At 54.1% G+C, this 110925-nt stretch carries 126 protein-coding genes, 1 tRNA gene and 1 pseudogene (1 of these 128 only partly in view); 81 read left to right on the top strand and 47 right to left on the bottom strand.

Translation table 11 applies throughout. The features are described 5' to 3' along the window. Positions 1-210: 210 nt before the first annotated feature. The gene (ggt, locus tag NDQ72_01750; protein WKD28697.1) at positions 211-1950 is read right to left on the bottom strand and encodes a gamma-glutamyltransferase; all 1740 of its coding nucleotides are present in this window, start codon (positions 1948-1950) and stop codon (positions 211-213) included. Positions 1951-2230: 280 nt separating this feature from the next. Between ggt and NDQ72_01745 the strand changes: the two genes are divergently transcribed. The 3 genes from NDQ72_01745 to NDQ72_01735 all read left to right on the top strand — a co-directional run bounded on the left by NDQ72_01745 (position 2231) and on the right by NDQ72_01735 (position 4839). Then, entirely contained in the window at positions 2231-3199 is a 969-nt protein-coding gene (locus NDQ72_01745) for a LysR family transcriptional regulator (protein ID WKD28696.1), read from the top strand. 100 nt (positions 3200-3299) lie between these two features. Next, on the top strand, positions 3300-4256 hold the full coding sequence (locus tag NDQ72_01740; GenBank protein WKD28695.1) for a calcium/sodium antiporter: 957 nt from the start codon (positions 3300-3302) through the stop codon (positions 4254-4256). Positions 4257-4266: 10 nt separating this feature from the next. After that, positions 4267-4839 (top strand): hypothetical protein, encoded by a 573-nt coding sequence (locus NDQ72_01735; GenBank protein ID WKD28694.1) that lies wholly within the window; start codon positions 4267-4269, stop codon positions 4837-4839. Here NDQ72_01735 and NDQ72_01730 read toward each other — a convergent pair. Next, the gene (locus tag NDQ72_01730) at positions 4823-6625 is read right to left on the bottom strand and encodes a TRAP transporter fused permease subunit (protein WKD28693.1); all 1803 of its coding nucleotides are present in this window, start codon (positions 6623-6625) and stop codon (positions 4823-4825) included. The genes NDQ72_01735 and NDQ72_01730 overlap by 17 nt on opposite strands. A gap of 88 nt (positions 6626-6713) precedes the next feature. Further along, positions 6714-7691 (bottom strand): TAXI family TRAP transporter solute-binding subunit, encoded by a 978-nt coding sequence (locus NDQ72_01725; GenBank protein ID WKD28692.1) that lies wholly within the window; start codon positions 7689-7691, stop codon positions 6714-6716. A gap of 441 nt (positions 7692-8132) precedes the next feature. On the opposite strand from NDQ72_01725, the gene nhaD reads away from it, so the two are divergent. Continuing rightward, positions 8133-9611, top strand: a complete 1479-nt coding sequence (gene nhaD, locus NDQ72_01720; GenBank protein ID WKD28691.1) for a sodium:proton antiporter NhaD — start codon at positions 8133-8135, stop codon at positions 9609-9611. A gap of 58 nt (positions 9612-9669) precedes the next feature. On the opposite strand, the gene NDQ72_01715 is transcribed toward nhaD, so the two are convergent. The 5 genes from NDQ72_01715 to NDQ72_01695 all read right to left on the bottom strand — a co-directional run bounded on the left by NDQ72_01715 (position 9670) and on the right by NDQ72_01695 (position 14524). Further along, complete coding sequence (locus NDQ72_01715; protein WKD28690.1) at positions 9670-12195, bottom strand: EAL domain-containing protein; 2526 nt, start codon at positions 12193-12195, stop codon at positions 9670-9672. An 86-nt stretch (positions 12196-12281) separates the two neighbouring features. After that, entirely contained in the window at positions 12282-12953 is a 672-nt protein-coding gene (locus NDQ72_01710) for a glutathione S-transferase (protein ID WKD28689.1), read from the bottom strand. A gap of 230 nt (positions 12954-13183) precedes the next feature. Continuing rightward, entirely contained in the window at positions 13184-13762 is a 579-nt protein-coding gene (locus tag NDQ72_01705) for an antibiotic biosynthesis monooxygenase (protein WKD28688.1), read from the bottom strand. Positions 13763-13904: 142 nt separating this feature from the next. Beyond that, positions 13905-14288, bottom strand: a complete 384-nt coding sequence (locus NDQ72_01700; protein WKD28687.1) for a hypothetical protein — start codon at positions 14286-14288, stop codon at positions 13905-13907. Between the two features lie 8 nt (positions 14289-14296). Continuing rightward, the gene (locus tag NDQ72_01695) at positions 14297-14524 is read right to left on the bottom strand and encodes a DUF2835 domain-containing protein (GenBank protein WKD28686.1); all 228 of its coding nucleotides are present in this window, start codon (positions 14522-14524) and stop codon (positions 14297-14299) included. A 198-nt stretch (positions 14525-14722) separates the two neighbouring features. On the opposite strand from NDQ72_01695, the gene NDQ72_01690 reads away from it, so the two are divergent. Then, entirely contained in the window at positions 14723-15262 is a 540-nt protein-coding gene (locus NDQ72_01690) for a hypothetical protein (protein WKD28685.1), read from the top strand. A gap of 51 nt (positions 15263-15313) precedes the next feature. Here NDQ72_01690 and NDQ72_01685 read toward each other — a convergent pair whose 3' ends face one another. The 11 genes from NDQ72_01685 to NDQ72_01635 all read right to left on the bottom strand — a co-directional run bounded on the left by NDQ72_01685 (position 15314) and on the right by NDQ72_01635 (position 26506). Next, positions 15314-15793, bottom strand: coding sequence for a C40 family peptidase (locus tag NDQ72_01685; GenBank protein WKD28684.1), 480 nt, complete (start codon positions 15791-15793; stop codon positions 15314-15316). A 99-nt stretch (positions 15794-15892) separates the two neighbouring features. Further along, a complete protein-coding gene (locus NDQ72_01680; GenBank protein ID WKD28683.1) occupies positions 15893-16522 on the bottom strand; it encodes a histidine phosphatase family protein in 630 nt (209 codons plus the stop codon). 24 nt (positions 16523-16546) lie between these two features. Further along, the gene (phnE, locus tag NDQ72_01675) at positions 16547-17362 is read right to left on the bottom strand and encodes a phosphonate ABC transporter, permease protein PhnE (protein ID WKD28682.1); all 816 of its coding nucleotides are present in this window, start codon (positions 17360-17362) and stop codon (positions 16547-16549) included. Positions 17363-17393: 31 nt separating this feature from the next. Beyond that, on the bottom strand, positions 17394-18221 hold the full coding sequence (gene phnE, locus NDQ72_01670; GenBank protein ID WKD28681.1) for a phosphonate ABC transporter, permease protein PhnE: 828 nt from the start codon (positions 18219-18221) through the stop codon (positions 17394-17396). Then, positions 18218-19084, bottom strand: coding sequence for a phosphonate ABC transporter ATP-binding protein (gene phnC / locus NDQ72_01665; protein ID WKD28680.1), 867 nt, complete (start codon positions 19082-19084; stop codon positions 18218-18220). The genes phnE (NDQ72_01670) and phnC overlap by 4 nt, the downstream gene beginning before the upstream one ends. Before the next feature lie 91 nt (positions 19085-19175). Continuing rightward, positions 19176-20153, bottom strand: a complete 978-nt coding sequence (phnD, locus tag NDQ72_01660) for a phosphate/phosphite/phosphonate ABC transporter substrate-binding protein (protein WKD28679.1) — start codon at positions 20151-20153, stop codon at positions 19176-19178. Between the two features lie 122 nt (positions 20154-20275). Beyond that, complete coding sequence (locus NDQ72_01655; GenBank protein WKD28678.1) at positions 20276-22036, bottom strand: EAL and GGDEF domain-containing protein; 1761 nt, start codon at positions 22034-22036, stop codon at positions 20276-20278. A gap of 134 nt (positions 22037-22170) precedes the next feature. After that, on the bottom strand, positions 22171-24090 hold the full coding sequence (locus NDQ72_01650) for an alkaline phosphatase D family protein (protein ID WKD28677.1): 1920 nt from the start codon (positions 24088-24090) through the stop codon (positions 22171-22173). Positions 24091-24123: 33 nt separating this feature from the next. Further along, complete coding sequence (locus NDQ72_01645) at positions 24124-25488, bottom strand: HAMP domain-containing histidine kinase (protein WKD28676.1); 1365 nt, start codon at positions 25486-25488, stop codon at positions 24124-24126. Beyond that, complete coding sequence (locus NDQ72_01640) at positions 25485-26159, bottom strand: response regulator transcription factor (protein WKD28675.1); 675 nt, start codon at positions 26157-26159, stop codon at positions 25485-25487. Before NDQ72_01640 ends, NDQ72_01645 begins: the two co-directional genes overlap by 4 nt. Positions 26160-26170: 11 nt before the next feature. Further along, positions 26171-26506: a hypothetical protein gene (locus tag NDQ72_01635; protein ID WKD30328.1), complete on the bottom strand. Its 336-nt coding sequence runs from the start codon at positions 26504-26506 to the stop codon at positions 26171-26173. 208 nt (positions 26507-26714) lie between these two features. Here NDQ72_01635 and NDQ72_01630 point away from each other — a divergent pair, with 208 nt between their 5' ends. Next, positions 26715-27191 (top strand): PepSY domain-containing protein, encoded by a 477-nt coding sequence (locus tag NDQ72_01630; protein ID WKD28674.1) that lies wholly within the window; start codon positions 26715-26717, stop codon positions 27189-27191. A gap of 206 nt (positions 27192-27397) precedes the next feature. Then, a complete protein-coding gene (locus NDQ72_01625; protein ID WKD28673.1) occupies positions 27398-28399 on the top strand; it encodes a DUF1853 family protein in 1002 nt (333 codons plus the stop codon). A 12-nt stretch (positions 28400-28411) separates the two neighbouring features. Here NDQ72_01625 and proB read toward each other — a convergent pair whose 3' ends face one another. The 4 genes from proB to rplU form a co-directional block, all read right to left on the bottom strand. Then, positions 28412-29572, bottom strand: coding sequence for a glutamate 5-kinase (gene proB / locus NDQ72_01620; protein WKD30327.1), 1161 nt, complete (start codon positions 29570-29572; stop codon positions 28412-28414). A 61-nt stretch (positions 29573-29633) separates the two neighbouring features. After that, complete coding sequence (gene obgE, locus NDQ72_01615) at positions 29634-30827, bottom strand: GTPase ObgE (protein ID WKD28672.1); 1194 nt, start codon at positions 30825-30827, stop codon at positions 29634-29636. A 141-nt stretch (positions 30828-30968) separates the two neighbouring features. Continuing rightward, on the bottom strand, positions 30969-31226 hold the full coding sequence (rpmA, locus tag NDQ72_01610) for a 50S ribosomal protein L27 (GenBank protein ID WKD28671.1): 258 nt from the start codon (positions 31224-31226) through the stop codon (positions 30969-30971). A 30-nt stretch (positions 31227-31256) separates the two neighbouring features. Further along, positions 31257-31568: a 50S ribosomal protein L21 gene (gene rplU / locus NDQ72_01605; protein WKD28670.1), complete on the bottom strand. Its 312-nt coding sequence runs from the start codon at positions 31566-31568 to the stop codon at positions 31257-31259. 285 nt (positions 31569-31853) lie between these two features. On the opposite strand from rplU, the gene ispB reads away from it, so the two are divergent. The 6 genes from ispB to NDQ72_01575 all read left to right on the top strand — a co-directional run bounded on the left by ispB (position 31854) and on the right by NDQ72_01575 (position 34505). Next, positions 31854-32858 carry an octaprenyl diphosphate synthase gene (gene ispB / locus NDQ72_01600; protein ID WKD28669.1) on the top strand — a complete coding sequence of 335 codons (1005 nt, stop codon included), beginning with the start codon at positions 31854-31856 and terminating at the stop codon, positions 32856-32858. 102 nt (positions 32859-32960) lie between these two features. Then, positions 32961-33037 (top strand) — tRNA-Pro (locus NDQ72_01595). A gap of 305 nt (positions 33038-33342) precedes the next feature. Further along, a complete protein-coding gene (locus tag NDQ72_01590) occupies positions 33343-33654 on the top strand; it encodes a hypothetical protein (GenBank protein ID WKD28668.1) in 312 nt (103 codons plus the stop codon). After that, a complete protein-coding gene (locus NDQ72_01585) occupies positions 33654-33887 on the top strand; it encodes a hypothetical protein (GenBank protein WKD28667.1) in 234 nt (77 codons plus the stop codon). Before NDQ72_01590 ends, NDQ72_01585 begins: the two co-directional genes overlap by 1 nt. Then, positions 33884-34069 carry a hypothetical protein gene (locus NDQ72_01580; protein WKD28666.1) on the top strand — a complete coding sequence of 62 codons (186 nt, stop codon included), beginning with the start codon at positions 33884-33886 and terminating at the stop codon, positions 34067-34069. Before NDQ72_01585 ends, NDQ72_01580 begins: the two co-directional genes overlap by 4 nt. Before the next feature lie 4 nt (positions 34070-34073). Beyond that, positions 34074-34505, top strand: coding sequence for a hypothetical protein (locus tag NDQ72_01575; protein WKD28665.1), 432 nt, complete (start codon positions 34074-34076; stop codon positions 34503-34505). A 333-nt stretch (positions 34506-34838) separates the two neighbouring features. Here the strand turns inward: NDQ72_01575 and NDQ72_01570 are convergent, their stop codons facing one another. Both NDQ72_01570 and NDQ72_01565 read right to left on the bottom strand, forming a co-directional pair. Continuing rightward, entirely contained in the window at positions 34839-35900 is a 1062-nt protein-coding gene (locus tag NDQ72_01570; GenBank protein ID WKD28664.1) for a phage portal protein, read from the bottom strand. After that, entirely contained in the window at positions 35897-37675 is a 1779-nt protein-coding gene (locus tag NDQ72_01565; protein WKD28663.1) for a terminase family protein, read from the bottom strand. Before NDQ72_01565 ends, NDQ72_01570 begins: the two co-directional genes overlap by 4 nt. Before the next feature lie 145 nt (positions 37676-37820). Here NDQ72_01565 and NDQ72_01560 point away from each other — a divergent pair, with 145 nt between their 5' ends. The 27 genes from NDQ72_01560 (at position 37821) to NDQ72_01430 (ending at position 57025) form a co-directional block, all read left to right on the top strand. After that, on the top strand, positions 37821-38642 hold the full coding sequence (locus NDQ72_01560) for a GPO family capsid scaffolding protein (GenBank protein WKD28662.1): 822 nt from the start codon (positions 37821-37823) through the stop codon (positions 38640-38642). A 49-nt stretch (positions 38643-38691) separates the two neighbouring features. Continuing rightward, on the top strand, positions 38692-39702 hold the full coding sequence (locus NDQ72_01555) for a phage major capsid protein, P2 family (GenBank protein ID WKD28661.1): 1011 nt from the start codon (positions 38692-38694) through the stop codon (positions 39700-39702). A 37-nt stretch (positions 39703-39739) separates the two neighbouring features. Further along, positions 39740-40420 (top strand): phage terminase small subunit, encoded by a 681-nt coding sequence (gene gpM, locus NDQ72_01550; protein ID WKD28660.1) that lies wholly within the window; start codon positions 39740-39742, stop codon positions 40418-40420. A 105-nt stretch (positions 40421-40525) separates the two neighbouring features. Next, the gene (locus tag NDQ72_01545; GenBank protein WKD28659.1) at positions 40526-40987 is read left to right on the top strand and encodes a head completion/stabilization protein; all 462 of its coding nucleotides are present in this window, start codon (positions 40526-40528) and stop codon (positions 40985-40987) included. Further along, positions 40984-41199 (top strand): tail protein X, encoded by a 216-nt coding sequence (locus NDQ72_01540; protein WKD28658.1) that lies wholly within the window; start codon positions 40984-40986, stop codon positions 41197-41199. The genes NDQ72_01545 and NDQ72_01540 overlap by 4 nt, the downstream gene beginning before the upstream one ends. A gap of 22 nt (positions 41200-41221) precedes the next feature. Then, positions 41222-41563, top strand: coding sequence for a phage holin family protein (locus NDQ72_01535; protein ID WKD28657.1), 342 nt, complete (start codon positions 41222-41224; stop codon positions 41561-41563). Next, positions 41563-41829: a phage holin family protein gene (locus NDQ72_01530; protein ID WKD28656.1), complete on the top strand. Its 267-nt coding sequence runs from the start codon at positions 41563-41565 to the stop codon at positions 41827-41829. The genes NDQ72_01535 and NDQ72_01530 overlap by 1 nt, the downstream gene beginning before the upstream one ends. Before the next feature lies 1 nt (position 41830). Then, positions 41831-42397: an N-acetylmuramoyl-L-alanine amidase gene (locus NDQ72_01525; GenBank protein ID WKD28655.1), complete on the top strand. Its 567-nt coding sequence runs from the start codon at positions 41831-41833 to the stop codon at positions 42395-42397. Continuing rightward, positions 42394-42744, top strand: coding sequence for a hypothetical protein (locus NDQ72_01520; GenBank protein ID WKD28654.1), 351 nt, complete (start codon positions 42394-42396; stop codon positions 42742-42744). Before NDQ72_01525 ends, NDQ72_01520 begins: the two co-directional genes overlap by 4 nt. Then, entirely contained in the window at positions 42728-42865 is a 138-nt protein-coding gene (locus NDQ72_01515; protein WKD28653.1) for a hypothetical protein, read from the top strand. The genes NDQ72_01520 and NDQ72_01515 overlap by 17 nt, the downstream gene beginning before the upstream one ends. Then, positions 42862-43344, top strand: a complete 483-nt coding sequence (locus tag NDQ72_01510; protein ID WKD28652.1) for a phage tail protein — start codon at positions 42862-42864, stop codon at positions 43342-43344. Before NDQ72_01515 ends, NDQ72_01510 begins: the two co-directional genes overlap by 4 nt. After that, positions 43341-43796 carry a phage virion morphogenesis protein gene (locus NDQ72_01505; GenBank protein ID WKD28651.1) on the top strand — a complete coding sequence of 152 codons (456 nt, stop codon included), beginning with the start codon at positions 43341-43343 and terminating at the stop codon, positions 43794-43796. Before NDQ72_01510 ends, NDQ72_01505 begins: the two co-directional genes overlap by 4 nt. Before the next feature lie 75 nt (positions 43797-43871). Next, positions 43872-44462: a phage baseplate assembly protein V gene (locus NDQ72_01500; GenBank protein WKD28650.1), complete on the top strand. Its 591-nt coding sequence runs from the start codon at positions 43872-43874 to the stop codon at positions 44460-44462. 3 nt (positions 44463-44465) lie between these two features. After that, positions 44466-44663: a hypothetical protein gene (locus NDQ72_01495; protein WKD28649.1), complete on the top strand. Its 198-nt coding sequence runs from the start codon at positions 44466-44468 to the stop codon at positions 44661-44663. A gap of 7 nt (positions 44664-44670) precedes the next feature. Continuing rightward, the gene (locus tag NDQ72_01490) at positions 44671-45000 is read left to right on the top strand and encodes a GPW/gp25 family protein (GenBank protein ID WKD28648.1); all 330 of its coding nucleotides are present in this window, start codon (positions 44671-44673) and stop codon (positions 44998-45000) included. Next, on the top strand, positions 44997-45839 hold the full coding sequence (locus NDQ72_01485) for a baseplate J/gp47 family protein (protein ID WKD28647.1): 843 nt from the start codon (positions 44997-44999) through the stop codon (positions 45837-45839). Before NDQ72_01490 ends, NDQ72_01485 begins: the two co-directional genes overlap by 4 nt. Then, positions 45832-46527: a phage tail protein I gene (locus NDQ72_01480; GenBank protein WKD28646.1), complete on the top strand. Its 696-nt coding sequence runs from the start codon at positions 45832-45834 to the stop codon at positions 46525-46527. Before NDQ72_01485 ends, NDQ72_01480 begins: the two co-directional genes overlap by 8 nt. Before the next feature lie 8 nt (positions 46528-46535). After that, positions 46536-48683 carry a DUF2817 domain-containing protein gene (locus tag NDQ72_01475; protein ID WKD28645.1) on the top strand — a complete coding sequence of 716 codons (2148 nt, stop codon included), beginning with the start codon at positions 46536-46538 and terminating at the stop codon, positions 48681-48683. Beyond that, positions 48680-49453: a hypothetical protein gene (locus NDQ72_01470; GenBank protein WKD28644.1), complete on the top strand. Its 774-nt coding sequence runs from the start codon at positions 48680-48682 to the stop codon at positions 49451-49453. Before NDQ72_01475 ends, NDQ72_01470 begins: the two co-directional genes overlap by 4 nt. A gap of 166 nt (positions 49454-49619) precedes the next feature. Continuing rightward, positions 49620-50792, top strand: coding sequence for a phage tail sheath protein (locus tag NDQ72_01465; protein ID WKD28643.1), 1173 nt, complete (start codon positions 49620-49622; stop codon positions 50790-50792). Positions 50793-50837: 45 nt separating this feature from the next. Continuing rightward, positions 50838-51344, top strand: a complete 507-nt coding sequence (locus tag NDQ72_01460; protein ID WKD28642.1) for a phage major tail tube protein — start codon at positions 50838-50840, stop codon at positions 51342-51344. A gap of 72 nt (positions 51345-51416) precedes the next feature. Continuing rightward, a complete protein-coding gene (locus tag NDQ72_01455; GenBank protein WKD28641.1) occupies positions 51417-51776 on the top strand; it encodes a phage tail assembly protein in 360 nt (119 codons plus the stop codon). Positions 51777-51802: 26 nt separating this feature from the next. Further along, positions 51803-51946 carry a GpE family phage tail protein gene (locus NDQ72_01450; GenBank protein WKD28640.1) on the top strand — a complete coding sequence of 48 codons (144 nt, stop codon included), beginning with the start codon at positions 51803-51805 and terminating at the stop codon, positions 51944-51946. A 9-nt stretch (positions 51947-51955) separates the two neighbouring features. Then, entirely contained in the window at positions 51956-55048 is a 3093-nt protein-coding gene (locus NDQ72_01445; protein ID WKD28639.1) for a phage tail tape measure protein, read from the top strand. Positions 55049-55058: 10 nt separating this feature from the next. Beyond that, complete coding sequence (locus NDQ72_01440) at positions 55059-55502, top strand: phage tail protein (protein ID WKD28638.1); 444 nt, start codon at positions 55059-55061, stop codon at positions 55500-55502. Further along, a complete protein-coding gene (locus tag NDQ72_01435) occupies positions 55499-56500 on the top strand; it encodes a contractile injection system protein, VgrG/Pvc8 family (GenBank protein ID WKD28637.1) in 1002 nt (333 codons plus the stop codon). Before NDQ72_01440 ends, NDQ72_01435 begins: the two co-directional genes overlap by 4 nt. A gap of 204 nt (positions 56501-56704) precedes the next feature. Continuing rightward, positions 56705-57025, top strand: coding sequence for a hypothetical protein (locus NDQ72_01430; GenBank protein ID WKD28636.1), 321 nt, complete (start codon positions 56705-56707; stop codon positions 57023-57025). A 310-nt stretch (positions 57026-57335) separates the two neighbouring features. Here the strand turns inward: NDQ72_01430 and NDQ72_01425 are convergent, their stop codons facing one another. Genes NDQ72_01425 through NDQ72_01410 form a run of 4 tightly spaced genes read right to left on the bottom strand, consistent with a single transcriptional unit; the run spans position 57336 to position 59901 of the window. After that, entirely contained in the window at positions 57336-57695 is a 360-nt protein-coding gene (locus tag NDQ72_01425; protein WKD28635.1) for a S24 family peptidase, read from the bottom strand. A 5-nt stretch (positions 57696-57700) separates the two neighbouring features. Next, positions 57701-58030: a hypothetical protein gene (locus NDQ72_01420; protein ID WKD28634.1), complete on the bottom strand. Its 330-nt coding sequence runs from the start codon at positions 58028-58030 to the stop codon at positions 57701-57703. Positions 58031-58057: 27 nt separating this feature from the next. Next, positions 58058-59170 (bottom strand): hypothetical protein, encoded by a 1113-nt coding sequence (locus tag NDQ72_01415; GenBank protein ID WKD28633.1) that lies wholly within the window; start codon positions 59168-59170, stop codon positions 58058-58060. 32 nt (positions 59171-59202) lie between these two features. After that, on the bottom strand, positions 59203-59901 hold the full coding sequence (locus tag NDQ72_01410) for a helix-turn-helix domain-containing protein (protein ID WKD28632.1): 699 nt from the start codon (positions 59899-59901) through the stop codon (positions 59203-59205). A 98-nt stretch (positions 59902-59999) separates the two neighbouring features. Between NDQ72_01410 and NDQ72_01405 the strand changes: the two genes are divergently transcribed. The 15 genes from NDQ72_01405 (at position 60000) to NDQ72_01335 (ending at position 67043) form a co-directional block, all read left to right on the top strand. Continuing rightward, on the top strand, positions 60000-60212 hold the full coding sequence (locus NDQ72_01405) for a hypothetical protein (protein WKD28631.1): 213 nt from the start codon (positions 60000-60002) through the stop codon (positions 60210-60212). Positions 60213-60246: 34 nt separating this feature from the next. Next, entirely contained in the window at positions 60247-60441 is a 195-nt protein-coding gene (locus NDQ72_01400; protein ID WKD28630.1) for a hypothetical protein, read from the top strand. Between the two features lie 46 nt (positions 60442-60487). After that, on the top strand, positions 60488-60691 hold the full coding sequence (locus NDQ72_01395) for a hypothetical protein (GenBank protein ID WKD28629.1): 204 nt from the start codon (positions 60488-60490) through the stop codon (positions 60689-60691). Then, entirely contained in the window at positions 60684-61004 is a 321-nt protein-coding gene (locus NDQ72_01390; GenBank protein ID WKD28628.1) for an ogr/Delta-like zinc finger family protein, read from the top strand. The genes NDQ72_01395 and NDQ72_01390 overlap by 8 nt, the downstream gene beginning before the upstream one ends. Next, positions 61001-61378 carry a hypothetical protein gene (locus tag NDQ72_01385; protein WKD28627.1) on the top strand — a complete coding sequence of 126 codons (378 nt, stop codon included), beginning with the start codon at positions 61001-61003 and terminating at the stop codon, positions 61376-61378. Before NDQ72_01390 ends, NDQ72_01385 begins: the two co-directional genes overlap by 4 nt. Before the next feature lie 10 nt (positions 61379-61388). Next, positions 61389-61799, top strand: coding sequence for a hypothetical protein (locus NDQ72_01380; GenBank protein WKD28626.1), 411 nt, complete (start codon positions 61389-61391; stop codon positions 61797-61799). Then, on the top strand, positions 61796-62050 hold the full coding sequence (locus NDQ72_01375) for a hypothetical protein (protein ID WKD28625.1): 255 nt from the start codon (positions 61796-61798) through the stop codon (positions 62048-62050). The genes NDQ72_01380 and NDQ72_01375 overlap by 4 nt, the downstream gene beginning before the upstream one ends. Beyond that, positions 62050-62325, top strand: a complete 276-nt coding sequence (locus NDQ72_01370; protein ID WKD28624.1) for a hypothetical protein — start codon at positions 62050-62052, stop codon at positions 62323-62325. The genes NDQ72_01375 and NDQ72_01370 overlap by 1 nt, the downstream gene beginning before the upstream one ends. Continuing rightward, a complete protein-coding gene (locus NDQ72_01365; protein ID WKD28623.1) occupies positions 62322-64637 on the top strand; it encodes a replication endonuclease in 2316 nt (771 codons plus the stop codon). Before NDQ72_01370 ends, NDQ72_01365 begins: the two co-directional genes overlap by 4 nt. A gap of 14 nt (positions 64638-64651) precedes the next feature. Then, on the top strand, positions 64652-64972 hold the full coding sequence (locus NDQ72_01360) for a hypothetical protein (protein WKD28622.1): 321 nt from the start codon (positions 64652-64654) through the stop codon (positions 64970-64972). Continuing rightward, on the top strand, positions 64972-65232 hold the full coding sequence (locus NDQ72_01355; GenBank protein WKD28621.1) for a hypothetical protein: 261 nt from the start codon (positions 64972-64974) through the stop codon (positions 65230-65232). Before NDQ72_01360 ends, NDQ72_01355 begins: the two co-directional genes overlap by 1 nt. Next, positions 65225-65545 carry a hypothetical protein gene (locus NDQ72_01350; GenBank protein WKD28620.1) on the top strand — a complete coding sequence of 107 codons (321 nt, stop codon included), beginning with the start codon at positions 65225-65227 and terminating at the stop codon, positions 65543-65545. Before NDQ72_01355 ends, NDQ72_01350 begins: the two co-directional genes overlap by 8 nt. Before the next feature lie 85 nt (positions 65546-65630). Beyond that, positions 65631-66227: a hypothetical protein gene (locus NDQ72_01345; GenBank protein WKD28619.1), complete on the top strand. Its 597-nt coding sequence runs from the start codon at positions 65631-65633 to the stop codon at positions 66225-66227. A gap of 211 nt (positions 66228-66438) precedes the next feature. Continuing rightward, positions 66439-66747 (top strand): hypothetical protein, encoded by a 309-nt coding sequence (locus tag NDQ72_01340; GenBank protein ID WKD28618.1) that lies wholly within the window; start codon positions 66439-66441, stop codon positions 66745-66747. Further along, a complete protein-coding gene (locus NDQ72_01335; protein WKD28617.1) occupies positions 66744-67043 on the top strand; it encodes a hypothetical protein in 300 nt (99 codons plus the stop codon). Before NDQ72_01340 ends, NDQ72_01335 begins: the two co-directional genes overlap by 4 nt. On the opposite strand, the gene NDQ72_01330 is transcribed toward NDQ72_01335, so the two are convergent. From NDQ72_01330 to NDQ72_01300, 7 genes are all read right to left on the bottom strand, one after another. Further along, positions 67038-68387: a site-specific integrase gene (locus NDQ72_01330; protein WKD28616.1), complete on the bottom strand. Its 1350-nt coding sequence runs from the start codon at positions 68385-68387 to the stop codon at positions 67038-67040. The genes NDQ72_01335 and NDQ72_01330 overlap by 6 nt on opposite strands. A 366-nt stretch (positions 68388-68753) precedes the next feature. Beyond that, positions 68754-70214: a DUF4214 domain-containing protein gene (locus NDQ72_01325; protein ID WKD28615.1), complete on the bottom strand. Its 1461-nt coding sequence runs from the start codon at positions 70212-70214 to the stop codon at positions 68754-68756. Between the two features lie 516 nt (positions 70215-70730). Beyond that, complete coding sequence (locus NDQ72_01320) at positions 70731-71513, bottom strand: sulfite exporter TauE/SafE family protein (GenBank protein ID WKD28614.1); 783 nt, start codon at positions 71511-71513, stop codon at positions 70731-70733. A gap of 16 nt (positions 71514-71529) precedes the next feature. Beyond that, positions 71530-73863 (bottom strand): ATP-dependent DNA helicase, encoded by a 2334-nt coding sequence (locus NDQ72_01315; GenBank protein WKD28613.1) that lies wholly within the window; start codon positions 73861-73863, stop codon positions 71530-71532. Beyond that, positions 73860-75602 carry a VRR-NUC domain-containing protein gene (locus NDQ72_01310; protein WKD28612.1) on the bottom strand — a complete coding sequence of 581 codons (1743 nt, stop codon included), beginning with the start codon at positions 75600-75602 and terminating at the stop codon, positions 73860-73862. The genes NDQ72_01315 and NDQ72_01310 overlap by 4 nt, the downstream gene beginning before the upstream one ends. A 32-nt stretch (positions 75603-75634) precedes the next feature. Then, positions 75635-75982 carry a hypothetical protein gene (locus tag NDQ72_01305; protein ID WKD28611.1) on the bottom strand — a complete coding sequence of 116 codons (348 nt, stop codon included), beginning with the start codon at positions 75980-75982 and terminating at the stop codon, positions 75635-75637. 202 nt (positions 75983-76184) lie between these two features. Then, positions 76185-77090, bottom strand: a complete 906-nt coding sequence (locus tag NDQ72_01300; protein ID WKD28610.1) for a LysR family transcriptional regulator — start codon at positions 77088-77090, stop codon at positions 76185-76187. A 110-nt stretch (positions 77091-77200) separates the two neighbouring features. On the opposite strand from NDQ72_01300, the gene NDQ72_01295 reads away from it, so the two are divergent. From NDQ72_01295 to NDQ72_01265, 7 genes are all read left to right on the top strand, one after another. Then, on the top strand, positions 77201-78559 hold the full coding sequence (locus NDQ72_01295; protein WKD28609.1) for an aspartate aminotransferase family protein: 1359 nt from the start codon (positions 77201-77203) through the stop codon (positions 78557-78559). A 5-nt stretch (positions 78560-78564) separates the two neighbouring features. Then, a complete protein-coding gene (locus NDQ72_01290) occupies positions 78565-79266 on the top strand; it encodes a CoA transferase subunit A (protein WKD28608.1) in 702 nt (233 codons plus the stop codon). Then, complete coding sequence (locus NDQ72_01285) at positions 79226-79909, top strand: 3-oxoacid CoA-transferase subunit B (GenBank protein ID WKD30326.1); 684 nt, start codon at positions 79226-79228, stop codon at positions 79907-79909. Before NDQ72_01290 ends, NDQ72_01285 begins: the two co-directional genes overlap by 41 nt. Further along, a complete protein-coding gene (locus tag NDQ72_01280) occupies positions 79909-81192 on the top strand; it encodes an ArgE/DapE family deacylase (protein ID WKD28607.1) in 1284 nt (427 codons plus the stop codon). The genes NDQ72_01285 and NDQ72_01280 overlap by 1 nt, the downstream gene beginning before the upstream one ends. Next, positions 81189-82376 carry an acetyl-CoA C-acyltransferase gene (locus NDQ72_01275; GenBank protein ID WKD28606.1) on the top strand — a complete coding sequence of 396 codons (1188 nt, stop codon included), beginning with the start codon at positions 81189-81191 and terminating at the stop codon, positions 82374-82376. The genes NDQ72_01280 and NDQ72_01275 overlap by 4 nt, the downstream gene beginning before the upstream one ends. Before the next feature lie 62 nt (positions 82377-82438). Then, the gene (nhaC, locus tag NDQ72_01270) at positions 82439-83917 is read left to right on the top strand and encodes a Na+/H+ antiporter NhaC (protein WKD28605.1); all 1479 of its coding nucleotides are present in this window, start codon (positions 82439-82441) and stop codon (positions 83915-83917) included. Positions 83918-84002: 85 nt separating this feature from the next. Next, positions 84003-84407, top strand: a complete 405-nt coding sequence (locus NDQ72_01265; protein WKD28604.1) for a universal stress protein — start codon at positions 84003-84005, stop codon at positions 84405-84407. A gap of 26 nt (positions 84408-84433) precedes the next feature. On the opposite strand, the gene NDQ72_01260 is transcribed toward NDQ72_01265, so the two are convergent. Beyond that, positions 84434-84733 (bottom strand): GIY-YIG nuclease family protein, encoded by a 300-nt coding sequence (locus tag NDQ72_01260; GenBank protein ID WKD28603.1) that lies wholly within the window; start codon positions 84731-84733, stop codon positions 84434-84436. Continuing rightward, positions 84726-85199 carry a YchJ family metal-binding protein gene (locus NDQ72_01255; protein ID WKD28602.1) on the bottom strand — a complete coding sequence of 158 codons (474 nt, stop codon included), beginning with the start codon at positions 85197-85199 and terminating at the stop codon, positions 84726-84728. Before NDQ72_01255 ends, NDQ72_01260 begins: the two co-directional genes overlap by 8 nt. A 154-nt stretch (positions 85200-85353) precedes the next feature. On the opposite strand from NDQ72_01255, the pseudogene NDQ72_01250 reads away from it, so the two are divergent. Then, a pseudogene (locus NDQ72_01250) lies at positions 85354-85655 on the top strand (hypothetical protein). Positions 85656-85733: 78 nt separating this feature from the next. On the opposite strand, the gene NDQ72_01245 reads toward NDQ72_01250, so the two are convergent. Further along, on the bottom strand, positions 85734-86906 hold the full coding sequence (locus NDQ72_01245; protein WKD28601.1) for a multidrug effflux MFS transporter: 1173 nt from the start codon (positions 86904-86906) through the stop codon (positions 85734-85736). 158 nt (positions 86907-87064) lie between these two features. Between NDQ72_01245 and NDQ72_01240 the strand changes: the two genes are divergently transcribed. After that, the gene (locus NDQ72_01240; protein WKD28600.1) at positions 87065-87934 is read left to right on the top strand and encodes a LysR family transcriptional regulator; all 870 of its coding nucleotides are present in this window, start codon (positions 87065-87067) and stop codon (positions 87932-87934) included. Positions 87935-87978: 44 nt separating this feature from the next. Here NDQ72_01240 and argE read toward each other — a convergent pair whose 3' ends face one another. Beyond that, positions 87979-89148: an acetylornithine deacetylase gene (gene argE / locus NDQ72_01235; protein WKD28599.1), complete on the bottom strand. Its 1170-nt coding sequence runs from the start codon at positions 89146-89148 to the stop codon at positions 87979-87981. Between the two features lie 201 nt (positions 89149-89349). On the opposite strand from argE, the gene ugpB reads away from it, so the two are divergent. From ugpB to NDQ72_01190, 9 genes are all read left to right on the top strand, one after another. Then, positions 89350-90675, top strand: coding sequence for a sn-glycerol-3-phosphate ABC transporter substrate-binding protein UgpB (gene ugpB / locus NDQ72_01230; GenBank protein ID WKD28598.1), 1326 nt, complete (start codon positions 89350-89352; stop codon positions 90673-90675). 90 nt (positions 90676-90765) lie between these two features. Then, positions 90766-91650 (top strand): sn-glycerol-3-phosphate ABC transporter permease UgpA, encoded by an 885-nt coding sequence (gene ugpA / locus NDQ72_01225; protein WKD28597.1) that lies wholly within the window; start codon positions 90766-90768, stop codon positions 91648-91650. 31 nt (positions 91651-91681) lie between these two features. After that, the gene (gene ugpE, locus NDQ72_01220) at positions 91682-92524 is read left to right on the top strand and encodes a sn-glycerol-3-phosphate ABC transporter permease UgpE (GenBank protein ID WKD28596.1); all 843 of its coding nucleotides are present in this window, start codon (positions 91682-91684) and stop codon (positions 92522-92524) included. A gap of 1 nt (position 92525) precedes the next feature. After that, positions 92526-93575 (top strand): sn-glycerol-3-phosphate import ATP-binding protein UgpC, encoded by a 1050-nt coding sequence (locus tag NDQ72_01215; protein ID WKD28595.1) that lies wholly within the window; start codon positions 92526-92528, stop codon positions 93573-93575. A 141-nt stretch (positions 93576-93716) separates the two neighbouring features. After that, entirely contained in the window at positions 93717-94943 is a 1227-nt protein-coding gene (locus NDQ72_01210; protein ID WKD28594.1) for an RNA polymerase sigma factor, read from the top strand. Between the two features lie 97 nt (positions 94944-95040). Continuing rightward, positions 95041-95886 carry a YciI family protein gene (locus NDQ72_01205; protein WKD28593.1) on the top strand — a complete coding sequence of 282 codons (846 nt, stop codon included), beginning with the start codon at positions 95041-95043 and terminating at the stop codon, positions 95884-95886. Beyond that, positions 95883-96260, top strand: coding sequence for a YciI family protein (locus NDQ72_01200; GenBank protein WKD28592.1), 378 nt, complete (start codon positions 95883-95885; stop codon positions 96258-96260). Before NDQ72_01205 ends, NDQ72_01200 begins: the two co-directional genes overlap by 4 nt. Beyond that, positions 96257-96625, top strand: a complete 369-nt coding sequence (locus NDQ72_01195) for a DUF1428 domain-containing protein (GenBank protein ID WKD28591.1) — start codon at positions 96257-96259, stop codon at positions 96623-96625. The genes NDQ72_01200 and NDQ72_01195 overlap by 4 nt, the downstream gene beginning before the upstream one ends. A 173-nt stretch (positions 96626-96798) precedes the next feature. Beyond that, positions 96799-96939 (top strand): hypothetical protein, encoded by a 141-nt coding sequence (locus tag NDQ72_01190; GenBank protein WKD28590.1) that lies wholly within the window; start codon positions 96799-96801, stop codon positions 96937-96939. A 150-nt stretch (positions 96940-97089) separates the two neighbouring features. Here the strand turns inward: NDQ72_01190 and NDQ72_01185 are convergent, their stop codons facing one another. Beyond that, complete coding sequence (locus NDQ72_01185) at positions 97090-98091, bottom strand: porin (protein ID WKD28589.1); 1002 nt, start codon at positions 98089-98091, stop codon at positions 97090-97092. Positions 98092-98563: 472 nt separating this feature from the next. Between NDQ72_01185 and NDQ72_01180 the strand changes: the two genes are divergently transcribed. The 6 genes from NDQ72_01180 to NDQ72_01155 all read left to right on the top strand — a co-directional run bounded on the left by NDQ72_01180 (position 98564) and on the right by NDQ72_01155 (position 103129). Continuing rightward, the gene (locus tag NDQ72_01180; GenBank protein ID WKD28588.1) at positions 98564-99799 is read left to right on the top strand and encodes a glycosyltransferase family 1 protein; all 1236 of its coding nucleotides are present in this window, start codon (positions 98564-98566) and stop codon (positions 99797-99799) included. Continuing rightward, positions 99762-100301 (top strand): phosphatase PAP2 family protein, encoded by a 540-nt coding sequence (locus NDQ72_01175; GenBank protein ID WKD28587.1) that lies wholly within the window; start codon positions 99762-99764, stop codon positions 100299-100301. Before NDQ72_01180 ends, NDQ72_01175 begins: the two co-directional genes overlap by 38 nt. Positions 100302-101242: 941 nt before the next feature. Beyond that, positions 101243-101377, top strand: a complete 135-nt coding sequence (locus NDQ72_01170; protein WKD28586.1) for an entericidin A/B family lipoprotein — start codon at positions 101243-101245, stop codon at positions 101375-101377. A 5-nt stretch (positions 101378-101382) separates the two neighbouring features. After that, complete coding sequence (locus tag NDQ72_01165) at positions 101383-101895, top strand: alpha/beta hydrolase (protein WKD28585.1); 513 nt, start codon at positions 101383-101385, stop codon at positions 101893-101895. A 196-nt stretch (positions 101896-102091) separates the two neighbouring features. Beyond that, positions 102092-102268: a DUF6435 family protein gene (locus NDQ72_01160; protein ID WKD28584.1), complete on the top strand. Its 177-nt coding sequence runs from the start codon at positions 102092-102094 to the stop codon at positions 102266-102268. A gap of 12 nt (positions 102269-102280) precedes the next feature. Further along, positions 102281-103129 carry a ChaN family lipoprotein gene (locus NDQ72_01155; protein ID WKD28583.1) on the top strand — a complete coding sequence of 283 codons (849 nt, stop codon included), beginning with the start codon at positions 102281-102283 and terminating at the stop codon, positions 103127-103129. 79 nt (positions 103130-103208) lie between these two features. Here NDQ72_01155 and glnG read toward each other — a convergent pair whose 3' ends face one another. From glnG to glnA, 3 genes are all read right to left on the bottom strand, one after another. Next, positions 103209-104639, bottom strand: a complete 1431-nt coding sequence (gene glnG, locus NDQ72_01150) for a nitrogen regulation protein NR(I) (GenBank protein WKD28582.1) — start codon at positions 104637-104639, stop codon at positions 103209-103211. Next, positions 104636-105694, bottom strand: coding sequence for a nitrogen regulation protein NR(II) (gene glnL / locus NDQ72_01145; GenBank protein ID WKD28581.1), 1059 nt, complete (start codon positions 105692-105694; stop codon positions 104636-104638). Before glnL ends, glnG begins: the two co-directional genes overlap by 4 nt. 359 nt (positions 105695-106053) lie before the next feature. After that, the gene (gene glnA / locus NDQ72_01140; protein ID WKD28580.1) at positions 106054-107460 is read right to left on the bottom strand and encodes a glutamate--ammonia ligase; all 1407 of its coding nucleotides are present in this window, start codon (positions 107458-107460) and stop codon (positions 106054-106056) included. Between the two features lie 471 nt (positions 107461-107931). On the opposite strand from glnA, the gene NDQ72_01135 reads away from it, so the two are divergent. After that, on the top strand, positions 107932-108555 hold the full coding sequence (locus NDQ72_01135; protein WKD28579.1) for a hypothetical protein: 624 nt from the start codon (positions 107932-107934) through the stop codon (positions 108553-108555). A gap of 335 nt (positions 108556-108890) precedes the next feature. Next, positions 108891-109193, top strand: coding sequence for a hypothetical protein (locus tag NDQ72_01130; protein WKD28578.1), 303 nt, complete (start codon positions 108891-108893; stop codon positions 109191-109193). A gap of 77 nt (positions 109194-109270) precedes the next feature. Here the strand turns inward: NDQ72_01130 and NDQ72_01125 are convergent, their stop codons facing one another. From NDQ72_01125 to NDQ72_01115, 3 genes are all read right to left on the bottom strand, one after another. After that, positions 109271-110077, bottom strand: a complete 807-nt coding sequence (locus NDQ72_01125; protein WKD28577.1) for a mechanosensitive ion channel — start codon at positions 110075-110077, stop codon at positions 109271-109273. A 479-nt stretch (positions 110078-110556) separates the two neighbouring features. Next, a complete protein-coding gene (locus NDQ72_01120; protein WKD28576.1) occupies positions 110557-110724 on the bottom strand; it encodes a hypothetical protein in 168 nt (55 codons plus the stop codon). 166 nt (positions 110725-110890) lie between these two features. Continuing rightward, a protein-coding gene (locus tag NDQ72_01115) for a type I restriction enzyme HsdR N-terminal domain-containing protein (GenBank protein ID WKD28575.1) crosses the window boundary here: on the bottom strand, positions 110891-110925 show its final stretch. It continues 1048 nt past the right edge of the window; 35 of the gene's 1083 nt are visible here — the last part of the coding sequence; the start codon falls outside the window, past its right edge — the gene reads right to left on this strand; the stop codon is at positions 110891-110893.

Genomic DNA, 110925 nt, shown 5'->3' with positions numbered 1-110925 from the left:
AGATAACTAATAATATATTGAAAGAAAATCATAGATAATTATCTATGCCGTTATCATCACCCTATCGCTACTCATTGATAAGCAGTGGTGATAGTTAATAGGCAGTGGTGATGATGGTTAAACTAAGGATATGAAAGGGTCACTAGGCGCGATGCCTGAACGACCCCGCCCTGAGCAATCAGGGCGGGGTGGTAAGAGCCTAACGTAACGTTACAGGCCAATAGCAGATGAGGTGGAGCGGCGAGGATCGGCGCCACCAAAGAACATCCCGTCTTTGATCATGATTGACTGAGCGGCGCCCATGGCTGACTGCTGACTGACCGTGTGGCCACGCTCTTCCAGCAAGTTAAGTGTATCTGGACTAAAGCCTGCCTCAACGCGAATCTCATCAGGCACCCACTGGTGGTGCATGCGCGGTGCGCTAACCGCTGATTGTATATTCATATCATGATCAATAACGTTCATTAACACCTGTAGCGTTGTGGTGATAATACGTGAACCGCCGGGACTGCCAGTAACCAGGAAGTTTTTGCCGTCTTGCTTGACGATAGTGGGCGTCATAGACGAAAGCATTCGTTTGCCTGGCTCAACCTTATTGGCTTCGCCGCCAATCAATCCATAGGCGTTGGGCACGCCGGGCTTGGCTGAGAAATCATCCATTTCGTTGTTGAGCAAGAAGCCCGCGCCATCCACCACGATTCCAGAGCCATAACTGAAGTTGATGGTGTACGTGTTTGAAACTGCCAGACCACCGTCATCTACAATGGAAAAGTGAGTGGTTTCATTGGATTCGTAGTCGTTCGGATTGCCAGGCGCAATGTCTGCACTAGGGGTAGCTTGGTCGCCAATCTGGCTACGCAGTTCGGCTGCATACTCCTTTGAGGTGATGCCGGCCAAAGGCACATCGACAAAGTCAGTATCGCCCAAGAACTCCGAGCGGTCAGCGTAAGCACGCTTCATGGCTTCGGCCATTAGGTGCATGCTTTCAGCAGAGCCAAAGCCGAGTTCACCGATGGGATATTCTTCGAGAATATTCAGCATCTGCACAATATGAGCACCACCGGAAGAAGGAGGGCTCATGGCGTAAATATCGTAGCCGCGATAAGTACCGTGGCTGGGTTCACGGATGATGGGGGCGTAACTAGCCATGTCTTCCATGGTAATCAGTCCATCGTGACGCTCCATCTCGGCAACAATCAGCTCTGCCGTTTCTCCTTCATAAAACTCGCGAGCCCCTTGTTCAGCAATGCGCCTGAGTGTCGCGGCTAGATCAGGTTGCTTGAAAATATCGCCAACTTCGTAGGCGCTACCGTCCTCCTTGAAGAACTTGGCCATGCTCGCATCCCAGGGTTCAAAGCGTTCTCTGGTCTCTTGTAGCCCTTGAACAAAGCGTGGAGGCACCGCGAAGCCATCTTCAGCAAGACGAATGGCGGGTTCCAGCGCTTCAGCAAGACTTAACGTACCATACTCTTCTAGAGCCAGAGCCAGCCCCGCAACGGTACCGGGAACACCTGCGGCCAAGTGAGTAAAGCGGGAACGCTCGGTCACTGCATCGCCATTTTCATCTTGGAACATAGCTTCAAAGGCAGCGGAAGGGGCCATCTCGCGGTAGTCGATGGCAATGACTTCGTCGCTTGTTTCATCCGAGATCAGCATAAAACCGCCACCACCGATATTACCGGAACGGGGCTGGGTCACCGCTAGCGCAAAGCCTGCCACTACGGCAGCATCAACGGCGTTGCCTCCTTCAGCAAGCACATCACGGGCAACCTCTGAGGCGAGAAAGTGGCTGGTAGCGACCATGCCATGGCTACTCTCTTGGGGATGAAAGCGCTCACCTTCCAAGATCGCTTGCTGAGAGAATGCCTGTGGAGAGACTAACAACCCGCCGATACATAAACTGGCGGTCAGCGTTTTAAGCGGACGCGAAGTTAAAAAGGGGATCATCATAGGTGGAATTCCTTATAGTTATTAGCTTAAAAACATTTCAAATATAACAGCATGCTTTTCTTCAAAGCTATTCAAAGCCATGTTCTTGGCCTTGAGAGCAACCCAACGTGCGCCACCTTAGTGTAATGTGGTTTAAACTCTTTTGTCTTCACCTGTCCATTAACGGCAAGGAATAGCCTAGCTTTTCCATGATGGCTTGCCAGGTATTCGTTGATAAAGCTGATCGACACCACGACCCAATAATGATGCATTAAGAGACGCCCCAGGAGTTTCGGTTGCTATGAATATTCGCCATCTGACCTTTAGGTTGCTTCAGGTATACGTAACCGTCGTTAGATGTGGCTCCATCAGCGAAGCCGCAAGACAGCTTCACCTTACCCAGCCAACCGTCTCACAGCAGTTGAAACGCCTCCGAGAAGCGGTAGGCAGCCCGTTGTTAGAACAGCATGCCCAACAACTGACGATGACCGCCACAGGGCAAGCGCTTTATCAGGCAAGTCGGGATGTGTTGGGGCGCTTTGACGACTTTGCAGATCAGCTCAGTGATTTACAGTATGGCAGTAAGGGGCGATTTAGCATTGCCCTAGTGAACACTGCTCAGTACGTCTTACCACGCCTCTTAGGACCTTTTAGTCAGGCATTCCCTGACGTCGATGTCACCGTTCATATCGGCAATCGTCGACAGGTATTGGCGCGCTTTGAGCGCCAGGAAGACGATCTTTACGTCTTTAGCCATCCGCCCGCGCTTGCTCACGCGGTCGCGTCACGCTTTATGCGTAACCCCTTAGTTGCCATTGCCGCCGCCGACCACTCGCTGGCTCAACAGAAAGCCGTGACGATGGAGCAGCTACTAAGTGAGCGCTTACTGCTACGCGAGCCAGGCTCTGCCACACGCATGTTATTAGACAGCTGGCTGCAAGAGCACGGACTGACCATGCAAAAAACATTACAGATGGCCAGTAACGAGGCCATACGAGTAAGCGTGGCAGCCAATATGGGCGTTGCAGTGTTATCTGAACACGTTTTGCCTAATGAGCATCCTGACCTAGTGGTATTACCCGTTCAGGGGCTACCTATTGAGAGCCACTGGCAATTTATCGTGCGTAATGATCAGCGCCTTCCACAGTCAGCACAACGCTTTCTTCACTACGTTCACGAACACCTGACACAGTGGATTGAACCGCGCTTTGTATGCAATGAACTAGACACCCTACTGAACGCCTACCCGACGTTTCCCTTGCGTGGATAGAGCTTCGATTAATTGACTTGCAGACGCAGCGATTCCCGCTAATGTGTGAAGCCTACGCTTGGAATAACGCCTAAGTGAGCACACTAAGAGATTAAATAGCATGCTGTATGGGATAAGTTTAGCCGTCGGTATCGTACTATTAACGCTGGGAGGCGAAGCTCTCATCCGTGGCGCTGTCGCCGGGGCTAAACGAATGGGAGTCTCGCCACTGTTAACAGGCCTCGTCGTCGTTGGTTTTGGCACATCTTCCCCCGAACTGGTCGTTTCCATTGATGCCGCCATTCGCCAACAACCAGATATTGCTGTCGGCAATATCGTGGGTAGCAACATAGGCAATATACTGCTGATTCTTGGTCTTTGCGCAGTCATTTGCCCCATGTCAGTACAGCCGCTGGCGCTAAGACGAGATGGTGTGGTGGTGGTCGGCGCTAGCCTGCTATTTATCGCTCTGGCCTGGAGTGGCGCCCTCGGCCGTTGGGATGCGGTAATATTATTAGCCGCGTTGACGGCTTATCTCATTTGGGCATATCGCACTGAACGCGCTCAACCACTTCCCGCAGCTGAAATGCATAGCGCAGAAGCAGACGAACTCACTGCAATTCCAAGTTCAACAACCATGATAGTTATGGCGCTTATTGTGGGGCTTGCGATGTTGATAGGTGGCTCGCAGCTGTTACTTTATGGTGCCATTGGCTTAGCCCAAGCCATGGGTATTTCCGAAGCAGTTATTGGCTTAACGATTGTTGCGGTGGGTACCTCGTTACCCGAAATGGCGGTATCGGTGATTGCGGCTCTTCGCCGCCACGCCGATGTGGCTGTCGGAAATATTTTGGGCAGCAACATTTTCAACCTTCTAGGCATCTTAGGTATATCAGCTTTCCTACAGCCCCTGCCTATTGCTGAGCGAGTAAGTCAGTTTGACCAATGGGTGATGCTCGGAGCAGCAGGCGTATTGCTACTGTTTCTCTACACAAATATGCGGTTATCTCGCTGGGAAGGAGCCGCTCTACTAGGCGGCTATGTAGCCTACCTTACGCTAAGTTTTACAATCGTCTGAGGAATTAGCTGTGCAAATTGCCACCCTCGGCCCTAGCGGCAACAATCATGAATTAATTGCTCTGCGCTATTTAGCGAAGCATGGTCAGCCATCCACGAACCTGCATCTTTTCGAACAGTTTGAAGAGGCGTTTGAAGCGCTGATTGAGGGGCGAGTAAGCCACCTGCTCCAGTGCACCGCTCACTTTGCCCACAGCGATTGCGTGGGCCGCTATATGCACCGCGCCTATCCGGTCGATGTCTTTATTGCAGGCAGCAAGCCTTTAGCGTTAGTTGCTCAGCGCGGTATTGCCACCCCTCGTCATGTGGCGATTCAGCCAGCTACCCGCCATTACACAGATTTAAGCAGCTTTGGCGATATTATCGAAGCACCCACGACGGTTGCCGTGGCTGAAGGCTTGCTAGCGGGTGCTTTTGAGGCCGGGATTTGCGCTGAAGAGGTCATGAATCAAGCGCCTGAGCAACTTAAGCTGGTGCAGTCGCTGGGGCCTGCACTAGATACCTGGGTGGTGTATGCCACCACCCAATTACCGGCCACATCGCCGTTGTTTTTAAACCCATGTGCCATTAAACGAGAAAGATAACAGCCGCGCCCGCCACCACGAGTATTACGCGAAGCCAAATGGCTTTACGAGCGATGACACCAAACGAAATAGCCGTTAAACCAGCGGCTATTTTTAAACCGTCGAGCAAAGCGCCCGCTGGATTAAAAGCAAGCTGAATAACGTCAGGGTTCGCGACCATCGCCAAGGGAATGATGTACAACCCTATCCCCAGTGCCATGGCCTTAAGCGCTACTTTGAGCCAGTTTTCACCGACCATTCCAGCCGCGATAAATACTCCCCCACAGACAGGCGGCGTAATCGTCGAAAGCAGCGCGTACCAAAACACAAACAGGTGCGCCAACAACGGCTCTAATCCGAGCGATATAAGCGCTGGTCCTGCCACCGACACACAAATCACATAGGCTGCTGTTGTTGGCACCTCCATCCCCAAGATCAGGCAGGCCAGTGCGGTTAACAATAGCGCAGGCCATAGCAGGTCATTTGAGAGCGATAAGATACCCGACGTAATCTTTACGCCAAGACCTGTTAACGAGAGCACACCAATCACCAGAGAGGCACACAAAATAATCGCGCCAATGGTGGCAATTTGCCGCCCTGCGGTCACCACCGCATCCGCTAAGCGATTTGCAAACCCAGCAATTGAGAAGCGCAGCGTAACATCAACCAGCAGCAGCGCTGCACCGGCAAATATCGCAATACTGGCGGCATATTGAGGTGTGTACCCGCCGTTAAAAATACGCTCTAACAACAGTACAAACGGCACCGCAAAAAAGAGTGATGTGATGAGCACTTCTTTGGCGGCTGGCTGCTCGCTGGCATCAATCGGCTGCAAGTCATGACGCGTTGCGTAGGCATTAATGCCCATCCATACCGTCAGAAAATAGAGCACAGCGGGTAGCGTTGCTGCGGCCATGATTTGCGTATAGGGCGTGCCGGTTAGCTCTACCATGACGAATGCTCCCGCCCCCATCAGCGGTGGCATTATTTGCCCGCCTGAAGACGCCACCGCTTCTACCGCGCCCGCAAACGAACGCGGGTAGCGCAAACGTACCATTGAGGGAATCGTAATCGCCCCAGTAGAGGCAACGTTCGCTGAGGCTGAGCCTGAAATGGACCCCATCAACGCCGACGAAATCACCGACACTTTAGCCGCACCGCCGGTTAAACGCCCAGCAACGGCACTCGCTAAATTCATGAAACCTTGGCCAGCTTCGCCAGCATTCAGCACCGCACCAAAAATCACGAAGATAGCCACGACACCCACGCTAACCCCCGTCAGCGAGCCCCATAGTCCCCCTTCCGCAATCGTCAGTGAACCCACCATGCTTTGCAGCGGCAACCCCGGGTGGCCAAATGCCCCCGGCACGAACTGGCCGAAAGCGCCGTAAAGCAGTGCCAGTAGCGCAACCAACGGCAGCGGCCAACCGATCGCACGCCTTGCCGCCTCCAGTGCCAGCATAATTAAGAAAAGACCAATCGCCATCTGCAGATGGGTATCAATAAAGCCATACTGATTCGCAAGCGTGGCTTCGTTAAGCGCGATGTAGGCGCAAGCTGCTATCCCCAATAGCGTCAGCCCCCAGCCACTAATGCGCTGAAAAGGGGTTTTAGCCATATAAATCAACACCCAAGGCAGCAGTAGCGCCATATGTAATGGTCTGCTCACCAGGGCGGGCGTTAAACCGTAAAAAATAAGTCCCAAATGAAACCCAACGCTAATGACACCTAACGCAATCCAACCAGGGGACGCCACCGCATTAGGTGTGGCGTTATCAGCCGTCTGAGACGAAAAAAGAGCATGCATGCCGAGTTGCCTATCCCTATAAAACAACGCAACGGCTTACAGACCGTTGCGTATTATCAGTGCCAAAAAAACGCTGCTAAGGCAGCCTCTATCGAAGAGCGTCAGGCACATCGACTCCTGCTTCTTCATAATAACGCAGTGCACCGGGGTGCAGCGTACCGGTCATATTACTCAGCATATCGGGCGAGATACTGCTCCACCAAGCCGTTTCTTCAGCCATGGCATCGCGACGCTCCCAGAAGGTTTTTGTCAGAGCATACGCGGTCTCGTCATCCATTTGTGAAGTTGTATAAGCGATGACCGGCAGCGACGTGGTTTGCACATCCTCATCCACGCCTGGGTACGTGCCACCAGGAATCGTCTGGCGAGCAGCGCCTGTTTGCGCTATCTGCTCATCGCTAAAGCTAACCAGGGTGATTGGCATGCTGGCAGCCGTTTCAATAACATTCGGGGTTGGGAAGGAGCTGGCCGTCACAAAGGCATCAATCTGACCATTTTTTAACGCATCTGGCCCACTTCCAATAGAAGCGTCAGCAACACGCACTTTCTCTTCCAGCCCAAACAGCTCTAGATACCGAGTAGCTTCCCGAGCGCCAAAAGTACCTCGGCCGATTAAGATGTGCTTATCTTCAAGCGCAGCCATATCGGTCACACCGCCATCGCCTGCGATCACAAAATGCATGGTGATAGAGGGAATAGGAAATAGGCCGCGAATTTCTTGGAAGCGAGGATGCTGACGCTCGGCAAAAGCTCCTTCCCCAGCCATAGCCTGTTCAACTAAGGCTGGCGGCGTAGTGAATACATAGTTACCTTGCCGAGCCATCACCTCCATCACGTTCTGCACTGAGCCCTGGCTTTCTTCTAATGTCAGGATAATGGCATCGTCAGTGCCTTGGCGCACTGCCTCAGAGAGTTCAACACCCATCTGGTAATAGGCGGTTCCCGCCGATGCTGATTTATAGGTAACCCGTGTTTCTGCTTGTGCTGTCATTGCAGCAGCGGCAAGGGCAAGCGTGGCAGCCGAGACGCCTAACGTGCGATAAAGGGAGCGAATGGAGTGGTGCATATGAGTTCCTTAACGTGTCCAACGGCCAGCTGTGTGGCCTCGTTTTTATTGACTGAAAGCGATGACAAAGGCTAAATTCCAAGCCTTTAGACGCGACATAATGATCAACCATACCAACGCAGCCATCAATATGGTCGCGCATGTTGCTCAATTTTATTATCGCCTGAAGATCGACCCACAAGCAGCAAATATACCTACAAAGCGACGGAGACCAACAAATATCGTAAATCTATTATGTTTATCTGATTTATGATTAAACTCTTTACATTTATTTGGCCATATTACTATTAGCTAAACGGATAATTTCCAAAAAAAAGACGTAATAACTTGCTTATCAAAGCATTTCATTCGGTTTAATTCCGTATTGCAATGCAATATAACTTGTTAAACTAACGCCGCTTATTCCCCCTACCTTTTAACCAATATAAGGATAAATACGCCATGCCGACGTTACATAATGACCCTGGCCAGCTCCGAGTTTCTCGTTGCTGGCCTTTTTTGTTAGCAGCCTTATTATTATGCATGAGTCCTTCCGCTTTTGCAGTGACTGGAGATATCGACTTAACCTCCTCAACCGTCGGATTTTTTGCCGTAGCGATCTTCGTGCTTGCCTATGCCTTAGTAATGGCAGAAGAGAAGATCCACATGCGTAAGTCTAAACCGGTGCTGGTTGCTGCCGGTATCATTTGGGGACTCATTGGCTGGGTGTACGTCCAAAATGGCATGTCCGATACGTCAGAGCATGCGTTTCGTGTGACACTTTTGGAGTTCACCGAGCTAATGCTGTTCCTGTTGGTTGCCATGACGTATATCAACGCCATGGAGGAGCGCCGTGTATTTGACGCCCTTCGCTCGTGGATGCTGCGCAAAGGCTTTAGCTACCGCCAGCTATTCTGGTTAACGGGCGGCCTTGCCTTTGTGCTCTCTCCCATTGCCGATAACTTAACCACAGCGCTACTAATGTGTGCCGTTATCACCAAGGTTGCTGAAGGAGATAAACGCTTCATCAATCTCGCCTGTATCAACGTTGTGGTAGCCGCCAATGCCGGTGGTGCCTTTAGCCCCTTCGGCGATATCACCACGCTAATGGTCTGGCAAGCAGGTATTATCCAGTTCCAGGAGTTTTTCATCCTCTTCCTACCTTCCTTGGTAAACTTCCTGATTCCTGCAGTCATCATGAGTATATTTATTAAGGATCAGAAGCCCAGCAGCGTTTATGAAGATGTATGGCTCAAACGCGGTGCACGGCGAATCATTGCGCTGTTTTTGATCACTATTGCCACCGCTGTACTGTGCCATACGCTGCTGCACTTGCCGCCTGTACTCGGCATGATGACGGGTCTTGGCTACCTACAGTTTTTCGGCTATTACCTACGTCGCAGCCTGCCTCGCTCGCTGGAACGCAAGCGTGAACGCTATAGCCGCCAAGGCGATAATAAAAAGCTCGAGCAGTTAGGTGGCGTGGTGCCGTTTGATGTTTTCAATCGTGTCGCCCGCGCCGAGTGGGACACGCTGCTGTTCTTCTACGGGGTGGTTATGTGCGTAGGCGGCCTTGGCTTTATGGGCTACCTTGGACTGCTTTCCGAAGCGCTTTACACCGGTTGGAACGCCACCTGGGCCAATATTGTCTTGGGGGTTGTGTCAGCGGTAGTCGATAACATTCCGGTAATGTTCGCAGTCCTGACGATGGAGCCAGAAATGTCCCACGGGCATTGGCTACTGATTACGTTGACGGCCGGTGTAGGGGGCAGCTTGCTCTCAATTGGCTCCGCAGCAGGGGTTGCCGTGATGGGGCAAGCGCGTGGCGCTTATACCTTTATGGGCCACCTACGCTGGGCACCGGCTATTTTTCTAGGCTACGTCGCCAGTATCATTGTGCATATGTGGCTTAACGCCAGTAGCTTCGCCGTCTTTGGTTAACAAACGTTGACATCAGTTCAAGCCCGCGTCACGCGCTAACAAGTGCTGCGCGGGCTTTTTAGTACGCCTCGAATAAATACTCAATTGGCGTCGGGCGGCCAAATAAATAGCCCTGATAGCGGTAACATCCATGTCCTTTAAGCCAATCAAACTGCTCTTTTTTCTCGACGCCTTCAGCCACTACGGTTAAACCGAGACTGACCGCTAAAAGAATCGTGGTATCCACAATCGCCGCATCGGTTTTGTCCGTTAATAATTCGCGAATAAACGACTGATCGATCTTTAGCTCGTCCAACGGTAAGCGTTTCAGGTAGCTCAGCGACGAGTAACCCGTGCCAAAGTCATCCAGCGCGAAGCGAATACCTTGGGAACGAAGCTTTAACATGGTGCTACGTACTCGCGTGGGTTCGCTCATTAATAGACTTTCTGTCACTTCCAACACCAAGCGACTCGGCGGTGCCTGGGTTAGTGCTAACAAGCTTTCTACATCGCGTACGAACCCGGGTTGCTGGAACTGCACCGAACTCACGTTAACGGAGATAGTGAGTGCTGCATATGCAGGTTGCTGCGCCCATTTTGCTAATTGTTCACAGGCTAATTTCAACACCCAGTGCCCAATAGGTAGAATCAACCCGGTTTCTTCCGCAAGGGGAATAAAGGTGGCTGGCGATACCCAGCCACGCTGAGGGTGGTACCAGCGTAATAAGGCCTCAACGCCAGTAGTGACGCCTTGATGGTTGACCTGCACTTGGTAATGTAGCGAAAGCTCGTTGCGCTCTAAGGCTTGATGCAGATCCCCCTCAAGTCTAGCCCTCTCCAGCACACTGGTTTGCATCTCCATATTAAAAAAGCGCAACGAATTACCGCCAGCCGCTTTGGCTTGTTGTAGCGCCATGTCTGCTTGTTGTAAAACACTGTTCACACTCAACCCCAAACACTTAAACAGTGAAATGCCAATGCTGGCGGTAATCGGCAGAGCCCGGTCGTTACGCAGCTTAGCAACCGCTTCTAAGAGCTGCCTTGCAAGGCGCTCAGCCTTGTGCGTTGCTTTACCTTGCTGTTCACCTAATGTATTTAACAGTACGACAAACTCATCGCTACTAAAGCGGGCAACGGTTGCCTCCTGAGGCAAGTGTAGTTGCAAACTTTCGGCGACATTAATCAGTAATTGATCGCCACTCTCGTGGCCCTGAATGTCATTCACCAGTCTAAAATTATCTAAATCAACAATAAAAATTGCGCTGAAGTTTGTTGTGCAATTATTCTGATCCGTGACATCGGCTAATAACTCCATGAGGCGCCGACGATTCGGAAGGCCAGTCAATGCATCATAAAACGCCAGACGATGGGTTTTAGATTGCATTTCCAGATACTCAGTTAACTCCGTAGAAATACCACATAAGCAAGGCGCTTCACCTGGCGCCGTAGTTAATGGCATCTTAATTGATAGAAAAGTGCGTACATGCTCCTCACCCTGCAGCATATTATGCTCTTCAATCGTGACCTTCTTCCCTGAATCTAAAATATTTTGATCTACTTTTTTTATTGCTTTGGCACTTTCGGAATTAAAAAAATCATCATCATACTTTCCAACAATAGCCTCTATTGGCCGATTAAAAAGCTCACTCATTCGACGATTAACGTAACGGTACTTCAGCGAGGAGGACTTAATATAGATATATGCATCTACACTATCTAAAATAGTCGCTAATAGCACTTCATGGGTATTTAACTGTTCTCGACTAAGTTTCATACGGCGTTTAAGTAGCACATTGCCTAAGAGCGCTGTAATAAGCAGTAAAATAAGCAAGCTAATCCCCCACCATACCCACGTGGGAATCAATTGGGATGGTCCTGTCATAGCTCGCCATGCACCTAACGTTTCATAATAAGCAGAGCCTTTATCCTGCTTCCATCGACGTAGAACATCATCAATACGACTAAGTATCTCATCAGGAAGTTGTGGGGATGCGGCATAGAACAGCCTCGCTGGCTGAAAAATAACAGGCGTATCACTCAATCCATAATCGTGAGCCCGCCAGTCGCCAAATAGATGATTGGCAGCCACAAGATCTGCCTCATCATCCGCAACTGCCTGAAACCCTCTAGCGAAACTACTCACGGGCAGCCAAGTGACGTTGATATCAAAACGCTCGGTTACCGCCGCCAAATAACTTTGCTGAACGGACCCTGATACCACGGCCACACGCTGCTGCTCAAGATCAAAAATAGCGCTGACCTTAGCCCCTTCACGCTGGTAAAGCTGTGACCAACTATGCATCACCGGCTCTTCATGAAACGCGATACGCTGAGCACGCTCTTCACTCCAGGCAACATCAGGTAGTAAGTCAATGTCCCCTTGCTCTAACAGGGTAAGACAGTGTTGAAAGTCACATTGAAGACTTTCAAGCTGCCACTGCTCTTCTTTGGCAATCGCTTGCAAAAGGTCGCCTAGCACGCCTCGAGGGCGACCTTCATCGTCAGCGAAGAGTTTTGGCGGATTGTGGTACACACCAACGGTCAGTGTCTCAGCCGATACGGGAGTTGTTGCTAAACATCCAGCTAGCAGTAATGTTCCTGACATAACGTGGGCTAGAACGCACAACGCCCCCTTTTGAGTAGAAGATGAGCGAGGTCCGCAACAGCTCAACGTCTGGAACATAGATAAACCTACCCACCGGGCATGGTAAGGGGGCCAGCGCGCTCAACAACCCGTTGCCAGGCAGGATCACTTTCAATACGCGCCACAAATGCTGCGATAGCCGGATACGCTGACAACGATTGTGTCGCGGCAACGGCCTGTAGCGGAAAACTCATTTGTATATCGGCCCCACTCGGCCAGTCACCCGCAAAATTACTTCGTTTGTGTAGGTGCGATTCAATAATGGTTAGATGTTGTTTAAGTTGGGGCTGGATAAATCGCTGCTGCACCGTTGAGCTAATTCCTTTTGCTAACGGCTTAATCAGCCACGGAGACTGCTTAGGCAGTTGGCTAAAGACCAGCCCCATCACTAACAGCGGCATTAACGAACCTTCTGCATAGTGGAGCCAGTAGCGATAATTTACCCACTCATTACGGTTTTCCTCAAGGAGCTGATCTTTGGTATTACCATAGCAGTTGACGAGATAATCAATAATTGCCCCTGACTCTGCTACGGTCAGCTCACCGTCGGTAATCACTGGCGACTTACCCAGCGGGTGGATTTTTTTAAGTGATTCCGGGGCTAGCTGAGTATTAGGATCACGCTGATAAACCTCAATATCATAATCAAGGCCAAGCGTTTCCAGAAGCCATAAAATACGGTGGGAACGGGATTTTTCGAGATGGTGAACGCGGATCATAACGACTCCATGGGGCGACTTGGTACGCTAGCATTGCACCAATGTCAGTTATCCTTTTGCTGCAAGCGTATTTAGCTTAGCACTATTGCAGCGTTTAACCCCATGAAGTTTAGCAATTATTCACGTTGTTAAAGAAACCCAAAGAGCATGGCTTAAGATGTTATTAGATAAAATTAAGCCCATGTTTTAACTCATTTTAATAATATAGATATGCTCCCATCCATTCTGTACTACGTTCTATGCTCATGACGCCAACGTGACAATATATCTAATGGCGACCATTTCCCTTCCAACCAAGGGGCAAGTAGGCGTGTTGAAAGTGGAATAAATAAAAACACCATGACAGGCGTCAACATCATCGTACTGACCAGAACACGGGGCACCATGGGCCAGTCCGCTAAGGCACTGCCAAATAGCCAGTTAAACAGCAGTGAAATGGGGAAAAAAGCCAACCATACGGCGATGGCTTGTTTCCAACGCGGAGGCGTCGTGCCCGAGCTAGACTGAAACCAAGCATCTAGACCGGTGGCACGGTGCTCATGCGGTGCGTCATACAGCCCCTTACCTCGCTGTAGCCATGCATTCCGTGAAGCCGAGTGCTCCCAGGCTGTTAACGTATCACTGCTACTAAAGCGGAAAATGATTTGATATTCGTCATCGCTATTGGGTGGTGCCAAGACACCGGACCCCAGATAACCGGGAAAGTCAGCCGCCAAGTCGCGGCCTTCGTTCAACCAACGGTTAAAATCGTGGTAACGGCCGCTCGCCACTCGACGGGCTACCATTAACGTGACAGGTGAGGCAGACATGATATATCTCCTAATGTGGTCACAGCGAATTGCCGGGTAGGCAAGCTGTCGGCCTTCAGGTGGGTAACCCCAAAAGCAGTACTCGCATTATACAGGCAATGATGATGCCATGTGATGACAAGGAGTGGCGATAAGGTGATAACTAGTGGCCTGGTAGTGGCTGACGACGTTCACCACGCTGAAAAGACCTAACGTGTAAGTAAATATCAATGGCGCTGCGAATTGCATCGGCCTCTAGGGCATCAGGTACCACGACAGGCCCTTTCACTTCCCCTCCGGAGCGCAAAACCCTATCCACATCAGAACGATAGCGTTCCAAAAGGTGTTCTATATTGATACGCACACGATGCACTTCTAGCGAGAAAGCATGTCTTTGTTCGTTACGCTTAACGACATCCAATGGGTTTTCTGCCACTTCGATTAGGCTCTCCAGCGTATTGAGCACTAATTTTTCGGCTCTATTTAGATTGGGTATAACGGCATAAATGAGTTCATGGAGCGTTAGATTTGCATCGCTATAGTGCATATGCCAAGTCAACTCGTTGAGAGAGGCTGAATGTTGATAAAACGACTCTGGTCAGAAAATTCCAATCGATAAACGCCATGAACGCCCTCTTGTCCTACTACGCGGCGCAGCGCTTCAGCAGGAAAAATGACCCAGCGGCCATCAACGCTGCGCGCTCGCACGTTCGAGTAACGTTCTTCGTAATGCGCAAGACACTCACTTTTTGACAGATGAATAACAACATCGATGATGGGCATGCGAATGATTAACCAAACAATAGCTAAGCGGTCGTTTTAGGCACGACAATGACGTGCTGCGATTTCTACATAGATGCTCTATGCTAACGCAAACAGCTTATCCTTCGGTAATTGCTTATGGATCTTTCTACCCTACCCCCCTTTGTTTCTTCATATGCGTTACCGCAGCCTAAGGTAAGCAGTACACAGGCTAATCGGATGGCGTCGGAAGAACAGAAGGCTCACGCCTCAGAGACTGCACAAGCCAGTGAAGAGGCGGACTCATCCGCCAGTCGCGAAACGACCGGCCCTACGCGCCCCGACGGTACGCCGCTAGCACCGGAGGAGATCCAGCTTTTAGAACAGCTTAAGCAAACTGACCGGGAAGTTCGCCAGCATGAAATGGCCCACCAGACGGTAGGCGGCCCCTACACCGGCGGTGCCAGCTATGAGTACGAAGTTGGGCCAGACGGCAAACGCTATGCTGTTGCGGGCGAAGTTCCCATTGACTACGGCCCCGTACCAGGCAACCCCACGGCGACTATTGAAAAGATGCAAACGGTCATCGCGGCAGCGTTGGCGCCGGCAGAGCCTTCTTCTAAAGATATACAGGTGGCCGCTCAGGCAAGACAGTATTTATTGGAAGCCAAACTGGAAGCCGCTCGCGAGCAGAGCGAAATGAATGCTGCACGAAGCGCAGGGGGAGCTACTACAGACACAGAAGAAGTGACCACAACACCTGATGAGCAGGCAGCCTGATCCGTTGGCTTTCCTACATTGAATTGCAATTACTCACCCTATTAATGTCGCTTAGGGTGCTGGCGAAGCAGCCCCTAAAAAGCGCTGATTCCAGTAATCGACATCCAGTGGCACGCTGACCACGGCTCGACCGCTGCCAGGTGCGTGGATCATTTGCCGGTTCCCGCCATAAATGCCTACGTGTGTGGCTTTGGCACCATCTCCAAAGAACAGTAAATCACCTGGACGTGGCGTATCTACCTGCGGCAGCGCGCGGAACTGATCGTTAGCAGTGCGGGGCACGCGTATGCCCGCAGCGCGATAAGTCATTTCCACAAGCCCCGAACAATCCAGCCCCTCCGGCGTATTGCCGCCAAAGCGATAGGGTGTGCCAATCGCTTGCTGGGCATGAGAGAGAATCAGCGCGCGCTCCATCGAAATACCCGCTTGATCATTTGAGGCGGGAGCAGTCGTGATCTCTTTGCTGGCACACCCTGCTAATAGCAGCAGCGCGAATAGCGTTAACAGTGGGGACAGACGGATAAATGGCATACATCGCTCCGGCTCAGCACGTTAGCAATGCTTATATCATGGCCTATGCGCAGCTTACCCGCTACTGATTCGTAAGCTGTTATTACTAACGCACGGTGACTAACGCCCTATCCACTCAACAAAGGTGGTTTCGCCCAGCGCATGGTGCTCGTGGCGCAGGCGGCTCATCGCAGCATAGGGCAAGTCCATCACTAAGCCGTTACCAAGCGGCTGCCCCAGCACTTGGCGCAGCAGCGCATTGCAGACAAACAGATGTGCCACCACCAACACGTGCTTACCGGGCGGATTAGCCAACAGCCGCTGCCAGGATTCACTAACCCGAGCATCCAGCGCTGCCAATGTTTCCCCTTCTGGGGGCGCGACTTGGCAGGGGTTAAACCAAAACGCGCTCATTGGCTCACTGCCCTCATCGGCAAATACCTGGGCATGCGTTTTGCCTTCCCAGCGCCCCAAGTGAAGTTCAGCCAAGTCATCATCAACTTGTACAGGTACATCAAACTCCTCGCCTAGCCACAGCGCAAATTCGCGGCAACGCAGTAGTGGCGAACTAACAATCGCATCGTAAGGTGGCTTGCCGTCCACCGTGTGGCGCATGACGGCATCACTCACTTGCTTCCAGCCCGTTTCACTCAGTGGGTGGTCGGTGCTGCCACGTAACATGCGCCCGCCGACTGGCTCTCCATGGCGCATAATATCGATGGTGGTGATGTCTGCATTTGGAAAGCGCATGGTTTCTGTTCCTCGACAGGCTGACTAGATGATTGCGTGACGCACACGGGCAGAGACCCACTCGGACACCAGCACCGTGGCAAAAATCATCACAAAGATGACGCTAACTTGGTTCCAGGCAAGGCTGTTAATTGAGGCATTGAGCTGCAAACCAATACCACCAGCCCCCACCAGACCCAGCACGGTAGACTCACGAATATTAATGTCCCAGCGATACACGCTAATACCCGCAAAGGCAGGCATTACCTGAGGCAACACAGCGTAGTTCATCACCTGTAGGCGGCTGGCACCGGTGGCACTAATCGCTTCAACGGGGGTTGGATGAATTTCTTCAATGGCTTCATAAAGCAGCTTGCCTACAAAGCCAATGGAGCGCAGCGCAATGGCGATAATACCCGCCAAGACGCCAGGGCCAAGAATTGTGACCAACAGCATGGCCCAAATCAGCGAGTTGATAGAGCGAGACGAAACAATAACAGTGAGCGCCAAGCTGCGTATCAGTGGGTGTGGCGTGGTGTTGCGTGCCGCTAAAAACGCCACGGGAAAGGCCATGACAATACCTAGCGCCGTCCCTAACGTGGCAATGTTCAAGGTATCCCACATGGGCTTCCACAGCACATTGGCATACTCCCAACGCGGCGGCATCATACGGCTGATTAAGTCGCTGCCCTGGCGGCCAGCATCTTCAACGAACACCCACATCGTGTTATCAGAAATCACTTTCCAACATAGTAGAAACAGGCTGATGCCTAGAAGCCAGGCAGCGAATTGCAGCCACTGGGCACGGGTAGTGCGCCGCTGCCAAAGCGGTGCCCCTTGGGGGGATGTTGAAACAGGCATATCGTTTCCTCTTATGGCAAGTGGCGCGTCGTTACTGTGTCCAGCGGCGAACATAGCTGGAGGCATACTCACTCATCAGTACAATAGCGATGATAATCAGCAGGATGGCAGCAGATGTGCCGTACTCGTAGCGGCTCAACGAGGTATTCAGAGTGGCACCGATACCGCCAGCGCCGACAATGCCAATCACTGACGACTCACGGAAGTTGATATCCAGTCGATACATCGAGAGGCCAATTAAGCGCGGCATCACCTGAGGTTGAATGGCATGATTCATGGTTTGCCACCAGCTCGCCCCGGTGGCGCGTACGGCCTCTACCTGCCGCCAGTCGAGATCTTCAATGTCCTCTGCCAGCAGCTTGGCCATAAAACCAATCGTGGCAAACGCCAGGGTCAACATGCCCGCAAACGGCCCGAAGCCGAACATCACCACAAACAGAATGGCGATGATAATTTCTTGGAAGGTGCGCGACACGGCAATAATCGCGCGGCACACGGCATAAATAGGTAATGGCGAGATATTACGCGCCGCCCCCAGCCCCACAGGAATGGCCAATAACACGCCAATCACCGTAGAGGTTAACGTCATGGTCAGACTTTCTAGCAGGCCCGCGATAATGTCACTCTGGCGGCTAACGAAGTCCGGCTGCAGAAACGCACCAAGAAAATTGAGTGCGCGTCCGGCTCCTTCCGCCACGCGTGCCCAATTAACGTCCACAGAGGCAAGCGCCAGTACCAAATATGCAATCGCGCCTAGCACCAGTCCCCAACGCACACGCGGGTTATCAATCAGTGGTAAGCGCCGCCAGTGCCCTTCACGCGCAGCCTGTTGGCGCGCCAGTGCATTGGTGCTGCTCATCGCGCGACCCCACTCGCCAGGCTTTCTAAGCGGGACAGCTCACAGCTAGCATAAGGGCGATGCTCTTCGCTCTCTTTCACATTCTGTTCAGTTTCATCATCAGCAGGTTCTGGAGTGGTATCCCAATCCTCTTCACCATAGATAGTCGTCAGAATTTCGCTGGTAAGCTCGCCAGGCTGCCCGTCAAAGACGATTTCCCCAGCCCGCAATCCCACAATACGGTCAGCAAACTGCTGAGCCAGTGCGACATCGTGGATGTTGATAATCGCGGCCAACTCTCGCTCGGCGCATAGTTCACGAATCAGACGCATGATCTGACGTGATGTTTTCGGGTCGAGACTGGCGGTGGGTTCATCAACCAACAGTAGCTTTGGGCTTTGTAACAGCGCACGGGCAATACCAACCCGCTGGCGCTGGCCACCGGAGAGCGCATCGGCACGCTTATCAATGGCGTGTGGCAAACCAACTCGTTCCAGCAAGCGAAAGGCTTCGGCCACGGCTTCTTGTGGGTAACGACGCAAGAAACTACGCCAAAACCCCACATAACCTAGCTGACCAGACAGTACGTTCTCCATCACGGTTAAACGGTCAACCAGTGCATACTCCTGAAAAATCATTCCCATGGAGCGGCGCGCGTGGCGCAGACGATTGCCCGAAAGTTTGGTCAGCTCTACATCTTCCAGGCGAATACTGCCTTGGGTGGGTTCTACCAAGCGGTTCACGCAACGAATCAGCGTACTTTTCCCTGCACCGGATGGCCCAATCAGCGCCATCACTTGGCCCTTAGGTAGCGTCAGTTGTATATCGGTTAACGCACGATCCCCAGTAGGGTAACGTTTGCCAACGCCGGTAAGAGTCAACATGAGAGTGCCTCATTTACGAGTAGTCAGGTACATAGCAATTCGGCCAGAAAGTTGCCTTCCTGGCCGATAGGGTTCCAGAACGACTAACGTGTTAATCGCAGTCGTAGGTCACGCCATTGGCATCGGCGATGGTGCGAATGACCGACCAGTTTTCCTGGTAGGTAATCGGGATAAACTGCGCTTCGCCGGAGTTGGCAAACTCGGTCTCAAGGGCAGTGCCTTCCCAGTCGTAGCTGAAGAAAGCATCTTGAATTTTCTCGGCCAGCTCAGGGCTCAAGTTATTGGCCAGCCCATAGGCGGTGGTGGGGAACGTTTCGGAGGTGTAGATAATCTCGTAATCACCTTCGTTGACAACGCCACGAGAGATCATCCGCGCGCCAACAGAGTTAGCAATGGCAGCAGCTTCGTAGTCTTTATTCACCACTCCTAAAATGGAGTTGTCGTGGGAACCGGAGAACGCAGTTTCGAAATCCTCACCAGCCTCTAAACCGTACTCGGAACGCAGTAGCGCAGAAGGCGCGCGGAAACCAGAGTTAGACGTTTCAGAGGTAAATGCCAGTTGGCTGCCTGCCAAATCTTCAACCGACTCAATGCCGCTACCGGGATAAGTGATGATCTCCATCTCATAGCCAAAGCTGCCGTCTGCAGCAGCCATCATGGCAAAGGGGCGGAAACCACCACAGTTAACGGCAACCGGTACGCCACCCGTATTAAAACCAGCCACATGAAGGCGGCCTGCGCGCAGTGCCTCCTGCTGAGCAGCGTTGGACTGAACCGGGAAGAACTGTACCCGCTTGCCGGTGGCATCGCTTAAGTGTTCGAGAAAATCCGCCCAAACATCGGCGTACACAGCGGGGTCTTCGACCGGCGTATAGGCAAAGACTAAGGTATCCGGATCAACCCACTGAGACTCATCGCTGGGTACGTCAGCAACCATGTCACCATCATTATCAACATAACGCGAAGAGAGGTCAGCGGAGGCGTTAACGGCTGCCAGCGCAAACGCACTAACCACAGCAGCGCTAATCAACGTACGAGAAAACGATTGAGACAGACAGAGAGGTTGCATACATCACCTGAGCGGGTTATTTAACAATGCCGCTATGGTGGTGCCCAATCATGACAGCGAAGGGACACTAAAATGACAAGGTCATGACCGCTCAGCGACAGTTCAGTGGGTAAAACTCACTGTTACCTACTCCACGTTGGCACCACACAGCACCCTCGACGCTCTACGAATAAACTGTTACCCACTATTTTTTTTGCTTGGTGCTTTAACTCGGAAAGTTGGGCGGCAATGTCTAGCGCCTTGCAGCGAGTGGTATCAGTGACCGGCTTAACAGCAATAGAAACACTGACAAAAGGAATAAACGTCACCGCACCCTGGCGGTTTTCTATATGGACTCCCCCTTGCTGACGGTCTACATCTTCATAAAACCCTGGGGCCATCACTTCAAAAGAGTGCAATATTTGCTGGCAAACGCCCTCCCACTGCTCTAGGGGAAGCAACATCATAAAATCATCACCACCAATATGACCGATAAACCCGCCGGCGCTCTCTACCTGCGCCTGAAGCAAACGTGATAAGGAAATAATCACGTGATCGCCACGGGCATAGCCATAAGCATCGTTAAAGGCTTTAAAATTATCTAAATCAACATAGGCGGCCGCAAACCCTTCGTGCTGGTCGAGATAAGTAACCAGCGTTTCGTTTATCAGGATATTACCCGGCAACCCGGTAAGCGGGTTGGCATGGCGAGCCTGACGCACCTGAATGGCGGTAATTTCGCGCAATAGGTCCACTATCGTCCCCATTCCCAGATAGCAACCGCGACTATCCACAATCACGAAATCTTCCTGCTCGATATCGCGGCTATCGGTTAGCTGCTGGCTAAGCGCCTCAAGAGACAAATCTGCGTCGGCCACTAGCATTTTAGGATCCGCAATCTCTAACACCCGACGCTTTGCGTACAACGCGTGGCTATAGGGGTTGGTAAATAGCGTTAAAAACGCATTGCGGCGCACCACGGCTATCGGCACGCCATCTTCTACCACCGCCACGCAGCGTAGGCTTGTCACATCACGAAAGCGCTCAGCAAGCTCTGGCACGGAGCACGCTGGCGACACAGCGCTTATCGAACGTAAAATAGAGTGGGCGGTGCGCCCCGCTGGACCTGTTAGCTGTGTCGTGGCCGGTAGCAGTATGTGTAGCTGCAAGGGCGGATGAAGGCTTGGTCGTGCAAAGTAAAACCCTTGAAGCAGCGTCAACCCTCGGTCTAACTCCCACAGACAGAGGTGCTCGGCGGCAGTCTCAATCCCCTCAGCAATTAGTTGGCAGTCTAAGCTGCGTGCTACATCGAGAATCGAGCGTAAGAACTCACGCTTGGCAGGCTCTTGATCAATGCCAGAAATAAAGTGGCGGTCTAGTTTGACGAAATCAGGACGTAGTTCAGACCAATGGCGCAAACTGGAATGGCCAGCGCCTAAGTCATCTAACGCCACTTGAAAGCCCATGTCGCGATAGTGGGCCACTGCTTGACGCATCAGCTCGTAATCATGAATAGGCACATGTTCAGTCAGCTCGATGACCACCCGCTCTGGAGGCAGGCCACTCTCTTGGATGAAACTCAGCGTTAAGCCTTCACGGAAGTCACGCTCAACAATCGTCAGCGGCATCACGTTCAGAAACAGTAATCCGGGCAGTTCAAGTTCTGCAAAACGGTAAATCGCTAACCGTCGACACAGTAAATCCAGCTCGACTAACAAGCCTGCTTGAGTCGCCACCTCAAACAGGCGTAATGGCAAGTGTAGCGGCGATGTTTTCGGGCCACGAATAAGCGCTTCATAGCCATAAATAGCCTGCTGATTGGCATTCACAATGGGCTGAAACAACACCTGCAGCTCTTCTGTAGCAATAATCTGGTTCAACCACTGTGCTTCTTGTGCGGTCATATACCTGCGGCCCTATCAAACGTCGCCTGTTCCTTTGAGTGTTATAGCTCCAGCTGATTTTAAAGCGCCATCAGGAAAGCATTCGGATAGCAATCGTGCGACATTTCCATGTCGTTTGTATGACAGGCCGCGGACTAAGAACGCGGGAGCTCAGACGGTGGAAACACCACATCACCGCCATCGACGTCTAACTGGCGAATATCCGTTGGGTGGCCCTGTTCATCCAGGCTTACCAGCCCAATCCCACTGGCATTCCATAGCCGCTCTCCAGCGCTGGCCCGGTCCGGATCGCGGGGGTGAATACTCAGCTTGCGGCGCTTAGTGAACCAGTTGAGCGGTGAAAACGGCGCATAGAGCCAACGGTTCAAGCGGTCAAACGTGTTCAACAGCTGTTGGGGAAACGTATTTTTGATCCCACTGGAGGTAATTTGCCAAAGATGCGGTGCCTGATTTTGCCGACGTACAACAATATCGTAGGCAAATGAGTAGTGGACGTCGCCAGATAAAATCACGTAGTTACCCGGCGTTTTTGAGTGCCGCCAAATATGCAGTAGCACATTGGCCGCCCCGCGATGCGCCATCCAGTTTTCAGCGTCCACCACTAACGGCTTGCCCACCAAGGTAAACAGCTTTTGAATGATCTCGATGAGCTTGACCCCGAACATCGGAGCTGGCGAGACGATAACAGCGCTTTTAGTGCCCAGTAACGCCTGCTGCATTTCCATCAGCGCCTCCCAGTCCATTAAACCCGAGGGACGGTTGGGATTTCTTTCGCTGCGCCAGCGGCGAGTACGCGTATCCAGCACGATAAGAGCAGGCGTGTCAGGCACCTGGTACTCCCAACCCTGAAAGCGCAGTAATCGCTCGATGAATTTGTCCTGGGAGCTCGCGTTAAGCGAGCCACCTTCTTCAAATAACGTTGAGGCTTGAAGCAACAGCGGATTAAGCTTATCCGGTGCATTGCCCCATCCCTGGCACACTAAATAAGCCACTAACGCATTGCCGATAATACGCTTGGAAAATGGATGGCCGTAGGCACAACGCTCCCAGTCAGCCGTCAGGTTCCAGTCATCGGTGACATCGTGATCATCAAAGATCATCAGGCTGGGAACGTGGGCCATTAGCCGCGCGCACCGGGGCAGCCCAGCCACAAAGTCGTCAATCACCGCCTGCTCTTGCTGGTAAGCGTCAGTTTCTTTATCGCCCAACTCTGGCGGTTTAACGGCAATGAGCTGCCAGGGTGTTGGGGACCATACCAGGCAGTACATGGCAAGCATTTCTGCCAGTGTCACTAAGTGGTTTTGCGCATTTGCGGAGGTAAACACGGGCTTTTTAACGCCGCCAAAGAAACGCTCACGCAGCGCAGCGTTACTGGTCACATCCGGCAACAACGCTTCACGGTGATAATAGCTTTCGGGGGCGGCGTATAACGCTTGGCTGTCACCTACCGTGGCTCCTTCCAACTGCTCATCTACCAATCCTAAACGCTCAATCAGTGCGTGTACGGCACGCAGCATCGGGCCAGCAACATCATCAACATAGACCTGGTCACCGGTCATCAGCAGCCAGGCTGGCCACTCTTCAGGGGTTGATTGGCGTTCGGCTAACCAGGTATCTGCCCGTACTAAGCCATCGGCGCTGTTGTGATGGGGTTTACGGCACGAACCGTGCATCAACCGGTGATGCCGAGAGGCCAGCACAAAGCCTGGATACGCTTCGTCCTCATGACATAACCAGGGCGCCCAATCCGGCAGGCGTTGCCATTCGCCTTGGTTACCTTGTACCTGCAGATCGTAGTCAATTCGCTCATCGGTGGGCAGTGCGGTCGGCAAGCTCAGGTCAATAAAATGAATATAGGCGTGCTGGCCAACCGCCACGCATTGATGCGACTTATCCAATGGGTGCGTCTGGGCACCCACTTGTTCAGGGTAAAGCACCAACTGCATGGTTAGTGGACGCGAAGCGACTAGCCACAGCACTAGCCGCGAAGGCGAAAGGCGACGCAGCAGCGGCCCCACCAGTACGTCCGGCAATGTCTTGGCGATTTGCGTCATGTCATTGTCTCTTGGTTAAGTCATGCATAGTAACTACCGAGCAACCACAGGTAACTCAATAACCACCTCTAATCCACCCGCCGGGGCACGTTGCAGGTGCATTTGCCCTTGATACAGCGCGACAAGATCCGTCACGATGGCCAGCCCAAGCCCACTACCAGAACGTTGTTCATCGAGACGCTTCCCGCGCTGCACGGCGGCCTGGCACTCCTGTGCGGACATACCTGGGCCATCATCGCTCACTCGCAGCAACAGCCACTGGCCATCGGTTTGCAAACGAATGCTCACCTCACTTGCCGCCCAGCGAAGTGCGTTGTCCAACAGGTTACCGACGATTTCCTGAAGATCCTGCCCATCCATATGGACGCGCGCGCTGCTGTCTATGTGTTGCTGCAGGCGAATATGACGGCGCTGCGCCAGACGTGTAAGCCCAGTAATCAGCGCCGCCAACGTATCCTGTACGGCAATTGGGGCGAAACGCGCCCCCTCGCCAGCAGCCGATGCCCGCGCTAAGTGGTGACGCACCGCATTGTCGATGCGCGAAAGCTCAACCTCCCAATGAGCGCGGCTTTCGCTGGGCAATTGCTTAACCAGTAATCGCATAACGCTTAGCGGGGTTTTTAACGCATGGGCAAGGTTGCCCGCGGTATGGCGGCTTCGTTCAATCAAACGCTGGTCACGAATAAGTACGGCATTCATTGACTCCGCTAGCATCGCCAGCTCATCCGGTAAGTGGGTGTCGAGCTGCTCAGCTCGCCCTTGCTCGACGTCCCGGAGATTGGCATTCATGCGTCGCAGGGGTGCCAATCCCCAGCGCACCTGCAGCGCCAGTACACCTAACAGCAGCGCACCCAGACCCACCAGCCCCAGCCATAAAGCTTGTTGAAACTGTCGAATATCTTCTCGCAACGCGTCATCACGGGCGGCAATGCTAACATGCAGCGGGGTTTCCAACGGGGCAAGGTAAATATCTCGCTCGACAATTCGCAATTGCTGGCCTCGCGGGCCGCTCCACGTGCGAGCCGATAGGTTTGTATTATCGACAACCGGTAGGCGCTGATCCCACAGCGAGCGCGACGTTGCCGAAAGGTGGTCATGATCGGTAATTTGCCAATACCAGCCGGAATAAACCTGTTCAAAACGCGGATCACCCAGTGATCGATCGTAACTTATCTGCTGGGTAATCGGGTCAAAGGTAACCCCCGCAATGATCACGTTCAGCGTTGTCTCCAGGCGTTCATCAAAGGCATTAATTGCTGACGTACGATAGTGATGAGTGAGCAGCCAACCCGCCATTGGCAACGCTAGCAACACCATTAGCAGTGCTGCCAGTAGAAGACGCAACGTAATCGAACGGGTCGACCAACGCTGAGCCCAACGGGTAATAGCTGGCCTCATGCGCCGGAAGGCTCTTCAGCGAGTAAGCGATACCCCTGGCCACGCAGCGTGGCAATCCGCCATGCGCCTAATTTACGCCGCAACCGGCTCACTTGAACATCAATCACGTTGGAATCGGGCTCATGATCACGGTCATAAACATGCTCTGAGAGCTCGCTGCGGCTAACCACGCGCGGGGCAGCATGCATTAAGTAACTGAGTAGGCGCGTTTCCTGGGCGGTTATGCTAACCGGCCTGCCCGCCAGCGTGACATGCTGGGTATGGGTATCCAGGCGTAGCTCACCCACTTTTAGAACGGGATGGGCATGGCCATGACTACGACGCACCAGGGCGCGCAGCCGAAACATGACCTCGGCAGGTTCAAAGGGTTTTGTTACATAGTCATCGGCCCCTGCGGTAAAGCCCGCCGCTTTATCAGCCCAGCGCTCGCGAGCCGTTAAAATCAGCACTGGCAGATCAATACCGTCTTCACGCCACGCAGAAAGCCAGCGCGTGCCTTCACCATCGGGTAGCCCCACATCAAGGATGACCGTGTCATAGGCTTCCGTGCGCACTAGAAAATCTGCTTCCTGGCCATTTTCCGCATGCTCTACCAGCCAATCACCCTCCCGTAGCGCTTGAATAAGCTCACGGGCGAGCGCCTGGTCGTCCTCTACCAGTAAACACTTCATGAATAGCTACCTTATTGGCGGCGCATCTCGTTAATACGCACACCTTCTATTTTCATTAACTGTCCACTATGGCCATCAAACTCAAACTCAACCACTTGATTCTGAGCGCCCAGCAGTTTGATCTCATACTCTACATGACCATCCTCACGCTCGATCTCTACTTCTATTACCTCGCCGATATAATTAGCCTCAAGCCAGTCCAAAATAGACTCTAAGGGCACGACATCGCCTCGCTGCACTTCACTGTGCAACGCTTCCCAGTGTTGATCACCAATGGCACTACCGGCCAGTGCAATGGCAAACACCGCGACAACGACGTTCACAGGCAGCGCTTTGCGCAAGCGCATGCGTGTCAGGCGCTGCCAATAGCGTGAAAGGATTAGCGTGAGGGGCATCTTGTTCATCGTACTAGCATGCCAAAAGCAACATGAACGTTAGATGAATGGCTTTGTCAGCTTACGGAAAGAACCGCGGTGTTATAACTGTTTTGCCTTATGACGAATGCTGTCTCATTCAACAGATGACGTCATTTAACAAACCAAGAAGGAATTTGATATGAACGCTATGAAAAAAATGTTGCTGATCCCGACCTCTGCACTGCTGTTAACTGCGGCTGCAGGTAGCGTGCAAGCTGATACATTGCCGGTTGATCAGATTGACAGTGTGCTAACCCATGCCACTGACTATGGGTTCACCCATTATGAAGAGATCAGTATTAAGAGCCGTGGCCGTGCCGAGGTTGAAGGCTGGCTTGATGACGAATGGTACGCCGACATTGAATTTTCCATCGATAGTGGCGAAACATTGCAAGAAGAGCGAGAGCGTCTAATTACCAGTGCCTGGGGCATGAGTGAAGATGATATTCGCCAAGCACTCGAGGTAGCAAGCCAAGAGGGCATGAGCGAATTTGAAGATATCGACATTGATAAAAGCGGCATGATTGATGTGGAAGGCCGCGATGAAAATGGTCGTGAAATAGAAGTCAGTCTACGCCAAGACTCCTTCCAAGTGAGTAACGTTGACCGCGACTAACTGGATAGCACAATCCAGCATTAACGAACGCAAACTATTATGCGGGCCACTTAGGCCCGCTTTTGTTGGTAGTTCATAATGTTTGATACGCCAAATAAGTGCCGTCAGTTACTTTTTTAATTAGCCAGTGGGACATTGCTAGCCACGCGTTGTAATGTGGTACGCAGCACCAATAGTCATTGACTGTGCACTTCTAGGAGATGCCTTTGACGCTACCCGCCACCGCAGAAGGCGTAAGCGACCGTCTAGCGCATTCGGTATTGCGTGATCTTGCCTGGTTGCTCGCCACGCCTGATTTAATTGAGCTAGCGGGGCCGACTGCCTATCCAGGCAGGCCAACACGCCAGGAGCTTGGCTTAGTAGATTCAATTGATGACTGGTTGGCGAACCTTTCGTCACTAGTGAGTGCGCTAGATGGCCAACTGGCGACGCGCATGGGGCACTACCATGAGCGGCTGTGGCACCTGATGTTAGATAACGCGCCCAACACGCGACTGCTCGCCAAGAACCTGCGTATTACCCAGCGGCGCAATACCCTGGGCGAACTGGATATGCTATATCGAACACGGGACAACCCCAACCCCATCCATTTGGAAGTGGCGATAAAGTTCTATCTTGGCCTACCCGAAGGGCCTGGCGATGCCACCTGCCAAAGCCGCTGGATTGGCCCAGGCGGGCTGGATAGCCTAGCGCTGAAATGTAGCCATCTTCGCCATCATCAGTTGCCAATTTCGCGCACTGCCACCGCGCAAGCGATCATCGCCCACTGGCTAGCGCCCAGAGATATAGGCCCCGCTCCACCACTCCATCATCCACTGACGCAGCGCCTTGCGATGCCCGGCGTACTGTTTTATCCCTGGCACGCAACGTTACCGCCGCCCAGCGGTGCAACGGTCGATCATCGACGTGGTAAGTGGTGTTATTTAAGAGATTGGCCGCAATTCGCAGCCCAGCGAGGCGAAACACTGAAAATGGCTTGGCTAGAGAAGCCTCACTGGCTAGCACCACCGCCATTGGCTACGTTCTACTCTGCCAAGAAACATATGGCAGACGTGACGCCACTCATCAATCGCTACGGGCCGCAGCAAGTAGTGCTATACGACCCGCAGGCAAAAGCATTAACTGAGGAAAAGCCGCTTGAGCGGCTAGTCATCGTACCTGATGACTGGCCACGCCAAGTACCGCTACCGCCTCGCGCTCGCGATTAAACAACCAGCTCGTTAAACAACCACCAAGTTATCGCGATGGATCAGCTCGTGAGCCTCCACGTAACCCAGAATTGCTTCAATCTGGTGGCTCGGCTGGCCCGCTAACTGACGGGCTTCATCCGCACCGTAGTTAACCAATCCTTTGGCCACGCGTGCGCCCTGTTCATCCACGCACAGCACCATATCACCGCGCTTAAAGCTGCCCTGCACTTCACGCACGCCCACCGCCAACAGGCTAGAGCCTTTGCCACGCAGTACATTGACAGCCCCAGCATCCAGTACCAAGGTACCACGCACCTGCAACTGACCTGCCAGCCAGCGCTTGCGAGCAGCGATTGGTGCTTGAGCTGGGCGCAACAGAGTACCCAGCGCCTCGCCTGCCATGATGCGGGAAATAACGTCCGGCTGGCGGCCACTCGCAATCACGGTGACCGCGCCGGAACGGGCAGCCAGCTGTGCAGCGCGTATTTTGGTGCTCATACCACCACGCCCTAAGGCGCCTCCACTGCCAGCAACAGCGGCTAAGCGCGGGTCGTCGGCACGGCCTTCAGCAATCATTTTGGCATTGGGGTCGTGGCGAGGGTCAGCGTCAAATAGCCCTTCCTGATCGGTGAGCAGCAACAGTGCATCAGCTTCTAACAGGTTGGCCACCAGCGCACCGAGCGTATCGTTATCGCCAAAGCGAATCTCGTCGGTGACGACGGTATCGTTTTCGTTGATTACCGGCACCACACGCATCTCAACCAAGGTACGCAGCGCCGACAACGCGTTGAGATAGCGCTTGCGGTTGGAAAGGTCATCGTGGGTGAGCAGAATCTGGGCCGTTAACATACCGTGGCGAGCAAAATGCTGCTCGTAGCACTGGGTGAGGCCGTTTTGGCCTACCGCCGCGGCTGCCTGAAGCTCATGAACGGCACTGGGACGCGCCTGCCACCCCAGGCGCACCATGCCCGCCGCTACGGCACCCGAGGATACCAGCACAACCTCTTTGCCCTGCTGATGCAGCGTGGCAACCTGGTCGACCCAGCCACCAATGGCTGGCTCATCCAAGCCTCGACCATCGTTGGTGAGCAGCGCGCTACCAATTTTAACCACCACCCGGCGGGCGCTGCTTAACGCCTCACGGCCGGGCAACTGCTCATTGCTTTCCACGTCGCGACTCTCCCAAGCCATTCCGCTCACGCGTTTGATTCCGCTAACCCTGCTGACGTCACCCATTCAACCGACGGATCGGTTATGGGGCGTACTCTACCTCGACATCGTAATCATCATCGTCAAAGTCGTCGTCATCTTCATCGTCGTCATCACGCTTACGGCGACGGCCAAGACGCGCTTCCGTACGGGCCACTGATTCTTCTTCCATGCGGCGGCGCATTTCCTGCTCGCGGGCATGGGCTTCTTCATCTTCATTTTCCAGGCGCTGCTGCTCAGTCAGCCAGCGATACGCTGCCTGCACCAGCTTGTCAGTACCGTCGCTGCTGATTGCCGAGATGCGGAATACCGGGCCATCCCAGTTCAGCGCTTGGATAATCGCCTGGGCGCGGGCTTCGCGCTCATCTTCTGGCAGCAGGTCAAATTTATTCAGCACTAACCAACGCGGCCGCTCAGAAAGCGCCGGCGAGAACTGGCCTAGCTCATGAATAATCGCCTGCGCCGCTTCCACGGGGTCAGACTCGTCAAACGGCGCCACATCCACCACGTGGAACAGCAGACGTGTACGGGTCAGGTGCTTCAAGAAACGTAGCCCCAGGCCCGCGCCATCAGAGGCACCCTCAATCAGCCCTGGCACATCGGCCATTACAAAGTGCTCGTGCATCCCCAGCTTCACAACACCCAGGTTAGGCACCAGGGTAGTGAACGGATAGTTCGCCACTTTGGGTTTGGCCGCGGATACCGAACGGATCAGCGTAGACTTGCCCGCATTCGGCATGCCCAGCAGGCCGACGTCAGCCATTACCTTCATTTCCAGGCGCAGGTTGCGGCGGTCGCCTTCAGTGCCCGGCGTGGTGCGGCGAGGCGCACGGTTAGTCGAAGATTTAAAGTGAATATTGCCCAATCCACGACGACCACCTTCGGCTACCAGTACCACCTGACCGATATCGGTGACATCGGCGATGACCTCAAGGGTATCCTCATCGATCACCGTGGTGCCCACCGGCACTTTCACATGCAGGTCTTCACCGGCTTTACCGCTCATCTGGCGGCCCATGCCGCCCTGGCCGTTTTCAGCTTTGTAAAAACGCTGAAACTTGAAATCAATCAAGGTGTTTAGTGAATCGTCACCAATCAGGTAGACGCTGCCACCATGGCCACCATCGCCACCATCAGGGCCACCTTTGGGCACATATTTTTCGCGGCGAAAGCTCAGACAGCCATTGCCGCCTTTACCTGCCTCAACAATAATCGAGGCTTCATCGACGAACTGCATTGGATTCTCCCGGCCGCTTCCGCCGCCCTAACTGCAATATCCCGCCCATTAATAACAGGCAAAAGGGATCGAAAAGACAAAAAAGCCCCGCCATGGCGGGGCTTTTATTTCGTCATCTTCGCTCTGCGCAACAGCTGTTGCTTAGGCAGAAACGATGCTAACGAATTTACGGTTGTTCGGACCTTTGGTCTCGAACTTCACGAAGCCGTCGTTCAAAGCGAACAGCGTGTGATCACGGCCCAGGCCAACGCCAGTGCCTGCGTGGAAACGAGTGCCACGCTGACGAACGATGATGCTACCCGCGCTGGCTGCTTGGCCACCGAAGAGTTTCACACCTAAGCGTTTGGACTCGGAATCGCGACCGTTACGCGTGGAGCCGGCTGCCTTTTTATGTGCCATTGCAAAATCCTCCTTAAGGGAATCGACTGCTTACGCAGAAATTCCGGTAATTTTGACTTCAGTGAACCACTGACGGTGGCCCTGACGCTTCATGCTGTGCTTCCGGCGACGGAACTTGATGATCGTTACTTTATCGCCACGGCCGTGGGAAACGATTTCAGCGGACACTTTGGCACCGCTTACTAAAGGCGCGCCAACGTTGACGTCATCGCCGTCTGCAACCAACAGCACTTCATCAAACTCAATCGTTTCGCCGGTAGCGACTTCGATTTTTTCGAGCTTGAGGGTTTGACCTTCTTGAACGCGGTACTGTTTGCCACCGCTTTTAATAACTGCGTACATGTCGCTCTCCGGACTTGTCGTTAATGCCGATTACGCCCCGCGTAACCAACGCTCATCGCCTTCCGCTCTTATCGACCTGCTGCGAGTGGCGCCCCTTTTGGCAGCCATCTGACAGGGAGCATGATGAGTGGGTCGCGAATTATAGCGACTATCGCGGTTTACCACAAGACTACGGGGCATTGTCAATCACACATCGCGCCACGAACGTCTATCACTACCTTGACGCCTCACAGACAGCCCCATAGCATGGCCCCAACTATCCTACCCCCGCGATGAACGGAACCCATGACAGCCAACGTCTCTCAAACCCCGCCTGCCAGCCCAACGCCTTCACCGCTGCACGCCGTGGTGGCCGATGACTTTGACGCCGTAAACCGGACCATTGTCGCGCAGCTGAATTCCAAGGTGCCGCTGGTAGAAACCATCGGCCAATATATTATTGAAAGCGGCGGCAAGCGCCTGCGCCCGTTACTCGTGCTGCTGGCTGCCCGAGCACTGGACTATGAGGGCGACAAACACATCACCCTGGCCACGCTGATCGAATTTATGCACACCTCCACGCTGCTGCACGACGATGTGGTCGATGAATCGCACATGCGGCGTGGCAAAAAAACCGCCAACGATGCCTGGGGCAATGCGCCATCCGTACTAGTGGGTGACTTCCTCTATTCGCGCTCGTTTCAAATGATGGTGGACGTAGGATCGATGCGCATTATGGCGATTCTGTCCGGCGCGACCTGCGTGATTGCCGAAGGCGAAGTACTGCAGCTCACCAATATCGGTAACCCCAGCATTTCTGAAGCGGATTACTTTGAAACCATTCAAGGCAAAACAGCGATGCTGTTTGAAGCCGCCTCCCACAGCGGTGCTGTGCTTGCCGACGCCACACCGGAGCAAGAGTGTGCCCTGCAGTACTACGGCCGCTATTTAGGCCTGGCTTTCCAGCTCATCGACGACCTGTTGGATTACCAAGGCGATGCCGAAGCCATGGGCAAAAATGTCGGCGACGACCTAGCAGAAGGCAAACCGACCCTACCGCTCATTCATGCTATGGAACGCGGCACACCGGAACAGGCGAAGCTAATCCGCCAAGTGATTCGCAAGGGCGGGCTGGAACAGCTCGACGAGGTGCTTGAGATCATCAATGTAACTGGCGCACTGGAATACACCCGCGCACGGGCCGTTGAGATGGCCGATAAAGCCCTGGCCGAACTCGATGCTCTGCCACCCAGCCCCTATCGAGATAGCATGGCTAACATCGCTCGGTTAGCGGTTGATCGCAAAGCATAAAGTAAGCGCAACAAAGCAACCCAGCGCGAAAAAAGGGACTTGAAAAAAACCCTTCGCCTGCGTATGATTCGCTCCGTTGTTGAGCGCTGCTGCGACAATATTCGGAATATAGCTCAGCTTGGTAGAGCGCTGCCTTCGGGAGGCAGAGGTCGTAGGTTCGAATCCTGCTATTCCGACCAAGAATTATATGAAAAACGGCCACTTAGCTTTTAAAGTAAGTGGCCGTTTTTCATTAGTAGCGGCTCTAGGTAGCAAATAGGTAGCAACGTGAAATATTGAAGGGGCCGTGAATAATGAAAAGATCACCCCAAAAGATAAGCCGCTTCACCTACTCCATTCGGCAGCACCACCACGGCGGCGAAAAAGTGAAAAGTAGAAAGCCAAAAAAAGTATATTGACAAAATGCTTTAGGCGACCTAAAATGAAAGGCGTACGGTCAGACGACCACCGGGCACCTCGCCGAATCAGGGGTAGAGAGAACATCATGATCACGATCTCCTCGCAGCGTTACATTGACGACAGCGTCGTTGAAGCCAAGCAAGAAGCTGCCGACTATGAAGTTTTTGTATCCCCCTCATTTGAAGTTGACGGTCAGATCTTACGCGTTGTTCTGGACGGTCATCACAGCCTAGCTGCCGCCATTGAAAACGGCGAAGATCCTATCTTTACCGAATACGACTCGACCGAGCATGATGCGATTTGCCTGCTGGAATTCGTTGATATTGAAGGGTTTTTGCAAGCTACCCACATGGGCGATGACTACTACAACGTCGAAACTGGAAAGGATATTTGGTAATGGCTAGCAAAAACCGCGCAAGGATCACCGTAGACCCCGCTGGCAAAGCGGGGCTTTATCAGCATCAACCGCTACCAGGGTGGGAGGTGTTAGGCACTGTTACGCGGGGCGACGATACTGGCGCGCTGATGCGCAATAGCCATACAGGCATCTACGCAATGGCTAACGCGGGCGCTATCAGGTCACTGGATCAAAGAAAAGTTGCGGCAGCAATAGCAGGGGGCAAATCATGATTGCTTGGCTGATGCTCGCATGGTCTATCACCGGAATGACTTTAACCGCTAAATATACTGTTGATGATAACGACTATGTTACTGCCAAGTGGTCGCTATCTTTTTCTAAACACCCGTTAAAAACGGCTTTAGCAGGCCCCATTGCCTGGGCGCTTGTAATTTACCAAGCATTACGGGGATAAGGTCGTGACGCGATTAAACAGAGAGGGGTCTGCCATCGGCAACGCTAGGGACGTTTTTGGCGCAGCTTGGTTAGTCAGGGAGCGGCGCGATAGCGGCCATGGTTGGTTGATAGAGATTGGCTGGCCTGTTGTCGGAGATGGCCCCCAAGGCGTGCAAATAATCTGTACGCTGCCACTTGCCGAATACCTGCGCAATACGAGGCTTAAAGACGTTGATTTGCCAATTGGAAAAACAGCGGTAAAACGCCTTCGCAAAACCCTGGAGCTTTACTGGTCATGGGATGAGTGGTGGGCAGAGAGGCTAGATGATTTGCATACAATGAAGCTTGAGGCGTTTGCTAAAAAACACGGATGCTCTGTCGGGGCTGCTAGTCAGCGTAGAGCTAAGATAAATTACGATGGGAAAAAGTGCATAAATGTGCATGAAAACGCATAAAAATAAAAACCCTTATAACCGCCTTCCCGCCCAGCAGTGGCGCGGCCTGAACCCCTGTCGCAATACTGCATAAAAACCACTACATTTAGCGCGCGGGCGGGGCGGGGTGACGATAGCGCGGCGTGGGTCGCCGCCGTGGGTGGGTAGGTAGGCCGTAAGGCTCACACAAGGCACGTTCTAGGTTTTCATGAGGCTGGGGCTAGGTAGAAATAAAAGCTCTTAAAACGAATGATAGAGCTAATAAAAAGGCTAATGCGTCTCATTTTAAATTTGCTTCGTGTGTGCGCGCACAAAAAAGCCGCCCAGGTGGGCGGCTATGTTTATGCGCTTGGTTTACTCTGCGTCGGGATCATCAAGCCGGTAAGGTTCAAACCTCACCACCTCTTCACCAACGTGCTCGTTGACCTCTCGCATAGTTGCCTGTAGCGGTTCCAACTCGTTAGCAACGTATACCCGCGCCGCTTTTTCGATATCACCAAACCCGCCAGTATTCTGGGGGATGATGCCCATCAGTTGAGGCGGTGTGCGGTGGCCAGCCAGCTGATCATCACGTGTGATGTTCTTGATGGAAGCAAACTCATCCTTCGCAGCCACTTCACTGACCGGGATAATCTGCACGCCGTCCTTCTTACCCCTTGGTGAGTAGAGAAACAGGTTTCGAAAATTACCCGGACCTTTGCTCTCTTTCAGCGCCTTACGCATATCATCGATGTCTTTTTGATCATGCGCTGGGTCATTCACGTACATGATAAAACCCGCGTGTGAGCCATTGAGATAGTAGCGACGGCGGAACAGCGTAGCGTTCTCATTCAGCCATGCTGATTGAAGGCTACCAATATAGTCCGGCACCCCATAGATACTCTGGTCAATATCGGGCTCAAGTAAATGGATCGTCCGTCCCTTGGGCAATTCCACGCGCTCCATGTAGTTCGGGTTCCACCAGTAGCGGTCATCATCGCCCCGGCGCATATATTTAGCGGCGCGATGCTTCAGGCCTAGCCGACGACCTAGCCGACCCTTAATCTCTTCGAGATAGCCGTTGCCAAAAACCAGATAGTCTAATGCCAGCGCACTGAAATCTCGGCGGCTTAGCATGGGGTGGGGAATAAAGGTCTTTAGCAGGATGTTGCGCTTAACTTGCATGGCACTACCATGGTGTGGGGTCGCGCGGTAACTCTTAGCCAGAATGCTCAAAGGTATCGGCGGCTCATACCACTCATCCGGCGTTAACCAAACACCCTCATACCAAACATCACGCATTGAAGTGACAGGTTCGGGGTCGCCAAACGTAAATGCCTCCATTCTCCCGCTGTCGGCGGCCACCGCTGGGGCGGCCTTGTCAGTCTCATAGGCATACACGCGATGGCGCGGCTTTGCCGCAGCGGTAGTTGTCATTCGTACATCTCCATTAGTGATTTACCGGTGCCCTCTTCGGCGGGGCCGTCGATGGGCTCAAACTGCAGCGCGTGCATAGTCGCCCACGCCAAATCAGCGTGGCCGGTTGCCTTGTTGCGCCCGCTCTTATAAGTGAATTGCTGCCCGCCTTTGGTTAGCTCTTTCTTGATCGACATAAACGAAGCGGCGAGATCCGACCATCCCGCGTCGAATTCCAGTCGCTCTTTGCGGATGATCTGCTGAGCCTGCAGCACCATTTGAGTCTTCAGGGCGACGTCATACCGGTACCGGATAACAGTGGGGAACCACTTCTCGACATGCTCGGCCACTGCCCCACCAATGCCGGTGGTATCAATGCCAATATGCCCAATGTTGTATTTGTCGCGGAACGATTCGATAAACGCGGCTTGGTCTTCGTAGTCCTGCCCCTTGAGCCGGTGACGCTCCAATACCCGGTGCTTTTCCTCGCGGGTTCGCGCGGGAAGAACCACCACCAGCCCAGCGCCGTCACCATCCTCGCCTTGGCCTGTCGGGTCGTAACCGATCCACACCTCTCGATCACCAACGGGGCGAGGTGCAAACGGGTGGTAGTCGTCCCAAACCTCCCAGCTATCGACCATGCAACCCCTGATAACCGTCAACGGGAAGGCACTTTGGCTATCATCGACAAATTCGCATAAAAACAGGTTTTCGAACTCGTCTTGACTGTATTCAAACTTCAGATCATCAATATCAAAGAAGTCCGCGCCTCCCTCTTCCGCGTCGTAAACGGTGACGATTTGCTTCCACTGACGGTCACCACAGAATGCACCGTCTTTAAGCGCCTTATGGCTAGTGTCAATATCAACACGCTCGGCCTTTTTACGGCGTTTATTGACTCTCTCACCAGTCCAAAAGGGGTGCGCTTCGTGGGCAATTGAAGAGGGAGTGGAAAAGTAGGTTTGTTTCCACTGCTTATGCGTGGCCATAGCTGAGGCGACTTTGCGGAACTGCTCAAAACCGTGAATCCAAAAGTATTCATCGAGATAAACGTCGCCGTGATAGCCTTGCGCGGTTTTTCCGTTAGTGCCTAAGAAATGAAGTTGTGCACCGTTATCCAGCACGATGGGATCGCCTTTTAACTCGACATCACACACTTGCTTAACAAACTGAACGATGTAATGGCGGAAAATGTGCGCCTGGGCTCTCGATGCAGAAAGGAAGATCTTATTGCGCCCGGTTTTAAACGCATCGACGATTGCCTCGCGGGCGAAGAACCAAGTGGCTCCAATCTGGCGGCTTTTAAGAATATTGCGAATGCGGTGCTTCTGCCCTGCTTCAAGCCAGACATGCTGATATTTGAAAAGCGACGCTTCGAAATCAGCTTCCAGCGCCTCAATCTGCTCATCATCCAGTGCATTGCGCCGGGGCTTCTTCTTTGGCCCCGCGTTGCGTGCCTCGATGTTAGGGTTTAGATCCGCCTCACTGCCCGTTTCGCTATAGCGGCGAATCCTGGCCAGCCTTTCTATCTGCCTACCTAGCAGGTCAATTTCTTTGTAATCAACAGGCTCTTTGACCGGCTTTGTGATGAGCTGAACCATCCGCGCTTCAAGCGAGTGCTCTACCCGCTCGGTGGGGGTTAGATCATCCCAACGGTCGCGCGCCTTCCAGCTGTGAATTGTGGCGGGCTTCTCGCCAATCAGCTTTGAAATATGGGATACCCGCCACCCCTGCCAATAGAGGTGGCGGGCGGCCATGCGTGGGGATTCTGTGAGTTCTAGGGCTGTCGTCGTCATGCCGCCAGCGTACCCGCCGCGCGCGATGCCCACGCGTGGCGCAGCTTGTCTAGCCACCCTCGCACAACGCGCAACCGTTGAGCCAAACGTCCTACGCGCGGAACCTGAGCGCTATTACTCAGCAACCCCGCTCAGGATGCCCAACATGGCTGGAAAAACTAAAAAATTCCGCGTTGCTACAGAAGGCGCAACCACAGACGGCCGCGAGATCCAGCGCGAATGGATTCAGCAGATGGCCGACAACTACGACCCAAAAAAATACGGCGCCCGCGTCTGGGTCGAGCATATCCGTGGCATTGGCCCCGATAGCGCTTTCGGGGCAATGGGCGACGTCATCTCGCTAGAAGCCAAAGAAGTGGAGGACGGCAAGCTGGCTCTGTTCGCCGAAATAGACCCAACCGACGAACTCAAGGCGATGAATAAAAAGCGCCAAAAGGTCTACAGCTCAATCGAAATCAATCACAAATTTGGCGACACAGATCAAGCATACCTAGAAGGCCTGGCAGTTACCGACAGTCCCGCCAGTCTGGGTACTGAAATGATGAAGTTCAGTCGAGAAGCGGGCGACAAGTCACCGCTGGCCAGCCGCAAGCAAAATCCTGAAAACCTCTTCACTGAGGCTGTGGCAGTCGACTTCGATTTTGAAGAAGAGGAAGCACCCAAGCCCAGCATTGGCGAGTTCGTGAAAAACCTGTTCAACCGTCAAGACGCCAAAAACAACAAAGGCTTTGAGGCGTTTGGAGCAGACATCAAAAACGCGTTTGAAGAGTTCGCCAAGCAACACGACGCAATGCATGCCGAGCTAGAAAAACGCCCCACCGCCGAGCAATTCAGCGCGCTGCAAACCGAACACGCCGAACTGAAAAAGCGCTTCGAAGAGCTATTCACCAAGCTCGATAACGAACCAGACACCACGCGACGCGCCCCCGCCACCGGTGGCGGTGATGTTGAAGAGACCGACTGCTAGGCACTGCCCAAAAGCAGTCCGTCAACGCCACTAATTCAAGGGAAAACAAATGCGCAACGATACACGTAAAGCCTTTAACCGATTCAAAACGAAGCTCGCGACCCTAAACGGCGTTGAGAACACCAGCGAGCAATTCAACGTCACGCCCAGCGTTCAGCAAACGCTAGAAAACCGCATGCAGGACTCAAGCGAATTCCTGTCCAGCATCAACATGGTTGGCGTAGATGAGATCAAAGGCCAAAAAGTTGGCCTGGGTGTGTCTGGCCCTATCGCCGGTCGAACCAACGTAGACCAGAACGAGCGCGCCACACGCGACGTTACCGAGCTAAGCGACAACAGCTATGAATGTGTAAGCACCGAATTTGATACCCATATTCGGTGGGCACAGTTAGACGCGTGGGCACGCTTCCCAGATTTTCAGGCCCGTATCCGTAATGCAATCCTGCAGCGTCAAGCGCTCGACCGCATCATGATCGGCTTTAACGGCACCGCTGCCGCCGCAGAGACTGACCGCGCCGCCAATCCGTTGCTGCAGGACGTTAACAAAGGCTGGCTGCAAAAGTACCGTGAACGCGCACCCGCCCGAGTGCTGACTGGCGGCGCAGCACCAGGAAGCGTAACGGTTGGTGCAGATGCTGATTATGAGAACCTTGATGCACTGGTGTTCGATGCGGTCAACGAAATGATCGACCCCTGGTACCGGGAAGACACCGCCCTGGTGGCCATCATGGGTCGCAAAATGTTGGCAGATAAATATTTTCCGTTGATCCAGCAAAACGCAGAAAAGCCAACCGAAGCCCGCGCCTTGGATCTAATCATTAGCCAAAAGCGCGTCGGTGGCTTGCAAGCAGTGCGCGCCCCATTCGTGCCAGATGGCTCCATCCTAATCACCTCGCTGGCCAACTTGTCTCTGTACTGGCAACTAGGAAGCCGCCGCCGCTACGTGATGGATAACCCGAAGCGCAACCGTATCGAAAACTACGAAAGCTCCAACGACGACTACGTCGTTGAAGACTACGGGTTTGGATGCCTCGTAGAAAACATCGAATTCGCTGAATAAGCGGCAAAGCCATTAGCTAGCTGAAAAAGGGGATTAGATGAAAAGCCCAGCTCGTAAACACTTCGAACAAGTATCCGCCGCGAAAGCGGCGGGCGCTGCAACGCCCGGTCAACAGCAAGGCGGCGAGCAATACGAACTCCACGCCCGCGCACTCTATGAGGCCCGCCGAACGTTAAAAGCAATCCGGTCGATTGAAGCCAAGATCGAGAAAAAGCGCGAATTTCTGCCCGAGTTCATGCCCTACATCAACGGCGTACTAAGCGAAGGCAAAGGCGCAAAAGACGACGTACTCATGACCTTAATGGTCTGGTGTATCGACGTCGGAGATTACGAAAAAGCCATGGAAATTGGAGCCTACGCCGTGAAGCACGGACTAGAAACGCCCGACCAATACGAGCGCGACACCGTCAGCATTCTCGCCGAAGAAATCGCCGACGGCGTCAAAGCATCGCTTGAAAAAGAAGGCGCCGATTACGACGCCCTAGCCAACGTCATGGCCCGCTGCATCGCCATCGTCGGTGATGCCGATATGCACGATGAGATCAAAGCCAAAGTGCACAAATCATACGGCTATGCACTCCGCGCCGCCGAAGATGTCGAGGGCGCATTGGCCCAGCTCAAGCGCGCCTTAGAGCTAAACGACAAAATCGGCGTTAAGCAAGACATCAAGCAGCTAGAAAGCCTCATCAAAAAACAGGGCGAACAGGCCACCGCCTGACCGCCAACCGAGTCGCACCCCGACGGCAAGGGGGCACCGCCAAGCAAGGGCTCTAAGCCTCGCGCGAAGCGGCCCACCCCCTTCTTTACAACATAGGTGGCTAGCATGATCGCCCACGGCACAAACCCGCCAAGCCAGCCGCTAGAAACGATAGCCAACAACGGTTTTTGGCCCCAGATCGACCCCAACGCATTCTGCGAAGAAGAGCGCGTCCACAACGTCACGCCTAAGCGCATTCAACAAGCACTGCGTGCCGCAATCGCAGACGTAAACCGCCAACTAGCCAGCTATCAAGCCGAACAGCAGGAAAGCGGCCGCGCCACGATTGATGACGTACCTATCGAGCCATGGCAAACCCCCGGCGACCTGCAATTGCTCTACCTGCGCGCCGTCTACGCCCAAGCCCAAGCGGATCTCTTAGAGCGCTACCGCGACGCATCCGCCACCGGCGAAGGCGACAAACTCGGCGAAGCCAAAGACCTAGCGGCGGATGACTACCGCGCCGACGCCCGCTGGGCAATAGCCGAACTCACCGGACGCAACCACACCACGGTCGACCTGATATGAAGCGAGTAGTACGCGCACACCAGGGCGAAACACTCGACGCCCTGCTCTACCGCGTATACGGCAAGACCGCCGATATCACTGAACAAACGCTACAGCTAAACCCGCACCTCGCCGAACAAGAGCCGGTGCTGAGAGAGGGAACCCCGGTCACGCTACCGCCACCACCGGAAACCCGCGAAACCAAGAAACCGAAAATTCAGCTATGGAGCTGAACGAAACGTAAAAGGGGAACACATGGCCGAACCATCCACCGCCGCCGCCGCTGGTGCAGCATCGCTCGCCGCGCTGGTGATCGGCATGTTGCCCGGCATCGACGCCAACGCAGTCGTCGGTGCATTTTGCGGTGCCACGCTATTCGTCATCAGCGCGAAAGAACTCGGCATCATCGAGCGGCTTGTATATCTATTTATCTCGTTCTGGATCGGCTACCTCGGTGGCCCCGCCACCCTCGGCGGCTTGCTTGAGCACACCGCCGTGGCGGCATTCATCGCATCTGCCGTGTCTGTCACAGCTGGGTTAAGAGCAATCGAAGGAGTAAAAACGCTCGACCTAAAAAAATGGCTAGGGGGTCGCTAATGAGCATCACCTACATCATCACCATCACCGCCGCGCTAGTTGTCATCGCCCGGATAATCACATTCCGCCGCGCTGGTCGCTACCGCCCAGGTGTATCACTGCTGGCATGGCTAATCATCGTCGCGATGCCGGTCGCCGCCGTATACGGCCCGCCGCTACCAGAGCTGGCACGCTGGCTAATCGCCATCGCTATGGTCGCCCTCGCCGTGGGTGTCATCCGCACCGGCGGCAACGTCGCACACCTAATCCCACTACGGAGGCAATAGCATGCAAGCCCTCGTCAAATACGCCGCGCTGCAGCGGCTTTCGCTGTTTTTCTCAGCAGGTCACAGCGACAAAGACCCCGGCGCAGCAGCAAACGGATTCACAGAAGCCCAAGTGGTGCTAGATTTTCGCGACCGGCTAGCGGACTACCTGCGCGAAAAGGTCTACTTCACCAAAGACGGCGAACGCGGCCAAAACCTACCGCTCACTGTCGCCTCTAACCGCGCCGCCGAGCATGATATCGCCGTCGAATTTCACTGCAACGCATTCACCAACCCAACCGCCACTGGTGTCGAAACTTTAAGCGCCGCGCATCACTACCCCATTGGCAATGCTTTGTGTGTCGCTATTTCAAAGACACTAGGTATTGCCAATCGTGGCGCAAAAGGCGAAACCTCCGGCCAGCACAGCCGCCTAGCGTTCATCAGTCGCGGCAAAGGCATCATCGTCGAGCTGTTTTTCCTCACCAATCAAAACGACCTAAAAAGCTACATTGAAAACATCGACGCCTGCGTAGAGGCCGTTGGCGATGTGCTAATCGAAGCGGTATGCGTGGGTAAAGCAGCATGAAAAAACTCACCTTCCTAGCCAGCGCCGCCGCCCTAGCCATCACCTTTGCCGCCGGTTGGCAGGTAGCTAACTGGCAAAACGACAGCCACGCCCTAACCGCCGAACGCGCCGCCCAGCAAGCCATTAACGCCGCCATGGCGCGCGAATCCGAGATCGCCGCGCACGTCGAACAACGTCTGGGCGAGCTAACGGCAAACGAACGCGTAATCGATAGGGGAATCATTCGTGAAATTCAAAAACCCATTTATCAGCGCGTCTGTCTTGAGCCTGACGCTATCCGCCTGCTCAACCACGCCGCCGCCGGAACCGCCCCCGATTCAGCAGAACTTGATGACACGCTGCCCTAGCGTGCTGCCCCTACTCAGCACTGGCACCGGCGAAGATGTCGCGCTCACCATGAGCGCCTGGGCAGCCGAGTATCACCGCTGTGCAACCCGCCATAATGGATTAGTGGACGCCCTCGAATGATCAAACTCCAATCCCTACGCCAACACCTGCTCGCCTCAGTTGAAGAGTTACGCCGTAACCCTGAACAGCTCCACACCTTCGTCAACGATGGCAAGATAAAATTCGCGCGCGGTACCAATCTCAGTCACGAATACCGCGTCGATGCACAAATCATCATCACCGACTACAGCGGATCACTCGATACCGTCATGATCCCGCTACTGCAGTGGCTCAATACCTACCAGCCCGATTTAGTCGAAGATGAAGCCGTCCAAATTGAAGCTGAGATCCTCAACAACACAAACTGGGATCTAGCGCTAACGGTGCGCCTAACAGAACGCGTCGTCGCAAAAGTCGATTGCGACACCGGCAGCATCAACGCCCACCACCGCATGCCCGAATACCCCGCCGATGCCTGCCCCGCTGAAAGCTGGCAACTCAACATCAAGCACCCAGGCAATGACGACTACACCCTCGAAGCCGAGTGGCATAGCCCATGAGCGACGAACTCCAGCAGCTAGAACAGTGGATCACGCCGCTCATCAACAAACTAAGCCCCAAAGAGCGCCGCTTATTAGCCCGCGAAGTCGCGCGGGATCTACGCCTAGCCAACCGCAACCGCATCAAGGCCCAAACCAACCCCGACGGCACGCCGTTTGAGCCACGCACCCAACTACGCGGGCGAAGCGGAGCTATCCGCCGAAAAGCCATGTTCAGCAAAATCAGCACCGCCAAATACCTACGCATCAAAACCAATGCAGACGCCGCCGAAGTCGGTTTCCTGGGGCAAGTAGCAAGAATTGCCCGCGTGCACCACTACGGGCTACGGGATCGCGTCGAACGCGGCGGCCCCATCCACCAATACGCCCGCCGCGAACTCATCGGCATCACTGCAGCCGATGCCGACCACATCGGCAACAGCGTGTTAAACCACCTAACACCCCCTAAATAACCCGCCACTTGTCCTAGCATGCTGGCACAACGCCCGCCGCTACCCTTCCGCGCGTAGTCATCGCAGCATGGCGGCATGAACAACGCCGCCGAAATACTTCGCCTAATTGCCAACCTGATTCGTCTGGGTGCAGTCGCCCAAGTGGATCATGGCAACCCAGCCGCCGACCCGCCGCAACCACCCCGCGTGCGCGTCAAATCTGGGGAATTGCTAACCGCCTGGGTGCCCTGGCTAACCAGCCGCGCCGGTACCACGCGAGAGTGGAACCCGCCCACCATCGGCGAGCAGTGCGTGTTGTTTTCCCCCGGCGGCGACACCGCCAACGCCTTTGCAGCACCAGGGCTCTACCAGAACGCCCACCCAGCACCGAGCAACGACCCCGCATTGATCGGCCGCTGGTACCCAGACGGCACCCGCATCGAATACGACCACCAAGCCAACCGGCTGTTGATCCACTGCGTGGGCGATATCCACCTGGAAGTCGCGGGAAACCTAACGGCGACTGTCGGCGGGGATATGCAAGCGACGGTAGCAGGCGTGGCCACCGTCGATGCCGAAAGCATCCACCACAACGGTGGCAGCCCAGTAGTCACCACCGCCCACGTCTGCCACTTCACCGGCAACCCACACGGCGACGGCAGCTCAACTGTAACAGCGGGGCAATGATCAATGGCACTCAGCAAAGCGCAGCTAAAAAACCGAATCATCACTGAAATGCAGGCCCACGGCGCAACCGCAACCGGTGAACACAGCTGGGTGAATCGCATGGCCGAAGCCATCGCCAATGCGGTCGTTGATGAAGTGCAAAGCAACGCAGAAGTCCAGGTAACCGGCGGATCATCGGCAGGCAACTACGGGGTTGAATGATATGGGCATGAGCGCACAAACCGGCGAAAACCTAACGGGCATCGACCACATCCGCCAATCAGTAGCCGACATCATCACCACCCCGATTGGTTCGCGCGTGATGCGCCGCGACTACGGCAGCCTAGTACCCGATCTGCTCGATATGCCGATATCTGACGCCCTAATGATGCAAGTCTACGCCGCCACCGTGATTGCCGTTAGCCGCTGGGAGCCGCGCATCAGCATCACAAGCACCCGCCACTACATCAGCACCGACCAGCAAGGCCGCGCAACGATAGAGCTAATCGGCAAAACCGCCGACGGCACCCCCATCACAGCAGAGGTGCCACTGGTATGAGCACAATAGACCTATCGAGACTGCCCACGCCCACGCTGCTCGACGAACTCAGCTTTGAAGAGATCCTGACCGAGCTACGCGCCGACCTACTCGACCGCTCGCCCGATATAGCAGACGTACTGCAGCTAGAAAGCGAACCGGTCAACAAGCTGCTAGAAGTGGTCGCGTATCGCGAAATGATCAACCGCCACCGCCACAATCAACGCGTCCGCCGCTTACTGCTCGCATACTCATACGGCGACGCCCTCGACCACATCGGCGTCACCTACTTTTTCACCGCCCGCTTTGACGGCGAAAGCGACGACGCCTACCGCCGCCGCCTGCTGTTAGCGCCCGACCGATTCAGCACCGCCGGTGCTGAAGCCGCCTATATCTACCACGCGCTAAGCGCAGATGCCCAAGTAAAAGACGCATCAGCAACCAGCCCCGAAGCCACGGAAGTCATCGTTGCCGTCCTGGCCAACACGGGTGACGGCACCGCATCGCCGGAGCTAATCGAAACCGTCGAAAACGCCCTAAATGCCGAATTCGTCCGCCCGTTAACGGATCGCGTCACAGTTATAGGCGCAGACGTACAAAACTACGCAATATCCGCCGCGCTCATCATCCGGCCGGGGCCAGATCCCGACGTCGTCCGCGCCGCCGCCCATGCCTCAGCGGTCGAGTTCGCAGAACGCCGCCATCGCCTGGGCGATGACATTTTTCAAGATGCCGTTCTCGCTGCGCTCTACGTCGAAGGCGTCGAGCGCGTGCTCCTGAATAGCCCTACAGCAGATATCCCCCGCTCAGCAATTCAGGCCGCGTATTGCTCAAACGTGGAGGTAGCGCTACATGACTAAAACGCTGCTACCACCCAACACCACGGCGCTTGAACGCGACATCGAGCAGGTCACCGACCGCCCAATAGATGTCGAGTTAGACACACTGTGGGACGCCGACCGTATAGCAGGGCACCTACTGCCCTGGCTCGCATGGGCCGTGGGCGTGCGCCAATGGTCAGACGAGTGGAGCGAAGCGCGCAAACGCGCCGAAGTGAAAAACGCCCTCAACATTCGCCGCCGCGCGGGTACCCTCGGCGCACTGCGTCAAGTCATCGGCATGCACGGCATTGAGGGTGGCGACATCGCCGAATGGTTTGATTACCAAGGCCAGCCCGGCCACTTCCGCCTAGTGCTAGACCTCGACGGCGTCGGCATCAGCCAAAAAAGCTACGACGAACTTATCACCGGCATAAACCGCGCCAAACGCCTAAGCGCCCACTTTGACCCCACGCAAATCAGTACAACAACGCGAGGCAACGTACGGCTAGGCGCAGGCAAACACACCAGCGGCAACATCACATTACAGCCCTATCGCCCCTCGCACCTCACCACCAACGGTGCCGCCGCGATAGGCGCAGGCCAGCACGCCAGTACCACTATCACCCTCACGCCCTACCACCCTCGGCAGCTCGCTGTGCCTGGGCCGACCACAATCGGCACCGGACAGCACGCCAGTGGGCAAACCACCATCTACCCGAGTATCTAGGAGCCGCCATGGCCGACTACTACACAATGCTGACAACGAAAGGCCTCGCCAAAGTCGTCGCCGCACTCAGCGGCGGCCCAGCCCTGCAACCGCAAAGCATGGCCGTAGGCGATGGCGGCGGCCCGAATTTTTATGACCAATACGACCGTGACGCGCTAAAGCAGCGCTCATCACTCGTGAATCAACACTGGTCAGACGATTTAAACCTAGTGGATGTTGATCCCAACAACCCCGCCTGGGTCGTGACCGAAGGGCTCATCCCAACGCAGGTGGGTGGCTGGTACATCCGCGAAGTAGGTATCTTTGACATTGCTGGTGACTTGATCGCCATCGGCGTTTATCCAGAAACCTACAAACCAATAGCTACCGCCGTTGAAGCGGATCTACTAGTTCGCTCAATTCTAGAGGTTGGCGAAGCGTCTGTTGTCCAGCTAAAGATCGATCCATCGCAAGTGATGGCCACGCGTGCATGGGTGCTAGAAAGTGCCATTCCGCACGCGCTCACGATGCTCGACGACGCAGTCGAACGCGCCGAAGTCGCCCGCGACATTGCCCAGCTTGCCGTCGGTATTTTCAACAGCGAGCAAGCGGGCATCACAGCGACTAGCGATGATGATTACTTTTGGGTATCGCTGCAAAACGAAGAAAGTTTAGTCGCACTCTACAAAAACGAGGGGGGTGTTGCGGATTTTTATGGAGCTTATCCGAGCCACAAGGCATTTGAATTAGTTCGTCAGAGACTTGAAGTGGTTCAAGGAATGGCAGGGCTTGCGGGCGGTTTACGTAGTGGGCTTTATAAAGATGAGGAAGACAGCCCTTTGTACGGTATTACGACTAAGTCGGGACAATATTTAGCTGCCTGGGATCGACAGGGTTATCAAATCAATCCCGCTAGAAAGGGTTTAATACGTAAGGATGACGATCCTGTTTTTTCTATCAAAAATGAAAATGGCATTGATTTGTACGCCATTGATGAGAATAGACAGCCTATCGTTCCGCTGATTAAAGCGTTATACACATCAGATGATCAGCCGACATACGCAAAAGTTGATAAAAAAGGAATTATATTTCACGGCATCGACCCCACCGGAAAAAAAATGGTGGGTGGCGGAGATTTTGACAGCCTAGAGATTAACGAAAGATCGGCAAGTGATGGGGAGCTCTATCTTAATTATGATCAAGTTAAAAAACGCCGTGATTATAGCAGCCCGTTTTTTAATGCATTTCCACTAGAAGCGCTTCCAGACCTAGCTACATGGTATGGCTATTACGACAGCTTGATGGAAAACAATCCGGACTACATCACTAGAGTGCTGTTAGATACGGATAGTGTCGGCAACCCAATTTATGCGTATGAGTTCACGCCGCCAGATTTGAGAAAAAGTGTATCGTATCCGATACCCGATAACGCAACACGGTTGCCGAGCATCGTGATTGTTAGTGGGACTCACGGAATAGAAAAAACTGGCGCGTTCGTATCGCTGCAGTTTGCACATGATTTATGTAATAGCTGGCACTCTGACGAACTGGCTAGAACATTTAGATTCGGAGTTAAAGTTGTTTTTGTGCCTTGCATGGTTCCGTACGGCTGTCAGGAAAATGTTAGAAAAAATCCCAACGGTGTCGATGCAAACAGAAACGCGCCCGCAGAATGGGGAGAGTCTGGGTCTACAGATCCGACTGATGACATGTATATCGGCCCTGCACCGGGGTCTGAGATAGAGACGCAAGTCGCTATGAGCCTGCCGGACAGTTATCCCAATGCGTTTTTGTATATCGACCTACACAATCACACTCGACTAGACGTGAGCACGTTTGCGAGCTGGGTGGGTGCACGCGGCGCTCGGGAAAGATTGATATTAGGAAAAGTAGGCAGGGATTTAACAGGATATATACGTTCTGAATTCCCCTATTTGACTGACGATATTCAAGTACCAATTAATCAAGTGTCGGACTCCGGCGGCGGTTTTATCGCAACTTACTGGAGTGTAGAGAAAAACGTGCCAGGAATTTATTTTGAATCGGTAACATCGCTAGCAAGTGAGTTCGGAATCTACCGACAAGACGCGCTGAAGTTTAATAACAAAAACTTCAGATCAACTATCAAAGCATTTTATGATCAACATCTAGTCGATGAATTAGGGGGTTTGCAATGAGAAGCTATCAAGTCGTGCACGGAGTCGACATAAAGAACACAAATGGATTACCTGTTATCACTCGTATCGATGACGACGACGTAATGGGTAATGCAACAGAACTAACCGTATACCTGAAACCAGATTACTCAAATGTATCTGCTGATAAGTTTAGCGTACGAAACATGGCGCAATTTCGAACGCATGCAGAGTCTGAAGGTGCATTTAATGTTGATAACGGATTGTTTGAGATTTATCAAAACAGTCTGTTAAAAAACGTTGGCGGGCCGATAAATCCAGATGCCTGGACGTTGTTTTTTATAAAAGGGCCAGGATGGGTAGCTAACGATCAGCTCGTTCAGCGTGTCATCATGGGAGCTTCGGGAAATGAGAGTGATATAGCGTTAAATGTTGCTATTTCACAAAACGGAGTGTTATTCCGAGTTTTTGAAACGGAAGAAAGAACAGTGGAAGGCGCGTATCGACTGCCTGAAGTCGACGTTAGTTTAGCGGACAGAGCCAGCCCCTCGCTGTTCACACTGACATTCAGCACTAAATACGGCATGCAACTGCGAGATGGCGGCCAGATCGTTAGCCAGTCAGACGATAAAAGACCTTTAGGAACAGGATTTGGCGCGAACGACTATCAAATTTTTTATGCGTGTCGCGGAAGTTGGGGCGAGCTGGGCATTGTAAATGCTGATCTAAGTGCTCCTGAAAATGAAGTGCTGCTCAAATCGATAGAAAATTTTCTAATGGGATTGCATGGTATTCCAGCAGGACCGCAATAAAAGGTCACTCCCCCAAGCCCGCCATCGGCGGGCTTTTTACATCCATCTTGTCTAGCCCTCGTCGCACAACGCTCACCACTACCCTCCCGCGCGTAACCCTCTCACCATGGCACCACTAGCAAGCCAAACCGAATAACCCGCTTGAACCTGCGCAGGAGACAAGCAAATGCCCGATTACCATCACGGCGTCCGCGTCGTCGAAATCAACGAAGGAACGCGCCCCATCCGCACGGTCTCCACCGCCGTGATCGGCATGGTCGTTACCGCACCAAACGCCGATGAAACCGCGTTCCCGCTCAACACCCCCGTACTGGTCACAGACATATACGCCGCCATTGGCAACGCGGGCGAAGGCGGCACGCTACGCCGCACGCTCTCCGCTATTGTTAGCGAAACCCGCGCCGTGTGCGTCGTCGTCCGCGTAGAAGAAGGTGCCGACGACGAAGCCACCACCGCCAACATTATCGGCGGCGTCGATGAAACCACCGGCCAAAAGCTCGGCATGCAAGCGCTCACCGCCGCTGAAACAAAGCTAGGCGTTAAGCCGCGCATACTTGGCGTGCCGGAACTCGACAACGAAAGCGTCGCCGCAGAGCTAGCAGGCATCGCCCAGCAGCTGCGCGCCTTCGCTTATGTCAGTGCGTTTGATTGCGAAACCATCGAAGACGCCAGCATGTACCGCGAAGGCTTTGGCCAACGCGAAGTGATGGTGATTTGGCCCAATTTCCAAGCGTTCGATGTTGATGCCGAAGAAACCCGCCCCCTCTCCGCTGTCGCCAAAGCCCTAGGCCACCGCGCAAAACTCGACAATCAAATCGGCTGGCACAAGACGCTTTCAAACATGCCCGTGAACGGCGTAACGGGAGTCACCAAAGACCTGTCGTGGGATCTGCAAGATCCCGCCACCGATGCCGGATATCTCAACGCCGCCGACATCACCACGCTGATCAACAAAAGCGGCTTCCGCTTCTGGGGCTCACGCACTTGCTCAGAAGAACCCCTCTTCGCATTCGAGTCCTACACCCGCACCGCGCAAGTCCTCGCCGACACCATCGCCGAAGCGCACCTATGGGCCATCGACAAACCCATGCACCCCACGCTAGTGCGCGACATCATCGAAGGCGTCAACGCAAAGTTCCGCGAATTAACACGGCGCGGCTACATCCTAGGTGGCTCAGCGTGGTTCGACGAATCCCTCAACAGCCCCGAAGTGTTGAAATCCGGCAAGCTCTACATCGACTACGACTACACCCCGGTGCCGCCACTCGAAAACCTCAGTTTTCAGCAGCGCATCACCGACTGCTATTTAGTCGACTTCGCCGCCCGCATCAGCGAATAAACCGCCGCCTGAGCAAGCAACTAAGCACCAACAGGAGCAAGCAGAATGCTACCCAACATACTCAAAGATTTTAATCTCTTCGGCGACGGCAACAACTGGCAAGGCCAGATTCCAGAGCTAACGCTGCCCGAACTCGCCCGCCGCATGGTCGAATACGAAGGCGGCGGCATGGACGGCCCGATTGAGGTCGACCACGGCAACGAACTGCAAACGTTCGAATGGACAGCAGGCGGAATGATCGTCGAGCTATTCGACACCTACGGGAGTGCTATTCATGACGCCACCATGCTCCGCTTCACCGGCTCCTACGAATCCGACGAAACGGGCGACATCATCCCCGTTGAGATCGTCGTACGTGGTCGTCACAAAACCATCGCTATGGGCGACGCAAGCAAAGGCGACAACAACCAAATCAGCGTCACCACCACCATCAGCTATTACAAATTGGTGGTTGACGGCGAAGAGGTTATCGAGCGCGACGTACCCGGCTACGTCTTCCGTGTGCGCGGCACCGACCGACTCGCTGAACGGCGGCGCGCCCTCGGCTTGTAAGTGAGAGCTACACGACCCGCACCACCACGGCCCCAAGCGGGGCCTCATGCAATCATTTTAGAGAGACACCTAATGGATACTAAGAACGAAACCCAAGCCGTTGAGAAAACAGAAGCCAACGAAAATCAGCCAGCCACCGCCCCCGGCGTGCCGACCGAAGTAGTGCCACTAGAAACACCGCTAAAGCGCGGTAGCAACACGGTGACTGAAATCACAGTGCGTAAACCCATGTCCGGAGGCCTGCGCGGCGTCAGCTTAGTCGACATCATGAACCTAGATGTTGCCTCACTGCATAAAGTGCTGCCCCGCGTCACAACGCCCGCGCTCACCGAAGCCGAAGTAAAAACAATCGATATCGTCGACCTTATCCAGCTCGGCACGGCGCTCAACAATTTTTTAATCCCAAAGAAGTACAAGGACATCGAAGCCTAGCCCTGCCCGAGTTCGTCGAAGACGCCATGGCGGATCTCGCCATGGTGTTTCACTGGGAACCCAGCGCGATGGACGGCATGCAGCTCGAAGAGCTAATGGAATGGCGCGAACGCGCCCGAAAACGCCACGAAGGCAACAAGCCCAAAGGTGGCAAGCAAGGCAAAAAGTAAGGATCACCGATGGCACGTAATCTACGACTGCAAGTAATGCTCAACGCCGTGGACCGTGTCACCGGCCCACTCAAGCGCATACGCGAAGGCGCGGGAAAAACTGGCCAAGCGATGCGTGAAACCCGCGACCAGTTGCGAGACCTGCAGCGTCAGCAAAGCGACCTCACCAGCTACCGCAAAGCCAATGCCGCGATGCGCACCAACACCCGCGCAATGCGCGACGCCCGCGAACGCAACCGGCAATACACCCAGGCGCTAGAACAGCAGCGCGAAGCCCACGCCGGAATAAAGTCGGGGCTGACCGTTGCCCGCCGCGAATACGACCGATTAGCTAAACAACTACTCAACACCAAGCAACCCAGCGACCAGCTAACCGCCTCGCTGGAACGTGCCCGCGTGCGCCTGCACGGCCAGCAAACCGAGTTCGATAGATCCGCCCGAGCCATGCGGGAATACCGCAACCGAACCCGAAACGCCGGTGAGGAAGTCAAAAAGCTCACCCAGAACCACGCCACCCAAACCGAGCGCATCCGTGGCCTAAAAACGCGCTTGGATGAAGCGGGCATTAGCACCGACAACCTCGGTCGAAGTTCGCGAGAGCTGCGAACAAAAGAGGATCGGCTAAATACCACTCTGCAGGAACAGAAACGACACCTATCAGAAGTCGCCGAACGCCAGCGACGCCTAACCCAAGCCCGCGACCGCTATCAAAATGGCATGGCCAACGTCGCCCGCGCCCAGGGCGTGGGTATGGGCATGTTCGGCACTGGTGTCGCGCAAGGTTACGCCGCTAGCCGCCTGCTAACACCAGGCGTTGCCTGGGGCGAGCAGATGAGCACCCTACAAGCGGTGGGCCGCTTCGGTGCTGACGATGAACGCTACCAGGCGTTGCGTGAACAATCCCGCGAACTGGGCGGTTCCACCGCGTTCAGTGCTACCGAAGTCGGCGGCGGACAAGAGTTCCTGCTACGGGCGGGGATGAGTGCGGAAGCAATTCAGGCCTCGATGCGCGACGTGCTTGACCTCGCATTGGCCAACAACACCGAGCTAGCCCGAGCAGCGGATATTGCCTCCAACATCGCGGGTACCTTCAAAATCGATATGGAAGTCGACGGCAACATGGCTCGCGTTGCGGATATCCTCTCTGGTACCGCCAGCCGCGCGAACGTCAACCTGGAAATGCTCGGCGAAACCATGAAGTACCTGGGCGGCTCCGAAGACCTCGACCTAACCATGGAACAAGCCGCCGCCATGGCAGGCTTGATGGGCAATATCGGCATTCAAGGCAGCATGGCCGGTACTGCCATGCGCGCCATGGCCAACCGCTTAACCAAACCCGCAAAGGAAGGACGCGATGCCATGGAGCAACTGGGCCTACAGGTCTCAGATGCCAACGGCAATATGCGCGATATGCCAGATATCCTACGCGACATTAACAACGCCACGCGGGATCTGGGCAACGTTGAGCGTCGCGCCCTGCTCTCTGCCATCTTTGGTGCCGAGGCAGGCTCCGGTATGACTGAGCTAGTCAATGGGATGACCGACGGTGACTTGGATGAGCTAATAAACGCGCTGCAAACTAACGCCGGTGAAAATGCCGAGATGGCGCGCGTCATGGCAGACAACCTCGGCGGTGACCTCAAAAACTTGCGCAGTGCCTGGGAAGAAGTCGGCATCAGCATCACCGACACAAATGACGGCCCGCTACGGGATTTAGTGCAGACAATCACCGCCATCACGCGCGGCGTGAGTGAATGGATCAAGGCCAACCCCGAGCTAACCGGCACCATCGCAAAAGTCGCGGCGGGCATGATAGCGCTCGCCACCGTGGGCGGCGCCGTAACTATGACGTTCGCCAGCATCCTCTCCCCGCTGCTGTTCGCCAAGTTCGCCATGACGACGCTCGGCATCAAGGTTGGTGGCTTGGGCACCGCACTAGGCTGGATAGCCAAAACCGCCATCCCCTGGGTAGCTGGTGCACTGAAAGGCCTGCTGGTCGCCATGGGTCCCATCGGCTGGGGCATTGCCGCCATCGCAGGTGCTGCCTTCCTGATCTACAAGTATTGGGAACCCATCAAAGCGTTTTTCGTGGGTCTATGGCAGCAAGTGAAAGCCGCATTCGATGAAGGGGTAGGCGGCGTTGCCCGGCTGCTAATCAACTGGTCACCGCTAGGGCTAATCTATCGTGCTTTTACCAGCACCTTAGAGCGGCTAGGCGTCTCGGTGCCGGAAGGCTTCCGCACCTTAGGCGGCTTTGTGATCGACGGCTTGCTGAGCGGGCTAGGGTCAAAGCTAGCAGCGTTGCGTGAGTGGATAACAGGCATGGCTGGCAGCCTAGCCACTTGGTTCAAAGACGTGCTCGGCATCAACTCACCTAGCCGCGTGTTTGAAGGCTTCGGCATCAACATCGTGGAAGGCATGATCAACGGCATTGCCAGCATGGCCGGGGCGCTGCGCGACCAAGTCATGGGCATGGCGGGCGATATCGCAGGATGGGTACAGGAAGCAATGACAAGCGCCTGGGATTCAATCGGTGACGGTGCAACACGAGCCATGCAATGGGGGCGGGACACAGCAGCCGGAATGGGTCAAGGCATCCGCAACGGTGCTAGCCGCGCCACCGAAAGCGCCGCCAACCTCGCCAGCGATGTCACCAGCACCGCACGCGACTGGCTGCGCATTCGCTCCCCCTCGCGCGTGTTTGCCACCATCGGCAACTTCGTTTCTCAAGGCTTGGCCAACGGCATCAAAGACGACGCCGACAGCCCGCTCAAACAAGTGCGCAGCCTCGCCAACAACCTGCGCAACGCAGCAGGCGGGTTAATGCTCGGTGCAGGGCTGGCCACCACTGCCAGCGCCGCCAATATCGACACCAGCGGCATACAGATCGACGCCCGCCCGCCCCTGCAAAGCCACGTCAGCGAACCACAAAGCGGCGGCCTTCATATTCACGGCGGCATCAATATCAGCGTGCAGGCAGCCCCCGGCATGGATGAGCAAGCCCTAGCCCGCTTAGTGGGTCAAGAGGTCGAGCGTGCAATGCGCGACAAAGAACGCCGCGCCGCCGCGGCCAATCGCCGAAACTTCTACGATAACGATTGAGGGCAACCACATGATGATGACATATGGCCTGTTTGTGTTCGGCCTCAGTACCGCCGCCTATCAAGAGCTACAGCGCCAAACCGATTGGCGCCACGTTAGCCAAAGCCGCGTCAACGCCCGCCCGGTGCATCAGTTTCTTGGCCCAGGTGATGACATCATCAACTTAACGGGCTCGCTACTGCCTATGTTCACCGGTGGCCAACAGAATTTAGATATGCTCCGCGCCCTAGCAGATGGCGGGCGGGCGTGGCCACTCATCGAAGGCACCGGCACCTATTACGGCATGTTCAGCATCACAAGCCTGCAAGAGCGTAAAAGCGAGTTCTTCCGCGACGGCGCGGCCAAGCAAATAGAGTTTGACTTGAAGCTAACGCGAATCGATGACAGCCGAACCGAGCTGATCGGCGTACTACAAAGCAGCATGCTACGCGCAATAACAGGTGCCATAGCATGAGCATGCAGCCTGATTACCGCATCAGCCTACAGGGGCAAGTCATCAGCCCGGAGTTCCGCGCCCGACTGGCACTGCTCACGCTGCATGATCGACGCGGTATGCAAGCCGACCAGCTCGACATCACCTTAACCGACGATGACGGCATGCTCGATATACCGCCGACAGGCGCAGAGCTAACCCTAGCCATTGGCTGGAAGGGGCAGCCGCTGACCGAACGCGGCACCTACATTGTCGATGAAGTGGAGCACACCGGCGCGCCAGATACGCTAAACATCCGCGCATCCAGTGCAGATATGCGCCAAGGGCTGCCCGGCAAACGCACCCAAAGTTGGGATGAAGTCACCGTGCGCGACATCATCACAACGATTGCAGAGCGACACGACCTCACGCCCAGCATAGGCGCAACGCTGGCAGGCATTCGCATCGAACACATCGACCAAACCGACGAATCAGACCTACACTTTTTAACCCGCCTAGCCGAACGATTCGACGCGGTGGCCACCGTCAAAACCGGCAACCTAATATTCGTACCCGCTGGCCAAGCGACAACAGCGACCGGGCTAGAAATCCCACCCATCCAGCTATACCGCCAAAGCGGCGACCAACACCGCTATTTAGTTGCCGAGCGTGATGCGTACACCGGCGTCACGGCGCTGTGGAATAACAAAGCCCACGCCACCCGTGAAGCGGTCACCGTCGGCGAACCACAAAACGCACAACAACTACGCCACACATACGCAAGCGAGGAAGAAGCGCTAGAAGCCGCACAAGCCGAATGGCAACGCCTGCAACGCGGCGTCGCCTATTTCTCAATCACCCAGGCAATAGGCGACCCCGATGTATTCCCCGAAACGCCCACGCAATGCATCGGTTGGAAACCACAAATAGACGCCACCCCATGGATCATCACCGAGGTAACCCACAACCTCACCGACACCAGCTACACCACCGCCCTACAGCTAGAAACCCGCCCAGGCAACGCGGCCGCTCCTAGTTAGATTTTCAGCCAGGCGTTGCCAAGGAATGTAATGTACTTTCATGCAAATTTAACTTGCGGGTTGATCCGACTATGTGTAACAGTGATTAAACTGCATAACACGAAAAGTATTGATAGGTAACTATCGGGCATGTAAAATACGCGTCCTCACGCCTAAGGAAAGTTAGCTTTGGCTAAGTTAGCTTAGAACAAATACGGGGACGCAATGAACGCAATAAGCAAAAGGCTTGTCGAAGAGGTATACGACCAAATTCTACAATCAGCTAACTTGGTCTTGCGTAACTGCAAAAAATTCTCTATCTCTGTATTACAGCTTGAAGACCCAACATATGCTCAGATTGCCGATCAGCTGAAAGATCTGTGCGACATTTTGGACGATCTAGGTGATAGCGACCCAGATCTAAAAATCGCCAAAGCGAGAGAGTACGCAGACCATGTGAGACTCATTGCGGCGGCAATTGAAATTGAAGATGAAGAATCGTTGAACAGACATGTTCACGAACTCGACCGGAGGTCTTTTCTATGAAAAACCAAGAACTTGAAAACATCAAATTACTTCGTCGTGCCTTAAAACTAGCGACTGAGGTGAATGAAAAACTAGAATACTGCTACCAGCAGCACCTGAAAGCTACTGGACAAGAACATAAAGCCGCATAATAATTTTTATGCGCCGTCTAATAACTGTTAGATGAAAACAGCAAAGCCCCGCAATCGCGGGGCTTTTTATTGCCTAAAGATTAGCCTAACCGCACCCGCAAAAGCCGACATAGCGACTATACCCAGAACTGTGTAGCCCACCTTGGGATGACGCTCAATCCAGCGAATAAGCCGCATGTTCACAGCGCTTCATCCAACTGGCACCGCGCTTGATGAACGACCACGCCGCGCACCATCCGCGCCGTTGCCATCAGCCCGTTACCACCACTAGGCGGCAACAGTCTAAAGCGGGGCCCCACGCGAAACACACGGTAAAGATGCAGCGCGTCATCCATTTCTACAACCGCCAAATCGTCATGCCCCAGGCTATGCGACTCATCCACTACCAACACATCGCCCTCAATCACCGCACCGCCAACGCCCGCATCCGGCCCCACTTCAACAGCAAAGCAGCTGGGTGAGTAGCTGTCACAGTCCACGTCATCGAGTGCGGGGTGGTCAATGCCAATAGCCAACGGCCCCAAGTACGTTAAGCGCATAGTGGTTAGCGGTCAGTTAAAGCATCGCGGATTGTCCAAAGCTCTATAGCTTGATCTCCGACATAGGCTCTAACGTGCACGGTGCCAGTCCATGAACTGTCTAAAACACTAACGGGAATGCCTGATCGAGGCGCGGTACATCCATTGTTAAGTAGGTAGTTCATAGCGCGATTGTCGTTTTTAACGGCAGCATCAACAAACTGATCAAGTAGATCTTCACTTACGCAGGCTACGTAATTCCCGCCTTTAAATTCGCGCTCCTGAGCGAAGGCACTTAACGATGACGCCAGCGCTAAAGATGTGATTGTAAACACGGCTATATTTTTTAATTTCATAACTTACTGTTCCCTTTTGTATATTAATTAGTGACTTATATCACCAGTCGCAATTAGCCATAGGAAGCCTTCTTTATCAATGACGCTACAGCCTGGCTTTTCTTCTGCCTCAATTAATTTGGATTGGCTACGCCGCTGCCCAGCAACAAAATAATCAAGGTTTTTAGTAACCGACTTACGCACCACAAAGCCATGTGCCTTCGCGGTTTTTTCAAGCTCGGAGCGGGTTTTGGTATCAAATCCTGAAAAGGTTATTTCGGGATCTCCCGTGCGTATCGTATCTGGCTGCTCACTAAGTTTCGGCTCTCTGCCCTCGGTGGCGTAAAGCAAGCTTTCCCCTTCTAAGAAAGTCACTATACGATCCAGCTTAAACGTGCGGATCGCATTGCGGTCGAGGCAAACGCCCCGCACTTTGCCAGCTGTCAGTTTGAAATTGATCAGCTCACGAGTGCTTTCATTGCCATCGGTATCACGATAAATGAAACGTAGGTTTCCTGTGTCAGGGGGCGTCGAAGTGATGGGCTCATCGCTAATAGGCTCGCCGTCGTCTTCCCATAAATCATCTGGGTAATGATTGAGCAAGTACTCGCGTAACTGTTCAGGACGTAATTCGATATCGCCATCAAGTGGGAGCCGTGCGAGCCCTTGTATCTGTTTGAATGAGAACTCACGGTCAGGCGCGTCAAATGTATCGCTTTCAAGCGGGCCAGCTAGATGGGTATCGCATACACGTGCCGAGTGAACGCTGACAGGCTCATCTTCACCGAAGTAGTCAAACTCAATTAGCGTCGTGGAAACGCGGTGCCAAGCTCCAAGAGGAGGTTCTTGTGGCTCTGGCTCTGGCTCTGGCTCTGGCTCTGGCTCTGGCTCTGGCTCTGGCTCTGGCTCTGGCTCTGGCTCTGGCTCTGGCTCTGGCAATACAGTAGACGGGAGTGGGTCTTCGGGAATAGGCGGGCTAACTTGTTCCTGGGGTTCGGCACCATCCTTTTTCCTGTTTAGCCACTGCTTATAGTGGCTCCATAGAGAGGAGGTTGGCTGGCCCTTGAGCCTCGCTTGCTGCCGCTGATCAATGGAAACACCGAGATATACGCCCAAGACAACAAGCACCGCCAAAAATACCAAAAATATCAAAAACTCCATCAGTCCATGCTCCCTTGTTCTTTTTTATATTGCTAAAGCACCTGCCCTAGGTTCACCAAGCACCGGCCTAAAATCTCAACAAACTGCTTTTGCTCAGGTTTAATCAACTCTTTGTCGTACCGCGTGTTATCGCTAATCAACAGCCATCCGCCGCCCGCGACCCGTTGCATCCGCTTAATCCGTCGCTCGCCATCCATCAAGATTAAGTAAACACCCTCCCGGCTGGGGTCGCGCTGCGTGAAGTCCACAAACACATAATCGCCGTCGTCAATCGTGCCAACCATCGAATCACCACGGGCACGCACCCACGCGCCCGAGTCAGCTGGCAATTTCAGTTCTGCCAGCACGGCGCGATCCATGTGGAAGTAACCCAGTACTTTCTCTTCTGTGAAGTCCCGCCCACTACCCGCCGCGCACTCAACGTCATACATCGGTATCGATGCAACATCTGGATCGTTGAGTTGGCGTTCGAGGTAAGCGGCCTGCTGTTCCTCAATATTCCCTTCCGAGCCGAAAGAAGCACTTCCATGGCTACGGTTTCCGGTAAGTACGTAGTGCGTGTCAACGCCAACGTCGTGAAGAGCTGCAAGGTAATCAGCTTTAGGCGTTCGTTCGTTCCCCTCATACAGAGATTGAGACCTTTTTGTAACCCCAGCAAGAGCAGCAAAATCGGCCTGTGTTAGCCCTTTTTTGTTCCTCTCTTCACGTAACCGGTCGCCTAAAGTGATCATTAATTGCATTCCGTATTTGACAGATGATCGTTTGATCATCTAAATTGCCACAAAGAGTTACCAAGAAACCCATTGATACTCACCTGAGAGACTAAACCATGCCCGAAATTAATTCCATTTCCCCTAAAGCGAGCGTTCGTTCCCCGCGTCCTAGTGTCGACCAACAAATGGTCTGCTGCTTCACAGCAGATGAGCGGGAAAGCATTGAGAAATTGGCTCAAAACGAAATGCGCTCACTTTCCGCCACCATCCGCATGCTCTCGCTTCGCGGCCTAAGCCAATACCAACAAGACACCCTCATCGCCGATTAACCCCAGCTCACGCACTGCATAAGGAAAGCCCCTCATGTATCAGGACACTAAGCGCCTACGCACCAAGAAAAGCGTTTACCTGGATGAGTACGAAGACGCCGTTATTACTGCATTTGCCAATCTTCATGGCATCAGCAAAGCGGCGTTAATGCGCCAGATGATAATGAACCAAGCAAATGAGCTGCTGGGCGTCGGCAACATCAACAGTGTGGGGCAGCGCACGGGGTAAAAAAGCCCCCTGTTGCACCCTGCTTCAACCCCTCAAAAGGTGCTGTATGCCACCCAGAGATAAGCGAATTGAGATTTTTGTAGACCCAGTAATGAGCGACACGCTCGATCAAGTGTGTGAGGAGCAAGGGCTGGAATCACACGAGGCGGCCATTGAGTTCTTGCTGTCTCGTGGCATTCGTATAGGGGGTAACAAAATCACGGGACGGGGTCGCGCCCTGTACGAAGTGAAGAGGGGGCCAAGTGACTGAGCCAAACGAAGAAATGAGCGAGGTCAGTCGGCTTCGCTTCGACTGCCCCCACTGCGGTAGCTACATGAAGGTGCGAACTTCGAAGACGCATCATCCCGAGTACCGCACGCTCTACCTGCATTGCACCAATGAGTTTGGGTGTGGGTACCGCGTCAAGTCAGAGCTAACGCTCATAGAGACGTTAGCCCCCAGCTACCACCCCAATCCGGCGGTCAATATCCAGCTTTCGCCCTGGCTAAAGCGCCATGCAAAGCTCGAAGACGAAGGCCAAATCCGCCTAATTTTAGATGCCAGAAAGGAAGCGAAAAAATGAACGTAACGCCCATTAACTCAGCAAAAGCCCCCTTCGATCTAGCCACGGAGCTGCTATGGCAACACCGCTGGGAAAGCCGCGCCGAAGCGCTACGCGTCACCATCGGCACGCTGGTGAACGATTACGGCATCGCAGAAGCCAATGCCGAAGTGGCCAGCATCCAAGCCTACGCCGACCTCGATAGCGTCAACGAAACCGCTCGCATCGACGTAGAGGCCAGCACGTCGCACGTCGTGATTTTTCGCGACAACAGCGGCCGTCCAGTAATGCTCACCGCCCGCGACCTAACCCGCATGATTCAGCAAGCCCGCGACGCTGGCCTCGCTCAAGTCGTCGATGCCGATACCCGCCGCCCCATCGTTTTGGAACACTGAGGTTCGCCCCATGGCCAACGTGACCCCACTACCCACACGCCAAGCCCCGCCGCGCGTTCAAACCGACCGCGCAGGCTTTGGCGAACTCCTCGCCGAGCTGCACAGCCGCGTAGCCGATCAAGATCTGGTCGACGTCTGGGCAGATCTCAATTATCCCGAGCGCCGCCTTGTGCTTAAAAGCGCAGGGCTAACAGCCGATGCCACCCAGCAAATCAGCCAACTAACCAAGCCCGAACGCGATGCAGTGCGCGCGGCCATACACCGTATGAGCAGTTACGCCACCGGCCTGCGTGACCAACTGCGCAACCGCACCCAGCACCCAAGCGCCGAACTGGCCAGCCACGCCCGCCAAGCGCTGGCAGAAGGCAACACCAAAGCCGCGCTGCACTGGCTCAGCCTGATCGAAAAGGGGGTGGCATGAATATCCAAACCACGATGCACGCCTTGTACGTCATTAAGGCCCGCTTCGACTATCTCGCCCGCCAGTTGCATGACCAGGGCTACCAAATGGCCGCCGCTGAGCTAATGCGCGAAGCCGACAAATTCGGCTGCCAGCTAACGCAGTTGGATAGCGTCTTTGATGATTATCAAATCGACATTGCCGCCGCCCAAGCAGTGCCGGAAAGGCCCGCCAAGTTCTACGGCGTAGATATGGCCGAGGTGAAACAGTGATGGAAATAATCAGGGCGAACTACAAGGGCTTTGACCACTTTGCCAAAGCTGAAAACGAAGTTCAGCAACGATATGCCGTCGATGCGATTAAGAAGTTGGAAGCGCAGGTGGCCGAAGAGGTAAGGCGTATTGAGACAAGTTTTTATGACCTTGAGTACCTGGATGCGAGGGTTTACCAAGAGGCACGCCTAAAAGGGCTGAAAACACTGCGGTATAGGTTGAGCAATGCTTGGGCTGAGGTTGCAGGCATGTTTGATGATGAGGCCGACTCATGAGCGAGTTCGAGAAGGCGTTGGAAAAAGCCTTTCCCTACAGTTCTGGTACAAAGGACTGTTATGGATACATCAAAGACTATTTTAAGCGTCTGCCGTCTCTCGCTGATCAGTTGGCCGGTGGTTATGTGCACGTTTCCAAGCGGCACGGCCATCGCGCCGCTAACCGCTGGTTAGCTCACCACGCAGAGCGTTTGGTAGAACCGTCTTTTATCCTGAGTCGGTTTCTGCCAATTCGCGGAGCGCTTACGCGGGCCATGGCCGCCTTGGTGAAGCGTAGCCCAACCACCGTCGAGGGATTATATGTAGCAAATCAGTGGTTATTGTCGGTCGAAAAGCGTTTGGTCATTGGTGGCCTGAACGCCACTCACGATGACGACGCCCTGGTTAATTACGCCCAGGCCCAAGCGGCCGCCATCGATAAAAACGCGAGTCTCTTGATAGGCGATATTGCTAAGGCAAATCGGTTGCAGCGGTTGGGCATGTTCCCACCGCCTAAGCCGAAGATGGTGGCCGTTAAAGGCAAGCCATTGTCTGAGCAATTCCGCGACTATCAAGACGCTTGTGCCCGTGCGCGTAACCAGTTCACCCCACCGCCCTTTATCGGCAACTTCCGCTTTCAGCAGTGGCACTACCTGCGCCCGCTGTGCATTTCCATGGTGCGTGCCATTGCTGTCGAGCAGGGTCGCCACCGCTGTGCAATGCATGGGATCGCGCCGCCCAGCGACAAGCTGCCGGCTAAAACGCAGTTGGCCAAGCTGAGCTGCCCCAGTGTGTGGCGTCGTAAATTGCGCCGTCTGTGTGGGCGCACCGTCGAGCAGGTCATGCGCGAAGCCCACCGAGTGCATATGCGCGCGGGTATCTACTGCAGTGACTTTACGGTTGAGCGCCGCCGTTCTCAGATATTCCGTAATCACGCTTTGCTCGAAACGTTAGAGGCCATCAATCAAGAGGGCCAAACCTACACGCTCGCCGAACTCGCCGAGCTGGGGCTAGCCAATCCCGATCACCGCCGGGCAGAGCTAATGCTGCGCATCAACGACACAGAAGCCGAAGCCCGTCGACTCGGTCACGTTGGCATGTTTTACACCATGACAGCGCCGTCGAAGTATCACCCAGTGGTCGCTAGCAACTGCTTTAGAAACCCGAAGTACAAAGGCGCCACACCCCGCGAGACTCAGCAGTATTTACAGGGGCTTTGGGCGAAGATCCGCGCCAAGCTGGCCCGTGATGACATCGGCATTTACGGCATTCGCGTGGTAGAGCCTCACCACGACGGCACGCCGCACTGGCATTTGCTTATCTGGATGAAGCCCGAGGACGAAGACGCGGTCACCGGCACCCTTCGCGAGTACGCCGAAGAGGCGAACCCCGAAGAGCTGTTCAACCGCTGGGGTAAAACCACCGCCCGCTTTGATGCCAAGCGTATCGACTATGAGCGAGGTACTGCCGCCGGTTACGTCGCTAAATACATCTCGAAAAATATCAACGGCGAACAGTTCATGGAGATGGACAAATACGGCCATGAAATGAAGACCAGCGCCCCGCGTATTGAAGCATGGGCGAGCGTCTGGGGAATCCGTCAGTTTCAGTTCCTGGGCCTGCCCAGCGTCACGGTGTGGCGTGAAGTGCGCCGACTCACAGAAAAGCAAGATCAAATGCTTAAAGATTGGGAAGCCGCCACCCGCCCGCACCCTTGCGCCGCGATGCGCTTTGCCCAAATCCGCAAAGCCGCCAACGCGGGTCAGTGGGATCAATTCTTGCGCCTCATGGGTGGCCCGATGACCAAGCGCAAAGACCAGCCCATCAAACCGTGGGTAGAAACCAAGATGACCACCGGCGCAAACATCGAGACGTTCAGCCACGCCACCGGCGAAGACTACGGCTATGAAGCCGTGGTGGCGAAAGGCCGCTACGGCGAAGAGCAGAAAGTCACGTTCGGATTGGTGGCCACCGGCCGCCCTGGCTTTTCTAGCGAGTACATGACCCGCGTTTATAAGTGGCAAGTGCGCGCGAAAGGTTCGCGGGTTGGGGGTGATTTTCAGGCTGTAGGCGAAGCCGAAAGCCCTTGGACTCGTGTCACTAACTGTACGCAGGGGCCAGATATTCAGCCCCGCGAACCTTCACCAGCGGAGCTAAAAGCCCAGCTTGAACGCTTCAAAGCGTGGCAAAGCTCAGATTTATATAGAGCAGAACTGGAAGCGGTACACCGCGACATCATCGCAGACCGCGAAGCCGCCAAAAAAAGGGCGGCATCACCCCCCCCCAACCCATTTAGCGAGGAAGAAGAGTACTTCCCGCCCGAGCTTTGTTGAAAAAGGAGTCAGTTATGCACCCAGGCCAAGTATTTATAAAAGCCCACGAAGAGCGCCTACGTCAGATAAATGAGGAAGGTTTTACCCTTGAGCATGACGACCAATGGAAAAGTGGGCAGCTTTCATCGGCGGCTCACTGCTATGCGCGAATCGCCAGCATGGCTATCCAAAACAATTTAACAGCGGCATACCTACCGGCCCCTGGTCAGTGGCAGTGGTGTGAAAAGTGGTGGAAACCGAGCCATGACCCTAAACAAAACATCATTAAAGCAATGGCTTTGCTCGCGGCTGAATACGACCGATTAGAGCGTTTAGAAGCCAGAGGGGGTAAGTGATGGAATGTCCGAAGCAATGGTCAGACGGTCGCCCGCTTGGCGGCCTCAACGGCTACCCGCCCGAGTGGTTCGAATGGGCCAAAGAGCAAGAAGTGAAATTCGTAGCACTGCAAATGCTGTTAGCGCCTGAACCGAGCCGTAATGCCGTGTTTGAACAGTGGAAAAAGAAGTTCACCCACGTCACCCGAGAGAAAGTGAGCGCGGTATGGGACGAAGTGGCCAACCGTAAAACCACATTAAATGGTGAAGCCAATGGATAATTACACCGCCCCTCTGGTAGCAATAACCGCCTTATGCATCTCTATCGCCATAGGAATGCTGTGCTATGGGGGATACCCCAAAGAGCTTAGAGAGAAATTCCCGATGATGCATAACCCAATACCCAAAGATTGGCGCTACGTCATCAAGTTTACGGTTCTCGCATTTTGCGTGGGTAGCGCCTTCCAGCTCGGAATAAGCATCGCGAGCAACATTAAACCCCGCGTCGAGGTCATCGAGATCCGCGAAGTAATCGAGATGCGCAACGAAGCAAAGCCCAGTGCCAAGGGCATTGCGCAACGTTTCGATTTTTAGATTACCGATGTGAATTTAACTGCTCAAAAAACAGAAAAGCAGCGATAAGTGAGCAGCTTGATGCACAAAAAAATCAGGAGGGAGCATGACCATTGACCCAAATTGGGTACGCGAAAACCCAGAAGAAGCGGCAAGGCAGCTGGATTTGCTCGGTAAAAAATACGATGCACTCATGTGCGCGAAACTGGAAGCACTGCCCGCTGACCTAAAAAGCCGTTACCTAGTGATAAGAATGGTTGGTGACATAAACAGAGATGAAGCAAAAGAGGTCATGCAGGGGTTCGCAAAGCATTCATCTGGCGCGGCCATCTTTGTTAATAGGGAGGTTAATTTCGAAGCTATTGATGTAACCAACCACGATGAGGTTAAAAAGGTAGAGCAAGAGCGCGACGTGTTGGCAGCACATCTGGAAATGGCGCGGCAAATAGCAACCGATTGGCTCGAAAACGAGCAAACAACAGCGGCAACATGGCAACTGGCAAGACAGATTGGGAAATGGGCACTTAACGATCCTAACGCCAGCCTAGCCCGTAGAACCTACAAGGAAAGGGCGGAAGCGTTAGAAAACCTATTAGAAGTTATTCCAGGGTCCATTGAGCATGATGGTTGTAATTTTGGGTGCGGGCGGATTGCAGCGGAAACGGCAGCACTGCTACGGCGCTTGGAAAAAGGTGGTGAATGATGAGTGCTAAAGAACGGACTGAAGCTTTTCGTCGAGCAGTGAGAAAAGGTAATGATGCCTTTTGGGAAGGCAAGAGCATTGCTGAAAACCCCTATAAGAAGTCCCCCTGGGGGAACGGGAACGCATGGGAATTAGGGTTCCGGCAAGCTAAGAATGCTAGTGATCAAGGGCTGAGGGATTCACGATATTTTACGGGCGTGGGGGTAAAACCATGACCGGTCAAAAAGCTCCGCCACCCAAAGGCGGCGCATACGCCCGCCAAGCCGCGATGCTTTGCCAAGACAAAGCGTTCCAGCTCTACCTTGATCGCCGTCGCCGGTTTAAGCACCAGTTGAACGAAAGCGAATTACCCGACGGCACCCACACTGCAGAAGACGCCCGCGATTGGTTAATCGCCGCCTGCAAAATCAACAGCCGCGCCGAGTTAGATAGCAACCAGCATGCGTGCCAAACATTCCGAATGATCCGCAACCGCTTCAACCGCTGGCGGGCGAAAGAAAAAGGAGAAAAGAGCCAATGAGCATTACCGATCAACGTGATATCGATAAAGAACTCGCCGATGCTTTAGCGCGCGCAAAGGCAGGGGTAGACCTGGCGATGATCGAGCTGCCTGATATCGTGGTTTTCCCGCGGCTGATTCCAGCAATGCCCGCGACAGCTCGGAAAGCACGCAGCACTGGCATACTACTCGGTAGACCTGGGCCACGATTCGTTAAGCGTGGCCACCATGTGCGCTATCGCTTATCCGATGTATACGCCTGGCTGGAGTCTAGTGAGAGCTATTCAAGCACCGCTGAAGCATCCATAGCCTCATAACGACTCGCCTATGACCTCTTTCCCCTGCCCGATCTGAGCAAACAGCTGTACCGCATTACGCTTATGGTCGGGCTGGAGGTGAGCGTAGTATTTGATCGTCGTCTGAATATCCGAGTGGGCCATCAGCTTGCTCACCGTGAGAAGATCCACTCCCGCCATCACCAGCTGACTCGCAAAGTTATGGCGCAGCGTATAAAGCACCATTCCCTCGTTGAGCCCTGCCAGCTCACGAACCCGCCTCCACGGTTTCCGCATTGCATCTTTGCCCAGCCGCTTGCCGGTAACAGGTGATGAAAACACATAGCCACTGCTGGGCTTTCCTTGCTGCTCCCACCATGTTTGAAGCACTTCTAAGGCGGGATCTGAAAGCGGGAAAGTTTGCGGCTCTGGGGTTTGGTGCGCGGTTTTTTCGATGATCTTGCGAATACTCTTAAACTCAAAATTCACGTGCGGCCAACGAAGCCCAAACAAATCGCCGGGGCGAAAGCCGGTGTAATACATCAGCAACAGCCACGGCGCGGCATGATCGACATAGGCCACCCCATCCAGGTCAGGTAAATACCGCTTGCCATGTGCCCGGCTGCTTCTTCGCTGCGCCCGCTTCTCCTCTTGATAAACATCCAAACCAGCAAAAAATGCTTCACGCTCGCTATCCTCAAGGTAACGGCGCCCTTCATCCGCTTCGAGCTGGTCGTCCGTCAGCGCTGGCTTCTGGAGCTTGATATCTTTTAGAGGGTTTTGAGCAATAACGCCGCGCTTAGCCGCGTGGTTAAGCAGTGTTTGCAGTGCGCCATAAGAGCGTTTGAGGGTTTGGTAAGCCTGGGGTTTTATCGGTGGCGATGAATCTGGGGCTCCCGCTTCCCTTTTTGATTGCCAACGCTCCACATCACCCAGGCTAAGCGTATCCATGGGTTTATCTAGCCACTCGGTAAAGCTATTTTCGATGCGTCTCAAGGTGGCGTCGCCATCCTTGCGACGTTTCTGGTGGTCAGCATAATCAGCCTGCAGGTAAGATCTAAGCGTTTGTTGCTGCCGGTGTTCCGCTTCAGCTTTCGATTCTTCAATCACCGCGCGGGGATCGCCGCCTTGGGCAACGACGGCCAATGCCTCGCGTGCGGCTTCACGCGCCTGGGCGGCGGTATAGACACCATACTTTCCAATAGTGAGCACGCGCTGCTTGCCCGACTTAGAACGGTAGTAAAGTCGAAATGACAACCCACGCGTGCCGTGGCGCACGTGATACCCTGAAAGCTCGGTATCAAAGACGTCATTCCCTGGTGGCGACTTGCTAAGCTCTGATAAAAAACGAGCGGTTAACTTAGCCTTATCCGTGCTCTTGACCACGAAAACTCCACATGTAAAAACTAGGTAGCATATAGGTAGCAAGGTGAGGATAAAGGCAGGCAAAGCCAGCAACAAGCAGAACGGAAAGATAGAGCGTAACTAACTGATTAATAGGATATAGACTTATCCACACTATTCTGGGGATATACCAAGTTATCTTATCCACAAGCCTTCGGGAGGCAGAGGTCGTAGGTTCGAATCCTGCTATTCCGACCAAGAATTCATTAAAAACGGCCACTTAGCTAATATAGCAAGTGGCCGTTTTTTTGCTAATGGCTGCTAGGTGAAGGTGACACCTGTTTATAAATGCACTGTAAGCGCGCGCCAGTTAGCCGGCTAGGCCTTTCCGTGAACAACCTAGTGGGTTTACCCAACTAGACCATCCTCCAGACCTTGCGACACTCCAGCCAGAAAGGCCTCTTCAAAGCCCCCTGCCTCTTCAGCAATATTCGCGACAGCCGCATCGTCACTATACAGGTCAGCAAAGTCGACATATTCAGAGCGTTCAGCTATCTGCTGTGCAATCGCCGGGTCCAGAGAGTCGAACTCCCCCGATGCCATGAACTCGATCACACCTATCATGCTGAGCCACCCTTCCAGAGTCAGAGCTGCAGCTAATGCGCTGTAATCTAGGTCAAGACCTTGAGCAAGCTGATCCATCTCCTGGAGTCCACGCTGCTCGATCAACAACGTGGGCGTACCATCAAGTGCAAAGCCGTTGCGGCTGATAGCCGGGTTATCACTACCGGGGAACAGGGTCAGGCTGTCATGCTCGAAGTCTTCCAAGGCTTCCTTGATGGCAACCACAGCGCGCTGCCCCGATTCCATCAAGGCAGGCTCCACTTCATCGCTGGTCGCCCAGAGCACCGACATGCTATCCAGCGTCTCATCCTCAGACCGGTAGTTGTTCTGATGATGGTAATCGAGGTATAAGTCGGGCCGATACTCCTTGACGACTTCTCTCACCGCCGCCGACTCAGGAGCCTGCTCAGGGTTCTGCTCCTCGTTGGGGTCATAAGTACGATTGAGATCAATGTCATTCGAGTTACGTCGCGGGTCGAGCACATCTTCCGCTCCTGCAACCTGCTGCTCCCAGCGGGCAAAGCCGTCAGGATTGACTCGAGGCATGACCACTACGGTTACCTCTTCTCGCAATGCTTCAGCTTCGGCACTATCTCCTGCCAGATAGTCCAGCAGATACAAAGCCGCCTCTGTTCCCAGCGGCTCGTCCCCATGCTGCTGAGTAGCAATCATCAGCGTCTTGGGTCCACTACCGACTACCGCTTTGTAAAGCGGGTTACCTTCCACGGACTCTCCAACCTGAGAAAGGTCCATGGATTCGTACTCAGTATCCAGGCGCTGCAATTCAGCATATAGCTGTTCATTACTGTGAAGGCTCTCCATGACCAGAGACTGCTCGGCACTGTAATTCTCTGCTGATACGTTCTGGCTATAATAGTCGGCAACCGCCAGCTTGGCATTCAAAGCCTCTGTATCAGTGTCTGCCGCGGCCTGTATCACAGCCCCGCGGAGTTCTGCACGACTTAGTTCACCGGCTTCTAACTTGCCAGCCCAGAAGTCATGACCTTCCGTGTCCGCCGCTCTAGCAAACAGCTGCTCATAGAGGTCAGCAACATATTCGCTATCAGATGCCTCTTGCATGTACGTCTGAGCTTCCTTCGAGCTCGCAATTTCAGACAATACGGCCTGAAGTCCATCGCTTTCCAGCCGCTCCTGCCAGAAACCAAACCCTTCGGGGTCTGCCGCGCGGCCAAGTAGAGAAAAGTAGATTGATTGTACTATTTTACCGCTATCCTGAAGCTCCATAATCATTATTCCTTTAACGGGTCCGGGGCCTTTGTCCACTGCCCTATCCAATATGGGAAGATATCTTGAAGGCTACTCACCCTATCCTAACTTATTGTTTTAGAAACATTCTAATGAGATTTCTAATATACCACTTACTTACTTTAGTACTCTTGCTCAAAAACTGCCAACGGGTTCAGGGCATAAGGAAAACACGGCATAAATCCTGCCGCAGCTGCCTGATCCGCTCCGGTGGAGTAAAATCTAGGTTTTGTCCGAAAAGTCGGGGGTACTAACGGTACCAAAGGCGTGGGGTTTGGGCTGTGCTTCTTTCCTTTGACTTCTTTACCAGTCGATCTAAGGTACGGGTAGTTAGGCTGGCAGTCGTTTTAGCCATTGAGGTCACCTTTTTCTAGGTTCCAAATAGGTTCCAGAGGTTGTAGGTTCGAATCCTGCTACTCCGACCAAGAACACCATAAAAAAACGGCCACTTAGCTAACACAGCAAGTGGCCGTTTTTTGTTGTTTGCTTCTCTTCCTACCCCGGCGGATGAATCAGCCCCACCACGCTAACCAAGATCAGCACGGCTCCCAGTACGCGGAAGAACAGCCCGGTGTCTGCTTTTAGCATGTAACGGTGGGCTTTTTCGCCTAGCAAATGGCCGATAAATGCGCAGGGCAGTAGCCATAGTTGATGAATCAGTTGGAGGTCGACGCCGGCGATGATAAACGACGCCATTTTGATCATCACCAGGATAAACCACAGCACAAACATGGTGTCGCGCAGTTGCTCTTTGGCGACGTGGGTGGCGAATACCGCGACAATCAGCGGCGCGCCAATCAACGAGGTGCCACTGACATAGCCACCGAGAGCAAGCAGCACGATATCGACGTATTTGTTGTTACTTCTAAACGGCTTATTCAGCACATAGCCAATGGCATAAATGATCACAATGCCGAAAATAATGTTGGTCATGATCTGAGAGGGCAGCGTTAACAGCCCCACCACCCCGATCAACTTAGGCACGATCATGATTTTCAGGGCTTTGGTTAAATAGCCCCAATCGATATTACTTTCCGGCGACGTACCTCCCACGCCCGCTTTCTGCACTTGACGATGGCCGTTCCAGGCAATCCAACTGGAAAAAATCAGCAGGTGAATGGCCACAATTGGCAGGAAGACCAGCGGTTCGTTGACCACCAGCAGCAGAAAAGGCAGCGCCAGCACGGCTCCACCAAAACCAAGGCTGGTGCGAACAAAACCGCTCCAGGCAAAAATAAGCCCGATGAGAAGGTACTGGTACCAGAGTAAATCCGTCATTGCGCGTACATGGCCTCTAAGAAGATGAGTGGTTGCCTAGCCCCCACCAGCGTGGCAGCAATGCGCGCACTTTGGCTTGGGCAAAACGGTCGTCCATTAATATCACAACCCCTTCATCCCCGGGGCTGCGAATCACCCTTCCGGCGGCTTGCACCACTTTGATCATACCGGGTATGCGGTAGGTGTAGTCGTCGCCCTGGCCGAAACGGGTGTTCATGCGCGCTTTCAGCGCTTCGTTAAAGTCGTTAAACGGCGGCAGGCCTAAGGTGGCAATAAATGCGCCGATTAGGCGCTTGCCAGGAAGGTCGACCCCTTCGGCGAAAGCACCGCCTAGCACGGCAAAGCCGATTCCCTTACCTCCTGGAGTAAAGCGCGCCAGAAAGGCGTCGCGCTCGGCTTCCTGCATTCCACGGGTCTGGGCAAACATCGGCACGCTGGGATGTGCGTGCTGAAACTGCGCCATCACCTGCTCCAGATAAGCAAAGCTACTGAAAAACGCCAGATAGTGGCCAGGTTGACGCTGATACTGATCGCCCAGGACTTCCACAATAGGCGCCACAGAGGCCTCCCGGTGATGATAGCGAGTGGAAATATCGGCGCGAATACGCACTTCCAGCTGGCGGGCGGCGAACGGTGAGGCCACTTCCCGCCACACACTGTTTTCTGGTAACCCGAGTAAGTCGCGGTAGTAATGAAACGGGGTCAGCGTGGCCGAAAACAACACTGCGCTGCTGGCAGCCTTGAAGCGTGCCGCCAGAAAATCCGCAGGAATAACATTGCGCAGCCCTAGCACTGCGTCACTTCGGCCATGACTGGCAAGATCGCACAGAGAGTGATCCCCAAACCGCTCCGCCAAGCGGCAGAAGGCCAGTGCGTCAAACAGCAGCTCTTGAAGCTCAATGCTTGAAGCGTCGGGGTGCTCAACCAAATAATCGGTGATCGCGCCAGCCAAGGTTTGCATCGCGGCCACCAGCTTGTTGGGCAGCGCATCAAGTAAATGGTAACGCTGTGACGCCGCTGCATCGGTGGTGACTGCCTTCGTTAGCGCCTGCCACTGCCTGCCGACACGAGCCAGCGGTTTAGCAAGCGCGGGAGGAGAGCGGCGACGCAGACGGCTCAAGCGCTGCTGGGAAAGCTCCGCGCTGTACATGCCCCGCGCTCGCTCAACTAAGTTGTGCGCTTCATCTATCAACAGGCCTACCCGCCAGTCGTTGGCTTGAGCCAAACCATGCAGCAGCGCATGGCTATCAAACCAGTGATTCACATCGCCCACCACTACGTCGGACCAGCGGGCTAGTTCCTGGCCTAGATAATACGGGCACACACTGTGGGTAAGCGCCACCTCACGCAGTCCGGCACGATCTAGCCAGCGACGTGCCACCGCGGCTTGGCGAGCGGCAGGCAAGCGGTCATAAAAACCTGCTGCTAACGGGCAAGCATCGCCTTGGCAAACGGTACCTGGGTATTCGCAGGCTTTTTGCCTGGCCACCAGTTCCAACACCCGCAGCGGCGATGTGAGTGCAGGCGATGAGAGGGAAGATGAAGTAGGCGGTGATGAAGCAGGCGGTGATGAGCTGGGAGTAGCAAGCCACGCCAGCGCATCCAGCGCTACACGGCGGCCTGGGGTTTTCATGGTCAGAAAGGCCAGCCTATCCAGCTGCTGACGGGGCATTGCAGTCAGCATTGGAAACAGCGTGCCAAGGGTTTTGCCAATGCCGGTAGGGGCTTGGGCCAGTAGGCACCGCCCGGTGCTGGCTGCTTTATAGACATCTTCCGCCAACGCCCGCTGCCCAGGGCGAAAATCAGGATAGGGAAACGTCAGCGTCGCCAGCCACTCATCGCGGCGTTGGCGATGGGCAGATTCCTGCTCTGCCCAGGCCAAAAAGCGTTGGCATTGATCGATAAAAAACGCTTGCAGCTCAGTGGCGCTAGCGTCGTGGGTAAGCAGCGTTTCCTGACCGCTGGTAATCTCCAGATACACTAACGCCAGCGTGACCCGCTCAAGGCCGCGCTCGGCACACAGCAGCGCGCCGTATATTTTCACCTGAGCCCAGTGCAACGCACGCTGATTAGCTGCCATGCGATCTAGATTGCCACGATAGGTTTTGACCTCTTCCAAACGCTTAGCGTTGGGGTCAAAGCCATCAGCGCGGCCCGCCACGCGAAGCCCCTGATACTCACCGGAAAGCGGCAATTCGGCCAGGTAATCCTCGCCCCGGCGGCTAGCCACTAACCTATGCCCTTCGATACCTTCCTGAGCGCTGGGTGCTGGCGTAAAGCGGTGGTCAAGGTCGCCCTCCCGTGCGGTGAAGTCACATAGCGTGCGCACCGCTACCCGGTAACGGCTCATTCGGCATCTTCTCGTTCAGGCCCTTCTGGTTGAGCCTCTTCTGCTTCAGATGCTGACTGCCAGCGCACATGACATACTTCAACGGGCATGCCGTGGTGGCAAAAGAAGCCGATCCAGCGGCGTTGGTTATCTTGCAGACGATCCCCCGGCCCTTTTACTTCTATCATTTTGTAGCGTGGTTCGCCGGGCGGTGCGTCCGGCATCAACTGAATCAGGTCAGGTAGGCCTGCACGGTTATGTTTAAGGTCATCTAATAGCCGCATAAAACAGGCCCGCAAATGGGCAGGCGGCAAGCACTTAAGCGCAAGCATTAGCAGCTCTTCACTGACGATTCCCCAGTGAACAAAGGGCGAGGCGATCCCCTGTTTGGCGTGCCAGGTGCGCAGTATCGTGTCCTGATAGCGGCCGTCATCCAACTGGGCCAGGCAGGCGGTGATTTCGACTTGCCGCTGAGCGACAAAATCCTCGCGGTATAAATCCGCAGGCCCGCTGTGAAACGGGTGAAAAAACGCCCCTGGCAGCGGTTTAAAAATGGCTGGCCAGAACAGTAAGCCAAATAGCCCCGTCAGCAGGCTATTTTCAACGTAATACACCGGCGCGTTAGGGGTCGCCATGTCATCAGCAACGGCACGCTCGACTGGCTGAGGGCCAGGTAAATGAAGCACATAGGTAGGCGCCTGGGCCGCTTGTTGATCAGCCCAAGCAGAATGATCAACCTGTTGGGGTAATTTGCGTGCTAAACGCGGCAGCAGCCGCATGAGCGCTTGGCTCTCGGCTTCATTTGGCTGCGCGCCCAGCGCACTGACCGTGAGCTCATAAGCATCTGAATAACGGCCCAGACGCTCTAACACGCGCAACCTGCGAATACGCGCATCGCTGTTATTGGCGTCAGCGTAAAGTGTTAACGCTAACTCTGCGTCGCCGCCGCGCTCGGCCTCGCGCCCTATGGCAAGCAGCAACCGCGCCCGCCGAGAAGCTAACCAACGGTTGCTGGAAGCTGGAGGTACCTCGATGGAAAGTGCTTGCGGCAGCTCGCCGTCGTCCAAGCGTTCGCGCAAGCGATGAAGCGTTAAGTAAGTAGTCACTTCATTGCGGCTTTGGAACGCGCGAGACTCCGCGGTAAACGGTACCTGCTCAAAGCGCTGCAGGCCCAGCTCCGTTAGCACAAACTCAGCCCAGTCCTGGCGCAGATTGCCGAAAAACATCAGCCGAAGTCGATCACAAAGCGCCATCACCGTTAGCCGCACAATCTGCGTCGCCGCTGTTGGCCACCACTGTTGAAGGGGGGCAGACGCTTCTAGCGACTCTGCCAATGCTGCTTGAAGCGCAGCTTTTGTGCTGTTGCGGGCTAGACCTGCGCTGGCCATCTCGCCTGCCAATGCCTGGCGCAGTTCACTCAATCGCAACAGGCGAAATAGCTCGCGGCTGCTTAACTGCGGGGCATTGTCTACCCAGCCAAGCACCACCAACGGCGCCAAGGCCTGCTCGGCGTCACCGATTTCCGCATAGCTCAGTTTATCCAGACGAAATAATTCCCCTTTACGCATCACCATGCGCACCAATAGCGCCTGGGAGGCTTGGGGTAACGTCTCAAAATAACTAATAACGTCGCGCTCAGCAGCACTTAATAGATCGTAGTGGCGGGTTTCTACCCACGCCAACACGTAACGAAAGTTCGTCAGATAGTAGAAAGGGTCATCTAAGGAGGCAGTCGCAGACGCGACAGGAGCACTGTTCATCTATCCATTGTAACAGTGCTTGATGAAGCAGGTTAACCCACCCGGTGCTGATAAAGTACGTCCAGCGCATCGTCATCAGCAGCAGAGGATGACGCCTTTGATTGGGCAACGGGCTTGCGGCCGCCCACTAGCACATACCATTCCGCTTCTGTCAGATAGTGCTGGCACCAGCGGCTTAAGCTAGCGGCCACGTCATCGCGAATTCGTTCACCACTACGGAAAACCTGGGCGAGATGCAGCAAGTCCTGACGAGCAGTGCGAGCACGGGCGTTGCCACCGTGCACTTTGGAAAGTGGGCAGCGTCGATCATAGGCCGCGTTGGTTAATGCATTTAACCAGCGTTCCAATTCATGCGCCTGAATACCGCCGTAAACTGCCACACTGCACTCCATGCTGAATGATGATTGAAATTTAATGAGCTTGGCCCATTAGCACTGGCGAAAAAGGGCGTTAGATTGCCCGATTCTAGTGCAACTGTCACCTTCGGGTTATTCCTGGCCACTCCCAGGCATAGCCTAAACCAAGACATTACGTCCTATGTCTGTACTATACCTGCTAATCGAACGAAATGATTTGTAAACGTTAGTAATTCATTAGTGTCTCTTTCGCTTTGTGTTTAAGCGACGCCAACACTTTAGACTCATGCCATTCTGGGCGGTAAACAATGCCAAAACCAAACGACAACGCAGGCATAAAAGGCAGCACCTTGACATGATCATGGCGCGACAGCTGGTCTTGCGCAGTAATCGGGTTCATTACCGTGACACCGACCTCATTAGCTACCAACGCGCTAATCGTGCCGATATTAGCTTCCGTTTTACCTGAAATTTTAACCCCGTGCTCGGCGACAAGTTCCAGCAGTGGATTCGTGCTGACACTTGGCTGGTTACTGATCACTAAATGTTGACCACGCAAATCACTGACTTCAACCACCTCGCGCGTGGCTAGCTCAAGCTTGTCAGGCACCAGCGCCACGGCTTCTGTCACCAGCAGTGTTTCTGTTAAGAGTTGAGGAGACGTCGCTGGCAATGTGATAAAGCCGATATCCGCATGGCTTGATTCCACCGCTGTTTGCACATCGTGGCTCGACATCATATCCAGACTAATACTTATCCGGCTGTTTTCAGCTAGTAACGCAGCGACTACCTGGGGCACAAAGCCAAAACATAGCCCGGGAATAGCGGCGATTCTCAAGCGTGATGTGCCGAACTCCTTAAGCGCCAACACACTATGGCGCAGCTCTTCAATATTGCCCATCAGCCTGAGAATCTCATCGTACAGCTCGCGTGCCTCAGGCGTTGCTAGCAAGCGGTTTTTTTCACGTAGAAAGAGCTGGATCCCCAGGTTCTCTTCAAGCTGCGCCAGCGAACGACTCACTCCCGATTGCGTCATGCCAAGCAGGCGTGCCGTCCCTGAAGCGCTACCCACTTCATATAGCGTCTTGAAAGTTGCTAATGCTTTCAACGAGTTAATGGTGACCTCAGGCATGACTTTTACTCATTGATATTCGAAAAACGATCATATATTGAAATATAGTAACAAGCCTACCTAGACTGCAAGGGAGATTTTTCACCACACCATAAAAAACGGAAAACGTGATGACCGACTCTCCGCTGTTCTACCAGGCAGGTCCTGCCCTGCCGGAAGTCAGCCACGCTGATGGCGTTATGCTCTGGGATACCCAGGGCAAGGATTATCTGGATGGCTGCTCCGGGGCTATTTCCTGCAACCTTGGTCATGGTCGACAGGATATTCGTGACGCCATGCTCGCCCAGATGGATAAGGTGGCCTTCACCTATCGCACTCAGTTTGAAAGCGCTCCCGCCGTTGCGCTTGGCCATCGGCTAGTCGAGCTATTTGAGGGTGAACTCGGCAAGGTGTTTTTCATTTCCAGCGGTTCCGAGGCGGTGGAGTCGGCCCTCAAGCTGGCAAGGCAATACTTTTTCGCCCTTGGTCAGCCTCAGCGCCAGCGCTTTGTATCGCTGCGTCCGTCTTATCATGGCAGCACCATGGGGGCACTGGGCATGACCGGCTATCAGCCGCTGGAAGCGCCTTTCACCAGCATGACCCATGCGTCCATCAAAGTGCCGGGGCCGGATTTCTATCGTCATCAGGCGTGTGATGATGACACCCACGTTGACCGCATCCTGGCAGAGACCCGCGCCGCCATGGAAGCCGCTGGTCCTGACTCACTAATTGGTTTTGTCATCGAGCCAATCGGCGGTGCCAGTACCGGTGCACGACTGTTAGGCAAACGCTATCTGCAAGGCATTCGTGCCTTATGCGATGAATTCGGCTGCTTGCTGATTGCCGATGAAGTACTCACCGGCGTGGGTCGAACTGGCACTTGGTTTGCCTGCCAGCATTACGATGTGGTGCCGGACATCCTGGTCACCGCTAAGGGACTGGGCGCGGGCTACTACCCCATTGGCGCGATGCTCGCCCGCAGCGCTATCGTCGAAACAGTCATGGCCAGCGGCGGTTTCCAACACGGCCACACTTATGCTGGCAACCCGCTGGCCTGCGCCACCGGCCTGGCCGTGCTCGAGGCCATTGTGCGCGAAGATTTGCTGGAAAATACCCGCCAACGTGGCGCGCAGCTGGAAGCTGGGTTGCGCAGGCTTGCCGAGCGCTACGACTGGGTCGGTCATGTGCGCGGCGCTGGCCTGTTATGGGGCGTCGAACTGGTTGCTGATGGCGAATCGCGCCAGCCTTTCCCTGCCGAGCAAAACCGTTTCGCCCAGATCACCGCATTGGCCAAACAGGAGGGCCTGCTGATCTACCCTCGCCGCACTCTGGATGGCGTGGCCGGTGATCATTTCCTGGTCTGCCCGCCGCTGACTATTCAGCCCGAGGAAGTCGACACTCTGCTGGAACGCTTAGCGCATGCCATGGCACGTTTTGATCAAGCGCTTAGCGCCGCTGATTTGCACCCACAACTCTCCCGGGAGCGCTAAACACCATGACGCTGCTAAACCAAAAATGCTGTGATATTGACGCGGCTATCGCCGAGATTCCCGATGGTGCGACCATCATGGTCGGCGGCTTTGGCTCGCCGGGCACGCCCTTTGCGTTGCTCGACGCCCTGCTCGCCAGCGGTCAACGCAACCTGACGCTGATTAAAAACGATGCCAATGAACCTGGGATCGGTATCGGCAAGCTCATTGAGGCAGGCCGTGTAAAGCGCTTGATTACCTCTCACTTAGGCCTCAATCGAACAGCCATTGACGCCATGAATGCTGGCGAGATGGAGGTCATTTTTCATCCGCAGGGGCTGCTGGCTGAAAAAATTCGCTGTGCAGGCGTTGGCCATGGCGGCTTTCTTACCGATATCGGCATCGGTACGGAAATTGCCCAAGGCCGTCAGGAAATCAGTGTGGAAGGTTGCGCCTGGGCGATTGAGCCTGCCTTACAGGCTGATGTTGCGCTAATTCATGCCGAGCGAGCCGACCGCTACGGCAACCTGATCTATCGCGCCACGGCCAGCAATTTCAACCCCTTAATGGCCATGGCCGCCGAGCGAGTGATTGCCCAAACCTACCGTATCGACCAACCCGGCGACTTGCCTATCGACACCATTCATACGCCTTGCGCCTTTGTCAGTCATGTGGTGCAGGTTGCCCGTGCCTCCAGCCAGCAAGGAGTTCGCCCCCATGCTCTCTGATCAGCAGCGTATGTTGGCCCGCGCCGCCCGTGAAGTCATCGACGGCCAGATCGTCAACCTGGGGATCGGGCTGCCGACACGGCTGTTCCACTACCTGCCCGATGACATGAATGTCCTGGTGCATTCCGAAAACGGCGTGCTGGGCTGCCGCCCGCGCCAAGAAGGTGAAGCGCTCGATATCGACATGATTGACTCCGGCGGCGCGTATATCACCACCCGCGCGGGGGCTAGCGTATTCGATAGCGCCACGTCCTTTGCAATGATCCGCCGCAGTCGCGTGGACGTTACCTTTATGGGTGCCTTCGAGGTGGATCAGGAAGGCAACCTGGCCAACTGGAAGATCCCCGGCAAATTCTCGCCGGGCATTGGCGGTGCTATGGAGCTGGCCCAGAAAGTCGCCCGACTGGTGGTGCTGTGCTCCCACAACGATAAGCACGGCAACCCCAAGATCCTCACCCGCTGCCAGTTACCGCTGACCGCCAGTCGCTGTATTTCCCGCATTATCACCGAGAAAGCCGTGATGGATGTGACTCCGGAAGGACTTGAGGTAGTAGAAATCGCCGAAGGGCTGAGCGTTGAAGCGCTGCGCGAAGCTACCGACGCCCCTCTGCTGATTGATGAATCACGTTTAGGGAGATTCTGATGCTCGACGCCACCGAACAACGCATCATTGCCTGCTGCAATGCCTTGATGGATGACACCCTGGAACTAACCAGTGACCTGGTGCGGGGCTATAGCGTCCTTGGCCAGGAACAGGGTGCGCTGGACACCATGGAGCGCCACCTGGAACGCCTGGGCCTGCCAGTGACCCGTGTACCCCTGGATGCACCCGGCTTTGAGGAGCACCCCCATCGTGCTCCCACCGAATGGCCCAGCACTGGCCGTTACAATGTTATTTCAGACCTTAACCCCGGCGCGCCAGGGCCACATTTAGTGTTCAACGGCCATCTCGATGTGGTACCTGCCGAACCCATCGATATGTGGACCCGCCCACCCTGGGAGCCGTGGCAAAAAGATGGCTGGCTGTATGGCCGTGGCGCGGGTGATATGAAGGCGGGGATTGCCGCCATGGTGATGGCGGTTGAGGCGGTGCGCCAGGCGGGTGTAGAGATCAACTTCCCGCTCACCCTGCAAACCGTGATTGAAGAGGAGTGCACCGGCAACGGCGCGCTGGCCTGCCTGCACCAAGGTTTTAGCGGCGATTTCGTACTGATACCAGAACCCTTCGGCGCTCAGATCTACGCTGGCCAAGTGGGGGTACTTTGGTTTCGAATGCGCCTGGATGGCGTGCCCGCCCATGTGCTCGACCCCAGCGCCGGGCGCAATGCGATTGAAGCCCTGCAGGACTATCTGCCCGCGCTGAAAGCGCTGGAAGCCGAAATGAACGACTTACCCCGGCCTGCGCTGTACGTTGACCACCCTCATCCGTTCAACCTGAGCGTTGGCCGCGTAGATGCGGGCAACTGGGCTTCCAGCGTGCCAGCCCACGCCATTCTGGAAGGGCGTGTTGGCTTCCCGCCCGGCATATCACCAGAGGAGGCCATGCAGCGGGTCCGCGACACCCTGATGACCCGCCACGCCGAGCTTGACGACGCCACACCGCCACCCAAGGTCAGCTTCCATGGCTTTCGTTCCGAAGGACATGTGGTCGATCTCGACACCCCAGGTATCCGGCTCCTCTCGGAGTGCCACGAAGCACTGCTCGGCGAACCCCCTGCCCACTATCTGTCCACCTGCACCACTGACCTGAGGGCCTTTCACGTTTCCGGTGAGATCAATGGCACCTGCTACGGCCCGGTTGCTCAGCGCATTCACGGCGTAGACGAGTGCGTCAACATCGACTCAATCCGCCACGTGCTAACCACCTACGCCCTATTCATCCATCGTTGGGCGCGCATGGCAGACAACCAGGAGACTCCCTCATGAGAGACGTGTATCTAGCCGACTATGCACGTAGCGCCTTCAGCCGCGCGCATCCCCGCAAACCTGAGGTCGATGCCTGGGCCGATACCCGCAGCGATGCCCTGCTGGCCAGCGTGCTCGATGGCTTATTAGCACGTAGCGGCGTTGACGGCGCGGTGGTGGAAGACCTAAGCATAGGCTGCGCCTTGCCAGTGAAAGAGCAGTGGAGCTTTGGTGGGCGTTACCCGCTGTGGCTTGCCGAGCGGCTGGGAGCACATGGCCAGGGCTGCGCAACCCGTCAAATTGATCAGCAATGTGGCTCAGGACTTGCCGCGCTGCGCAGCACCGCACGGGAAATTCAGGCGGGCGCGGTTGAGGTTGGCATGGCCGGCGGCGTGGAAAACATGACCCGTGTGCCCATGGGCCCGGCACTGTTTAAGGAAGGCGTGCTGACCAGCCCTCAAACGCTGCAAACAGCCGACTGGCTGGCACTCGACGTGGTGCTCAACATGGGGCTGACCGCCGAACGACTGGCCAAGGCTGCCGGTATTTCGCGGGAGGCGATGGACGCACTCGCCCTCAGTTCCCACAAGCGTGCCGCCAAGGCCAACGCAGCAGGTCACTTTGACGCTGAGCGCTTAACCCTCAACAACGCGGCAGGCGAACCGGTCCGCGCGGACAGCAACATCCGCGCGGATACCAGCGCTGAGCGCCTGGCGGGGCTGGACCCGGTGTTTATGCAAGGCGGCGTAGTGACCGCCGGTAACAGTTCGCCGCTGACCTCTGGTGCCGCTGCCACGCTACTGATGTCTGAATCTGCCCTGCGCCAGCACGGCATTAGTCCCTTAGCACGCGTTGTAGCCATCGCCGACTGCGGCGTCAAGCCAGAGGAGATGGGCGCCGGTGCCGCCGCCGCCATTCGTCGCGCGCTGAAGCAGGCCCAACTGGCACCGCAGGATATCGGCGTATGGGAAATCAACGAAGCCTTCGCCGCGGTGCCGCTGCATGCCATGGGAGAGCTTTCGATTGACCCTGAAAGCGTCAATATCTGGGGTGGCGCCATGGCGCTGGGGCACCCGTTAGGCGCGACCGGTATCCGCCTCGCTGGCACGCTTAGCCGACTTCTTCACTCCCGCCAGCAACGCTATGGCTGCGCGGCGGCCTGCATCGGCGGTGGGCAAGGCATCGCCATCATTTTAGAACGCTAAAACAACTAGATGCCGTTTAACCAAGCGGCAAATAACACTAACTCCTTATAAGGAGAACAATAATGTCGACGACAACGTCAACAACAACCAACGACGAAAACAAACGACCCTCGTTTTGGGGCGCCATCATTGGCATCGGCTTCTTATGCTTCATGATGTTTGCACAGATCTTTTTACTGGGTGAAGACTGGGTCACCCATATCTCGCTGATCTTTGCCATTGTAGTCTGCGCCATCATCGCGCTGTATTCCGGCTTCAGCTGGCAGGATGTTCAGAAAGGCATTCTATATGGCTGCGAAATTGCCATGCTGCCGATGCTGATCTTAATGATGGTCGGTGTGTTAGTCGCCAGCTGGATTGCCTCCGGCACGATTCCCTCGCTGATCTATTATGGCCTTCAACTGATCAACCCCTCCTATTTCCTGGTCACGGCCGTCATCGTGTGTGCCGTTGCATCACTGGTCACCGGCAGCTCATGGACCACCGCTGCCACCTTCGGCGTAGCCTTTATCGGCATCGGCAGCGGTCTGGATATTTCTCCGGCGATGACCGCGGGCGCGGTTATTTCCGGTGCTATCTTCGGTGACAAGATTTCACCAGTATCAGACTCCACCAACCTCGCTGCCGGGGTTGCCGAGGCCAACTTGTTCGACCATATCCGTTCGATGTTCTATACCACCGGCCCGGCACTGATCATTACCATTATTCTGTTCTTCTTTATCGGCATGCAGTTTGACGGCGAAGGGGCTGATATTTCCCGCACTGCCGAACTGCTGTCAGGCATTAGCGATAATTTCTCAGTGGGTCTGCTCGCCTTCCTGCCCCCATTAGTGGTGGTTGTTTTGGCCTATCGGCGCATCAATGCCCTGGCAGTCATGGTCATTGGCAGCCTATTAGGGGCGGGACTTGCCGTCGCCACTCAAGGTGTCGGGCTGGGCAGCATGATGAATTACATGAACTACGGCTATGTCTCGGAAACTGGTGTTGAAGCCGTTGATAGCTTACTTAGCCGTGGCGGTTTGCAAGGCATGATGTGGACCATCTCGCTGGGCTTTATCGGGCTTAGCCTGGGCGGCCTGCTGGAGAAGACCCGTATGCTCGAAGTGTTATTAGAAAAGATGGGCAAACTGGTCAGTAATTCACGCGGGCTAATCGTTACCCATGTGCTCTCGTCATTAGCCACCAACCTGTTCTCGGCCAGCCAGTATATTGCCATTATTATTCCGGGGCGCATGTTCGTACCCGCCTACCGCAAACTCAACATTCTGCCATCGGTATGTTCGCGCACCTGTGAGGACTCGGCCACGGTTACTTCGCCGTTAGTTCCTTGGGGGCTGGGCGGTGCTTACTACATGGGCGTGCTGGACGTCTCCGCGTGGGATTACATGGGCTGGACATTCCTCGCCATTATCACTCCCGTGATTGCCATTGTGTACGGCCTGTTCAATATCTGCATTTGGCGTGAAGGCGAGCGTAACGACGTCAACACCTATAACCAGCCACCCACCGAACGTCTGCCGCAAGCCGAGCTAGCGAAGTAGATCGCCACCTATCAGACGAACACGTGGCCAGGGGCGGCCGAGTTGTCGCCTCGCACCACTGCCTATCAACCTGAGGGCACCTCGCATGTATAAGAATATTCTAATCACAACGGCGGCAGACAATAACTCCAATATCCTGCAAAAAATCGAAGTGGCACGTAAGCTGGCAGACAACGACAGCAGCATACAGATCATTTCGGTAATGGAGCGTATTCCCCCTTATATCGCACCATCACTGCCCAGTGATTACCGCGAAACCACCGCGCAGCGCATTAAGGACGGTATTCGTAAGAAAATTGGCGACGAGCACTACGAGATTCATATTGTGGAAGGCAATGCCGCTCATCAGGTGGTCAAGTTTGCCAAACGCAACGGCGTCGATTGCATCATTATTTCCTCGAATCGCCCCGGCTTTCCCGACCACTTTATGGGCTCCACCGCCCTCAATGTTGTACGCCAGGCAGCGTGTACCGTGACGGTGGTTCGGTAGACCGGCCATTCGATCATCAGCGACAGTTACCTATCCAACGCCGAGCCGGAAAAATCGCTAATCGGCCACTGAGTGGCCCATTGACGTTTTCGGCTTGGCGTTTGGCGCTTCAGCGCATATTCAGCGCGGCTGGCTGCGGCGCGATCTGCAAAAGGTTGCGCGCCGAGCAGTGCTATCGGTGGATTCGCTCGGGTATAGCGGGCGCCTTTACCGTCGCAGTGTGCTTGGTAACGTTTCGCTAGGTTATTGGTAATCCCTACATAGGTGCCGCGTTTGCACTCAAGTAAGTAGAGGAACCATTGGGTATCGGTATTGATACTACTCACCGCAACAACTCTTTATTTTTCGACCACTACCACATAGACAGCGCTCGTTTCGTCGGGGTTTGAGGCGTTCAATGGTCGGCACGCCATCCACATACCACCAACGCCCATCTTCAAGCACAAACCGTGAGTTTTCTTCCAGCACATGCCAGCGGTTTTGTTCACGGAAATAGGCTAAAAAATGGACTGTGCCCTGAGCCTCTTTTGCTGGCGGTGCCGCCACAATCGTGAGCGCTTTCCATTGGGTGTTTGGGTCGGGCGCTAGCTGTGCTGGCCGCGTTGATGCGTGCCAAGTAGCGAGTAGGTAATCACGGCTATTCAACGCGAATGCCGTAAAACGTGAACGCATTAGCGCTTCCGGCGTAGGTGCCGTTGCACCTTGGTGATAAGGCTGGCAACACGCCGTGAATGCAGCACCACTGCCGCACGGGCAGTTGGCTGACGTTGAGACTGGCGTTGAAAGCGTCATATTGAAAGCTCTGTATTCTTTGGTTTATAGATTTGGTATACGTTTTGTTTCGGTATTGGCACAGAGTTAGATATAGTACCAGAGCTACATCATCAGACAGACGGAGTACGACACACGACCAAGCATTCTTTCCAAACCCAGTGGAGGTTCTCCTATGAAGGTTTACAAACCCGAGTGGCAGTGCACGTTTAGCGTAAACGAAGGCGCGGTAGAATCAGCAACCTGGAAAGAGCGAATCGCCTGGCGGCTTAGACAAATCGCCGATCGACTAGAAGGCGGTGGCCGTACGGTAAAAATCGACTACAACGTCTCTCCGCACGTTAGCCGAGACGAAGTTTGGGAAAAGGGTTTGAGGTGACTCAGCGGCTGCTGACCCAACTTGCCCGCCAACAGGCCTGCGAAGATGTGATGCGCCATGCGAAAGCAGAGCTTTACGAAGAGCAGCATCAGCACTAATAGCCAGTCCGTAAGCGTCTCAAGAAAACACCCGTCTATTTATATTGGCGGGTGTTTTTTATTTCCCCTTAGCTGCCATTACACTACTTTCTTCCGGCATTCAGACCATGGCAAGCATGTGAGTAGCGCGAGTAGCCCAAGCGCTAGTACCGCATCGCCAAGCACACCAACTCCCGTACCGAACACAGCACTCACCCCCATCGCTACCAATGCAGCACTACCAATCTGGCAGAACCCCACCAGCCCCGATGCCGTCGCCACATGCCCGTGTTCACTGGCAACTGCTCCGGAGACCGCTAGCGATAGCGAGGAACCATTAGCAAGGCTGACTAAACACATCGGGAGTATCACACTGGCTGTGCCCTGTAGTTGCAACGCGCCCACGGCCAAAAATGCGACACCGCCAAGTACGAAAAACACGATGCCTGCTGTGACGATGCGATCATAGGGCCAGCGATCGAGCAGTCGTTTAGCCAGTAGATTGGCACCGATGATGCCAGCTGTCAGTGGCAAGTACATCCAGCCACTCTGCTCCTCGCTCAACCCTTGGCGCGCGAATAGAAAGGGCGACTGGGTTAGGTAGACAAACCAAGCACTGTAGATCGCACAGACGACCAGCGTATAGCGGCAGAAGGTCCGGTCACGCAAAACGTGGCCAAATCCGGTAAAGGGCGAGGTTCGAGTACGATCCGGGACAGGGAGCGTTTCTGGCAGCAGCGTTAGCACCATCAGTAGCGCCATAGCGCCGAAAGCAGCCACGCATAGGAAGTCGGCTCGCCATCCGAAGGTAGCGGCCAAGTGCCCTCCGATGGCTGGCGCTAACGCTGGTGATAGCGATACTAGCGGGTAGACCATCGCGTAAACCTTGGCCGATGTGCGCTTATCACAAGTGTCGGCGATCAAAGCGCGACCAATCACTAAGCCCGACGCCGCACCAACCGCTTCGAGTATGCGCCAGGCCAGGAACCCGACATAGCTATCAGAGGCCGCACAGCCCAGCGAACCGGCCATGTACAGCGTAATGCCAGCAAACAGCAACGGCTTGCGACCATAACGGTCCGACAGTGGTCCATAGACCAATTGCGCACTCGCCAGCGCCAGCAGATAAATAGAGACCGTTTGCGGCATTTGCCAGTCGGCAACGCCGAACTCAATGGTCATGCTCGGCATCGCGGGTAGATACACGTCCGAGGCAATCAGGCCAAAGGCACTGAGCATGGCGACGGTCAGGATGAAAGATACACGAGGCATGGCCACTCCCTGCAGCGGCAGTCAATCTGCTGCGCGCGATATGGGTTAAGAAGAATTTAAATTCAGAAGGAATAGGTGCCATGGTACGAGGCGGCCTTGCATGTGAAAATGCATGAATATGCAGTGAGTGACTGCATATTTGCAGCATGGAGAAATGCATGAACTGGGATGATGTGCAAATTTTCCTAGCGGTGTATCGCGCAGGTACGCTACGAGGAGCAGCGCAGCAGCTATCCATTGACCAAACCACCGTGGGCCGGCGCTTGACTAGCCTGGAGCGAGCACTGGGTAGTCGGCTATTCCTGCGCGCCACGGGCGGGTTGGTACTGACCGATAGTGGTCAACAAGTGCTAACCACGGCCGAAGACATGGAGCGGCTAGCCGTCTCCTTCAAGCGACGCGGCGAGGGAGCTGACGAGCGAGTCGCTGGTGAAGTGCGCGTGACCACGACTGACGCACTCGCTGTGGACTTCGTGGTGCCAGCAATTGAACGCCTGCGTACCAGCCATCCTGAAGTGCGTGTGATCTTGAGCACCACAACGCGATTATTCGACTTGGCGCGGCGTGAAGCCGATGTCGCCGTGCGTACGCTACGCCCGGAACAACCCCAGTTGATCGTGCGACAGCTTGGCCGCTGGGAGGTCGGTTTATACGCGACCCAGCGTTATCTGGAGCAGCATGGCGAGCCACAACCCGGTGAAGGCTTCGCAGGTCACGATATTGCGCTCTACCAAAGAGGAGTGACCGGGCGGCAGGATGACACGTTGGCTGGCGAATCAAGGCGACGGGGGCGTGTAGTCGCCGAGCTGGACTCCAGCCTGATGTTGGCAACCTTTGTACGTGCAGGCCTGGCCTTGGGAGAATTGCCGGACTACTTGGCCCAGCGTGACCCCAAGCTGATACGCGTATGGCCTGAGCGTCGCCGGGCCAAGCCTTATGAGGCATGGCTTGTCTTGCACCAGGATTTAGCACGCACGGCTCGGGTCCGGGTCGTTGTGGAGGCGATCGCCGAAATGTTCGCCCATTGACGTGTACAACTAGCTTACGAAGCCGCCATTATAAGTAACGACCATCATCCCAAATGGGGTGTTTCTAGCGCCTGCCCTAAGCGCTGCATAAACGCCGTACACTCATGCAACTGCGCCGTCTCAATATACTCATCGGGTTGATGCGCCTGGGCGATGCTGCCAGGGCCAAGAATGATTGTCTGCAAGCCCTGGCCTTGGAACTGCCCGGCCTCGGTGGCATAAGCGACCGCATGATTACAGCAGGCGTGTGGCAAATGATCTTTAGCTAAACGAAGCACCTGGTCGTTTTCGCGGTCGGCCAAGCCCGGCACTGTCACGTTTAGCGGCTCGGTGGTAATTTCAACGTGCTTGCCTTTAGCCTGCAGCTCAGCGCTTAGCTGGGCGCAATAGGCATCAAAGCGCGCGTATATTTCGTCGAAGGTATCCGTGGGCAGATGGCGAATTTCCCACTCAAACTGACACTCCCGCGCCATAATGTTGATCGCCGTACCGCCTTTTATTTTGCCAACGTGCAGGCTGGTATGAGGCACATTAAAAGCCTCATCGACGCGGCCCTCTTCTACCAATGCCGCCATGGTGTCTTCAATGAACGTGACGAGCCTTGCCGCAACATGGATAGCTGAGGTGCCTTGATTCACTTGGCTACTGTGGGCCTCCTGGCCAATCACGCTAGTGCGCAGATTAGTTGCGCCTTTTTGCGCGACCACCGGCTGCATGCTGGTAGGCTCACCAACAATGACGTGGGCAGTGGTGGAGTAGTGCTCGTAAAAGCGTTTAATAAGACTCGGCGCGCCCACACAGCCAATTTCTTCGTCGTAAGAAAATCCGAAATAGATAGGCTGCTTCAGCGGCGCATTAACCCAGGTAGGCACCATGGCTAACGCACAGGCAATAAAGCCTTTCATATCACAGGTACCACGCCCATACAGGCGCCCATCGCCACCGTCACGCAGGGTAAACGGATCACTCGACCATGGTTGACCAGCCACCGGCACGACGTCGGTATGCCCAGAAAGCATCACTCCGCCAGGGGCGTCAGGGCCTACGCGGGCAATCAGGTTGGCTTTGCTGCCACACGGGCTCATCACCCGCTCTGAAGCCACACCATAATCGGCTAGATAGTGCTCAACGAATTCAATTAGGGCCAAATTAGATTCACTGGAAGTGGTATCGAACGATACTAGCTTCGCCAGTAATGTGGTCGCGTCAGTCATACTGCTCTCGTCAGTTAGGCTCTTCATATCACCCTATCACCGCCTCTCTCCTTTGCCTACTAAGCAGGCCGACGGACAGCCAAACGTTGACTGTCACGTCGAGTTCATCGTGCATTCATGAAAACGTCATCTACACTTTCTACTGTTCAGTGCACCCAAAAACTTAATAAACGTACTGCGAACGACCCACAAGGAGCCGTTATGTCTCGTTTCACATTGCACGCGCTTGCCCTAGGGGTGGCTACGGCCACGTTTAGCCTTTCTGCCCATTCTGCGACCGAAGTGACCTGGTGGCACGCCATGGGAGGCCAGCTTGGTGAAATCCTTGAAGAAATGACGGAGGAGTTTAACGCTTCTCAGGACGACTACCACGTCACACCCAGCTACCGCGGCAATTATACCGAAACGATGACCGGCGCCATTGCGGCGTTCCGTGCGGGCGAGCAGCCGCATATTCTGCAGGTTTTTGAAGTCGGCACCGGCACTATGATGAACGCCAAAGGCGCCATCTACCCGGTGTACGAGTTGATGGAAGAGCATGGCCGCGCGTTTGATCGCGAAGCCTTCCTGCCCGCCGTGGTTGGTTATTACACCGACACCAACGGCAACATGCTGTCGTTCCCGTTCAACTCTTCTACGCCGATTATGTACTACAACCGGGACATGTTTGAGGAAGCGGGTCTAGACCCTGAGCAGGCGCCACAAACCTGGTCTGAAGTGGCCGATTTTTCGCGCCAAATCGTCGATTCTGGGGCGGCCAGCTGTGGCTTTACCACCTCCTGGCCTAGCTGGGTAATGCTGGAAAACTTCTCCGCTTGGCATAACGTGCCACTTGGTACGCTGGAAAACGGCTTTGGCGGCATGGAAACCGAGCTTACCTTCAACAATGAGCTGGTCGCCCGCCATTGGGATAACCTCCATAACTGGCAGGAAGAGGGTGTCTTTAAGTGGGGCGGCCCCGGTTCTGGCCCTGACTCAGAGCCGCTGTTCTACTCCCAGGACTGCGCGATTTTCTTCGGCTCTTCTGCTTCCCGTGCGGATGTCGCTGCTAACTCTGACTTTGAAGTCGGTTTCGGTATGCAGCCCTACTATGACGACGTAGATGGCGCGCCACAGAACTCCATCATTGGCGGTGCCACCCTGTGGGCACTACAAGGCCACACCGATGACGAGTATGAAGCCGTTGCCGCTTTCTTTGAGTACCTCTCACAGCCTGAGGTACAAGCCGAGTGGCACCAGCAAACCGGTTACCTGCCCATCACTCAAGCGGCATGGGACTTGAGCAAAGAGCAGGGCTACTACGATGAGAATCCAGGCGCCGATATTTCACTGAAGCAGATGACGCTAAACGAACCGACCGAGAACTCGAAGGGACTGCGGTTTGGTAACTTTGTACAGATCCGCGACATTATCTCCGAAGAGATGGAAGCCGTGATGACCGGTGGCAAATCGGGCCAGGAAGCAGCTGACGACGCAGTGGCACGTGGTAATGATTTACTCCGTGACTTTGAAGCTGCCAACCAGTAAATAAGTACTCACTTCGCCGCCTACCCCACTGGGTAGGCGGCGATTTCGTTTGTCGATGCTTATATTTACTAACCATTTGCAGAGCTGCCCATGCAAACTAAACGCATGACCTACCCTGGTCGCTTTTTGCCCTACGCGCTGCTGGCACCCCAGGTGATTGTGACGCTGATTTTCTTTATCTGGCCTGCTGGCCAAGCGTTGTATCAGTCGCTATTGCGCGAAGACGCCTTTGGGCTGCGCTCGACGTTTGTGGGCTTGGAAAACTTCGCTCGCCTGTTTCGCGATGGCGCTTATCTTAACTCGCTCTCCGTGACAGCGGTGTTTGCCGTCGGTACCACACTCCTGTCAATGACGGTGGCTCTATTATTGGCCAGCACCGTCAACCGGATGATTCGCTCACGTAGTACCTACACCACACTGCTGGTATGGCCCTATGCGATTGCCCCTGCCATTGCTGGTGTGCTGTGGTGGTTTATCTTCAATCCGTCGATTGGCATTGTGCCCTATATGCTAGAAATGGTGGGCTATCAGTGGAACCACCGCAACTCGGGAAGTGACGCCATGCTGCTGGTGATTTTTGCCGCCGCCTGGAAGCAGATCTCCTATAACTTTCTATTTTTTCTAGCGGGCTTACAGTCAATCCCACAATCGCTGATTGAAGCCGCCTCCATTGACGGCGCCAGCCCGACTAAGCGCTTCTGGACGATTATTTTCCCGCTGCTCACGCCAACTACCTTCTTCTTAATGGTCGTTAACGTGGTTTACGCCATGTTCGATACATTTGGCATTATTCACGCAACTACCCAAGGCGGCCCCGCCCAGGCCACCAACACGCTGGTCTATAAGGTCTACGCCGATGGCTTCGTAGGCTTGAATTTAGGCTCTTCGGCCGCTCAGTCAGTGATTTTAATGGCCATTGTGGTCGCACTCACGGTGGTGCAGTTCCGCTTTATCGAGCGCCGCGTGAACTACTAACACCACTGGCTAATTGTTTGGGAGACTTTCAATGGTTGAAAACCGACCCTGGGCGAATTTTTTTGCTCATCTGACGTTGATGATTGGCGTCGCGGTGGTGGTGTTCCCCGTGTACGTTGCGCTCGTGGCATCTACCCAGGCGCCAGGCGACTTGCTACGCGGTACACTGCCGATGCTGCCCGGCGCCCATGGTATCGAAAACTTTACCCGTATGTGGCAGTCCGGCGTTTCCAACGCAGGAGCCTCACCAGCAGGCATGATGCTATGGAACAGTTTTGTTATGGCCATGGCGATTACCGTAGGAAAACTGTCGATCTCGCTACTGTCGGCGTTTGCAATTGTTTACTTCCGATTTCGTTTTCGGATGTTTTTCTTCTGGCTAATTTTCATCACGCTGATGCTGCCCGTCGAAGTGCGCATTATTCCAACGTTTCAGGTCGTTGCGGATCTCAACATGCTCAATAGCTTTGCCGGGCTGTCAATTCCGTTAATTGCCTCGGCCACCGCGACGTTTCTGTTCCGCCAGTTCTTTATGACCATTCCCGAAGAAATGCTCGAAGCCGCTCGCGTCGACGGCGCCGGGCCACTGAAGTTTTTTAAAGACATCTTGATGCCACTGTCGGTGACCAATATCGCCGCGCTGTTTGTGATCATGTTTATCTACGGCTGGAACCAATACCTGTGGCCACTGCTAATCACCACCGATCCTGACTACTACACCATTGTGATGGGTATCCAGCGCATGACTTCGGAAGAAAATCCCCAGTGGCATTTGATTATGGCCGCAGTGGTAATGGCCGCCCTGCCGCCGGTACTGGTGATTCTGTTTATGCAACGCCTATTTGTGAAAGGCCTGACCGAGACGGAGAAATAAGATGGCCAGCATTACCTTGGAAGGGCTGAAGAAAACCTATACCGGCGATGTTCACGCCGTCAAAGGCATCGACTTACAGATTGAAGATGGTGAATTTGTAGTACTCGTCGGGCCATCCGGTTGTGGCAAATCGACCCTGCTGCGTATGGTCGCGGGGCTTGAAACCATTACCGAAGGCACGCTCAAAATCGGCGACCGGGTAGTCAATAAGCTAGAACCCGCCGAGCGCGATATCGCTATGGTGTTCCAGAACTACGCGCTTTATCCGCACATGACCGTCTACAACAACCTCGCTTATGGCTTAAAGAACCGCGGTTTCAAAAAAGATGACATCGATAAACGCGTGCGCTTAGCGGCCAAGATGTTGGAGATTGAAGACTTCCTGGAGCGCAAACCGCGCAAGCTTTCCGGCGGCCAGCGCCAGCGGGTAGCCATGGGCCGAGCACTGGTGCGCGAGCCTTCAGCCTTCTTGTTCGATGAACCGCTTTCCAACCTGGACGCCAAGCTGCGCGTGCAGATGCGGGTGGAGATTAAACAACTACAGCGTCGCCTAAAAACCACCAGCCTGTATGTCACCCACGACCAGTTGGAAGCCATGACCCTGGGCGACCGCTTGGTCGTGCTAAATGCCGGGCAAATTGAGCAAGTAGGCACCCCGATGGAGATCTACGCCCGTCCGGCCACCATGTTCGTTGCGGAATTTATTGGCTCCCCGGCAATGAACATGTTGCCGCTGGATTACCTGCGTACTCAAAGCGGCATGCTGGATCACCTTCCCGAAGGCACCGATACCCTCGGCATTCGCCCAGACGACATGCACCTCACCGCCCCCGATGCGCCACACCTAGCCATCGACGCGACACTCATGCTCTTTGAAGCAGCAGGCGCGGAAAGCCATCTGTACGTTAATCTCGCCGACAGCGAACAACCCACGGTGATTCGCACCGCGGGCCAGCCAGCCGTTCGTGAAGGTGAAACATTGCGCTTCTACGTGCCCCGCGATGCTCTTCATCCTTTTAATAGCACCACTCGAAAGCGCACCGATGGTTAACACCGCGGCTTAAGAAAAATACGCATTAGAAAAGCACGTCATCGGAGATTTCATGCGCTACGTTTGAGCTAATAACAATAACTCGCTGCTCGGCTATTTTTTTGCCGGTAGCGTATGGATCTCTGTGATGAATACTGGTCTATGAAGACAGAATGTAATGACCTCGACACCTTATACCGCGATCATTCCCGGCGCGTACAGGCGACTCTGATTCGCTTGCTAGGGGATTTTGAGCTTGCCGAAGAAGCAATGCAGGACGCGTTTGTGGCAGCGGTTCAGCAATGGCCGATTAACGGTTCGCCCGACAATCCTCAAGCCTGGCTAATTCGTACCGGCTACCACTGTGGGATTAATCAGATTCGCCAACGCAGCACGGCACGCCGCCGAGCTCATTTGCTGTTACCCCCCGAAGAGACACTGGATCTAGAACCAGCGACGATCCAAGACGATGCACTGCGCCTGTTGTTCACCTGCTGTCACCCAAGCCTGAACATGGAAGCCCGCGTGGCATTAACCCTACGGGAAATGTGCGGCCTCACCACCGAGCAGGTGGCGAGTGCGTTACTTATGAAACCCACTACGCTGGCGCAACGCATCGTGCGCGCTAAGCGCAAAATTCGCGATGCCCGCATCCCCTATGCAGTGCCTGACAGCGAAGCACTCCCCGAGCGCCTGCCGGATGTACTCCAGGTTATCTATTTAGTGTTCAACGAAGGCTACTCACGCAGCATGGGCAGCCAGGTCGTTGATGTCAGCTTGACGAAGGAAGCCATGCGCCTCGGCAAGGCGTTAGCAAGGTTGCTACCCAGTGGCGAGGTGTTTGGATTGATGGCACTGATGCGGCTTAATGATGCTCGTCGCGATGCACGCCAAGACAGCGCGGGTGACTTAATCACCCTGGACGAACAAAACAGAGATTTGTGGCACCAAGAGGACATTCGTAGCGGCATCGAATGGCTTGAGCAGGCGCTAGCGCTTACACCAGCCGGCTACTATACACTTCAGGCATCGATTGCCGCGGAACACTCACAGGCTACCAGCGCCGAGCAGACCGACTGGGGAAGAATCGTGAGGCTCTACAATGCACTATGCCGCCGCAACGCCTCCCCTATTCTGGCGCTGAATCGCGCAGTGGCCATTGCCATGAATGGTGCGCTGGCAACCGGCTTGCAGCTTCTTGATGAGTTAGCGCATCACCCACAAATGGGCCGCTATCATCTTTTTCATGCAGCACAAGCGGATTTGCTGCGCCGCCAAGGCCAATATGATGCAGCGCGTAGTGCCTATCAGCAGGCACTTGTGCTGGCTACTCATGATCCAGAGAAGCGCTTTTTGCTAAAGCGGCTGTCTGAGCTAAAACAGCCTTGATAAAAAACGTGATAAAAAAATAGTTCGGCCATGTCGATTTCCGCTCGCCCCAAACGACTAGTGAGAGTACCCCCTCGGATCATCCAGGAGACTCTCAATGAAATTCATGCTAATTCGCCGTGCCGATACCAATACCGAAAATGGCGTTATGCCTTCCCAGGAATTGCTTGCCGACATGGCTGCTTATAACCAGCGTTTAACTGAGGCAGGTGTATTTTTAGACGGTGATGGCTTACATCCAACCAGCGATGGCTGCCTGATCCGCTTCGATAATGGTACTCCCACCATTCTCCCAGGGCCTTTTTCGCACCCCAGTGAGCGCATTGCCGGCTACAGCGTACTAGAAGCACCAACACTTGAAGAGGCCATTCATTGGGCTAAGCAGTGGCCCACCCAAGATGCCGATGGCAACGTGACGCTTGAGCTGCGTCGCTACTTCTCGTTGGAGGATTTTGAGCCCGGTGCTGGCATTGAGCAGCACCGTAACCTTGCCCGTGTGCCGGATGCCATGAACGTGCATGTAGCCTTTCCCGGCACTTGCCGTGAGGCCATGCAGTTTTATGCCGACGTCACTGGTGGCCAGTTGGAATGCCTACTGACTTACGCTGAAACGCCTGCCGCTGAGCACGTACCGCCCGCCCTTCATGACCACGTTATCCATGCCTCGCTGAACCTGCGTGGACGCCGCTTGATGGGTGCCGATATGGCGGCTGACGGCTATACACCACCTCAAGGGGTAGAGATTCAATTGGAGTATCGGGATATCGAGCAAGCCGCACGAACCTTTGCTCAACTAGCGGAGGGTGGAAAGATTGTCATGCCGTTCGAAGCGACCTTCTGGTCGCCAGGGTTCGGTATGGTAACCGACCGCTTTGGCGTCGGTTGGATGGTAAACGTTCCGTCAGAAAACTGCTCTTTAGCCACTGAAGGAGACGTTCCATGAAGTACGTTGCGCTAGTGTATTACCAAGAGCAAATTATCAATGCCATGAGCGAACAGGAGTGGTACGACCTCAACCAGGAGTGTATCGCGGGGGTCGAGCGCCTGAGCGCCAGCGGCAACTACCTTACCGGGCAGCCGTTACAGCCAACGGAGACTGCTACCACCGTACGCGTGCGTGATGGCGAGACACTGATCTCCGATGGTCCCTTTGCCGAAACCAAAGAGCAACTGGCTGGCTTCTACCTACTGGAAGCTCGCGACTTGAATGAGGCACTGCAGTTGGCTAGCCGCATCCCGCCAGCTCGACTGGGCAGCATTGAAGTACGCCCCGCTCGAGAACTCCCACCCAAAGCAAACGCAGGAGAAACAGCATGAATACTACCGCCACACCCTATGTCGATGGCTTCATCGCTGCCGTGCCGACCGCTAATAAATCTGCGTTTATTGAGCACGCCCGCGCCGCCGCAGAAGTGTTCAAAGAGTTCGGCGCACTGCGAGTGGTAGAGTGCTGGGAAGATGATGTTCCCGAAGGAGAGGTCACCTCGTTCTCCATGGCGGTTAAGCGAAAAGATCACGAAAGCGTTGTTTTTTCATGGATAGAGTGGCCTTCCAAAGCGGTACGCGATGTCGCTATGCCAAAAGTCATGGAAGATCCACGCTTACAAATGGACGTTAATCCCATGCCCTTTGATGGCAAGCGTCTTATTTATGGCGGCTTTGAAAGCATCATGACTATGTGAGTACACCGGGCCGTTTCACTTAATAGAAATGGCCCGAAAGCCCTTCCTCTTGGTAAGTGACTCCCCCTAGCGCAATCCCATGGCGGCTAAAACGCATCTTAATGGCTCCTTTCATATTGATGTCATCGTTCATCGTTAGCGTTCCAGAAAGGCCTGACAATGTGGTGACATCAATGACAAACCAACCGCGTAAACCGCTCAGCGACGAAGAAATCGCCTACTTAGAGGAGCTGGCTAACGGCAACGCATTAGCCAAGCAGCGTCGCCGCGAGAAAAAGCGCCAAACGCCAGCAACAAAGAAACTCTTAGACTAACCACGCCTTACCAAGGCGAATTCATGCACGCTTCCTAAAACCATTTAACTACTATCATAGATAGCATAACGCAAAAAGCCGATGTACTTTTAGCACATCGGCAAAACGATCTTAATAAGTGGCTTAAACGCTAAGGAAGCTATTTATCATTTAAAAGTGATAGCGAGCACCTACTGCGTAATACAGATCATCTTCGAAGTTATTATTGGCATCTTTATTAGCATCATTTAGCTCGACAAACACATCAAAATTGTTAGAAACATCGTAATGCGCCGCAGCGGCCCAAGCATCGCGATCCTTATCAGCGTTGTCTACGTCAATGTTGTAATAATCGAGATAGAAGGTCCAAGCGCCGGTGGCAAAGCTACCACCTAGGCCTACTGTGTCGAAACCGCCTCCTCGCTTATCGTTATCACCACGGGTTTCATAACCTAAACGCGCAGAGAAAGCGTCATTGATGTCGTACTCGGCCGTAGTACCAAAACGTGTTTCACCGTTGCCACCGCCACGAACGCTATCTTCTACATAACCGAGTGCTAAACGTAAGGGGCCAGCCGCGTAAACGACGCCACCTTGTGTGGCGATAACGCTACCTTCGCTAGACTGCTGCGCTTCTGTGAGACCACGCTCAGAAAAGTGTTTTGCTGAGAAAACAGCCTGAAAACCGTTGATTTCAGGCGTTTTATAGCCCAGAGAGTCGCCACGCGCCTGAAGACCACCGCCAGCAAATTCATAGCCACGCTCTACATAAACATCGAACGGTGTCATCACGTAGTTATCGTAGTAACTGTTATAGTTACCCGCCATGAAGGTACCGTACTGCTTGCTTTCAAGACCCAGATAGCTATTACGCACCTCGTCAAAGCCCGGGCGGCTGCGTTCATCCCCAGTAAAACGCCACTCTACCCGTGCAAACGCGCGCAGGTCTGCGTTGATTTGATGGCCTGCCGTAAAGCGCAAACGAGAACCGAAATTACGGAACTCCTCGCCATTATCAACGCCATTTTTTTCGCCACCGCCTTCAAACCCCATGGCGATGCGACCGTAGATATCTAGCGTCGTGCCATCTTGGTCATATACCACCGCCGCCTGAGCTGCAGAGGCACCCAACAAACCACTAATAGCTAGAGCAAGTGTCGCCTTTTTAAACATGATTGATCCCATTAAAGTAGTTAGCGCTTGTTATCAGCACTTTTAGTTGCAAGATAATTCAGACAATGAAGTCTTCTAATTTAATTTCTTTTCAACCCAACATTCATCAGAAAAGGGTCGTCATAAAAAACGAAAATTATGTTTAAGCTGCTTACTGAGCTTTTAATTGCGCATTGCGAAGGCACAATCGAGGATATATTTACCTCGTCGTCAGCTACCTTAAAACCGATATATGTCATTCTTCTTAAAGTTTTATTTTTTAGCGTTTTTTTTGATAACCATGAAAATGCAACCTGATCGACATCTTGATCTGCTAAGGCGTCACCATTCACTAACGGCTTCACCATTAAAAATGGTGGCCTGTCATCCCATGTTCACTAGGCTGTCTTGGCAGTGTCACTGTCGCTACGCATAGTCAATGAAATAGTGAATGAAATAGTGAGTAAAAACGTGATAAAGGGATGGATCGCCCATGCGACTCTGTATCGTTAGCGAAACATGGTCACCAGAAATAAATGGTGTTGCGCATACCTTAAATAGGCTATGTCGTGAACTCACTCGGTTGGGGGTAACAGTGGATGTTATTCGCCCTAAACCAAACATGGCTGCCAGCGCCATCAATGTTGCTCAAGAGCGTTCTCAAGGGCTTTCTCAAGGGCTTTCTCAAGAGCCGTATCAGGAACCCTATCAAGAACCGTCCCAAGAGCTTCAGGTTCGGCGGTTAGCGCTACCGGGTTATAACGCTGTGCAGATTGGCCTTGCCAGACCTTCAAAACTTCGCCGTTTCTGGCAGAAGCAGCGTCCCGACTATATTTATCTGGCAACCCAGGGCCCGCTGGGCTGGGCAGCTCGGCATGCAGCACGCCAACTGAACATACCTTTAGTGGCTGGCTGGCATACTAATTTCGATCACTACTGCCATGACTACGGGGTTTCCTGGCTAGCTGCTGCCACGCGGCGATATTTACGCTACTTCCATAACGGCTGCGACCTTACCCTTGTGCCTACGCAACAACAGGCTGAAGCGCTACGCGCTCAGGATATCCGCGGTGTAAAGGTGCTCTCACGCGGCATCGATGGCGATATATTTTCCCCAGCCCACCGTGACGACACCCTACGCGAACAGTGGGGGGTTAGCGAACATCAACCTGTTGCGCTGTATGTGGGTCGCTTAGCCCCAGAAAAAAACCTCGCGTTACTGCAAGAAACGCTGCAGGCCATGAGTGACGTACGCCCCGATATGGCACACGTCATTGTTGGCGATGGCCCAGGCCGCGCTCAGTTACAAAAGGCGCTACCCGATGCTCATTTCACCGGTTTTGTGAATAAACAGGCGCTAGCACGCCACTATGCCAGTGCCGATATGTTCATTTTCCCCTCTCAGTCAGAAACATGGGGAAATGTGGTGACTGAAGCCATGGCCAGCGGGCTGGCAGTCGTGGCATATCACCACGCCGCCAGCGCCGAGCTGATTCAAAGCAGGCACAACGGCATCACCGTCCCCCCTGGCGATACGCTTGCTTTTCAACAGGCTGCCGTCGCGTTATGCCAGCACCCTGCTGACTACGCCCGCCTAGGTAGAACCGCCCGCCTACGCGCGCTAGAGCAAAGCTGGCCGGGAATCGCAGAGCAGTTCTTACGCTATTTACAAAATGCCCAGGAGACTCACCATGCGTCCGCGTCCGCTTGTCGTATTCGATCGTCTTGATGTCTTTGAATGGCAGCTTTGCCAGCGGGTAACACAGCTAACGCTTTATCGCCCCTGGCGGCTAACGCTGCAAACGGCAAGTAAGCTGGGAGACTGGCCTGTCTGGGTATTATTAATCGCTGCACAGCCCTGGTTACAGCCTAATGGTGCTTGGCGAATCATGCAGTACAGCGCCATCGCACTGTTTGCAGTCGCTATTTATAAGTTGGTAAAAACGCGGCTGTGTCGCGAACGTCCGTTCATCACCTACCTCGGTGGCGTCCACTGTGGCGAGCCTGCCCGAGACAAATACAGCTTCCCCAGTGGTCACACCATGCATGCGGTGATGTTCAGCGTGTTGGTCGCCGCTCATACCCCCTGGTTGCTACCTATTGTGATTCCCCTTAGTTTACTGATTGCCATTTCGCGGGTGGGGCTTGGGCTGCACTATGTCAGCGATGTCATTGCCGGCGCAGCCCTGGGCTATGGCTTTGCGCTACTGAGTCTTTATTGGATGGGATAACCCTCTGTAGTTGGCCGCTCTACGCCGTATCAATAAAAGCAAAAAGCCACCAACGTGGACGCAGGTGGCTTTGGTATTGTCGATTAATTATCTATTGTTTTAATTATCTACATATCGGGAGGCATATCGTCACGATCCTCTACTGTGGTCATAAACGATGTCTTGAACATCATATAAAGACCGACTCCCGAAAACCCTAGAAACAGCACAAACATGCATAACATCAATACCATCGCCATAGCGCTTGTCCCTGGAAGTGTGCGGCTGCTACGTTGACGTCTTCTAACCGCTAAATTTTGGTTTACACCAGAGGATAGACCAAAATGTCACGCTTATTGATACAAAAGTTGTTCAAAAAGTCTGGAAAAGTTAAATATACAGAAGAATCAAAGTGTTAAACACAATTAATTGACGCAAAAAAACCACCTCGCTTTCACGAGATGGTGATTTTGCATCAATGCTATTCCCTAGCGGTGATGATCAGCGTTTCCTTACACTGATAAGGGTGAGCAGGCTAAATGTCCTTTCACATCCTTTTGCTAATATGGCTCCATGCCTTCCCTAATTACCTATTAGCCTGCTCACGCTTGTTGACTCATTGTGGCTAACGTTGCTGCAAAGCGTTTTTAGCGATTACTTCCACTTAAAAATTAGAGTAACAACATTACGGCTGTAGTCAGGTTATTGCAGACAATAGGCCAAGTGCCATTTTTAACGAAAAAACAAATAAGAAACAATATCTTAAGAATCAATCGAAATACTAGACTAAGAGATAAACGCCGCTATTTCATGGCTAAAACTGACACATGCGACAAAATCACACGGCCAGCCAGCGCTCAAACGATGGGAAATTGATGGCACCAACTGCCTGCAACGATTATTTTTAATAACAGCGTACCTAAAACCGCTCTACAAGTGCTCAGCTGATGAGGATTCCTGCAATGAAGCGTGCAATGGCGATCAGTTTATTGATGATGGTGGCACTTCTGGTCATAAGTGGCTGCAACACTATTCGCGGCGCAGGTGAAGATATTGAACGAGGCGGCGAAGCTATTCAGCGCTCCGCAAGTAGCTAATGGCTATGATGACTGTTTACCTTTCACACGGCTTGGAAAGCGGGCCTGGTGCCCTGAAGGTGCAAGCGCTAAAAGGGGTTGCTGAGAAGTTTGAGAACTGCGAACCGGTCGTCATGGACTACCGTGGCTTAAAAGAGCCGCAGAAGCGTTTAGAGCATTTACTTGCCGTGATTGATGAACGCAACGACACACTGGCTAACTGTGTTTTGGCGGGTTCCAGTCTCGGCGGATGGTTAAGTGCAGCGGTTAGTGCCCAGGAACCCGTGTTAGGTTGCTTTTTATTAGCCCCTGCTCTTGGCTTGCCAGATTACCCGCAAACCTCAATCACACTGCAAGCACAACACACGCATATCATTCATGGATGGCGAGATGATGTCGTACCGCCTGGCCCCGTCATTGAACATGCCCGCTGTCAGCGACTTTCACTACGCATGATTGACGATGACCATCGCCTGCAGAACAGTCTCGATACAATACTTTCTGATTTCGAGCGGTTTTTAGCGCTGTGTCTTCAATAGCGATGTCTTTAAAAGCTATGTCCTTAAAAAACGATGTCCTTAAAAATTACGCCTTTGAAAATAGCGCTCTTAAAGCCGCGCTATTTAGCTCAACATGGACCGCAAACGTACTTCTGCTAACGAAGTGTTACAACAAATAGTCGACATACGCCAAGCAAAGCTATACAAATGATGTACAAACAACAGGAGAACACTCATGCTTGGTCTATTTAAACGCGATCCCAAGAAAAAACTCCAGCAAGATTACGAGCGTAAACTACAGGCCGCAATGCAAGCTTCGCGCAATGGTGACATGAGAGCTAACGCCACATTGACGGAAGAAGCAGAAGCTATTCTGACTGAGATCAATCGCCTTAAAGCAGAAGAACGCTAGGACACAACGCCCATGCGCCACCATTTCATCGCTGCCATGGCTCTAGGCTGGCTACCTTTAGCGGCTCATGCCAATTGCCCTCTTCCTGGCCAGTGGTGGCAATCGCAACATGCCATTGCTAACAGCGCTGTTTTAGCCCAAGCAGTACAGCACCAGGTTGTTCTCTTGGGCGAGCAGCATGATGCCATTGACCACCACCGCTGGCAGTTGCACACCCTAGCGGGGCTTTACGCGCTGCGTGACGATATGGTCATAGGGTTAGAAATGCTGCCCCGGGAAGCGCAACCCGTACTCGATGATTGGGTGGCGGGCTTGTTATCCGAAGAAGCGCTGTTGGAACAGTCCGGCTGGGAGGAGAACTGGGGGTTTGATGCTGACCTTTACTTACCCATTCTCCATTTCGCGCGTATTCAACAGATTCCTCTGATCGCCCTAAACATTACTCCCGAGCTGCGTCAGCGCTTAGCGCGTGACGGCTTCAGCAGCGTGCCTGCCGACCAGCGACACCATATACCTGCACCGTTACCGCCAAGCGCTGGCTATGAAAGGCGCTTAAAAGACGTATTTGACCAGCATGCAATGGGTGACGACGACCCCACTATGCTGAGACGCTTTTTACAGGCCCAGCTTAGCTGGGACGTTGCGATGGCCGAAGGGCTGGCTAACGCCGCCTTGGAGGGCAAATTGGCCGTTGGCTTGATGGGTTTGGGCCATGTGATTTATCACGACGGAGTGCCACACCAACTTGATGGGCTGGGGGTAGATCACACCTTCAGCTTACTGCCCTGGTCAACAGAAGCCTGTGAGCTACCCGACCCTGCATTAGCAGATGCTGTTTTTGTACTGCCAGCGGCGGAGTAACCGCTGACAGGTTGGTTGCGAATAGATTGGCCGCGAATAGATTGGTCGCTAACAGGTTATTTGTTAAAAGAAGGGTCGGTTAGGCATCATCTGCTAACGCAGGCAGCAGCGTCTTCAATTTACGGGTAAGTGTATTGCGCCCCCAGCCGAGCAATTCGGCGGCTTCGCCTTTGCGGCCACCGGTATGTTTTAGCGCCGTTTCAATCAGAATGCGCTCAAAATCCGGCACGGCTTCTTCCAACAGGTGGGTATGGCCTTCTGCCAAGGCGTGGTCCGCCCAATCTCTGAACGCGGAACGCCAATCGCCATAAACACTACCTTCAGAAGCGCTGATCGAGAGCAGTTCTGGGGGCAAGTCCTCAATGAGGATTTCGCGGCCGGAAGCCATTACCGTTAGCCAACGGCAAATATTTTCTAATTGACGAACATTCCCCGGCCACGGCAAACGGGTGAGGTGTGCTTCTGCTTCGGGTGTTAACACCTTGATATCGGTGGTCAGCTCTTTGGCAGCTTCCGCTAAGAAATGGCGCGTTAAACGCGGAATATCTTCCCGACGTTCGGCAAGGCGCGGCAGATGAACGCGAATCACGTTTAAGCGGTGGAACAAGTCTTCCCGAAACCGCCCATCGTCAACTAACGATTCCAGATTCTGATGGGTAGCGGCAATAATACGTACATCGACTTTTACAGGCGTATGGCCGCCCACGCGATAGAATTCACCATCTGCTAACACACGCAGCAAGCGCGTTTGCGTTTCAGCGGGCATGTCACCAATTTCATCGAGAAACAGCGTTCCGCCGTTAGCCTGTTCAAAGCGGCCTTGGCGCTGTTGCGCTGCCCCGGTAAACGCGCCCTTCTCATGGCCGAATAGTTCGGACTCAATCAAGTCGCGGGGAATTGCCGCCATGTTCAGCGCAATAAACGGCTTGCCTGCTCGCGGGCTATGTTGATGCAGCGCCTGAGCAACACGCTCTTTACCGGTGCCAGACTCGCCGTTAATTAACACCGTGATGTGGGAGTGGGAAAGCCGCCCGATGGCGCGAAACACTTCCTGCATAGCGGGCGCTTCACCAATAATCTCAGCACTCAACCCTTCCGGCACGCTGACCGGGCGCTGGCGCTCTCTTGCATGAGCGACCGCACGGCGCACCAGCGCCAGCGCTTCGTCCACATCAAAAGGTTTCGGCAGGTATTCAAAGGCGCCCCCTTGGTAAGACGCCACGGCACTGTCGAGGTCCGAATGAGCGGTCATCACAATCACCGGCAGGTCAGGATGTGCATCACGCACCCGGGACATTAAATCCAGCCCATCAATGCCGGGCATACGAATGTCAGTCACCAGCACATCCGGTGGATTTTCTAACAGTCGCTCCAGCGCGGTATCGGCGCGTTCAATACACTCTACATCCAGGTCTGGCTGCGCTAAGGCCCGCTCTAATACCCAACGGATGGCGCGGTCATCATCGACAATAACCACTCGTGCTACATCGGTTTGTGTCGCCTCAGTCATGACGCTTCTCCGGTGAAATTAACAACCAATGGAATCAGTAAACGAAATTCGGTATGCCCTGGGCGTGAGTCGCATTCGATCAATCCTTGATGTTGGTGCAAAATCGATTGAGCAATTGATAGCCCTAGGCCGCTACCTTCAGCGCGCCCAGAAACCATGGGATAGAAAAGCGTTTCACGTAATGTTTCAGGTATGCCAGGGCCATTATCAATAACCCCCACTTCACTGACTAAACGATGGCGTTCAGCCCCCAGCGTAAATTGGCGGCGTGCGCGGGTGCGCAGCATAAGTTCCGGCGAAGGCGTTGCTGCATCACTCATGGCCTGTACCGCGTTACGTGCCACATTCAACACCGCTTGGATCATTTGAGATTCATCGCCAGAAAGATCCGGCAAACTCGGGTCATAATCACGACGGATCTCAACATGCGGATGCTCGGCAATCAGCAGCGCTCGCACCCGCTCTAACACCTTATGGATATTGACCGGCTCATGTTTGACGATGCGATTGGGGCCCAACATGGAGTCGACCAAATCTCGCAGCCGATCCACCTCTTCCACAATAATATGGGTGAATTCACGTAGTGCAGGATCGTCCAGATCGCGCTCCAATAATTGGGCAGCACCGCGAATCCCGCCTAAGGGATTTTTAACTTCATGAGCCAAGCCCCGCGCCAACACTTTGATGGTCTCTTGCCGGGTGGTCAGCGCTTCTTCCCGGGAAATCTGCATTAGCCGATCACGGGGCTCTACTTCGAGTAATAGTTCATCGGCTGAAAGCGGGGTCACGGTGTAGTCCACCGTTAATGGCTCGCTGTTCAGCGGCGTAATGCGTGCTTCGCGTTGGGTATAGGGATGAAAGGCATCCCGCGCTTTAGCGAGGACATCATCAATACTCTCATCGCCCCCTAACAGCGTGTCTAAACTAATGCCCTGCACACGGCTAAAACTCACCGCTAGCAACGCTTCCGCTGCCGGGTTCATCCAACGAACACGGAGTTCACCGTCTAGCAGTAAGACTGCGGTGGTGAGGTGTTCAAGTAAGCGCTGGTACATGGCGTATCCTGAAGCGTCGCTGTAAAAAATAGCGTTATCGAGCGTATGAAAGAGAAACTGCAAAAAGCGCGCCAATTGACCACTTGCACGGCTAATGAGCAGGGGGCGGGGATGTAGCGTGCCGTTATAGCGCAGTCCGAGCGGTCAGCTTGTCACTTATTGCACCATTATAGTGCGCATGACTCATCATCAATAAAAATACTCACCGCATCAGTGCGGCGCCGCAGACAGCGTTCTCCCCTTGCAAACAGGCCTCTTCGTCTCACTATTCAGTGGTATAAAAAAACCCCGCCGAAGCGGGGTTTTAGGCCAGTCACACCCGAGGGAGTGATACTAGCTGCTGTGCTTAGCAATCGCTCTTAACAGCTGTAGTACATATCGAACTCAATCGGGTGAGTGGTCATGCGAATGCGCTCCACTTCTTCCATCTTGAGGTCGATGTATGCATCGATCATATCATCAGTAAACACGCCACCTTCGGTCAAGAACGCGCGGTCGGCATCGAGTGCTTCCAACGCTTGGTCCAGGCTGTTGGCAACGGTCGGTACTGACTTACCTTCTTCTGGCGGCAGGTCGTACAAGTTCTTATCCATGGCATCGCCAGGATGAATCTTATTCTTAATACCGTCGATACCCGCCATCAGCAGCGCCGCGAACGCTAGATAGGGGTTAGCAGTCGGGTCAGGGAAACGTGTTTCAACACGCTTACCTTTCGGGCTGGCGGTATACGGAATACGGATAGAGGCAGAACGGTTACGAGCGCTGTAGGCCAACATAACCGGCGCTTCAAAGCCTGGCACCAAACGCTTGTACGAGTTAGTAGACGCGTTCGTGAAGGCGTTCAGAGCACGAGCGTGCTTGATCACACCGCCAATGTAGTAAAGCGCCATTTCAGAAAGCCCGGCGTACTCGTCACCCGCGAACTGGTTCTGACCATCTTTCCAGAACGACTGGTGTACGTGCATACCAGACCCGTTGTCGCCTACCAGCGGCTTCGGCATGAACGTAGCGGTTTTGCCGTAAGCGTGAGCCACGTTGTGGATCACGTATTTCATTTCCTGCACTTCGTCAGCTTTCTTCACCAGCGTGTTGAATTTAACGCCGATTTCGTTCTGACCCGCGTTAGCAACCTCGTGGTGGTGAACCTCAACGGTCTGGCCAATCGCTTCCAGGGTGTTACACATTGCACCACGCATGTCATGGAAACTATCAACCGGGGGAACCGGGAAGTAGCCGCCTTTAACGCGCGGGCGGTGCCCCAAGTTGCCGCCTTCTACCTGATTACTGGTCGCCCAAGCGCCTTCATCAGAGGTAATTTTGTACATGGAACCCTGAATGTCAGATTTCCAGTGGACTTCGTCGAAAATGAAGAACTCAGGCTCAGGGCCAAAGAAGGCGGTGTCGCCCAGGCCGGTGGACTGCAGGTAAGCTTCTGCACGCTTGGCAATAGAACGCGGGTCACGGTCATAGCCCTGCATAGTGGCAGGCTCGATAATATCGCAACGCAGGATCAGGGTAGCGTCTTCGGTGAAGGGGTCGAGGAAACCAGTGCCATCTTCAGGACGAAGAATCATGTCGGATTCGTTGATGCCTTTCCAGCCCTCGATAGAGGAACCATCGAACATCTGACCATTTTCGAAAAACTCTTCATCCACGTCCCGTGCCGGTACGGTGACGTGCTGCTCTTTACCGCGCGTGTCGGTGAAACGCAGATCTACCCATTTAACATCATGTTCTTCGATTAGCGCGAGAGTCTTGGCTGACATAGTGTCCTCCGGTATGAACGTGGCTTAAGCTTGTGACAGTAAGCTACCGATAAAAGAGTTATTAAACAAACCGGCTATCGTTGTAGCACGCCGAGAGGCATCTGCCTACGACCCGCTAGCCGCTGCCTAATACCAAGCACGGAACATGCCAACTCTGCACCAATATGGCATAAAAAAACAACAAGCAGTTGTTTTACAAAAGATAAAAAATAAAATACTGCGCTTCTTCATGTAGCATAATGCTCTGCGAAAGAACGAACTTAGCCCTGAAAAGCCACCTAGCTCAGAAAAACGCACCAATAAAGACCAACCAGAGACCCGTAAGCACCAACATGGTGCATATCAAGCATCTATTATTTTCCTCATCACCGTAAACTTTAGCTTGATACCAAAAGAAACTCACACCTACAATTGATTACAAACCGATAGATTTAATAACAAACAGGTTTCACAACACAGGAAGCCACTCACATGGGCACGGTCTGCTTTATTGTTGATGCGTCAGTCACAGGTGCCCTTTTACCACGTCACCTGCGCGCTATTCGCCAAACAGGCTTTGCAGACCACACACTTCCCATTATCGTGACCAGCGCCACCACCGATCCACGCGTGCCGAGCATTGAGCAACGCTACCGCGCGCACTTTCTTGTTACCCCTTCCCAGCCACTGGGCGCAAGGATCAATCAAGCAGCATATCTCAGCCAAGCTGATTGGTTGTTGATTGCAATGCAGCAACGGGCACTAACAGCCAAACTATGGTGTTCACTTTATCCCCAGCTAGACACGTACACGCTGGATGCTCTTTTGATTGGCAGCGAACCACCCCGCTTATCCGAACGCTTACTCCAGTGCTTTTTAGGCGCAGGCGTCGCTGTTCCTCCCTACATCGCCATCAGGCGCACGTGGCTAGAACGGTTGGGGGGCTTAGACCCAGAGCTAGATGAAGCAGCGCTTGCTGACTTACTACAGCGCCTTTATGCATGCCCTACCCGTTTACAAACCTTCAGCCTGGAAACATCAGGGCTTACCCGTGACTCGCCATCAAGGAGTAACAAACCCTACCGGCCACCTCCCAACTCGCATACGGATACTTAACGTCTCTTATGGCTTAGGATCTCCTGTTGGTTAAACGCTCAAACGCTTGCCCAATAGCACTGCCCCCGCCGTCATAGTGTTAATCATATTATTCAACACGAATAAGCCAATACCATCGGCAAGAATCGGTTAATGCACTCACCAACTATAAACAGCACAAAGAAAGGCACTACCCACACTGCTTTTGAAGACACGTTCTTTTGAAGACCAGGCTATCCAATCAGCGAATGTGAGTGGCACCTCAATGCTTCAGCAGTGATTGGCTCTATCACACCAACGCACACTACACTTAAACATCACGCTATCTGATACCGCTCAACAAAAGGACACTGACAATGCATCAGCATATCGAATGGGACGAACCTGGCAGCGCAAGCGTTGTAGAGTTTTTTAAGAATGACCCCGATCACACTCCGCCCTACCCAGGCGCCATGCTCTCCGCCCGTTATCTAGGCCGCATTGTGCGGGTAAAAGTAGAAGCCTATCGTGATGAAGATGCCGTCAGCATCGGCAGCGTTGCCGCCATTCTTGACCGACACGGGCACCACCACGATTCCCACCACAAGCTTAACGTAGGCGATATCGTCCGACTTCCCGATGACAAACGCGCTATGGAACACTGGGACGAAGACGATTAAGAGTAACCGCCATCACAACGAAAGCAAGGCGCGCCCTTTAAAGGGCGCGCCTTGCCAAACCGTATCAACGGAAACATTTACCCCGCTTTCTGAATTTCTACCGAATGCGGGTAAGGTATTGAAACACCTTGCTTATCAAAGGCTTCTTTGACAGCTTTCGTCATATCAAATTTCACATCCCAATAATCCGCCGCATCGACCCAAAGCCGCACGGTAAGGTCCACACTACTGGCACCCAGGTTAGTGACTTTTACCCAAGGTGCGGGATCACCATGGATACGGCTGTCAGCCTCCGCCAAACCGCTGATGATCGCCATGGCCAGATCAGCATCATCGTCATAGCCAATCCCGAACACAAGATCGACACGGCGTGTCGAGTGATGAGAGAAGTTAGTGATGATAGCCCCCCAAGCCTGCCCATTAGGCACAATAATTTGCACGTTGTCAGGCGTCACTAATTCCGTCACGAACAGGTTAAGATCTTTTACCGTACCGGACGTGCCCCCAATATCCACAAACTGACCCAGTTTGTAAGGACGAAACACAATCAGCATAAACCCCGCCGCTAAATCGCTCAGCGTGCCCTGCAACGCCAAGCCAATAGCCAGCGTGGCAGCCCCCAACACAGCAACCAGCGAAGTAGCCTGAATACCAAACAGACCAAGTACCGTAATAAATACAACCAGCAGAATGACCCACTTCACCAAGGCTGCAAGAAAGTTGCCCAGAGTGGGGTCTATACGCGGTATCGCATTCACCCGCTTACGCACTAAGCTGCTGACTACCCCTGCGACAATCCAGCCCACAATCAACACCAACAATGCTTTCACGGCATTGATGATCAAAGGAACATAAGCCCCAAATTGCTCAAGAAAGTTTTCCATGACGTAATATCCTCTAGATGGCAGTTACCGAAACACACAGCAATCATTATGTTAAAGCAGTTTTATTTTTGAACACTCTCTTCCTCACCATATTTAACAATTAAAGCACCATTGTGCTGATGACGCCGAAACTGAGAGAGCATTCACAACGGTTGAGCGCTGAATTATCTGGGCGGCAACATCCAACTTACTAATTAATGAAAGTAATGCACATTTCGAGTAGCGCGGCGTAAGCGTTAGCGCACCCGCGAAAGGGGCCCGGCAGGTGTACATTTATGGTGGTGAGCGCTTTGAAGTTGCACTGCTCAATCTCGCTAAACAGTAGGACATAGACACTGAACTCATGAGCTTGACCAGATTATTTCGTGTTTACAACATAAGTGCCTTGCAGGCTGATAGTGATCGCCAGACCTTGGTATAGGCCATGGCATCACAGTGTGCTTGCGTCAGTACTGGGGCGGGGAGTTGGGCGATGGTGTTCATGCCGCACCACCTTGGCGGCGATAGTGAGCCGTTTCTGCAGGGATGAGCAGATAGGTAGTGCGGAATATGTACCACTCAGGCGGGCGGCGCGGACTGTGGTGGCTTGCATGGCCGCGATGGCGATGTGGCTGTTTCCAGCGGTCGAATGCATTTACACCCAGCATGGTTGGACATTGGTTTGCATTTGTTGACCCCAAGCTGTGGTAGTTACAGCTGAAGTTTGCAGACGTCGCAAAACACAAGGTAAATATGCTTACCTTATGAGCCAATTTGTAAGCTTTATTTACTTTGCCGGGCGAAAACAAGCCGGCACAAGTCCGGCTTTAGGGATCATTCGTAGCCTTTTACAACGGCTATCAGAGCGT

Source organism: Halomonas sp. KG2 (genome assembly GCA_030440445.1).
Taxonomy (GTDB): Bacteria; Pseudomonadota; Gammaproteobacteria; order Pseudomonadales; family Halomonadaceae; genus Vreelandella.
Note: the sequence above shows the minus strand (reverse complement) of the source record. Positions and strands in the feature narration are given on the sequence as shown.

Excerpts from the sequence above, each read along its gene's own strand:
- ugpA (WKD28597.1), top strand. The coding sequence starts at position 90,766 with ATGCAAACTAAACGCATGACCTACCCTGGTCGCTTTTTGCCCTACGCG.
- NDQ72_01475 (WKD28645.1), top strand. The coding sequence starts at position 46,536 with ATGGCCGACTACTACACAATGCTGACAACGAAAGGCCTCGCCAAAGTC.
- nhaD (WKD28691.1), top strand. The coding sequence starts at position 8,133 with ATGCCGACGTTACATAATGACCCTGGCCAGCTCCGAGTTTCTCGTTGC.
- ispB (WKD28669.1), top strand. The coding sequence starts at position 31,854 with ATGACAGCCAACGTCTCTCAAACCCCGCCTGCCAGCCCAACGCCTTCA.
- NDQ72_01415 (WKD28633.1), bottom strand. The coding sequence starts at position 59,170 with ATGGAGTTTTTGATATTTTTGGTATTTTTGGCGGTGCTTGTTGTCTTG.
- NDQ72_01510 (WKD28652.1), top strand. The coding sequence starts at position 42,862 with ATGATCAAACTCCAATCCCTACGCCAACACCTGCTCGCCTCAGTTGAA.
- NDQ72_01365 (WKD28623.1), top strand. The coding sequence starts at position 62,322 with ATGAGCGAGTTCGAGAAGGCGTTGGAAAAAGCCTTTCCCTACAGTTCT.
- argE (WKD28599.1), bottom strand. The coding sequence starts at position 89,148 with ATGACTGACGCGACCACATTACTGGCGAAGCTAGTATCGTTCGATACC.
- NDQ72_01525 (WKD28655.1), top strand. The coding sequence starts at position 41,831 with ATGCAAGCCCTCGTCAAATACGCCGCGCTGCAGCGGCTTTCGCTGTTT.
- NDQ72_01565 (WKD28663.1), bottom strand. The coding sequence starts at position 37,675 with ATGACGACGACAGCCCTAGAACTCACAGAATCCCCACGCATGGCCGCC.
- glnG (WKD28582.1), bottom strand. The coding sequence starts at position 104,639 with ATGACTGAGGCGACACAAACCGATGTAGCACGAGTGGTTATTGTCGAT.
- phnD (WKD28679.1), bottom strand. The coding sequence starts at position 20,153 with ATGCAACCTCTCTGTCTGTCTCAATCGTTTTCTCGTACGTTGATTAGC.
- NDQ72_01645 (WKD28676.1), bottom strand. The coding sequence starts at position 25,488 with ATGAGGCCAGCTATTACCCGTTGGGCTCAGCGTTGGTCGACCCGTTCG.
- rplU (WKD28670.1), bottom strand. The coding sequence starts at position 31,568 with ATGTACGCAGTTATTAAAAGCGGTGGCAAACAGTACCGCGTTCAAGAA.
- NDQ72_01200 (WKD28592.1), top strand. The coding sequence starts at position 95,883 with ATGAAGTACGTTGCGCTAGTGTATTACCAAGAGCAAATTATCAATGCC.
- NDQ72_01710 (WKD28689.1), bottom strand. The coding sequence starts at position 12,953 with ATGATCCGCGTTCACCATCTCGAAAAATCCCGTTCCCACCGTATTTTA.
- NDQ72_01185 (WKD28589.1), bottom strand. The coding sequence starts at position 98,091 with ATGTTTAAAAAGGCGACACTTGCTCTAGCTATTAGTGGTTTGTTGGGT.
- NDQ72_01680 (WKD28683.1), bottom strand. The coding sequence starts at position 16,522 with ATGCGCTTTCCAAATGCAGACATCACCACCATCGATATTATGCGCCAT.
- NDQ72_01310 (WKD28612.1), bottom strand. The coding sequence starts at position 75,602 with ATGAACAGTGCTCCTGTCGCGTCTGCGACTGCCTCCTTAGATGACCCT.
- NDQ72_01380 (WKD28626.1), top strand. The coding sequence starts at position 61,389 with ATGGCCAACGTGACCCCACTACCCACACGCCAAGCCCCGCCGCGCGTT.
- NDQ72_01275 (WKD28606.1), top strand. The coding sequence starts at position 81,189 with ATGAGAGACGTGTATCTAGCCGACTATGCACGTAGCGCCTTCAGCCGC.
- NDQ72_01440 (WKD28638.1), top strand. The coding sequence starts at position 55,059 with ATGATGATGACATATGGCCTGTTTGTGTTCGGCCTCAGTACCGCCGCC.
- NDQ72_01485 (WKD28647.1), top strand. The coding sequence starts at position 44,997 with ATGAGCACAATAGACCTATCGAGACTGCCCACGCCCACGCTGCTCGAC.
- NDQ72_01385 (WKD28627.1), top strand. The coding sequence starts at position 61,001 with ATGAACGTAACGCCCATTAACTCAGCAAAAGCCCCCTTCGATCTAGCC.
- NDQ72_01245 (WKD28601.1), bottom strand. The coding sequence starts at position 86,906 with ATGCCTCGTGTATCTTTCATCCTGACCGTCGCCATGCTCAGTGCCTTT.
- NDQ72_01430 (WKD28636.1), top strand. The coding sequence starts at position 56,705 with ATGAACGCAATAAGCAAAAGGCTTGTCGAAGAGGTATACGACCAAATT.
- NDQ72_01730 (WKD28693.1), bottom strand. The coding sequence starts at position 6,625 with ATGCATGCTCTTTTTTCGTCTCAGACGGCTGATAACGCCACACCTAAT.
- NDQ72_01725 (WKD28692.1), bottom strand. The coding sequence starts at position 7,691 with ATGCACCACTCCATTCGCTCCCTTTATCGCACGTTAGGCGTCTCGGCT.
- NDQ72_01535 (WKD28657.1), top strand. The coding sequence starts at position 41,222 with ATGGCCGAACCATCCACCGCCGCCGCCGCTGGTGCAGCATCGCTCGCC.
- NDQ72_01635 (WKD30328.1), bottom strand. The coding sequence starts at position 26,506 with ATGCGCTTGCGCAAAGCGCTGCCTGTGAACGTCGTTGTCGCGGTGTTT.
- NDQ72_01480 (WKD28646.1), top strand. The coding sequence starts at position 45,832 with ATGACTAAAACGCTGCTACCACCCAACACCACGGCGCTTGAACGCGAC.
- NDQ72_01715 (WKD28690.1), bottom strand. The coding sequence starts at position 12,195 with ATGTCAGGAACATTACTGCTAGCTGGATGTTTAGCAACAACTCCCGTA.
- NDQ72_01345 (WKD28619.1), top strand. The coding sequence starts at position 65,631 with ATGACCATTGACCCAAATTGGGTACGCGAAAACCCAGAAGAAGCGGCA.
- NDQ72_01695 (WKD28686.1), bottom strand. The coding sequence starts at position 14,524 with ATGCCCATCATCGATGTTGTTATTCATCTGTCAAAAAGTGAGTGTCTT.
- NDQ72_01195 (WKD28591.1), top strand. The coding sequence starts at position 96,257 with ATGAATACTACCGCCACACCCTATGTCGATGGCTTCATCGCTGCCGTG.
- NDQ72_01630 (WKD28674.1), top strand. The coding sequence starts at position 26,715 with ATGAACGCTATGAAAAAAATGTTGCTGATCCCGACCTCTGCACTGCTG.
- glnL (WKD28581.1), bottom strand. The coding sequence starts at position 105,694 with ATGTACCAGCGCTTACTTGAACACCTCACCACCGCAGTCTTACTGCTA.
- NDQ72_01325 (WKD28615.1), bottom strand. The coding sequence starts at position 70,214 with ATGGAGCTTCAGGATAGCGGTAAAATAGTACAATCAATCTACTTTTCT.
- NDQ72_01490 (WKD28648.1), top strand. The coding sequence starts at position 44,671 with ATGAGCGCACAAACCGGCGAAAACCTAACGGGCATCGACCACATCCGC.
- NDQ72_01255 (WKD28602.1), bottom strand. The coding sequence starts at position 85,199 with ATGACGCTTTCAACGCCAGTCTCAACGTCAGCCAACTGCCCGTGCGGC.
- NDQ72_01570 (WKD28664.1), bottom strand. The coding sequence starts at position 35,900 with ATGACAACTACCGCTGCGGCAAAGCCGCGCCATCGCGTGTATGCCTAT.
- NDQ72_01580 (WKD28666.1), top strand. The coding sequence starts at position 33,884 with ATGATTGCTTGGCTGATGCTCGCATGGTCTATCACCGGAATGACTTTA.
- NDQ72_01180 (WKD28588.1), top strand. The coding sequence starts at position 98,564 with ATGCGACTCTGTATCGTTAGCGAAACATGGTCACCAGAAATAAATGGT.
- NDQ72_01740 (WKD28695.1), top strand. The coding sequence starts at position 3,300 with ATGCTGTATGGGATAAGTTTAGCCGTCGGTATCGTACTATTAACGCTG.
- NDQ72_01640 (WKD28675.1), bottom strand. The coding sequence starts at position 26,159 with ATGAAGTGTTTACTGGTAGAGGACGACCAGGCGCTCGCCCGTGAGCTT.
- NDQ72_01160 (WKD28584.1), top strand. The coding sequence starts at position 102,092 with ATGCTTGGTCTATTTAAACGCGATCCCAAGAAAAAACTCCAGCAAGAT.
- NDQ72_01170 (WKD28586.1), top strand. The coding sequence starts at position 101,243 with ATGAAGCGTGCAATGGCGATCAGTTTATTGATGATGGTGGCACTTCTG.
- phnE (WKD28681.1), bottom strand. The coding sequence starts at position 18,221 with ATGAGCAGCACCAATGCACTGGCGCGCCAACAGGCTGCGCGTGAAGGG.
- rpmA (WKD28671.1), bottom strand. The coding sequence starts at position 31,226 with ATGGCACATAAAAAGGCAGCCGGCTCCACGCGTAACGGTCGCGATTCC.
- NDQ72_01520 (WKD28654.1), top strand. The coding sequence starts at position 42,394 with ATGAAAAAACTCACCTTCCTAGCCAGCGCCGCCGCCCTAGCCATCACC.
- phnC (WKD28680.1), bottom strand. The coding sequence starts at position 19,084 with ATGTTGACTCTTACCGGCGTTGGCAAACGTTACCCTACTGGGGATCGT.
- NDQ72_01500 (WKD28650.1), top strand. The coding sequence starts at position 43,872 with ATGAACAACGCCGCCGAAATACTTCGCCTAATTGCCAACCTGATTCGT.
- NDQ72_01320 (WKD28614.1), bottom strand. The coding sequence starts at position 71,513 with ATGACGGATTTACTCTGGTACCAGTACCTTCTCATCGGGCTTATTTTT.
- NDQ72_01455 (WKD28641.1), top strand. The coding sequence starts at position 51,417 with ATGGATACTAAGAACGAAACCCAAGCCGTTGAGAAAACAGAAGCCAAC.
- glnA (WKD28580.1), bottom strand. The coding sequence starts at position 107,460 with ATGTCAGCCAAGACTCTCGCGCTAATCGAAGAACATGATGTTAAATGG.
- NDQ72_01745 (WKD28696.1), top strand. The coding sequence starts at position 2,231 with ATGAATATTCGCCATCTGACCTTTAGGTTGCTTCAGGTATACGTAACC.
- NDQ72_01120 (WKD28576.1), bottom strand. The coding sequence starts at position 110,724 with ATGCTGGGTGTAAATGCATTCGACCGCTGGAAACAGCCACATCGCCAT.
- gpM (WKD28660.1), top strand. The coding sequence starts at position 39,740 with ATGAAAAGCCCAGCTCGTAAACACTTCGAACAAGTATCCGCCGCGAAA.
- NDQ72_01515 (WKD28653.1), top strand. The coding sequence starts at position 42,728 with ATGACACGCTGCCCTAGCGTGCTGCCCCTACTCAGCACTGGCACCGGC.
- NDQ72_01215 (WKD28595.1), top strand. The coding sequence starts at position 92,526 with ATGGCCAGCATTACCTTGGAAGGGCTGAAGAAAACCTATACCGGCGAT.
- NDQ72_01395 (WKD28629.1), top strand. The coding sequence starts at position 60,488 with ATGCCACCCAGAGATAAGCGAATTGAGATTTTTGTAGACCCAGTAATG.
- NDQ72_01705 (WKD28688.1), bottom strand. The coding sequence starts at position 13,762 with ATGTCTGCCTCACCTGTCACGTTAATGGTAGCCCGTCGAGTGGCGAGC.
- NDQ72_01505 (WKD28651.1), top strand. The coding sequence starts at position 43,341 with ATGAGCGACGAACTCCAGCAGCTAGAACAGTGGATCACGCCGCTCATC.
- NDQ72_01210 (WKD28594.1), top strand. The coding sequence starts at position 93,717 with ATGAAGACAGAATGTAATGACCTCGACACCTTATACCGCGATCATTCC.
- NDQ72_01425 (WKD28635.1), bottom strand. The coding sequence starts at position 57,695 with ATGCGCTTAACGTACTTGGGGCCGTTGGCTATTGGCATTGACCACCCC.
- phnE (WKD28682.1), bottom strand. The coding sequence starts at position 17,362 with ATGCCTGTTTCAACATCCCCCCAAGGGGCACCGCTTTGGCAGCGGCGC.
- proB (WKD30327.1), bottom strand. The coding sequence starts at position 29,572 with ATGGCTTGGGAGAGTCGCGACGTGGAAAGCAATGAGCAGTTGCCCGGC.
- NDQ72_01585 (WKD28667.1), top strand. The coding sequence starts at position 33,654 with ATGGCTAGCAAAAACCGCGCAAGGATCACCGTAGACCCCGCTGGCAAA.
- NDQ72_01175 (WKD28587.1), top strand. The coding sequence starts at position 99,762 with ATGCGTCCGCGTCCGCTTGTCGTATTCGATCGTCTTGATGTCTTTGAA.
- NDQ72_01560 (WKD28662.1), top strand. The coding sequence starts at position 37,821 with ATGGCTGGAAAAACTAAAAAATTCCGCGTTGCTACAGAAGGCGCAACC.
- NDQ72_01315 (WKD28613.1), bottom strand. The coding sequence starts at position 73,863 with ATGAGCCGTTACCGGGTAGCGGTGCGCACGCTATGTGACTTCACCGCA.
- NDQ72_01650 (WKD28677.1), bottom strand. The coding sequence starts at position 24,090 with ATGACGCAAATCGCCAAGACATTGCCGGACGTACTGGTGGGGCCGCTG.
- NDQ72_01450 (WKD28640.1), top strand. The coding sequence starts at position 51,803 with ATGGCGGATCTCGCCATGGTGTTTCACTGGGAACCCAGCGCGATGGAC.
- NDQ72_01375 (WKD28625.1), top strand. The coding sequence starts at position 61,796 with ATGAATATCCAAACCACGATGCACGCCTTGTACGTCATTAAGGCCCGC.
- NDQ72_01355 (WKD28621.1), top strand. The coding sequence starts at position 64,972 with ATGGAATGTCCGAAGCAATGGTCAGACGGTCGCCCGCTTGGCGGCCTC.
- NDQ72_01290 (WKD28608.1), top strand. The coding sequence starts at position 78,565 with ATGACGCTGCTAAACCAAAAATGCTGTGATATTGACGCGGCTATCGCC.
- NDQ72_01465 (WKD28643.1), top strand. The coding sequence starts at position 49,620 with ATGCCCGATTACCATCACGGCGTCCGCGTCGTCGAAATCAACGAAGGA.
- NDQ72_01435 (WKD28637.1), top strand. The coding sequence starts at position 55,499 with ATGAGCATGCAGCCTGATTACCGCATCAGCCTACAGGGGCAAGTCATC.
- NDQ72_01340 (WKD28618.1), top strand. The coding sequence starts at position 66,439 with ATGACCGGTCAAAAAGCTCCGCCACCCAAAGGCGGCGCATACGCCCGC.
- NDQ72_01135 (WKD28579.1), top strand. The coding sequence starts at position 107,932 with ATGGGCACGGTCTGCTTTATTGTTGATGCGTCAGTCACAGGTGCCCTT.
- NDQ72_01240 (WKD28600.1), top strand. The coding sequence starts at position 87,065 with ATGAACTGGGATGATGTGCAAATTTTCCTAGCGGTGTATCGCGCAGGT.
- NDQ72_01370 (WKD28624.1), top strand. The coding sequence starts at position 62,050 with ATGGAAATAATCAGGGCGAACTACAAGGGCTTTGACCACTTTGCCAAA.
- nhaC (WKD28605.1), top strand. The coding sequence starts at position 82,439 with ATGTCGACGACAACGTCAACAACAACCAACGACGAAAACAAACGACCC.
- NDQ72_01590 (WKD28668.1), top strand. The coding sequence starts at position 33,343 with ATGATCACGATCTCCTCGCAGCGTTACATTGACGACAGCGTCGTTGAA.
- NDQ72_01155 (WKD28583.1), top strand. The coding sequence starts at position 102,281 with ATGCGCCACCATTTCATCGCTGCCATGGCTCTAGGCTGGCTACCTTTA.
- NDQ72_01360 (WKD28622.1), top strand. The coding sequence starts at position 64,652 with ATGCACCCAGGCCAAGTATTTATAAAAGCCCACGAAGAGCGCCTACGT.
- NDQ72_01685 (WKD28684.1), bottom strand. The coding sequence starts at position 15,793 with ATGCCATTTATCCGTCTGTCCCCACTGTTAACGCTATTCGCGCTGCTG.
- NDQ72_01400 (WKD28630.1), top strand. The coding sequence starts at position 60,247 with ATGTATCAGGACACTAAGCGCCTACGCACCAAGAAAAGCGTTTACCTG.
- NDQ72_01280 (WKD28607.1), top strand. The coding sequence starts at position 79,909 with ATGCTCGACGCCACCGAACAACGCATCATTGCCTGCTGCAATGCCTTG.
- NDQ72_01530 (WKD28656.1), top strand. The coding sequence starts at position 41,563 with ATGAGCATCACCTACATCATCACCATCACCGCCGCGCTAGTTGTCATC.
- NDQ72_01540 (WKD28658.1), top strand. The coding sequence starts at position 40,984 with ATGAAGCGAGTAGTACGCGCACACCAGGGCGAAACACTCGACGCCCTG.
- NDQ72_01410 (WKD28632.1), bottom strand. The coding sequence starts at position 59,901 with ATGATCACTTTAGGCGACCGGTTACGTGAAGAGAGGAACAAAAAAGGG.
- ugpE (WKD28596.1), top strand. The coding sequence starts at position 91,682 with ATGGTTGAAAACCGACCCTGGGCGAATTTTTTTGCTCATCTGACGTTG.
- NDQ72_01445 (WKD28639.1), top strand. The coding sequence starts at position 51,956 with ATGGCACGTAATCTACGACTGCAAGTAATGCTCAACGCCGTGGACCGT.
- NDQ72_01300 (WKD28610.1), bottom strand. The coding sequence starts at position 77,090 with ATGCCTGAGGTCACCATTAACTCGTTGAAAGCATTAGCAACTTTCAAG.
- NDQ72_01700 (WKD28687.1), bottom strand. The coding sequence starts at position 14,288 with ATGCACTATAGCGATGCAAATCTAACGCTCCATGAACTCATTTATGCC.
- NDQ72_01555 (WKD28661.1), top strand. The coding sequence starts at position 38,692 with ATGCGCAACGATACACGTAAAGCCTTTAACCGATTCAAAACGAAGCTC.
- NDQ72_01335 (WKD28617.1), top strand. The coding sequence starts at position 66,744 with ATGAGCATTACCGATCAACGTGATATCGATAAAGAACTCGCCGATGCT.
- NDQ72_01165 (WKD28585.1), top strand. The coding sequence starts at position 101,383 with ATGATGACTGTTTACCTTTCACACGGCTTGGAAAGCGGGCCTGGTGCC.
- NDQ72_01420 (WKD28634.1), bottom strand. The coding sequence starts at position 58,030 with ATGAAATTAAAAAATATAGCCGTGTTTACAATCACATCTTTAGCGCTG.
- NDQ72_01190 (WKD28590.1), top strand. The coding sequence starts at position 96,799 with ATGACAAACCAACCGCGTAAACCGCTCAGCGACGAAGAAATCGCCTAC.
- NDQ72_01130 (WKD28578.1), top strand. The coding sequence starts at position 108,891 with ATGCATCAGCATATCGAATGGGACGAACCTGGCAGCGCAAGCGTTGTA.
- NDQ72_01470 (WKD28644.1), top strand. The coding sequence starts at position 48,680 with ATGAGAAGCTATCAAGTCGTGCACGGAGTCGACATAAAGAACACAAAT.
- NDQ72_01405 (WKD28631.1), top strand. The coding sequence starts at position 60,000 with ATGCCCGAAATTAATTCCATTTCCCCTAAAGCGAGCGTTCGTTCCCCG.
- NDQ72_01205 (WKD28593.1), top strand. The coding sequence starts at position 95,041 with ATGAAATTCATGCTAATTCGCCGTGCCGATACCAATACCGAAAATGGC.
- NDQ72_01545 (WKD28659.1), top strand. The coding sequence starts at position 40,526 with ATGATCGCCCACGGCACAAACCCGCCAAGCCAGCCGCTAGAAACGATA.
- ggt (WKD28697.1), bottom strand. The coding sequence starts at position 1,950 with ATGATGATCCCCTTTTTAACTTCGCGTCCGCTTAAAACGCTGACCGCC.
- obgE (WKD28672.1), bottom strand. The coding sequence starts at position 30,827 with ATGCAGTTCGTCGATGAAGCCTCGATTATTGTTGAGGCAGGTAAAGGC.
- NDQ72_01460 (WKD28642.1), top strand. The coding sequence starts at position 50,838 with ATGCTACCCAACATACTCAAAGATTTTAATCTCTTCGGCGACGGCAAC.
- NDQ72_01265 (WKD28604.1), top strand. The coding sequence starts at position 84,003 with ATGTATAAGAATATTCTAATCACAACGGCGGCAGACAATAACTCCAAT.
- NDQ72_01495 (WKD28649.1), top strand. The coding sequence starts at position 44,466 with ATGGCACTCAGCAAAGCGCAGCTAAAAAACCGAATCATCACTGAAATG.
- NDQ72_01350 (WKD28620.1), top strand. The coding sequence starts at position 65,225 with ATGGATAATTACACCGCCCCTCTGGTAGCAATAACCGCCTTATGCATC.
- ugpB (WKD28598.1), top strand. The coding sequence starts at position 89,350 with ATGTCTCGTTTCACATTGCACGCGCTTGCCCTAGGGGTGGCTACGGCC.
- NDQ72_01295 (WKD28609.1), top strand. The coding sequence starts at position 77,201 with ATGACCGACTCTCCGCTGTTCTACCAGGCAGGTCCTGCCCTGCCGGAA.
- NDQ72_01655 (WKD28678.1), bottom strand. The coding sequence starts at position 22,036 with ATGACCGCACAAGAAGCACAGTGGTTGAACCAGATTATTGCTACAGAA.
- NDQ72_01125 (WKD28577.1), bottom strand. The coding sequence starts at position 110,077 with ATGGAAAACTTTCTTGAGCAATTTGGGGCTTATGTTCCTTTGATCATC.
- NDQ72_01690 (WKD28685.1), top strand. The coding sequence starts at position 14,723 with ATGGCGTCGGAAGAACAGAAGGCTCACGCCTCAGAGACTGCACAAGCC.